The following is a 94,550-nucleotide window of genomic DNA, read 5'->3' on the forward strand; positions in this document are numbered from 1 at the left end:
GCTTCAGCAGCAACAGGCGCTTGTTCAACCACTTCTTCAGTTGCTTCAGCAGCAACAGGCGCTTGTTCAACCACTTCTTCAGTTGCTTCAGCAGCAACAGGCGCTTGTTCAACCACTTCTTCAGTAGGTTCAGCAGCAACTGGTGCTTGTTCAACCACTTCTTCAGTAGGTTCTGCAGCAACTGGCGCTTGTTCAACCACTTCTTCAGTTGCTTCAGCAGCAACAGGCGCTTGTTCAACCACTTCTGGAGTAGGTTCTGCAGCAACGGCAGGTTTTTCTTCAACTACTTCTGCAGCTTGCTTATTTTGCTTGGCTTTTAACTCAGCTTCATATTCAGCAGCGGCTTGATCTGCAACTGGAATAAATGCTGGTGGTTGTGTACCTTGCGTTGGCGTAGCTTCTTCACCCTCAGGGCGACGACGGCGTTGCCCAGCAGCACGTAAATGACGTGGAGAACGGCGTGAACGCGTACGCGTTTGGCCTTGCTCTTCATCAGTCGATGTTACTGTCTCTTGCTCGTTTGGTGCCGTCTGTTCAGCTTTTTGCTCAGGCGCTTCAACAGCCGTTGTTTCAACAGCAGTAGCCTCAACCGGTGCTTTAACTTCTTCAGTTTGAGTTACAACTGGCTTAGCCGGCTTGTCATCAACAACAGGCGTAGCTTGTTGCTCTGCGTCATTGTTGGTTGTAGCCGGTTGTGCATTTTCATCTTGCAGGCGAACTTTTTTACGTAAGTTACGGCGCTGACGACGAACCTTAGGTTTTTGCTCCGTTGCTTCAACAACGACATCTTGGCTTGGTGCAACGTCTTTTACGTCAGCTTTTGCTTCGGTTTTTTCTGCTACTACTTTGCTGTCATCGTTACGGTTATCGTTACGCTTACGTGAGTTAGGATTGCGACGACGTTTGTTACGGTTATCGTTTCTTTCCTGTTGCTCGTTGTTTTGCGTGTTTCCAACTGCTGGCGTTTCTTCAGCTACGCTCTCTGTACGCTCGCTTTGCGGTTTAGTGCGTGAATTATTGTTACGACGACGTTGGTTATTACGACGACGTGTATCACCGTCATTGTTACGACGTGGATTATTACGAGATTCACTCGCTGTTTTTTGCTGCTGTTGCTCTTTACTTTCTGTTTGCTCAGCAGGCGTTGCAAATAAAGCCTTAAACCAATTGCTGATAGTAGTAAATAAACTTACCTGCGGCTGGGCTGCAACACTTTGTGGTGCCGCTGCTGGGGCTGCTTGAGCCTGAGCTTGTGGAGCTGGTGTTGATGGCATAACTACGCCTTTTAACACCGGCTCTTCACGTACCGCGACCGTTGGTGTTTTTGATGTTTCATACACTTCTTGTTCAGGTAATGTGATTTGCTCGTAGCTTGCTGCTTCAATTGTTTCATCTTTACGCAAACGCATTACTTCATAATGTGGTGTATCCATATGTTGATTTGGAATGATCACCACATCACAGTTGTGACGTTTTTCGATGCGATGCACGCTACGGCGTTGCTCATTTAACAGATATGAGGCAACCGCTACAGGTACTTGGGCATTAACTTGTGAGGTATTGTCTTTAATCGCTTCTTCTTCGATTAAACGCAGGATTGACAATGCAATCGACTCGTTTGAACGAATAGTACCTTGACCACTACAACGTGGGCATGGGCCTTGGCTCGCTTCACCTAATGAAGGGCGTAGGCGCTGACGCGACATTTCAAGTAAGCCAAAACGCGAAATTTTACCAATTTGTACACGGGCACGATCTGGACGAACAGCATCTTTTAAGCGATTTTCTACTTCACGTTGATGGCGCGGTGGTGTCATATCAATGAAGTCGATAACGATTAAGCCACCTAAGTCGCGTAAACGTAATTGGCGAGCAATTTCGTCTGCAGCTTCTAAGTTGGTATTAAGCGCAGTTTCTTCGATATCGCCGCCTTTAGTGGCTTTAGATGAGTTGATATCGATAGAAGTAAGTGCTTCAGTTGGGTCAATAACAATTGAACCACCAGAAGGTAAGCGTACTTCACGTTGAAACGCAGACTCAATTTGGCTTTCGATTTGATAATGAGTAAAAAGAGGCACTTCACCTTGATAAAGTTTTACACGGCTCATGAAGTCAGGGCGAAAACGCTCAATGTGCGCTTTAGCTTCTTCAAATACACGGGCTTTATCAATTAGGATCTCACCTATGTCACGGCGTAAATAATCGCGAATCGCACGGAAAATCACGTTGCTTTCTTGATGAATTAAGAACGGTGCTTTACCGCCATCAGAGGCTTGCTGAATCGCATCCCAATGAACAAGCAGCGCTTTTAAATCGTAGTTTAGTTCTTCAAACGATTTACCAACACCGGCAGTACGCACGATTAAACCCATGCCTTTAGGCAGTTCTAAACGACTTAAAGCTTCTTTAAGTTCAGTGCGTTCATCACCTTCGATGCGACGAGAAATACCGCCAGCACGAGGATTATTAGGCATTAAGACTAAGTAGCTACCTGCAACACTAATAAAAGTGGTGAGGGCTGCGCCTTTTTGGCCGCGTTCTTCTTTGTCTACTTGGACAATAACTTCTTGACCTTCTTTGATCACGTCACGAATATTCGGACGACCATGGAAAGTATAACCTTGTGGGAAGTAAGTACGGGCTATTTCTTTTAAAGGAAGGAATCCGTGACGATCAGCGCCGTAATCAACAAAGGCGGCTTCTAATGACGGTTCTATACGAGTGATTTTGCCTTTATAAATATTGGCTTTTTTTTGTTCGTGACCCGGGCTTTCGATATCTAAATCATACAGGCGCTGGCCATCAACCAGTGCTACGCGCATTTCTTCTTGCTGCGTCGCATTGATTAGCATACGTTTCATATTGTTACTCTACTGTGTTATGTCTCTGACATGACGAAACTTTTCGCCTGTTCAGTTGCTCCCATCGCTTCTTTTTGTACAATCTCACGACTGGGTCTGTGGGGGAGCTTGGTACTGTATCCGTACTCTAAGTATCTTTATGGTGCTGGCTGACAATAACGTGTTGTCACGTTATTAAATTCTATTATGGTGCCAAAACTATCGGCTGTTTTTTTACAGTGACGTATTCGAGTTCTGTCCAGAGTCGACCATTAATTAAATTAACTTGTACGGTTACAACACATCTGCTGAACGGCGTATTGTACGCCGTCACGATCAGACAAATTATCTGTTCAAATTGCTTTTTTCATCAACATTAAATAACACTTCATGCTCAAACTTAACTGGCGATATATTACACGCATCGGAGTTAATTGAAGGCACGTGTAAACTGGGTATGTATAAAAGCTTTGGAAAACTTATCTCGGATCTGTATGATCAATTACCCAGAATGTGCATCACGAATGTTTTAATGTGTTAAAAAGCACCGTTGTTATTTGCAAATATATATTTGCGACGGTGATTATCCCATTATTATAACTGTGTTAGCAACTAAAATTATTTTACTTAAATCAGTGATTAGGCAATGTCAGAAAAAACCGGCTTACAAGTATCTTTCGTCACGATTACCGAAGACCATTTAGGTCAACGGATTGATAACTTTCTTATTACTCATTTAAAAGGGGTGCCTAAAAGCGCTGTGTATCGAATTCTTCGCAAAGGGGAAGTGCGGGTTAATAAAAAACGCATCAAACCTGTGTATAAATTACAACTCGATGACATCGTTCGTATTCCACCAATACAAATAGCTGAACGTGAAGAGTTTGTGCCTAAAAACCTTGATGTAGTAACCAAACTTGAAGAGGCTATTTTATTTGAAGATAAATACCTTATCGTCATTAACAAACCATCAGGCATGGCTGTGCATGGCGGCAGTGGGCTCAGTTATGGTTTAATTGAAGCATTGCGCGTATTGCGCCCAGATGAGCGCAGTTTAGAGCTTGTACATCGTTTAGACCGTGATACATCAGGCTGTTTGTTAATCTCGAAACGTCGTTCAGTGTTGACCAGCTTGCATGAACAGTTACGTGAAAAAACCATGGAAAAGAATTACTGGGCATTGGTTGATGGGCAATGGGATTCTAAAACTAAAAATGTCACCGAAGGGCTGCGTAAAAACACCCTACAATCAGGTGAACGAGTAGTACGTGTGGATAACGTTGAAGGTAAACCTTCACATACTCGTTTTAAAGTACTGGAGCGCTTTGCTGAATGTTCGTTAGTGCAGGCATCACCAGTAACAGGTCGTACTCACCAAATTCGTGTGCATACACAATGTAAAGGTCATGCAATTGCTTGTGATGATAAGTATGGCAACCAAGCATTTGATGCGGCGATGCGTAAAGTGGGATTAGGGCGATTATTTTTACATGCGCACGATTTGAGTTTTTATCATCCAAAAAATGAAACTACTATGCGAGTAGAAGCGCCGCTTGATAAAGCGCTGGCTAATTGTATTAAAACGTTACGTGCCGCAAAACCGTGAAACCCTATAAATTAGTTATATTTGATTGGGATGGCACGGTGATGGATTCAGTGGCTAAAATAGTTAACTGCATGCATCAATCTGCGAGAGTCTGTGGTGTAGTTTGCCCCAGTGACGAGGCGGTTAAAAATATCATTGGTTTATCACTTGAGCAGGCCGTGACGGTGTTATTTCCTCAGCAGAGCCATTTACACGCTGATTTAATCGCCGGTTATAAGCATCAGTATAAACATCTTGATAACACGCCTACACCCTTATTTGCTGATGTAGAACAGACTTTAGCGGCATTAAAAAACCGTGGCGTATTATTAGCTGTTGCTACCGGCAAAAGCCGAGTCGGCCTTGAACGCTTGCTGGATGAAACACAGTTACGGGATTACTTTGTAGCGACCCGCACCAGTGATGATGCATTGTCAAAACCAGCTCCTGATATGTTGTTGCAACTGCTCGATGAACTCAATATTAGCCATGATGATGCGCTGATGATTGGCGACACCAAAATAGATATGGCGATGGCAAAAGCGGCCAATATTGACCGTTTAGGTGTAACTATGGGGGTGCATAACGCCCAGCAGCTAAACGAGTTTACACCGATTGCGACAGTTGATTCGTATCAGCAACTAGCTGCGCGTTTAGTTTAAGTCGTAGTGAATAAATAGTTAGTCTTGATTACTTAACACATCCAGATCAAACTCAGTCAATAATTGGCTGAGTTTGATAAGTGGTAAACCAATCAAGCTATTAGGGTCATCACCGCTAAGCTTTTCAAATAAACAAATACCTAAGCCTTCGCTTTTAAAGCTGCCTGCACAATTGTAGGGTTGCTCTGCGTCGCAGTAAGCAGATATTTGTGCTTGTGTCAGTGTTCTAAATGTAACATTAAAGGGTTCAACTAGGGTTTTTGTTTTATTGCTTTGAATATCATAAACACATAAGCCCGTTAGAAATGTGACTGTATTACCGCTAAATAAACTCAGTTGTTTAATGGCATTTTCTTTGTTGTGTGGTTTACCTAAGATTTGTTGCTCAAATACGGCAACTTGATCAGAGCCAATTACTAAGCCTTGTTTAAAAAGGGCAGTGGCTGCGCGTGCTTTGAGTTCACTTAAGCGTTTTACAAGTTCAACAGGGGCTTCATTGGGTAGTGCTGATTCGTCAATATCAGGTGAAAAACTGTCGAACGGCAGATTAAACTTTTGCAATAAAGACTGACGAAAGGGTGAACTTGAGGCTAAAATAAGCGGGTGCTGCATGGATTGTTTTCCTAATGAAAATTAGATTGAGTTAGGATAAATCAGATCCGTTGGCAAAACAAAGAAATGAATCGCGAAAAACCAGCTAAAATTGGTTTTTTACTTTGACTAACCAAGTAACTATCTATATGATGCAGCCCCTATGCAAAAGGTGAAAATTCCCATCACTCTTCATCCAGGCAAGGCAGCGCAACACCGTTTAAAGTATGACGGCATTGTACCGCTTGAAAAACTTACCCGTTTACGGGAAGTTGTGCAGGAAGAAGTAGGTGAAATAGCGGTAAAAATTCATTGCAAAAACGATGATCAAGGTTTCGCTGTGATTAGAGGCAATTTGTCCACACATGTTACTGTCACTTGTCAACGTTGTAATGGTGATTTAGGGTTGGATTTGGTTCAAGACTTTGTTTATTCACCAGTCGGTGAGGATACAGAGTTAGAGATTTTTCCAGAAGACTACGATGAAGTAGCGCTTGATGAAAATGGTGAAGTTAACGTTTTTGATTTAATCGAAGACGAACTAATTTTAGCCGTGCCATTAGTTGCTACCCACAACGAAGCTTCATGCAGTTATTCAGCAAAGCCTGCCAGCTTTGGTGTTTTAAAAGCGGAAGATGATAAACCAAATCCATTTGATATTTTGAAACAACTTAAGAAAGATTCTTAGGAGAAGACTATGGCTGTACAAAAAAGCAAAAAGTCTCGTGCAAGACGCGGCATGCGCCGTTCACACGATGCGATCAGTGGTCCAACTTTAACTGTAGACCAAACATCTGGTGAGACTCATCGTCGTCACCATGTGACTGCAGATGGTTACTACAAAGGCGTTCAAGTAATTTCTAAATAAGAGATTGCTTTTATGCTGACCAATCTAACAATTGCGTTAGATATGATGGGGGGCGATTATGGCCCCCGTTCATCTATCCCCGCAGCCGTTAACGCGGTAAATGCAAATGCCAATCTAAGATTGATCTTATGTGGCAACGAACAAGTAATATCTAAAGAACTTGAGTCTCTCGATTCTCTATCTCATCCTCGTTTAATAATTCGTCATTGTAGTCAAGTAGTCACCAATAGCTGTGAACCGTCTTCTGCTGTGCGATCTAAAAAAGATTCCTCAATGCGCGTTGCCCTTGATTTAGTTAAATCAGGTGAGGCACAAGCGTGCGTTAGTGCCGGAAATACCGGTGCATTATTATTTATGGCTCACTATGTGCTGAAAATGTTGCCAGGCGTAAAACGTCCTGCATTGATCTCGGCTGTGCCAACTGAGCGAAAAAATCCGGTTTACTTACTTGATTTAGGTGCGAACGTGCATTGTGATGCACAAACCTTATATCAATTTGGCATTATGGGTTCGGTTGTCGCAGGGCAAGCACTGGGCTGTGATAGTCCAAAAGTGAGTTTATTAAATATTGGCTCCGAAGACATTAAGGGCCATGAAGATATCAAACAAGCTGCACAACTGATGCAACAATGTAGCTACCTTAATTATACTGGTTACAGCGAAGGTAGTGATATTTTTACTGGTAAATCAGATGTGATCGTCTGTGAAGGTTTTGTGGGCAATGTGGCTTTGAAAACCTGTGAAGGGATTGCCAAGCTGATTATGTTTAAGCTTACCAAAGCACTGCAAAAGCACTTTTTCTATAAATGTTTAGCATTTATGTTACAGCCAGTAATAAAAAAACTCTATAAACGGGTGAACCCCGACCAGTATAACGGCGCTTCTCTGGTAGGATTGCGCGGTATTGTCGTAAAAAGCCATGGAAATGCCTCAGCTAAAGCATTTCATGCTGCTATCGACGAAGCTGCTAGAGAGGTGGAACGTCAACTTCCTGAAAAAATTGCAGCTATCTTCGAGCAAACACATTCAACTAAAAAAGTCGCAACTGACGATTAATTACTATGTCAGGTGTGTACTTAAACATTTATTTATTTGTTTAATTAAAAGAGCAAAGTATGGCACAAAAAATTGCACTTGTTTTTCCGGGTCAAGGCTCACAATCTGTGGGTATGTTAAGTGAACTATTAGAGCAATCTGATATTGTTAAAGCGACGTTTGCGCAAGCATCAGCGGCACTTGGTTATGATTTGGCTGCATTAGTACTTAATGGTCCAGAACAAGAATTAAATCAAACCCATCGTACGCAACCGGCATTATTAACAGCATCAGTGGCAATTTACCGCCAATGGCTTGCTGCAAATCCAGATGCAGACGTAACGATGGCAGGTCACAGTTTAGGTGAATACTCAGCGCTGGTATGTGCTGATGTGTTGAGCTTAGGCGAAGCTGTAAAATTGGTTGAAAACCGTGGTTTATATATGCAAGAAGCTGTGCCAGCAGGCGTGGGTTCAATGGCTGCGATCATTGGTTTAGGTGATGACGAAATTAAAGCCGCGTGCTTGGCATCAGCACAAGGTGAAGTGGTTGCACCAGTAAACTATAACTCACCGGGTCAAGTTGTGATTGCAGGTCATAAAGCCGCAGTAGACAGAGCATCAGAAGCGTGTAAAGAAGCTGGTGCAAAACGTGCGTTGCCTTTATCGGTAAGCGTACCTTCACATTGTGAACTAATGAAACCAGCGGCAGAAAAATTAGCAAAAGATTTAGCTGCTTTAACATTTAATACACCTAAGTGTGATGTAATTAATAATGTTGATGTAACAGCTGCAAGTTCAGCGGACGCTATTAAAGATGCATTAGTGCGTCAACTATACAGTCCAGTACGATGGACAGAAACAGTACAAGCATTGGTAGCGCAGGGCATTACCCAAAGCTACGAGTTTGGCCCTGGGAAGGTGTTAACGGGTCTTGCTAAACGCATTGATAAAGCAATGGTATGTGGTTCGGTGAATAGCCAAACTGCCATTGACGAAGCAAAATAAGAGTAGGAAAAAATGGCAAATTTATTTTCGTTAGAGGGCAAAGTTGTCCTAATTACAGGCGCTAGTCGCGGTATTGGTAAAGCAATCGCCACTACATTGGTAGCACAAGGTGCTAAAGTTGCCGGTACTGCAACCAGCGAGTCTGGTGCTGCAAATATCAGCGAATACTTAGGCGAGAATGGTAAAGGTTATGCGTTAAACGTAACTGATCCTGCATCGATCGAGGCAACACTTGCTGCGATAAAAGCAGATTTAGGCGATATCGACGTATTAGTAAATAATGCTGGTATTACCCGCGATAACTTACTTATGCGTATGAAAGATGCAGAGTGGGACGATATCATTGATACTAACTTGAGCTCAGTTTTTCGTTTATCTAAAGCAGTGTTACGCCCGATGATGAAAAAGAAAAACGGTCGAATTATCAATATAGGTTCAGTTGTTGGTACAATGGGTAATGCAGGGCAAGCTAACTACGCAGCAGCTAAAGCGGGTGTAATTGGTTTTTCTAAGTCGTTAGCGCGTGAAGTTGCTTCTCGTGGTATTACAGTCAACGTAGTTGCTCCTGGTTTTATTCAAACAGATATGACCGACAGCTTAACTGACGAGCAAAAAGCAGCTACGCTTGCTAATGTTCCTGCTGGGCGTTTAGGCCAACCGGATGAAATTGCCGCCGCAGTATGTTACTTAGCATCTGATGCAGCAGCGTATGTTTCAGGCGAAACTTTGCACGTAAATGGTGCGATGTACATGGTGTAAGGAACTTTGTTCCTATTTTGTTTTGAGGCGGCTTGTCGAAAAATGTTGAATTTTTTGTTAACTTGCTTTAAACATACTTGAATTCGTGCTGAAAATAAGCGATAAAAGACACAAATAACCGTCAAGAGGTTTGACCAGATAAAAAATTATCAGCAAATCCTTGAATCACAGAATTATGCGCCGTAAACTACGCCGCAATCTGAAAATAACGCATTGGCGTTTTTAATAAAGGAAAGAAGAATGAGCGACATCCAAGAACGCGTAAAGAAAATCATCATTGAGCAACTAGGTGTTAAAGAAGAAGAAGTAAAGCATGAAGCTTCTTTCGTTGATGACTTAGGCGCAGATTCACTTGATACTGTTGAATTAGTAATGGCTCTTGAAGAAGAGTTCGATACTGAGATCCCAGATGAAGAAGCTGAAAAGATCACTACAGTACAAGCTGCAATCGATTACGTAACGGCTCACGCTGAGTAATCAATCGCATATTAAGGGCAGCGTTCGCTGCCCTTAATCTATCTATACCCTGTATTTCCACGCATTTGGGTATTAATACCCACCAGAAAAATAATAATTCCCTTATTGGAGGCAAACCGTGGCTAAACGTCGAGTCGTCGTAACTGGCTTAGGAATGTTGACGCCGCTAGGTAATGATGTTGAATCAACCTGGCAAGGCTTGTTAAATGGCAAAAGTGGTATCCAAACTATCACTCATTTTGATACATCTAGTTTTGGCACCAAGTTCGCTGGTTTGCTGAATGATTTTGATGCGTCAGCCTATATGCCGGCAAAAGATGCTAAAAAAATGGATTTGTTCATCCAGTATGGCATTGCAGCAGGTGTACAAGCACTACAAGATTCTGGCCTTGAGATCACAGAGCAAAACGCAGCCCGCGTTGGTGTTGCTGTGGGTTCGGGCATTGGTGGTTTAACACTTATTGAAGAAAACCACATAAAGTTATTAAACAGTGGCCCACGTAAGCTTTCTCCTTTTTACGTGCCGTCGACCATTATCAATATGATCTCTGGTCATTTATCGATTATGCACGGTCTACGTGGTCCAAATATCTCTATCGTGACAGCCTGTACAACAGGTTTACACAACATTGGTCACGCTGCGCGCATGATTGCTTATGGCGATGCTGATGCGATGGTTGCCGGTGGTGCAGAGAAAGCCTCAACGCCAATTGGTATGGGTGGTTTTAACGCTGCACGTGCGTTATCAACCCGAAACGACGATCCGCAAGCTGCATCACGTCCATGGGACAAAGACCGTGATGGCTTTGTACTTGCTGATGGTGCAGGTGTTATCGTACTTGAAGAATACGAGCATGCGAAAGCCCGAGGTGCAAAAATCTACTCTGAGTTGGTTGGTTTTGGTATGAGCGGCGACGCTTATCACATGACGTCGCCACCGGAAGATGGTGCCGGTGCAGCCTTGGCAATGGAAAATGCTTTAAACGATGCGCAAATCAATGCAGATCAAGTGGGTTATATTAATGCTCACGGTACATCGACTAACGCTGGCGATAAAGCAGAAACCTCTGCGGTTAAGTCAATTTTTGGTAATGCTGCCAAAGATGTGATGGTGAGTTCATCAAAATCTATGATGGGTCATTTACTCGGTGCAGCAGGCTCTGTTGAATCAATTATCACTATTTTGTCGTTACAAGATCAAAAAGTAACACCAACAATTAATCTTGATAACCCTGATGAAGGCTGTGATCTGGACTACGTTCCACACACGGCTCGTGATGCGAAACTTGATTACGCATTATGTAACTCATTTGGTTTTGGTGGTACTAATGGCTCGTTGGTATTTAAAAAGGTATAATCTTTTTTAACAACGAGACAAAATAAGAGCCCAGTTGTTACTGGGCTTTTTTATATGCAAAATATGCCTAAACAAAAAACTCACATAGCGCAAACAATAAAATTAGTCACGCCACAGCAAGGCGTTAGCATAAGTAGCAATGATCGCGGCTTTAATTATGGCGATGGCTTTTTTACAACTGCAAAAATAGTTGATGCTCAAGTAGAGCATTGGCCACTTCACAGGGCACGATTAGTTGAATGCGCGCAGCGACTTAGTTTTGGTGAGCTGGATTTATCGGCACTGCAGCAAGCAATCGCTGAGTATATTAAGACGGTTTCGCTGGGCGTGTTAAAAATAGTGGTTACACGTGGTGAAGGAGGGCGTGGTTATGGCCTTCCTGAACAAAGCAATTTATTGATTGTACTGTCGCTATTACCGTTTCCTTCACACTACGCTCAATTAGCACAACAAGGTATTAAACTCGCTATTAGCCCTGTGCAACTTGCATCGCAACCATTGCTTGCTGGTTTGAAAACGTTAAATCGTTTAGAGCAAGTAATGATCAAACGCGCCATGCAAGGGCAAGATTGTGATGATGTACTGGTGTGTGATTATCACAATAATGTGATTGAAACCTCTGCGGCAAATATTTTTGCTATTAAAAATGGTCGAGTTTTTAGTCCAAGTTTGCAAAACTGTGGCATTCAAGGGGTTTATCTGCAATCACTGTGTGATAAGTTAACCATTGAATTTACTGATATTAAGCTAGAACAATTGCTGCAAATGGAGGCAGTATTTAGTTGTAATAGCTTAATGGGAATTGTGCCTGTTACAGCGATTGATGGTATGCAATTTGAGTTAGCAAATAGTTTAGTATTATTGCATGGTTTATTTACCAAGGAGTCTGCGTGTTAAGAGTGATTATATCGATTGTGTTGCTAGCATTATTGGTAACTGGAGTTGGTTATCAACAGTTGCAAGCTACTATTAACAGTAGTTTAAAAGCGCCAGCGAATACGTTGTTTGAAGTTAAAAAAGGCACGGGGTTTAATCAACTCTGCCAACAGTGGCAAGCAAAAAAATGGTTAGATGGGTGCTTACGTTATCAGATACTCGCGAAACTCGATCCGACACTGACGGATTTAAAAGCTGGTTTATATCAACTTAATAACGCCACGGTGCTTGATAACATTCGGCAAATCAATCAAGGTAAACAAGTAAGCTTTAGTTTTACAATTATTGAAGGTCAGTCACTTCGTGACGTGTTAGCGGCAATAAGTAAAGCCCAGTACCTTCGTCAAGATTTAAGTCTTGGTGAGTTATCTCAGCAAATAGTCGGCTCTGATCAGCATTTAGAAGGGTGGTTATTTCCTGATACCTATTATTATCATGCTAATGATACGACAAGCTCAGTGCTCAAACGAGCGCATAAAATAATGCAAAATGTACTTGATGAGGCTTGGCAAAACAGGGCTGCTGATTTACCGTTTAAAACGGCCTACGAAGCATTGATTATGGCCTCAATTATTGAAAAAGAAACAGGCCTTGCCAGCGAACGGCCATTAATAGCCTCTGTATTTACTAATCGACTAAATACAAAAATGCGCTTGCAAACTGATCCAACCGTGATTTATGGCATTGGTGCTGACTTTGATGGTGATATAAAACGTAAAGATTTAACTAATCATACTCCGTATAATACATATAAAATTAATGGCTTACCGCCTACGCCGATTGCTATGCCGTCAAAAGCGGCAATACTTGCAGCAGTCAATCCACCTGAGTCTGAGTACCTTTATTTTGTTGCCAAAGGCGATGGTAGCCATCAATTTTCTAAAACCTTAAAAGAACATAACAAAGCAGTACAAGATTACTTACGTTATCAAAAACAGTTAAGCAAATCAGAGTAAAAAATATAAAACGAGAAAGCCGATTAATGCTTTTTCAAACTAAAAAGAGAGATCATGACAGCAGCAAAATTTATTGTGATTGAAGGCTTAGAAGGGGCCGGTAAATCGACAGCTATAGCAATTTGCCAACAGTTTTTAGAGCAGCACAAAGTGGATTTTATTAATGTACGCGAGCCCGGCGGCACACCCATCGCTGAAGCACTGCGCACTATTGTAAAAGATAACCATGTCGAACAGATTGCCAGCGAAACAGAATTACTGCTGATGTATGCAGCCCGTTCGCAACTGCTACATAATGTTATTCGTCCAGCACTTGCTAAAGGACAATGGGTATTAGGCGATCGTCACGATCTATCATCGCAGGCTTACCAAGGCGGCGGACGTGAAATTGCCGCTACTACGTTAGATTCTCTCGCCAATATTGTATTAAAAGGTTTAAAACCAGATCTGACCATTTATTTGGACATTGAACCTGCGGTGGGCCTTGCCCGTGCGAAAGGACGCGGTGAACTGGATCGTATAGAACAACAAGCATTGAGTTTTTTTGAACGTACCCGCGCACGCTATTTAGAACTCGCAAATAGTGATGACACTATTAAAACAGTTAATGCAGGTCAAAGTATGCAATTAGTACATCAAGATATTATTACCGTGCTTGAACAATTTATGAAAAGTAACAATTAACATGATTTATCCTTGGCTTAGCAATGTTGAGCAGCAATTAGCAGCCAGTTTTAATGCTGGGCGTTTTCACCATGGACAATTATTTAATGGTCAACAAGGTGTTGGTAAGCGCGCCTTAGTGGAGCAGCTGGCTAATGCATTATTGTGCTTGTCTGCAACTAACTTAGTCCCTTGTGGGCATTGTAAGAGCTGCCATTTAAATCAAGCGGTTACTCATCCTGACAAATATGTAGCGCAAGCTGATGGACAAAGCATTGGTGTGGATGATATTCGCAGTGTCAGCGATTTCATGCATCAATCAGCGGCGCAAAATGCCAATAAAGTGGTGGTGATCAATGATTGCCATAAAATGACCACAGCGGCGGCCAATGCCTTACTTAAAACGTTAGAAGAGCCCAGCCCACAGCGATTTTTGTTACTAACAACGAGTGCGACAACGCAATTACCGGCCACTATTTTAAGTCGCTGCGCGCTTACACAAGTAAAAGTGAATGACGCCAATGTTGCTATGAATTGGATTTCCCAACTGCACGTTCCTGCATATCCATGGTTAAAAATGTTTACCCAGCAGCCATTATTGATTGCCCGTTGGCAACAAGATGAGCAGCTGGAGGTCATCGATGAATTGTATAAGTTTGCAACTGAGCTAAAACAAGGCCATAATTTCAGTGCGTTAGTTGATATTATCAGTAAAGATACAGAGCGTGTTCGCATCTTTTGTTTATTTTTAAGCGAACAATTAAAACAACAACTCATTGCTGGAATGGATTTTGATTCATATCAGAGTGCGCAAAATGCATTGGCCGAATTTGTGCAAAACAGTACACAGATATTAGGATTGAACTTGCCGTTGGCAGTGTCTCGTTTAGCGTATCGTTTACGTAAAAGCTATAAGTAGGATTATTGTGCAAGAATTATTAGTCGATTTAGATGATCTAGATGAATTATACCGCTGCTATATGCCGTATTTAAAAAATGGTGGACTATTTGTGCGCACTAATATGCGTTATGAGATGGGTCATTCATTGGCATTAAAAGTGACATTACCGGATGCGCTTGAAGATGATGTAATAACCGGAAAAGTTACATGGATCACGCCACAAGGCGCGCAAAGTTCTAATCCACCGGGCATTGGTATTAGTTTTATCGATGATAAAACTAACCTAAATGTGAAGATCGAAAAACTACTAGGGACTATGTTAAACTCTGGTAATCCAACTTATACCATGTAGTAAGCAGTAACATGATTGTAGATTCTCATTGCCATTTAGACCGACTCGATTTTGATAAACTCGATTTAAACTTAGACCAAGTACTTGATAGTGCACGGGCTAAACAAGTTGAACACTTTTTATGTGTGAGTGTCACACTTGATCAATTCCCTAGTATGCTAGAAAAAATTCAAGGCTATAGTGATGTCTCTGCCTCGTGTGGTGTTCACCCGCTTGATCAAAAAGACGCACTTGATAAACAACGCTTAATTGATTTAGCAAGCCACGATAAAGTAGTAGCAATTGGCGAAACAGGGCTTGATTACTATTATTCGAAAGACACCCATGCCGTGCAACAAGCAAGTTTTGTGGGTCATATTGAAGTGGCGAACGAGTTACAAAAACCACTTATAATTCATACTCGCGATGCGCGCGACGACACCATAAACTTAATGCGTGAACATAACGCACAAAAGTGTGGTGGTGTATTGCATTGCTTTACTGAAGATTGGGATATGGCTAAAAAAGCCATCGACTTAGGCTTTTATATTTCTATCTCTGGCATTGTGACCTTTAAAAATGCCGTAGAGCTTAAAGATGTTGTTAAACAAATCCCTCTTGATAGATTATTAATCGAAACAGACTCGCCTTATCTAGCGCCAGTACCGTATCGTGGGAAAACTAATCAGCCCGCTTATGTGCAAGATGTTGCTTATTACATTGCTGATTTAAAAGGTATTAGCTACAAAGAGCTTGCCAACGCGACTACGGAAAACTTCTACTCATTGTTCAACTTAGTGAACAAAGGTTAATTAGCATATGAGCACAGCATCACTTCCTCTATTAATAATGGGGCCGATGGTGCGCCGAGCTGATGCTGCAGAGGTTTGCATACAGTTTGCAACGTCTGTAGCATCACAATTTAGTATTGAATTTGATGATATAGACGTTTTTAGTGAGCAACAGAGCATTGCTTTAGGTACTCATCTTTACTTGCACTTTGTGATCGTAAAACCGATTGCCGCAACATTGCCTGTTAATCAGCTGATCAGCTACCGCCTATTAAACAGCAACTCAGACGTTGATTTAAGTGATTTTTGTTATCAAGGAAAAGCCACCCCTGAATTTGTGATCCCGCAAAAACTTGAGCAGATTTTACATGGCTCATGCCGTAATCCACATCATCCTGCAAAAGATAGCTTAGTGGCTGCGAATGATTTTCAACAGCAAAATCGCAGTGTAAATAAAACCGGGGCGGATGTTTTACTGCTCTCTGGTGATCAAGTGTATGCCGATGATGTTGCTGGTGCGATGTTATTAGCAATTGAACGACTGATCAGCGTATTAGGAATATACCAAGAGCAACCACTGGCAATTGATTTACCTGCACAGTTAAGTGAACAACTGTATCAGCGCCACTTATATTTACCGACGGTCCCTTGGCAAAAACGCAATAAAATAGGGGTTGGCTATTGGCTAAAAAAAGATGAGCCACATTTTTCAAGCTTAAAAGCTGCAAATCACTTGATCTTTTTTGAAGAGTTTATAGCCCTTTATTTACTCAATTTTAGCCCGTTACTGTGGGATTTAATTGACTTTGATAGTATTAGCTATCAAGCAAGCACACCCAAATGCCAGCAAGTTTTTGATAATGAAAAAGCAGCTTTAACGGATTTTAAAAATGGCTTAGTACACGTTCAGGTGCTACTAGCAAATATTTCAACGTTAATGATGTTTGACGATCATGATGTTACCGATGATTGGAACTTGACGGCTGGTTGGGAGCAGGTTATTTACCAACATCCAGTTAGTCGCCGTATTGTTAATAATGGCTTGATCAGTTATTGGCTGATGCAAGGCTTTGGCAATGATGCAGGTCATAAAACAGCCGCTTTACTTGATGCGTTTAAGACGAGTTTTTCTGAGCAAAAACAATGGCAATTTAAAGCGTTTGATAAAACCATTCTCGAGTTTAATCATTGGCATTATGAGCTGAATACTGTGCCTAAAGTGGTCGTGCTGGATACCCGCACTCATCGTTGGCGTAATGAGCAAAACTTTAATGAGCCCTCTGGTCTACTTGATTGGGAGCGTCTCACTGAGCTCGAAGACAGTTTAGTGACTCATGAACAAGTGATCATTGTCTCACCCGCACCGGTGTTTGGCGTTAAATCAATTGAAGCTATTCAGTCATTGTTTAATATTTGCGGACAGCCATTATTAGTTGATGTTGAAAACTGGATGGCCCACGAAGGCTCAGCTAAAAAGTTACTGGATACCTTTCGCCGTGACGATACCCCTAAAGAAACGCTTATTTTATCGGGTGATGTACATTACTCATTCTGTTTTTCCGTACAGAAACGCTTTGGTAAGCACCCCAATAGAATTTGGCAACTTACTGCCAGTGGTATTAAAAATGAGTTTCCGCGTAAATTAATTAACGTGCTGGATAAGTTAGACTCGATTTTATACGCGCCGAAAAGCCCGTTAAACTTTTTTACAAAGCGTTGGCAGATGGAAGTCGATAAACATCAAACCATCGGGGAGGGGCAAAAATACTTGGTGAGTGATTCAGCTATTAGTTTGATTGAATTACAACAAGGAAAGCTGGCGCGTTATCAGTTACTCCATCCCGATAATCGCACCACAGAGTTTGATTTAAGCAATGATTAATTTAATGGTTTGCGCTGTTGTCTTACATAGTCGCTCACGTTACTTACTGTATCTAACCAATAACCGTTAGCAGGATCTTTCAGATAAACAAGCAATTGCTCTAGTACTTTTGCGTCAGTGGTATATTGATCTCCGTTACCAATTTCATGGCCCGCTAAAATCAACCAAGCATTATTTTCCCGTAATTGATCCAGCATAGTAATGATTTCATCAAAACTCATTCCGTCGATCCTAAGTCCTGTTAGCTGTGCAAAATCAGTAAAATTAGGATTATTAGCTGACTCATCTAACCAAGTTCGGCCGCTGTCAAAATGTTTAGCGATTAAAGGCACGTAGCTCTTAGTATCAATGCCCCGGCCAACAAATGTATTGCCGCACGGATAAGCAAAGGCGCGAGGGGTCACTCCTAAATGATCTTTTAGGTATTGCTGCGCTGATAAAATATCATTTTCAAGCCACTTGAGTGTAATGTGTTCAAGTGATAAGTCTTGTGCTCTTAACCATTCAAAATTCCCTGTACATACGTGGCTGCTAGTATGATTTGCAATTTCATGGCCCGATTTTACCGCGTCTTGCCACTGAGTTAGGCGCTGCTTGACGTTAAAAGGGGAAACATAAAAAGTTGCTTTGACTTGGTACCTGTTCAAAATCGCAGCGCCAACATCGACTTGGCTGTGACGGGCATCATCAAACGTGATACTCACAGCATTTTGCGCTTTATGCGGGTAATTAAAACCAAGGTATTTTTGCGACTCAGGATTGGCAATAACAGAGAATGACAGTACTGAAATAGTCATGATCAATGAAGATATTTTTAACATGGTAGTCCTTACACTTTCTTAGTCTATATATAGAAACAAGTTATGTGTAATAAAGCAATGATTACCTAAGTGACTGAATAAATTTAAAGATAATAGCTTATTTATAGACAAAAAAACGCCCAGAACGAATCCGCATTGTTCTGGGCTTAGGGGATGGCTCTAATGAGCCTGCGCTAACTTTAAAAACACCTTCTAAGTTCATTAAGGGAGAAGTAGAAAGTAATATTAAGTGTAGTTAACATATGTAAAAAACCCCAATAAATGATGATTTTTTATACTGCTTATAAAACAACTGTTTGTCTTAAAACGAAGCGCAAAGCTTAAATTTTATACATTGATTGTTGCCAACTTATCCACACCTTATTATTATCACCAGCTGATCAGTTGAGTGTTTTGTACTAAATCTCGAGGTAAGGAGTTTTTAATTTTATTTTTTTGCCATTTTCCAAGCCCTATCGGACAGCCACAAAGGGTTAAAACCACTTCGCCAAGTGCGTTGCTAGGTTCGCTTAAACGAATATCTTTACCTTGAAAGTAGTCATTGGCCTGCTCGTTACTTAGCGCAATTACATTAGCCTTACATTGGCCACCAAATACGGTGGCAAATTCGTGGTTAAGACGCACCCCATTTTTGTGGATCATGCCCAGGTGGATACCAAGTCGCGCGTATTTTATTTTGTTTTCAATGGCGGCAAACTGCTCAGGGAATAGCCACAGTTCTTTATCGCGCTGCATTAGTGAGCCGCTGAGTGATGTCAGGTCAAATTGTTTTTTTAGCTCAGTGTAAAATGCTTGGCTGGATTTTTTGTCAAACGGCTGAAAAGGGAATGCACCTTTTTTTACTTTTTGATTTGGATTATCGCAGCTAGCAAGCTTTTTAAACTTAGCAATAAAAAAGCCTTCGCTGTCGAATGTTTGCGGCCAGACATGCAAATAGCCTTCGCTGGTTGTGGCTCGCTCTGCACCTGCAAACAAATGATCTAATGGTTGTATTTCAAGATGTTCTGTAAACTCAGTGAGAAGATATTCGCACACTTGCTGATTTTCGAGCGGGGTTAAAGTACAGGTTGAATAGACTAATGTACCGCCTGGTTTTAATGCATAGAAAGCGCTTTTTATTAAGTTTTTTTGCACTTTGGCAATATCAATGTTTGACTCAATCGACCAATTCTTTAAGGCATCAGCATCTTTTCGAACCGTACCTTCGCCAGAGCATGGGGCATCGAGTAAAATACTGTCAAAGCATTCATACATATAATCGCCAAAAATAGCCCCATCAAAATGCGACAATGCACAATTGCCAACTCCCATACGCTTTAATGTTGCGCTGAGTACTTTTAAACGAGATGACGACAATTCATTGGCAACCAATACCCCGTGATTATTCATTAATGCTGCTAATTGTGAAGTTTTAGAGCCAGGAGCGGATGCCATGTCGAGCACATGAGTTGCATCAGTTAATGCGTCTTTGAGTGCTATTGGTGGCAGCATCGAACTGGCTTCTTGTACATACATAGCGCCACTTAAATGTAGATCCGTGTTACCCAGTGCCAGAGCTTGCTCTTCATGTTCACTGCGCTCTAACCAAAAACCTTCGCTACACCATGGGATTGGGCTTAATGTCCAGCCTCTATCAAGGGCATACTGCTGAAAATCCTCAACCGACATTTTAAGCGTATTGACACGTACAGATTTACGAAGCGGTCTGCGACAGGCATTGAGAAAGTCATCCAATGTTAGGTGTGCAGGTAAATAGGTCTTTACGTCATCTATAAAATGCTGGGGAATATAGGTATTGGCGTCCAAGGTCGTGCTCACAGAGAATTTTAAAGTTGTATTCTAGCATTATTAGTGGCTCAGAGCAGTGCCTTAAATAATCTTTTAAAGTATGCAAACCTGTCGACACTTGGTGCATAAATGTGTGTTTTAAGTGTTTTTAAACATTATTTATTATACTTATGTCGACAATAGCCGTTTTAAAACGCAGTTTTTACTGATTTAGGGTTGACACATTTACAGCTAAAGACCATAGTGTATCCGTAAATTGTCGACAATCTTGGAAAGGTGAATAATGACGCAAGATGCTTTTAGTGAAACACCTATTACTACCGCCTCAGATCAGGTATTTGTGGATATGCGTCGAGAAATTGTCGAAGGCAGTATTGTTCAAGGTAGCAAGATATCCGAGCCAGAACTGGCAAAGCGTTATGGTGTAAGCCGTGCAACGCTTCGTGAAGCGCTTAACCGCCTTGAAAGTTGTTATTTAGTTGAGCGTAAAGCGAATGTGGGTTGTCGTGTTGTGGCACTTACAGCTGAACGTTTAATAGAAGTATATCAAGTTCGCAGTGCGCTTGAAGGTTTAGCGTGTCGTTTAGCTGCCGACAATATGGCACCCGATGAAGTACAAAGTTTAAAGCAATTACTTAATCAGCATCTGAAAACACAACGTGTAAAAGAGGGTGAATCTTACTATCAAGAAGCCGGCGATCTGGATTTTCATTATCGCATTATTAAAGGCAGTAAAAACGACCACCTTATTCACTTATTGAGTAACGGACTTTATCAGTTAATTCGTATGTATCGTGTGCAAATGGGTATGGTTGGGCCTCGCGTATCAAAAGCGTTTGATGAGCACTTAGCCATTATTAATGCGATTGAAAACCATGATGGAGAATTAGCTGAGTTATTGATGAAGCGCCATATCAGTGCATCGCAAGCCAATATACAAACGAAGTTTAATTTACATGCCGCGCAAAATGAGCGCGCGGAGCAGTAAAAACGTCATATTAAACCATTAAAAAATATAAGTTGTCATAAAGCAACCCCGTTCAAAGTTAGGAGAATGTAATGTCAGCAGGATTAAAATTTAAACAGGCGATTGCCAATAATCATCCATTACAAGTCGTCGGCACAATCAACGCTTACACGGCGATGATGGCTGAAAAAATGGGTCATCAAGCAATTTACCTTTCAGGTGCAGGTGTCGCGAATGCTTCATTTGGTATGCCTGATTTGGGGATGACCAGTCTTGATAATGTTTTGGAAGATATTCGCCGTATCACAGGTGCCAGCGATTTACCATTACTTGTTGATGCCGATACTGGTTGGGGTGGAGCATTTAATATTGCTCGGACAGTCAAAGAGATGACCAAAGCCGGCGCGGCGGGGTTTCATATTGAAGATCAAGTAGCGCAAAAGCGGTGCGGCCATCGCCCGAACAAAGAAATTGTCTCGCAAAGCGAGATGGTTGACCGTATTAAAGCGGCTGTTGATGCTAAAACTGACAGTGACTTTTACATTATGGCGCGTACTGATGCGTTTCAAAAAGAAGGCTTAAATGCCGCGATTGAACGTGCAGCAGCCTGTGTTGAAGCTGGTGCCGATGCTATTTTTGCAGAAGCCGTACACGATCTTGCCGACTATCAAGCCTTTACCAAAGCGATTAATGTGCCTATTTTGGCCAACATTACTGAGTTTGGCCAAACGCCAATTTATACTAAAGAGCAACTAAGTGATGTAGGCGTAGAAATGGTGCTTTACCCACTCAGCGCGTTCAGAGCAATGAATAAAGCGGCACTTAACGTCTATTCAGCAATTTTAAATGAAGGGTCTCAACAGAGCCAAATTGAAAATATGCAAACACGTGCTGAGCTTTATGACTTTTTAGATTATCACTCGTATGAAAATACACTCGATAACCTTTTTTCAGCAAAATCTGATAAATAATAATAAATTCAACAGGAGACACATCATGGTAGATAAAGCATTAGGCGGCGCAGGACTTCGCGGACAAGTAGCAGGCCAAACAGCACTTTGTACAGTAGGGCAAACCGGTTCAGGCTTAACGTATTGTGGTTACGACATTGCAGAGCTTGCTGAAAAAGCGCAGTTTGAAGAAGTATCTTTCCTGCTTTCGCGCGGTGAATTACCGACCTCTGCAGAGCTTAGCGAATACAAAGCTAAACTAAAAAGTTTACGTGGTTTACCACCGGCACTGAAAACTGTACTTGAAAACATTCCAAAAGACGCGCACCCAATGGATGTTATGCGTACAGGTTGCTCTATGCTAGGTAACCTTGAAATGGAGCATGATTTTAGTCAGGCTAATGATGCCATTGACCGTATGGTTGCGGTATTCCCAAGCATTATTTGTTACTGGTATCGTTTTACTCACGACGGTGTGCGTATTGAAACACAAACTGATGATGACTCAGTTGGCGCGCATTTTTTAACGCTACTACATGATAAAGCGCCATCAGAGTTATTTGCTCAAGTGATGAATGTATCACTGATTTTATATGAAGAGCATGAATTTAATGCCTCAACCTTTACTGGTCGCGTTTGTGCATCGACATTATCTGACATTCACTCTTGTGTAACAGGTGCCATTGGTACGTTACGTGGCCCATTACATGGCGGCGCGAATGAAGCGGCAATGGATATGATTGAAGGCTTTAAAGATGCAGACCATGCAGAGCAAGAAATCATGGGCATGCTGGAGCGTAAAGATAAAATTATGGGCTTTGGTCACGCAATCTATCGCGAATCAGATCCACGTAATGTGATCATTAAAAAGTGGTCTGAAAAACTCGCTGCAGAGCTAGGTGACGAGGTACTTTATCCAGTATCAGTGCGCTGCGAAGAAATTATGTGGCGTGAGAAGAAGTTATTTTGTAACGCAGACTTTTTCCATGCATCGGCGTATCACTTTATGGGCATTCCAACTAAGTTATTCACCCCTATTTTTGTTATGAGCCGTGTAACAGGCTGGACCGCACACGTAAAAGAGCAACGCGCTAATAACCGTATTATTCGCCCAAGTGCAGATTACACTGGGCCAGAAGCGCGTAGTTATACGCCAATCGAATCACGTTAAGACTATTAAAGGTGGGCGAAAATACGCTCACCTTTTATTTTTTTGCACATTGCCACTAGCGCATAGTTTTTAAGGCCTCTTTTTTCATACATCCCTTAAACACGCTATACGTGTGCGACCACCGTCACCAAATTAGCGAGTCTTGTAATGACTATCATAAACAATACTAAATACAGAAAACCCTTACCTAACTCTAATGTCGATTATTTTGACACCCAAGCAGCAATTGATGAAATTAAGGCTGGTGCGTACGCAGCCTTACCCTATACATCACGTGTTTTAGCAGAGAATTTAGTACGCCGCTGCGAGCCGCAAATGCTAACCGCAGCTCTGTCGCAGCTTATCGAACGCAAACAAGATTCAGATTTCCCTTGGTATCCCGCGCGCGTAGTCTGTCACGATATTTTGGGACAAACAGCACTGGTTGATTTAGCTGGCTTGCGTGATGCCATTGCGGCCAAAGGCGGCGATCCAGCTAAAGTTAACCCAGTAGTACCAACACAGTTGATTGTTGATCACTCATTAGCCGTTGAATACGCTGGGTTTGATCCTGATGCTTTTGAAAAAAACCGCGCTATTGAAGATAGACGTAACGATGACCGTTTCCACTTTATTAATTGGACCAAAACTGCGTTTAAAAATATTGATGTGATCCCACCGGGTAACGGCATTATGCATCAAATCAACCTTGAGAAAATGTCGCCGGTGATCCAAAGCCGCGATGGGATTGCTTTTCCTGATACCTTAGTCGGTACTGATAGCCACACACCGCATGTTGATGCGTTAGGTGTCATTGCAGTAGGTGTTGGCGGCCTTGAAGCCGAAAGCGTGATGCTTGGCCGCGCCTCTTATATGCGTTTGCCTGATATAATTGGTGTTGAACTCAGTGGCAAACGTCAACCGGGTATTACAGCAACGGATATCGTGCTTGCGATCACTGAGTTTTTACGTGGCCAGCGTGTCGTATCAAGCTATTTAGAGTTTTATGGTGAAGGCGCAGATGCATTGACATTAGGCGATCGCGCTACTATCTCAAATATGACACCAGAATTTGGTGCCACCGCAGCGATGTTTTATATCGACCAGATGACCATTGATTACTTACGCCTAACAGGACGTGAAGAAGAGCAAATTGCCTTAGTTGAAAATTACGCAAAAACTACCGGTCTGTGGAGCGACAGCCTAAAAACAGCGCAGTACGATCGGGTATTAAAATTTGATCTATCAAGCGTTGGCCGCAATATTGCTGGACCGTCAAATCCGCATCGCCGTGTTTCAACCAGTGATTTGGCAGTGCAGGGGATCTCTGGGGTTGTTGAAAATGAAGATGGTTTAATGCCGGACGGTGCCTGTATTATTGCTGCTATCACTAGTTGTACGAATACCAGTAATCCACGTAACGTCATTGCAGCTGGTCTTATTGCGCGTAATGCAAATGCGAAGGGCTTAACTCGCAAGCCATGGGTTAAAACCTCATTAGCACCGGGTTCAAAAACAGTGCAATCGTATCTTGAAGATGCCAAATTACTGTCAGAATTAGAGCAACTTGGTTTTGGTATTGTTGGCTTTGCGTGCACTACCTGCAACGGTATGAGTGGCGCGCTTGATCCCGTTATTCAACAAGAAGTGATTGATCGCGACCTATACGCCACGGCAGTGCTCTCTGGTAATCGTAATTTTGATGGCCGTATTCACCCATACGCTAAGCAAGCATTTTTAGCGTCTCCGCCATTAGTAGTTGCCTATGCCATTGCAGGAACTATTCGTTTTGATATTGAAAAAGACGTACTCGGACAAGACCTGCAGGGCAATGACGTAACCTTAAAAGATATTTGGCCATCAGATGAAGAGATTGATGCAGTGATTAAACAAAGCGTAAAACCTGAGCAGTATAAGAAGGTTTACGAGCCGATGTTTAATTTAACCGTTGATTACGGTGAAGATAACGACCCACTTTACGATTGGCGCCCACAAAGTACTTATATTCGCCGCCCGCCATATTGGGAAGGCGCACTCGCTGGTGAGCGTACCATGAAAGGTATGCGCGCATTAGCGGTACTTGGCGATAACATCACAACTGATCATTTATCACCGTCAAATGCAATTATGGCCAGTAGTGCAGCAGGTGAGTACTTAACGCATATGGGTGTGCCAGAAGAAGACTTTAACTCGTATGCAACGCACCGCGGCGACCATTTAACTGCACAACGTGCAACCTTTGCTAATCCTAAATTACTTAATGAAATGGTGATTGAAAATGGCGAAGTGAAACAAGGCTCATATGCCCGTATTGAGCCTGAGGGCACAGTTACTCGGATGTGGGAAGCAATCGAAACCTATATGCAGCGCAAACAACCATTAATTATTGTTGCAGGAGCTGACTATGGCCAAGGTTCTTCTCGTGATTGGGCAGCCAAAGGCGTGCGTTTAGCAGGCGTTGAAGTTATTGCTGCAGAAGGTTTTGAGCGTATACACCGTACTAACTTAATTGGTATGGGGGTATTACCGCTGGAATTTAAAGCGGGCACCACCCGTAAAACGCTTAAGCTAGATGGTAGTGAAAGTTACGATGTAACTGGTGAATTAACACCAGGTGCGAGCGTTAATTTAACGATTACCCGCACTGATGGTGAAGTATTAAATGTGCCAACAAAGTGCCGTATTGATACTCAAGAAGAACTATCCATTTATGCTGCAGGTGGCGTATTACAACGCTTTGCTCAAGACTTTTTAGAAGCCACGCAAAGTGTATAAGGAAAACAGCTATGACATTTAAACCACAAATTAAAGTACCTGCCACCTACATGCGCGGTGGCACTAGTAAAGGGGTATTCTTTAATCTCAGCGATTTACCAGAGGCTGCACAAGTGGCAGGTTCTGTGCGAGATAATTTATTGCTGCGAGTGATTGGTAGCCCAGATCCATATGGCAAACAAACCGATGGTATGGGGGGGGCTACTTCTAGTACCAGTAAAACCGTTATTTTAAGTAAAAGTGAGCAAGCTGATCACGATGTTGATTACTTATTTGGCCAAGTTGCTATTGATAAAGCGTTTGTTGATTGGAGCGGAAACTGCGGCAATTTAACTTCTGCAGTTGGCGCATTTGCAATTAGTAATGGTCTTGTTGATGCTAGCCGTATTCCAGAAAACGGTGTGGCTATAGTGCGAGTTTGGCAAGCTAATATTAAAAAAAGCATTTTAGTGCATGTGCCAATGACCAACGGTGAAGTACAAGAAACGGGTGACTTTGAACTCGACGGGGTGACATTTCCCGCCGCTGAGGTGAAATTAGAGTTCATTGAGCCAGCGGATGGCGATGGAGCGCTATTTCCAACAGGCAATGTGGTCGATGAACTAGCAGTCCCTGAGTTTGGTGTACTTAGAGCCACTATGATCAACGCGGGTATCCCTACTATTTTTGTTAATGCAGCAGATATCGGCTATACCGGCACTGAACTTCAAGATGATATAAATAATGACGAACAAGCATTAGCTAAGCTTGAGTCTATTAGAGCGCATGGGGCAGTTAAAATGGGCTTGATCGCTCATATTAGTGAGGCGGCAGCGCGTCAACATACACCAAAAGTGGCATTTATTAATAAACCAATGACATACCTAGCTTCAAGCGGTAAAGAAATTCACAGTGATAATATCAACCTACTGGTACGTGCCATGTCGATGGGGAAACTTCATCATGCCATGATGGGTACTGCCGCTGTTGCAATCGGCACCGCAGCTGCGATAGCAGGATCGCTCGTTAATCTTGCAGCTGGTGGCGGTCAGTTGAGCGAAGTTAATTTTGGCCATCCGTCAGGTACATTAACTGTAGGCGCGCAAGCGATACTTCAAAACGGTAAGTGGCAGGTTACCAAGGCCAGTATGAGTCGCAGTGCTCGTGTGCTAATGGAAGGCGTTGTCCGAGTACCTGAGGCGAATTAATTAATGTAATAAAACGAAAAGTGACTGCTAAGTTACTTTTCCTCTCTTATTTATGTGAATGAATGTAAATGGATTTGCGTGATTTTACATCTTTAGGTTAACATTTCATCTCTTATCTGTTCCCCAATCAATTAAAAAACAAATGAAAAATAATTAAAGACTTGTTTTTAAATGTTTTTATTTTTTATTTTCTTACTGGATATATAAATTCTTTGAGCCTGTCAGTTGATTATTTACAGGTGTAATTAAAATTACATTTTTCCATAAATTGTCATATATTGGTGGTAAGTTGATAACATGTAATAACAAAGTAGCTTATTGCGTTAACTTGATACGGTTTGATACATAATTTTAACTTAAATGACTGTTGATATTAATATAGGCTACGATTTCAGTAATGCTATTTGCTAACAAGCACTCAAGGAGATTTTCATGGCGAAAAGAATAATTAAATTTACCCCAATTGCAGCCTCGGTTGCATTGACTCTCGGCCTAACTGGTTGTGGTTCAGATAATGATAATAACTATAACAAGCCTGACCCAGTTACAGTATATAAAGGCGAAGTCAGCACTAATTTTAATACCCAAGTATCTGGGAAAGCGGTAAAAGGTTCGTTAAAAAATGCTGTAGTGACAGTCTCTACAGTCGATGACTCGGGTGAACCTGTTCCCGTTGCGTATCGTTTAGAGGCTGCGTCTGATGCAAGCTATACTGCAGAATCGACGACTTCTCAAGCTGATGCTGATGCCAAAGCACAGGCAATGGTTGCGGCAGCTAATCCAACTGAGACAATGACATCAATCACGGGTGCCTATAATATTTACCTTGAAGACGGCTTTACGGGAGCACTTTATATTACGGTGAGTACGTCGAAAGAAGATGATGACAGTATGGTTAAATGTGATTCATTTACTGGTTGTGGCAGCTATGATGAAGCCCCAGCAGCATCTGAAGACGCTGGGATGATAAATAATGGTGATACTGCGATTGATTTTGGCGAATGGTACAAAGACGATCTTGAACTACAGGTTGTTAAGTTTATTAAAGCGCCAGTAGCGCCTGCAAGTGCTCGTGGTATTAATTTTGCGGAAGGTGATGGGAGTGGTGCACAGCAGTACTTTGCTAATGTGACTCTTTATACAAGTATTGCAGCAAAAATATTGTTAGATGGCGCTAAAGATGGTTCAACAGTCTCCGATGAAGCAGTTGCAGCGGCAAGTTTAAAAACATTAATTCAAATATTAGGCCCTGATACCGCAATTAAAGCAGCTTCTTTACTTGGTGATATTTCTCTTGGTGGTGCGGTTGACTTCAGTGATATTGGCGAAGGTGATTCACTGGATGCAGGTACTTTGGCATTAGTTCAAACTGCCGTTTCATTGCAGTCTGTTGCTGGGGCGGGTGCCAATGGCTCATTAAAAGACCTGATTGCAAGTTTGTCTGCCGCGGTTAAAGAAGGCAAAGTAAGCAACAGTGACAATGAAATTGTCCAAAAGATTGCAGCTGAACTACAAAAAGCCGTTGAGAATACTAGCCTTATTTTTGCCGCAGTAGTAACAGGTGAAGGCATTGATGAAGCATTTACTAAAGTTGCTGAAAACTTAGGTATTACCGATCCTGATGAGATTGCAAAACTCAAAGATAAAGCCACTAAAGCTGTTGAAGATGTGCAAGCAAAAGCAAAAGAAAAAGGCTTAGATAAAGATTTAAATGAAACCGCAAAAGAAGTAAAAAAAGCATTAGAGAAGATTGGCTGTGAAGATAACTGTGATGCTGGTGATGACTTTGTAGCTAAAGTAGCTGCAGAATTAGAATCACAAATAACAACTATCACTAGCGCATTAGCAACTGCTACAACTTCCGTTTCTAAGGGCGTGACTGAACTCAATACAGTTAAAGAATTGGGGGATGCAGGTTTAGATACAACGGATAAAGTACTCGCTTATAGTTCAGCAGTATTCACTTTATCGGGTAATAAAGTAGCGTATAGCCAATTGCAAGTAGAGCTTTCTGCTGCGCTTAATTCAGCCACTTCAATTGCCAGCACTGCCGCAGGTTTAGGGGATGAATATCAGCAACTAACAGATAAATCAGATGTGTTAGTCAATGCCATAACAGCACAACTTTCTGCCGTTGTTACGTTAATTAAAGGTATTGCAGAAGAAGAAGCACGTTCTAATGAGGCTGTAGCAGCATTTGAATTAGCACTAGATGTTGCCAAAAATAATGCTAGTGTTGCCAATGCCTCACTAGGTTCAGCTGATTCAGCTGCAATGGTTGCTCAAGCCGATTTATCGACGGCTATGATGGCTGTTGATGCAGCAATGCTTGATACAAAAGAAAATGCTGTAGCTGCTCTTGCATCGGCACAATCTGCAATTATCCAGGCTATGGCTCTTAGTACTAAAGCAAATGAACTTGCCAGTGCTGCTGACCAAGCTGAAACTGCTGCTGCATCGTTAGCGGCGATTGCTTCCGAAGAAATTGATAAAACAATGGCCGCTGAATTATCAGCAGCTGCAAAATTAAGTACTGCGTTTGCAACTGAACTTGCAGATAAAGCCGCTACTGCTCTTACAACAGCTACAACTCTTGAAACAAATGCTAAATCCACAATTGCTAAGTTTGAGCTGTTAGTTAAGGTAAAAGCAGGAACAGAACAAGCGCGTAGTGCTACGCTTATAACTAAAACTGGTGGCCAAGCTTTATTTGATATTTCAGAAGTAATCTACGACGTATTGACTGAAGCATGGGATTATGGCGATGAAGGAGTTGATGTGGTTTCAACTCGCTATCCAGCTTGGACTTACAGTTTTGATAAAGATGATTTAGAGCTGGATCTTATGAATACAGTAACAGGCGAAAAGGTTACTGTGAATGGCTCCATCAACAACAAAGCACTTATTTTTGCTTTTGGTGGTATGATAAAAAGCGAAGATGGTGCGGTTATTAAAATCGAAACACTAGCTAACATGAGTGATGCTTTAGAAGATTGTGTTGATGCTTACTATGGCGTAATCTCAACAGAGCAATCTGACTCATGTTTAGCAATTGACTTTGAGGAAGAAGTTAACTCAGATACGGCTATTGATGGAACTGTATTGGCTGTAAATGGTTGGAGCAGAGTCGAAATAATTGATGGTGATTCTGGTTTTGTGGGTACACTTTCATTAGCAGGAACCGACTCTTCTAGTATAGCTGCAATTACGGCTTCAGGATTAACTTCAGGCCTTAACTTTACCGCAACTATTTCTATTGATGGTAACTATCAAGAAGACCTTTACGGATTAGAAATTCAATTACATAATGGGTTTGGTTACGAGTTGTTCATTGGCGCTCGAGATGGTGAAGATTTCTCTGGGTCTGTTAATGCTAATTTCAATAATATGATTACGGAATTCGGACAGGTTACAGAAATAACAAATGGTATATCTGTTAAATATTATGATGGCGAAGTCATCGATTACACAGATATTACTTTCTTAGATTCGTCTAAGTAAAAGTAACTTTAAGAGGGAGAGTACTCTCCCTCTTAGCTAAAATAATAACAAGTGAAATAAGTATGAAAAAAAAAATTCTCACGTTAGGATTTTCCGCTTTTTTAATTACCCCTATTAGTTACGCTGCAGAGCAGTTTCAAGTCTTTACCACATTCGATTCAGAAGTGTACACAGAGACCCAACCAGTTAAAGCATTTATAGATGATTTTGATGCTCCATTAACATCCGGTGATAGCGCCTTTACTTATAATGTTTTTGAGTTTGGTGTTGGCTATGGAAATTTTAAAGTCGGTTATCAAAGCCGCTTTGATTATGTTTTAAGCTTTGATGCGGATACCGCGCGTTATTTGCATACTGAAAAAAATGACCTGCCTTTTGAAGATAGAAATTATGTTTATTACCTAGACGGTAAGCAATCAACCACCAATGGGTTGTTTGTTTCATATGATTTCAAATTTTTAGACTCTGACGCATTAACAATAACGCCTAAATTAACGGTTTTTGCTAGTACGCATTTTCAAGATCTGAAAGTCGAAGGCACAGTTTATAGTGATGAGATCCAAGGCGCATTAACGGTCGACTCTTATTTTTCGAAAGATATTTTATTTAAGCGATTTACTCCAGATGAGAACCCATCCGGCTTAGGGTACAGCGTTGATTTAGCCGTTAATTGGAAAATAAACCATGATTTAAGCGTTGGGCTACTTGCACAAGACTTACTGTATGAAACTGAGTATGAAAAAAGCGGTTTTGCAAATGGTTATACAACAGAGGTCCCGTTTACTGAAAACGATGATGGGGATATTGTCACTGAGCCAACAGTACGCTTAGCAACGTCTGAGTATGACAACGAAGTCACGCATAAATTTGATATGCCGGTGCGTATCAAAGTTTATGCAGATTATCGCATTAACGATTTGTTTTCTACTGAGCTGATGGTTAAACAATTTGATCAAGATACGTTTTCTCAATTAAAAGCACGCATGCACTTTTGGGATCATTGGGCAGTAATTGGTGGTTATGAAATAAAAAGTGAAGCATTTTTGCTTGGTATCGAGAACGATTATTTTGGTTTCAATATACAGACTGATAATCTCGATATTGATAAAGCGTATTATGCCAATGTAAATTGGTACCTGAAGTTAGCGTTTTAAGGACTTGTGATGTTTAAAAAACTTATATCAGTTAGTTTACTTATGTCATTAGTTGGTTGTGGTGGCTCATCAGATAATGGCACAGCAGATACTTTACCGGCCATGCTGGAAACGTCTTCTACGGTAAGCTTTTATATTGCTCCTTGGCAATCCACTGCGGGTACATTAACGATCATCAATGATAACACGGGCTCTATAAAAAATATTGACGTTGCAGATATTAACGATGTTACTTTATCAGCCACAACTTTAAATTTTCATCATGTTGAATTTACCTCAAATGCAACGACGTTAACATGTCCAAGTTTTGCAGGTTGTGGTCGCACAGTCCGAAATAATCCGAATGATGGGAATGCCAATCGTCGTATTGATTATCAAGAAGTGATGGATATGACATTAAGTTACCGTGCTGATTTTTTTGCAGCTCCGGGCGAAAATAAGGTCTATTTATCACCGATCAGCTCAGTGATTAGCGACAATAACTTAGACATAAGCATAACCACGCAGAGCTTGAGTGCGACACCTTTTTATCACCTTACTCACAGCCAACTAAATGACAACCTTGAAGCTGAGGTGCTTACTAATGCACTGACTTTTGGTGTGATCTTAAAAAGAGCTGCGGATATCGAGGCGAGCTTAAATACAGCCAATAATACGGTGGTAGAACAACAGGCCCAGTTAGCAAGTTTGCCACTTTATCGTACTTTTGCAGATCGCTATGTGTCAGAGAATTTACTTAATGAAGATGGTAATCAATTATTACAATCCGTCGTTGGAGAGGTCAAACAGCAGCTCGTTATGATTGGGAGTGCTAGCAATATTTCGCCACAAGAACGAGATGAAGAGCAATTACACTCTCGTGAGTTACTCGAAGATGTGCGTAATATAATAGGTGTGGCACGCTTACAAGAGCAAACGTACAGTGATGAGCTCAAACAAAAGCTGACTGAATTTGAAACAATATTAGGCGAAGACTCGCAACAAGCTATTATCGTTTTAGGGAATGTGCTTTATGACGTGCTCTATAATTTTTCGCCATTAAATAATACCGACGCAGGTGTTTATAATTTACAGGGACTGACAATAAACTACCAACAATCCCCTTATTCTTGGGCTATTAGTGGCCAGTATGATGATCATGACGTACAACTAGATTTGAATATTCCACAATGGCAAGTAAGTGGACTGTTGGGTAATAAAGTCTCCGGTATTATGAGTGCTAAAGTGATAGGCCAAGATACTCAACTAAACGCCGATGTGAGTGATTTAGTGCTGTCGTTTGATGGTACTGACGATCCATTTTCAAATGATCAAAGTGAAACAACCGGGCAGCTGAATATAGAGACAACGGTATCATTAGAAAACGCCAATAGCGGTGTGTTAACAGGTGACATAAAGCTAAACGCCGATCGCTTCGTTACTCCTTTTGAAGAGCTTGTGACAGTGGTATCTGGTTTTGACTTTAAAGGTCAGCTTGTTAGTGAAAATCAAACGACACAGTTTAACTTACAAGCAATCGAAGCAACGCCATTTATAAATGAAGCTACACAGAATCTTGCATTTGCTGTGCAATTGATAACGCCATTAAATGGCGCACCGGATTTTCAGTTTGCTTATGTTGGTCGTTTGAATCGTTTAGCTGATATTACCAATGCAGAGATTGCCTTACGGCTAAAGAATAGAGCACTTGAAATTAACTTACGTACAGTAGGCAATAATATTAATGCTGTGATCCACGGTGCTCAAGGTCGCTGGTTAGATGTTAAGCAAAAAGGTCGCAACTACAGTGGTGGATTATATTTTGGCGATACACAAATCGCAGATGTAACAGCGGTAAGAGGGGTGCCTGGTATATTATTTCCTGATGGGACATTTGAGTCGTTGTTTTAGTAGTATAAAGGCGCTTATTTGCTAATATTTAAGCGCTTTACTATTATCGGCTACACTGTTGCTTATTTTTTTCGATATAGGCTAAAAGTGTTCTTTGCTCTTTCATTTTACTTATCTCGTTATTGAGATCGGCTAAAATTTCCTGCCACTGTGGATTTGCTTTACTTACCATGTAATACAATGGTTTGTAAGCGAGAGCAGGGGATAATGGAACCAGAGCGTTTTTCATTTGTTGCTTTTCTTTTGCTGAAGCGACAGATTTTTCAATACTGGCAATTAACACATCATAATCGGCTACAATCAGGTTGACTCTCAGGCTCATTAGTAAATGAATTAGCTGATACTCATTATTGGCAATAATGGTATTAATTTTTTTTGAATCAATCAGCTCATCGAGTTCAGGGGTGTTTTTATATGATCGGACCACACCAATAATTTGATCTTTTATTGACTCTAAACTGCCGTTATAGTTTGAGTTATTACCTCTGAGTGCGATCAGTGACAAATTACCACCAGGAACTGCTGAGGATAAAGCCAGTAAATCATTGCGTGTTTTACTCGGCCTATTATCTGACATAATGGCATCATCAATAAAATACTCGGGAAATAAAATATCCGCTTTTCCTAACTCGGCTGCTCTAACCGCTCTCGCCCATGGAAAAAATTCAATATGCACACCATAGCCTTTTTGCAGCAACAGTTTAACGGTTAATTGAAACAGCCAGCCATTGTTGCACAATGATTCATCGATATAAGGAGCCCAATTTAACGTGACTAGTTTTAAAAGCCTTTTGCCACCAATGTTATAGGCATAACCATATTCATATCGTACTGCTGGCGCAATGATTGTTTGCTTACCCACTTGGTAACTAACAGGGGTCATAGTTGCCTGTGTGAACCCGCAAAATAACAATAAAAAGACTAAGTACTTTTTCATTTATTTGATAAGTTTTCGTAATTATTACTAAAGCTTAGTCGCATATATGCATTTAACAACTTAAAAAGACGATAACTAAAATGCATTGGCAATGTTTATCGTTGCAGCCGTTTGAAAAGGAACGGGTAAATGATGGCATGTTTTTTATGTGTTTTTATTGGCAAGGTAAGGAGTAACAGCAGCTATCAGCGCCTACACAAAAGTTACTTGGCTTGCTTAAAAATACGTTAGATGCAAGAATAAAGACGATAATTTATTCATTCTACATAAGGAACAATGTTTTGCGTTTAACGCCGCCCTAAGTTATTCCTCCTCTAAATCACCGCTGCGTGATACCTATATACCAAACATTGGTAGGCATTTATGTGCCGTTTTAATAAATAAAAAAACATTAATGAAAATGCGGTTGTCATCGTTTAGTAAAGCATTGTCGGTGTTTTATTGACTGCTGTATGCGCGTTAATGTTAACTACATGACAAGGTTTTTTATGTTAGAAAAAATAAAACGAGATTGGCTTTTTAACATCCGAGGGGACTTATTAGCAGGTACTGTGGTGGCGCTTGCGCTAATACCAGAAGCGATTGCTTTTTCTATTATAGCGGGCGTGGATCCTAAAGTCGGTTTGTATGCTTCATTTTGTATTGCCGTGGTTATTTCGATAGTGGGTGGACGACCAGGGATGATTTCTGCCGCTACTGGCGCTATGGCTTTACTGATGGTTACCTTAGTTAAAGAGCATGGTTTAGAATACCTTTTGGCAGCGACATTACTCACCGGTGTGATACAAATTATTGCAGGCTATTTAAAACTGGGGAGTTTAATGCGCTTTGTGTCTCGCTCCGTGGTTACAGGCTTTGTAAATGCGTTGTCAATTCTTATCTTTATGGCACAGCTGCCGGAGCTGACGAATGTAACATGGCATGTCTATGCGATGACGGCTGCGGGTCTTGGGATCATTTATTTATTCCCTTACTTACCGGTGATAGGCAGAACAATTCCATCACCACTAGTGTGTATCGTGGTTTTAACTTTGGTTGCAATGTTGGTAGGACTTGAGATTCGAACTGTTGGCGATATGGGCCAGTTACCAGATACCTTACCAATATTTTTATGGCCTGATGTGCCTTTTAACCTCGACACACTGCTAATAATTCTTCCTTATTCATTTGGCCTTGCTGTCGTTGGTTTATTGGAGTCGATGATGACAGCGACAATTGTTGACGACTTAACCGATACCGCTAGTGATAAAAATCGTGAATGTAAAGGTCAAGGGATCGCGAACATAGGTTCAGGTTTAATGGGAGGAATGGCCGGCTGTGCGATGATTGGCCAGTCGATCATTAATGTAAAATCAGGGGGCCGTGGCCGCTTATCAAGTTTTACCGCGGGTACTTTTCTGCTACTTATGGTGGTGTTTTTAGATGAATGGCTAAAGCAAATCCCAATGGCGGCATTGGTTGCCGTGATGATAATGGTGTCGATAGGCACCTTTTCTTGGAGTTCACTGCGAGATTTAAAGAAAAACCCATTATCAAGTAACATCGTAATGGTTGCCACGGTCGTTGTTGTTGTCGCAACGCATAACTTGGCCATGGGAGTATTGGTCGGTGTGCTATTGGCGACACTATTCTTCGCCAATAAAATTGGTCGTTTTATGGTTGTAAAGCCAGCGCAATCATCTGCTAATGAACGAGTATATCAGGTTGTTGGACAGGTGTTTTTTGCATCCTCAGAGCAGTTTCTTGAGTCGTTTGACTTTAAAGAGGTCGTTGCTAAAGTAGTGATTGACTTAACCCATTCGCATTTTTGGGATATTACGGCAGTGTCGTCGCTTGATAAAGTTGTGATTAAATTTAGACGCGAAGGTGCAGAGGTCGAGATTATTGGTATGAGCGACGCGACAGCAACGATTGTTGACAAATTTGGCGTTCACAATGACCCTGAAGAAGTTGAAAAACTCATGGCAGGCCATTAAGGAGAACACAATGAATAAAATTATTACTTGTATAGATGGCTCAGTTTACACAGATGATGTGTGTAAGGCGGGGATTTGGGCGGCCAAGAAACTTAATAAATCGATGCTATTTTTGCATGCCATAGAAAAACAAAACGCTGCTGTGATTGACGACTTAAGTGGCATAATTGGTTTTGGTGCAACTACATCATTATTATCAGAGATGGCGACACTGGATGAGCAACGCAGTAAATTAGCATTGCAAATAGGCAAAGAAATGTTAGATCACGCGAGTGTATTTGCTAGCCAACAAGGGTGTAAGTCAATTGAAAGTAAGCAGCGCCATAGCGGTATTGTTGAGGCAATTTGCGACCTTGAAGATGCAGCGCGACTGATTGTTATTGGCCGAAGCGGTAAAACTCACGAACAGAATTTTAAAGCTATTGGGTCGCATATTGAGCAGGTTATTCGCCATGTTCATACACCTATTTTAATTGCCAATCGTCACTTTAGTGAGCCGAACAACTTTATGCTTGCTTATGATGGACGAGAAACAGCAGATAAAATGGTTAAACAGATTATTGCTGGTGGCTTGTTGCATCATTTAACGTGTCATTTAGTGACTGTAGAAAATGGCAAACATGATTTGTTGGAAAAATTTAAACGCACCGAAGCGTTGCTTATTGAAAGTGGTTTTGAAGTCAAATCAAGTATTTTAGAAGGTAATATTTTTAGTTCTTTAATGGCATATAAAGCTAAAAATGAAATAGAAATGCTGGTGATGGGGGCCTTTTCGCATTCAAAAATAGCACATGCTTTTTTGGGCAGTAATACCCTAAAAATGATAGAAAACACCCAACTGCCGCTGGTGATTTTGCGTTAATTTTAGGTGCGTCAAAACGCAGTTTAATTATGCTTACACTGCGGTTTGGCTTTACTGATTAAACGATTGCTTTGTCCCAATATGGCGGCGTACCATAGTATCCGTTAATAAAATCAATAAAACACCTGATTTTATGTGGTAGTAATTTTCGGTGGGCATAAACAACATATAAACCAACAGATCCCGTTGCAAATTGAGGTAAAACTTCGATCAACTTGCCACTATTAATGGCTTCACTGGCGATAAATGTAGGCTGTAATGCGATCCCTGCACCGGCGATAGCACAATCAACTAATACATCCCCATTATTACTTTGAAACTCGCTACTACGTTGCGTATTTTTTACCCGTAACCACTGATATATTTCGTCTTTAGTATCCATTTCTGTGTAGCTATAATGCAAGTATCGGTGGTTTTTTAGATCTTCAGGTTTTTCAGGAGTACCATGTTTTTCAAGGTAGTCAGGTGAGGCACATAAAATTAATCTAATGGGCGCGACCTGCTTGGCAATCAAAGACGAACTTTTGAGTCGACCAATACGCAGTGCTACATCATAACCTTCATCAACAATGTCAACTTTGCGGTCGTTCAGTTGCAAATCAACATTAACAAAAGGGTAATGTGATTGGAACTCAGTCACTAATTTACCCATGTGTTTTAACGCGAACGACACCGGAGCACTTATTCTCAGAGTTCCGGTTGGGTGCTGCTGTAAGCCCCCTAATTGTGAATCCATTTCATCAATGCTTAACAATATCTGTTGCGCATGCTGAAAATAATGAGTGCCAGCTTCTGTGAGGCTCACTTTACGGGTAGTGCGATTAAGTAACCGTACAGCAAGGCGTTCTTCTAGTTTAGAAACGTACTTACTAACCAATTGTGGTGAAAGTTGTAAGGTTGTTGCTGCATTGCTAAAACCACCTTCGATCACCACAGATACAAAGGCCCGCATTGCATCAATTCTATCCATAATTTTTCTCATATTTAAATTTATTAACAACATTTTGTTGTTAATCATTCTTTATTTGTCATCTTACTCCGCCATGACATTGATAGTAAAGTGTACTTATCCCAACAGGGTCTAATTAAAACGTAAATAAATACTTTGCTAAAGAGGAACAAATAATGAAACTAATAAACACGATACTAAAATCAGATGCAGGACTTGCCGCTTTAATACTTCGCGCGCCAATTGGTTTGATTTTAGCTGCACATGGATCACAAAAATTGTTTGCTTGGTTTGGTGGTTATGGTCTGGAAGGAACAGGTCAATGGATGGCGAGTATCGGTATTACTCCAGGTTATTTAATGGCATTACTCGCAGGCAGTGCTGAATTTTTTGGCGGTTTAGCATTATTACTTGGGTTATTGACGCGTCCTGCTGCACTTATTTCAGCATTTACCATGCTAGTGGCTATTTTTTCAGTACATATAGACAATGGCTTGTTTATGGCAAATAACGGCTACGAATATGCACTGACACTGTTTGTAGTACTGATTGCGCTAACATTACAAGGTGGTGGTCGTTTTAGTATTGATAACTTTATAGCGAATAAATTAACGTCTAGGCAGTTACAGTCCAAGCATGTTTAATCACTATTATGAAATGACGTGGATTACGGATAAATCCGCGTCTTAGCTTTGCGTTAGTTTAACTATCAAGGTTTACTTGCTCATGTTAAGTGAGCTTGTTTGGAGTAACTATGAATAATGTAGACATTGCATTTATCTCTCATGGTGGCGGCCCAATGCCACTGTTAAATGAACCAAACCATACACAATTGGTTGCTTATTTAAAATCACTTGCAAGCACGCTAAAAAAACCAAGTGCCATTTTATTAATTAGCGCTCATTGGGAAGAGTCAGTAGCGACTATTACTGCCAATGCAGCACCGGGGATGATTTACGATTATTATGGTTTTCCGCCAGCTGCCTATCAAGTGCAATACCCAAGTCAGGGAGAGCCCAAGTTAGCTGAAAAAGTACAACAAGTGTTACAACATGCTGGTATTGAAGCGAAGTTAGATCATCATCGCGGTTACGATCATGGTTTGTATGTGCCTTTAACATTAATGTACCCAGCAGCCGATATACCCGCGATTCAACTATCACTAGTGAATAACTTAGATGCTGCACAGCACTTAGCAATCGGTAAAGCGTTGCAATCTTTGGATTATGAAAACTTATTAGTTATTGGCTCTGGTTTTTCGTTTCATAACATGCAGGCATTTTTCGCGCAGGATAATCAGCAGAGCCAAATCAATAACCACGAATTTGAACAGTGGCTACGATCGACCTTAAGTGATAACACCTTGCCTGAACCAAAGCGTAATTTAATGATGAAAAACTGGCATAAAGCGCCTCATGCACGTTATTGTCATCCGCGAGAAGAGCATCTATTACCACTGCATGTATGCTATGGCTTAGCTGGCAGAGCAAGTGATGAATATGAAAATGTTACTATTTTCAATAAGCAATCAAGCGCATTTGTATGGCGAAGGAAAGAGCAGGGTATTTAATATTTGAATCATTGATCTTCTGTGTAGAGTCAAATCGTGGCGGGCATTTTTTAATTTATTTATTCAGAATTGATACGACTGAGTGGATTCGAACCACAGACCTGTGGACCGGGTGATCAAGAGTAGGTAGTGCGCTAATCAACTGAGCTAAGGTTTACGAATTGAGGATTTTAGTGATTAAGATTGGTACGACTGAGTGGATTCGAACCAGCGACCTGTGGACCGGGTGATTAAGAGTAGGTAGTGCTTTTTCTTGATATAATTTCTATTTATGAATTGGTACGACTGAGTGGATTCGAACCACCGACCCCTACCATGTCAAGGTAGTGCTCTAACCAACTGAGCTACAGTCGTACAATATATTTGAATGGGACTTTTACTTAAATTTGGTACGACCGAGTGGATTCGAACTACTGGCCTCAGGACCGGGTGATCAAGAGTGGGTAGTGCTTTTTCTTACAATAGTACTTTTATTTAAAATTTACTTAAATTTGGTACGACCGAGTGGATTCGAACCACCGACCCCTACCATGTCAAGGTAGTGCTCTAACCAACTGAGCTACGGTCGTATCATAAATTTAAGTTGTGCTAATTGCTTAACAACGGTCGCTAATATATAGCGTGCGCTGAAGTGAATCAAGCGAGAAACGCTTTTTTTAGTTCGTTTGCCGTTTTTTTATTCATATTGGGCTGATTTCACACGTTTTATAAAATTTTTGCCACCAAATAACGTGTGTTTTGGTGGATTCTTTAAATGCTGTGAGTATATTACTTGGCTGTGCTGGGCTTAGTAATGCCGTTAGTTGCGGTTGTATTGGGCTGGAGTCTTGCCATAATGCTTGATACAACGGCATTAGGCGCTCTAAAGCACCTGATAGTTGAGCCTGATAGGGTTGTAACTGCTGCAAGTAATACTTCTTGAATACGTTGCTGAGGATCTGTGCTTGGCGTTTATTTTTTAGCGGGTTGCATAGTGTGCTTAGCTCAATATTCGCTAAAAAATTACTAGTACTATTATTTAGCTGTGTTTGTTGGCGTACTGCGCTTATTAAAGCTTGATTGAAGTTAAACTGGCGCAATTGCGCCAGTAGCGGATAGAGCGCTTTAGAGTCTATTTGTGCATATTGCTGCTGTATTATTTGCTGTTTTAAATTCACTAGGCTTTGCAGCGCAAGTTCGGTTTCTACAAGGCCGGCTAAGTTTGTATCAAGTGTATAGCCGGTTAGCTGCCATGTGCGTTTTAGTTCTGGGTCTTTATAAAGTAGCTGCTTGAACTGATCTAATAACTGTTGTTTTTTATTATGTAATTCGTTACTTATGGCTTGATAACTTTTTGAATCAGGTTCTAGACTATCTAAGCACTGTGGTGCAAATTGAATAAATTGAATCTGGTATATTAACTGGCTAGCAGGAGAGGCGAGTTTTCCTAGTTGACTATTATGTTCAGCAATAAGGGTATTGAGTTTACAGTGTGAAAGTTGTGCCAGTTGCAATATGCTCAACTGTTGTGCATTTGTTGGTTTATTGTTGCTAACAGCTGATAGCGCAACATTGGTAAGTTTTGCTGTATCAGGAGTTGGCTTGTCTAACGCATTCGCGAGCCGCTGCTGATATTCTAAATACACATCAGCGGGTTTATCTGTGCATGCACAAAGTAGCAGTAAACAGCAAAGTAAACTACAAAGGTAACCAAACCGTGACGTTTGGTTACCTTGTTGGTGCGATTTTTTAAGCGCTTTTAAGTGGTTCATGTTTGAATCTATTCGCGACAGTGAGCATTAATAACACTGCGGCTACACTTAAGCCGACGATGATACCTACCCAAAAACCATGCGGGCCCATTGCTGGCACTATTAAATCGGTGCGTGCTAAAACAAAACCCAGTGAAAAACCAATCAACCAGTAAGATATAAAGGTTATATACGAAATCGGTGCTGTGTGTTTTAAACCCCTTAATATACCGTTGGCAGCTACTTGTAAGGAATCAGGTAGTTGATAAATACACGCTAGAATCATGATTGACGTTGCTAAGGCAATAACACGTGCATCATCTGTATAAAGTTGACTGATCACGTCACGGCCAAAGAAGGTTATGGCAGCAAGTATAACGGCAATGATCATGGCTAGAATATAGCTTGTTGAAATAGCCTTTTTAAGCTGCTCAAAATGATGTTGGCCGTATAAATTGCCAATCCGAATACTGATCGCAATAGATAAACTCAGCGGCATCATAAACAGCAAGGTTGTGACACTTGCAGCAATCTGATGGCCGGCTACCGCAACCGCACCTAAGTGCGCAATGAATAAAGGAATACAGGCAAATAAAGTGACTTCAAAAAATGTAGCAAGTGAGATTGGTATGCCCACCTTAGTAATTGCCCACATGGTTGGTAATTGCGGTGCTTGAAAGTTTGCTAATAATGTTTTGGCATCTACTTTTTTACTTAACTGGCAATAAATAACTTGTGCGATGGCCATGGCAGTAAATACCAATGCAGTGGCAATCCCACAGCCTGCACCACCGAGTGCGGGCATACCAAACATACCGTGAATAAACACATAGTTGGCTGGGATATTGATGGCTAAACCAATTAAGCTGATATAAAAAGCCGGCTTTGTCATCCCCATGCCTTCGGTAATATTACGATAAACACTGAACACTAAAAATCCAATAATGCCCCATTTTACAAAATGAATATAGTCATAGGCCATATTGGCGATAGCAGGGCTGGTATCGAGTTTGAGAATAATAATATCGGCAAAATAGGCAATAGATAAACCGATAACACTCAATACACCAGCTAGGTACAAGCCTTGTTGAAAGTAATGGCTGATGCCGGTTTTATCGTTAGCGCCGGAAAATTGCGCAATTATGCCAGTCAGGGCTAATAATATGCCTTGCAGAGCCAACATGGCGGGGTTCCATACGCCGGTTGCAATTGACAATGCTGCTAAATCGGTAGGACTCACTTGTCCTGCCATGATGGTGTCGACCACCGACATTAAAACTAAGGTTACTTGTGCTAAAAAAACGGGGATTGCCAGAGAAACTAACCGTTTGGCTTCCCAACTACAAAAAGTCATATCACTTACTACGTAAACTGAAGAGGCAGATAGTGTAATCGATAAAGCACAGAATCAAAAATTATAGCGATGAGTCAATGTTATTGGTTACAGTAATAATAACGTGGATCGGGTAAACTAAAGCGTGAAATAATATGAACAGTATCTACTTTAGGTAATAAAAGGTGAATTGATTTATGTTTACAGGAATTGTGCAAACACAAGCGACGGTGATTTCCACTAACCAGCAGCAAGGTGTGATGCGTTTAGTGCTCGCTGTAGCAAAGCAATATGTTACAAAACTTGAGTTAGGTGCCAGCGTTGCCATTAATGGTTGCTGTTTAACGGTTGTTAAAGTAGAAAATATCTCTGATCAACCGCTTGCTCAGGTTCACTATGATGTAATTGACGAAACATTACAGTTAACTAACTTAGGAAAGCTTATTGCTGGCAGTACCGTTAACTATGAGCGCTCTATGACTTTTGGTACTGAGTTAGGTGGGCATATTGTATCTGGTCACATTCACTGCACCGCCCAGATTGAAAATATTATTCATACACAAGATAATTGTAAAATACAGTTGTGCTTACCAAGTAAATGGCAAAAGTATTTGATGTATAAAGGTTTTGTATCAGTCAATGGCGCTAGTCTCACGGTCGGTGAAACCGATGAGCAGGGCTTTTGGCTGCATTTGATCCCAGAGACATTAGCTATTACCAATATTGGTAAGGCTGTAATTGGTGATGCGCTAAATATCGAAGTTGATCAACAAACTTATACCATCATCAATACGGTCGAAAACTACTTACGGCAGCAGGCTTCGTAGTCAAATATAAATGCTAGGCTAAAATATTTGTTCGTCATCGCTGTCTATATGTAACTCTACCTTGCTGTTAGCATAGTCAATATGCATATTAAAATGGATAGGGTTACAGCATGCTGCGCAATCTTCGAAGTAATCTTGATCGCCATCACTAGCATCAAGGGTAATATGAATATGATGGCCACAATGTGGGCAGCAGATCCGTTGTGAGAGTTGGTTTTTCATAAATGATTCAACCTTACAAAGCAGAGCAATAAAAGGTAATTATTTATCGCTGCTGATAAATGGTTATGCACCCCACAATTGAACGCTAGCGCCTGTCATTACTGGGGTTGTTCAACATTAAGCGATACCTAAATATAGTCTGCTTTATTCATTTATGACATCTATTTGACAATAAAAACGACCTTATTTCAGTAGTAGTTCTATTTTTTGTTTAGCTTCAGTAAGATAGTGGCCGGCAAAGATATTTGCATGATTTAAAATAGGGTAAAGCTGGTAAATTAACTTACGTTGCTCATAGCCCTGTGTTAGTGGGTAATGCTTGTTATAGGCGATGTAAAAAGCGTCAGGTAAAGGAGCAAACAGCTCGCTCATGGCAATATCAACTTCCCGATCACCATAATAGCAGCTCGGATCAAATACACTCGGTACTGATTGAATAAATCCCATGTTGCCACGCCAAAAATCGCCATGCAATAATGATGGCTTTACGGTATGACTATGCAGCATATCTTTTATCAGGGCGACAAAGTAATCTTTGTCAACGAGATCAATGCCTTTTTCATGCAGTAATTGGAGCTGCCAGCCAATGCGCTCTTCGGCAAAAAATATATTCCATTTTTTATGCCAGCGATTGGGCTGAGTTGTTGGGCCAATAAAATTATCCTGATCAAAACCAAACATGGCTTGGCGATGTTTCAGATGCAGGCTTGCAAGGTGGCTACCCATAATATGCCAGTTGGTATGAGGTTGTTGGTCAAGTTCAAGCCATTCTAAAACGATAAATGAAAACTCAATATTAGCACCTGTAGTGATACAATCTGGCACCATAAATAAGCTCTCTTTAGTGAGCAGTTGTAAATTGTGGGCTTCGTTTTCAAATCGCTCTAAGTCACTACGATGAGCTACTTTAACAAAATACTGGTGTATACCATCACTGAGTTGAAATAATTTATCGCTATTAGGGCTTTGCAGTTGGCGTTTTATAGTGTGTTTAAAGTCAAAATGCATAGCTTGGCTGATCTGTTCGTTAACCGTATTCCACATAGCATTGTTCACCTTTTATACAGATAGTTAAACTATGGCAAAAAGTAGTTAAATAAACAAACTCTTGAGAGTAAAATTAATATTTTGTAAGCGCGCGCTTAGCTTTATGCAACAACCAAGTGGAGAGAATGATGAATAAAAGCCTTATTACCAATGTAATTGCCGGGATTTTAGTGGTGGCGGGTTTTCTATTTGACCAAGCAATTGTACTGTCAATCGGCTTATTTGCACTCTCAGGCGCAGTGACTAATTTACTCGCAGTGCATATGTTATTTGAAAAAGTACCTTTGTTATATGGGTCGGGCTTGATCCAGCTGAAGTTTGCGGGGTTTAAAGTGGCGATTAAAAATCTTATTTTAACCGAGTTCTTTTCAGAGCAAAAAATATCTCAATTGTTAGGCAACAAAAATATCAATGTCGATCTACAGCCAGTGATCAATGAAGTCGATTTAAATCCAGCTTTTGATAGCTTACTTGACGTTATTGAGCACTCCCAATTTGGTAGCATGTTAGCGATGTTTGGTGGTAGTGCCGCGGTTGAGCCAATGCGCGAAGCATTTATTGACAAAATGCGTGGATCATTACTTAATATGAGCGAAACCGATGAGTTTAAAAGTTTGGTGAATGAAAAATTAACGCAATCAGGGCTCGCAAGTGATTCGTTGTTTAACACGGTTTCTGGCTTAGTTGATGAGCGTTTAGACGAGCTGACACCAAAAATGGTCAAAGATATTATACAAACCATGATCCGTGAGCATTTAGGCTGGTTAGTTGTATGGGGCGGGGTATTCGGTGGTTTGTTTGGCCTGATTGCTGCAATCATATAAATTAATTTTAAGCAGGCCAACGACTCGCCTGCTTAAATTTGATATTGCTTAGCCATACTACTTAGAACCGGCAACAATCATAATTGTTTGTTGATCTAGTTTTGCTAAATCTTGAATTGAGGTACCCGTTGTCGTTTCAAGGTTTAGATACTTTGCCGTTTTATTAAAACCGTAAGTTCCCGCAAATTTTGCGATACTCAAGTTGTTACAACGTAGTTTATTGGTTACGGTTGTTTTGCTAATACGTAAGTCTCTCATTGTTGCATAAAGTTGCAAACGTTTATTGGAGCTCACAGCCATACAAACTTGAGTGCCAGGGCTATTATCAGCTGCAACAAATTGTGCTGCTTCAGTATTGGTCGTAGTAAGTGCTGCTGAGCTTAAAAGTAACGTTGTACAAAGTGCAGTTGTTAAAGTATTCATCATCAGTCTCCAGTGGTTTGGTATGTCTACTTGTTGACGAGTTAAATATTAGCTTTATTTTTAAATAAAGCTGTAAATGAAAATCGACAAGATGTAACACCGTGTGTGGATGTGTTTTATAACAGCTAACCATCTGATAATAAATGATTTGATGTATGTATTTTGACATATTTCAAACAAATTATTTTTCAATCTGCTTTCATAGGTTTTACATGCTATTTACTTTAGAGTCATTGCACTTTGTTGTGCAGCATTACTGACATATTTTTCAACCCTGTTATGATCGTCTTGATTATCAAATACCTGTCTATTAGGAGACTCTGTGAGTAAAACATTGGCGAGTTATTATCAGCAAGCATACGCCTGTGAACAGCATAATTTTAACCGTTGCTTTTATTGTGGCTGTGAAGCGACTGAGCGCGATCATTGCCCGCCATTGCATATGCTACAAAGCATTATTGATTTAGGTGAAGAAGCTGAGTTTATTAGTATTCCAGCGTGCTATGAATGCTATGCAATATTGCATAACGAGCGCTTAATGACGATTGATGAACGCTTTACTAAGTTAAAAAACAAACTCGGTGCCAAATATGCTAAACCACTGCGGGTTTATAATATGTGGCATGAGAATGAACTTAGCGATATGAGTGATGAGTTTGCACATAGCATTAAAGCGGGTATGGCGTTAGGAAAAGAAACCGCAGAGCGCTTGGCGTTTAGTGGTTTTAGTTATGCAACCGAAGAAGCCAAGGTCACAGTGCGAGAAAAAACGGCTGAGTTTGATGTCGAAGGCGCCATTTTTACTGATTTTAAAGAAGCTTTAAATTATTGTATTAGCGAATTAAAAGTACAAAAAAGTGATTTTTATAAAATTTTAGTAGAAGACTACCAAGGTGATTTTAATAAAGCCTTGAGTCAGTATCGTCATCGTCACGATAAAGTGACTGCCGCTAAAGATGGCGATTGCCTAATTAAGGATTTTTCAAAATTGCATAAACAAAATTCAGACTTCGTAACTCGAACTGTTAAGCACTTTATTAGTAAAGATCCAAGTTTGACAACAGAAGCTGCACTTGAGCAACTGTATAACAATTATATTAAGAAATAACATTCATCTTATATAAATGCAGCTCTAGCTGATTTTTTAGCTTTATGTTGTGTGTTTATATAAAGTAACAAAAAAACAACAACAGAGACTAATATGATGCAAAAATTTGCTCCTTCATTGTTGGTTGTTGCACTTGGTGTGGCGATTGCCGGCTGCCAAGACAACGGCCCACAAGACGACAAAGTAACAATCAATAAAAATCCATATCCAAGTACCTATAAGGTACTTAAATCAACCACGACGCTTATCACCAATGCAACAGTACTAACAGGTACAGGTGAGCGTTTAGAAGAAGCCGATGTATTACTTGTTGACGGAAAAGTGCAACAAGTCGGTAAAGATCTAACTGCACAAGCTGATTTGACTATTGATGCACAAGGTAAATGGGTTACACCTGGGCTTATTGATGTACATTCACATTTAGGAGCATACCCAAGCCCTTCTGTTGAATCTCATCAGGACGGCAATGAAATGACCAGCCCAAATACTGCCGAAGTGTGGGTTGAGCATTCAATTTGGCCGCAAGACCCTGGCTTTAACCGCGCGCGTGAAGGCGGTATTACCGCATTACAAATTTTACCCGGCTCAGCTAATTTATTTGGTGGTCGTGGGGTTACTTTAAAAAATGTTCCATCGCACACGATGCAGGGTATGAAGTTCCCTGACGCACCGTATGGTTTAAAAATGGCCTGTGGTGAAAACCCTAAGCGTGTTTACGGGCGTAAAGGAGTATTACCATCAACACGAATGGGTAATATGGCCGGTTATCGTGAGGCTTGGATAGGCGCCGCTGAATATAAACGCGCGTGGGATAAATACGATGCTGATTATGCAGCAGGTAAAAATCCAGAGGTGCCGCATCGTGATATTAAATACGATACATTGCGTGGTGTATTAGAAGGCGAAGTTAGGATCCACAATCATTGTTACAAAGCAGAAGAAATGGCAATGATGATTGACCTTTCAAAAGAGTTTGGTTATCACGTGGGTACTTTCCATCACGGTATTGAAGCATACAAAATTGCTGATTTACTTGCAGATAACGGCTCATGTGCTGCGCTTTGGCCTGATTGGTGGGGCTTTAAAATGGAAGCTTACGACATGGTACAAGAGAACGTAGCGATTGTTGATGCGGTTAAAAATTCTTGTGCTGTTGTTCATTCAGACTCTGACACCACTATCCAGCGCTTGAATCAAGAAGCCGGTAAAGTAATGTACCGCGCTAACGATAATGGGTTTAATATTTCAGAACAGCACGCAATTAAATGGATCACTTCGAATGCTGCAAAATCGCTAGGTATAGCTGATAAAACCGGTTCACTCGAAGCTGGCAAACAGGCTGATGTGGTAATTTGGAATCAAAGTCCGTTTAGTGTTTATGCTAAAGCTGAGCAAGTATTTGTTGATGGTGCGAAAGTGTATGATCGCTACGATGATACATTCCAAGCACAAAGCGATTTTATGTTAGGTCAAAAATAAGGAGTAACTAGGATGACAAAATTAACACATTCATTTTCACTCTCGCTAGTTGCTGCTGGTTTGTTAGCAAGTACTGCGGTGAACGCCCAATCAGTCGCGATCATCAACGCCACTGTTCATACCTCAACTGAGCAAGGTATTTTACAAGGCGCTAGCATCATCATGGATGAAGGCAAAATTATTGCTATTAATCCTGCAACAGTCGAAGCTGATACGATTATTGATGCCAAAGGGCAAATTGTTACAGCTGGCTTTATTGGCAGCATGAATCAGTTAGGTCTAGTTGAAGTGGGCGCTGTTGCTGGCTCTCGCGATGCTGGCGATGATAAAGCGGGGATCGATTTTGATCCAAGCCTAGCATTTAATGCTCACTCAAGCTTGATCCCGTATGCACGTAAAGGTGGCATCACCCGTGATGTGATCACCCCTCATGGCGGAGAAAGTATTTTTGCAGGCCTTGCCAGCGTAGTTGATTTAAGCGGTGAGTTTGACAGTGTTAAGCAAACGCAAGTCGCGCTGGTAGTTAATTTAGGTGAGAAAAGCAAAGGCTCGCGCGCAATGTCGCTGAAAAACGTGATTGATAAGTTAGCAGCACATCAACAAAAAGCCAGCAAAAAAGATAAAAAAGACGATGCTGTACCAAGCACTGAAGATAAAGTGCTCGATAAAGTATTAGCGGGTGAAATGCCACTATTAGTAACGGCTTCTCGCGCCGCAGATATTATTGAGCTAATCAAAGTAAAACAACAGTTTTCACTTAATTTAGTGATTGCAGGCGCACAAGATGCCGTGGTTGTAAAAGAGCAATTAGCGCAAGCAAATGTTCCAGTCATTGTAAGTTCTATGGAGAGCTTGCCAGGCAGTTTTGATTCGCTACATGCGAGTTTAGATAATGCAGGCAAACTCGAAAAAGCAGGCGTAAAGGTGTTGTTGTCGATCGCAGGCGATGCCAGTCACAATGTTTATCAATTGCGTTTTGACGCGGGTAATGCGGTTTCTTATGGCATGACACAAGCGGGTGCATTAAAAGCGATAACAGCGAATATTGCTGATGTATTTGGAATTAATGCCGGTAGTGTGGCGGTAGGTAAAGCTGCTGACTTAGTGATGTGGAACGATGACCCATTTGATTTTACTAGTCACGTAACTAAAATGTTTATTAACGGCGAAGAAGTTTCAACTGAAGCACGCCAAGATAAACTCCGTAAGCGTTATACTACTGACTCAGATATGCCTCGCGCATATACTAAGTAACTACGTTCAGCTTAGTAACTTGAACAATTTAAAGGCTGCATTTGCGGCCTTTTTGCTTTTTGTATCAGTGAAAAATAAAACATTATTTAAAAACCACAAAAAAGGCGCTCACTTTAACAGTGAGCGCCTTTTAAATTTAAATCGATACTTATACTAGTTTAGCTAATATATCGTTAAATGTTGTGCTAGGGCGCATTGCTTTAAATGCTGCATCATCATTTGGTTGGAAATAACCACCGATGTTTACAGCTGGGCCTTGTGCATCGTTAAGTTCGTTAACGATTTGTTCTTTGTTGGTTTCTAAATCACTGGCGATTTGTGTGAACTGTGCTTTAAGTTCACTGTCATCGTTTTGCTTGGCAAGCTCTTGCGCCCAGAATAAAGATAGGAAGAAGTGAGAACCACGGTTATCAATTTCTTTCACTTTACGAGACGGTGATTTGTTTTCAGCAAGGAAAGTACCTGTTGCTTTATCAAGGGTATCAGCTAGCACTTGTGCTTTGTTGTTACCAGTATTGACAGCTAGGTGCTCAAGTGATGCCGCAAGTGCTAAAAACTCACCTAACGAATCCCAACGTAAGTGGTTTTCTTTTTCGAATTGTTGAACGTGCTTCGGTGCTGAACCACCCGCGCCAGTTTCAAATAAACCGCCGCCATTCATAAGTGGTACGATTGAAAGCATTTTTGCACTCGTACCAAGCTCAAGAATTGGGAATAAATCAGTTAGGTAATCACGTAATACGTTACCTGTTACTGAAATAGTATCTAGGCCATCTTTAATGCGTGCAAGAGAGAATAAGGTTGCTTCAAGTGGTGCAAGTATTTGAATATCAAGGCCAGATGTATCGTGGTCTGGCAAGTATGCGTTAACTTTTTTGATTAACTGTGCATCGTGTGCACGGTTTTCGTCAAGCCAGAAAATAGCAGGGTTACCGGTAGCGCGTGCACGGTTTACAGCTAATTTTACCCAATCTTGAATTGGTGCATCTTTAACTTGGCACATGCGCCATACATCGCCTTGCTCAACAGTGTGTTGTAGCAATACGTTGTCAGCACTATCAACAACACGGATCACACCATTTGCTGGTGCTTCAAATGTTTTGTCGTGTGAACCATATTCTTCAGCTTTTTGTGCCATTAGGCCAACGTTAGGAACGCTACCCATAGTGGTTGGATCAAATGCACCGTGTTCTTTACAGAAATCAATTGTTGCTTGATAAACACCAGAGTAACAACGATCAGGAATGACAAAGCTAGTATCTTGTAATTTACCTTCACTGTTCCACATTTGACCGCTTGAACGAATTGCAGCAGGCATAGACGCATCGATAATCACATCACTTGGTACGTGTAAGTTAGTGATACCACGATCAGAATCAACCATCGCAATTGCAGGGCGTGTAGCGTATACAGCGTCAATATCAGCTTCGATTTCAGCGCGTTTAGCATCGTCTAATGTTTGGATTTTAGCGTAAACATCACCAAGACCATTATTAACATCAACACCTAGCTCAGCAAATAAAGCGCCGTGCTTAGCAAAAACGTCTTTATAGAATACTTTTACCGCATGACCAAAGATGATTGGATCAGATACTTTCATCATGGTTGCTTTCATATGTAATGAAAACAGAATGCCTTTTTCTTTTGCAGCATCGATTTCAGCCGCTAAGAAAGCTTGTAGTTTCGTAATACTGATTGAAGATGCGTCAATCACTTCACCAGCAAGTAATGGCGTGCTTGCTTTAAGAACAGATACGTCGCCATTTTCAGCAACGTGCTCAATACGTACATCAGTAGCAGTATCGAGTGTTACTGATTGCTCAGAGCCAAAGAAATCGCCTTCGCTCATGCTCGCAACATTTGAAGCAGAATCTTTGCTCCATGCACCCATTGAATGTGGGTTGTTACGTGCATATTCTTTTACAGAGCCAGGAGCACGACGATCAGAGTTACCTTCACGTAATACTGGGTTTACAGCACTACCTTTGATTTTGTCGTACGTTGCTTGAATTGCTTTTTCTTCATCTGTTTTAGGTTCAGCAGGGTAGTCTGGCAGTGCGTAACCTTTTGCTTGTAATTCTTTGATAACAGCACGTAATTGTGGAACTGATGCACTGATATTTGGTAATTTAATGATGTTTGCTTCAGGTTTTTTAGCCAGCTCGCCTAATTCAGCAAGCGCATCACCAATACGTTGTTCTTCAGTTAAATACTCAGAAAAGTTAGCAATAACACGACCCGCTAAAGAGATGTCACGTGTTTCAACTTCAACGCCTGCGGCATTAGTGTATGCTTGGATGATCGGCAGCAAAGAGTATGTTGCTAGTGCCGGAGCTTCGTCTGTTTTAGTGTAGATAATTTTTGATGTCATCATCATTCCTAGATAGTAGGCGTAAGAGCCATATTCAACAATGCAAAGAAATATCATCGCCATCATGCGTGCACGACGTGACAATGATCAGTCAGTTAGGTGTTAATACTGTTGATTAAATAATCACACCTGACGAACTGTATTTAATTTTATGTTATTTATAAACTAAGTAAATTAGCCATTAGCCTAATTATTAGTGTTTAAAGGGCCTTTTGAGGCTGCTTTTAAGCACCTAAGAGTGTAACAAGCTTGGCAACAAAGGGCTAATAACAAATATATACCCAAACCATCTCAAGATGCGAGTTTCAGTTGGAATTAAAAGCGATTTAGGCAAGGCATTGATTGCAAATAATAGTGGTTCTATTGTTAAAATCAATAACGCAGTATAAATCGCTTTTAAACCAACCCGTTGGGCGTTTCACAGGCACTTACTCTCATCGTTGTTACTTCTTAAAAGGGACTGCCATTGTTGCAAAGTAACGCCTTGATATTAAGCCCCTGTGAAACGCTGGATTCTGCATCTTGAGGTGGTTTGGGTATAACATGGGGGTATTAAAAAAGAATTTCAAGAGGAAGGACAGTTTTTGTTCATTCTGTACGTTTAATTTCTAATAGATTAAAAATGCCAGCTTTGAATCTGAATGTACAATTTAGTTGGGATTAAATAAATTTAGAGGAATTAAGCGAGGATCTTTACAGGTCGCTCGCTTTAGTCGAACGTCTAAACAACTACACTAACTCTTCGTTAGGCGCTATATTAGTCGCATGCATGCCTTTAGGGCCTTGCTGCAATTCGAATGTTACATCTTGACCAGCTTTAAGTGTTTTATAACCGTCCATTACAATCGTTGAGTAATGGGCGAATATATCATTCTCGCAGCCGTCTTCTACGATGAAACCAAAACCTTTGGCATTATTGAACCATTTGACTTTACCACAAGCCATACTTCTACATCCTTCTATAAGTTGACTAATTTAGTTATTCTAAACCGTATAGTTTGATAGACTGACTAAGGTTTAATCAATCTACAATTGACTGTAGTTTATTTCGCCGATCAGTCAAGTGTTTTAAACTATTTTTTTAACATTTAATTTATTTTTTATTCAAGTTTGCTTGAGTTCCAAAGACAAGACTATATTTAATTATGAGTGGCATGAAAGATTCAGGTGTTTTAGATACGGTTCGCGATAGTGAGAAGCAAAAACTGCAACCACCGCGAAAATACAAAGTCATTTTAAATAATGATGATTACACGCCAATGGACTTTGTGATAGAAGTACTAACGACGTTTTTTAATATGGATAGCGATAGAGCAACAGATGTGATGCTGCAAGTTCATCAAAATGGTCGCGCAATTTGCGGTGTTTATACCGCAGATGTAGCGTATACCAAAGTTGAACAAGTAAACCGTTATGCACGAGATAACGAGCATCCACTGCTATGTAGTTGTGAGCAGGAATAATACCAAGGTAGGGTGATCAAAATACCCATCACAACGGTATAAAAATATTATCTCAGTAAGGGGTTGCTAATGCTAAACAAAGATTTAGAACTAACTTTAAACGCGGCGTTTCGCGAAGCGCGTACACGTCGCCATGAATTTATGACTGTAGAGCACCTATTACTTGCCCTACTTGATAATCCATCGGCTGGAGAAGCGCTACACGCCTGCGGGATTGATATGGCAGCATTAAAAGCTGAGCTATCAGAGTTTATTAATGAGACCACTCCAGTCATTCCTGATTTAGAAGAAGAACGTGAAACTCAACCAACACTTGGTTTTCAGCGGGTATTGCAACGCGCAGTATTTCATGTGCAATCATCGGGTAAAAACGAAGTAACAGGCGTCAATGTGCTGGTTGCCATTTTTTCAGAACAAGAAAGCCAAGCGGTTTACTTGCTGAAAAAAGCTGATATTTCGCGACTAGATATTGTGAACTTTATATCTCATGGTATCTCTAAAGCAGACGATGACATGGGCGGTGAAGATGCTGATGACATCCATGAAGAAGTACAAGCCGTTCAAGGCGAAGAGCCAAGTAAATTAGAAAACTTCACGTCTAATTTGAATGTACTCGCCCGTGAAGGGAATATCGACCCATTGGTGGGCCGTGATAGTGAAGTAGAACGCACGGTGCAAGTACTGTGTCGTCGTAAAAAGAATAATCCGTTATTAGTTGGCGAAGCTGGGGTAGGTAAAACCGCTATTGCTGAAGGTCTAGCGTATCGCATAGTGCATGAACAAGTACCCGAAGTGATTGCCGATGCTGTGGTGTACTCGTTAGATATGGGGGCATTACTTGCAGGTACTAAATACCGAGGTGATTTTGAAAAGCGCTTTAAAGCATTACTAAAAGAGCTTCAGGCGAAACCAGGCGCTATTTTGTTTATTGATGAGATCCATACCATAATTGGTGCCGGCGCAGCCTCTGGTGGCGTTATGGACGCATCTAACCTGCTTAAACCACTGCTTTCGAGCGGTAAGTTACGTTGTATGGGCTCAACTACCTATAACGAGTATAAAAATATCTTTGAAAAAGACCGTGCGTTAGTGCGCCGTTTTCAGAAAATTGATGTACTTGAACCAAGTGTCGCTGATACCACTAAAATACTTAATGGTTTAAAAGAACGTTACGAAGAGCATCATGGCATTCGCTATACGCAAAAAGCGTTAAAAGCGGCGGCAGAGCTCAGTGCTAAGTACATTAATGAGCGTCACTTACCTGATAAAGCCATTGATGTTATTGATGAAGCGGGTGCTAGCCAACGATTACAACCGATCTCTAAACGTAAAAAAACCATTGGTGTGACAGATATCGAATTGATCGTGGCAAAAATGGCGCGTATTCCGCAGCAAAGTGTGTCATCAAGCGATAAAGAGACTCTTAAAAATCTTGATCGTAACTTGAAGATGTTGGTATTTGGCCAAGATCAATCAATCGATGCACTAACCTCGGCCATTCGCTTATCACGTTCAGGCTTATCAAATGAAGATAAACCAGTCGGTTCGTTTTTGTTTGCAGGACCAACGGGTGTAGGTAAAACGGAGGTAACTAAACAGCTTGCAAAATGTATGGGTGTTGAGTTTATCCGTTTTGATATGTCTGAGTATGTTGAGCGCCACGCGGTAAGCCGTTTAATTGGTGCGCCTCCAGGCTACGTTGGTTTTGAACAAGGTGGTTTGTTAACTGAGGCTGTGATTAAAAATCCACATTCGGTTGTATTACTGGATGAGATTGAGAAAGCTCACTCAGATATTTACAATATCTTACTGCAAGTGATGGATCATGGCACGCTGACCGATAATAACGGCCGTAAAGCTGACTTTAGAAACGTTGTGGTGGTGATGACTACTAATGCGGGCGTACAAGAAACAGTACGTAAATCAATAGGCTTTACTGATCAAGATCATTCTCATGATGCGATGAGCGAAATCAATAAAGTATTTTCGCCAGAATTTAGAAACCGCCTAGATAACATCATTTGGTTTAACCACCTTGATCGTGATGTAACTTTACTGGTTGTTGATAAATTTATTGTTGAGTTACAAGCGCAGCTGGATAAAAAGTCAGTTAATCTTGAGCTTACTAATAAAGCGCGGGAATGGTTGGCAGATAAAGGCTACGATAAAGCTATGGGCGCACGTCCAATGGGCCGCGTGATCCAAGAGCAATTGAAAAAGCCGCTGGCAAACGAGATCTTATTTGGGCAACTTATCGACGGTGGCACAGTGAAAGTGTCTATCAAAGATAAAAAATTGCGTTTTGATTATGAAACGAATTTAACACCTGCATAATTGCAGCGTTAAATAGAAAACAAAAAGCCCAGCAATTGCTGGGCTTTTTGTTTATTAAATGTAATTGTTAGTTTAGCTATCAATTACATTTAATAAACGCTTCAAGCTAATGTAGAAAGTAACTAAGTTACTCAGACAACTTAGCTAAAAACTTGATATTTCGTTAACGCACTAACTTAGCGAGCACGGAATACGATGCGACCTTTTGATAAATCGTATGGGGTCATTTCTACGGTAACTTTATCGCCGGTTAAAATGCGGATATAGTTTTTACGCATTTTACCTGAAATGTGAGCCACAACTACGTGACCATTTTCAAGCTCAACTCGGAACATTGTATTTGGTAAAGTATCAAGGACCGTCCCTTGCATTTCGATTACGTCTTCTTTCGCCATGTTTAGCGTAACACCTCTTTAATAGTTAAACGATGCAGATTCTGCCGAAAATACACCAATAAGTAAAGCCGCAGTAGGCATTTTTGTAAATTAAATAGCCAGCCACTGGTCTGCAACCCTATTTTGGGCAGGTAAAAATTGGGTTTTGTAACGCATTTTTGCACATTCATCAATTTGATAACCTAAATAGACAAATTCTTTATCGTATTGTTTGGCGAATTTGAGCTGCTCTAAAATCATAATTGTGCCCACACTGAAGTGCTCATAATCAGGATCAAAAAAAGTGTAAATAGCAGAAACAGCGTTGTGCATACAATCAGTTACCGCCACTGCAACCAGTTTCTCTTGGTCCCATAATTCAATAAAAGTAATTGGTAACCAGTGACAAAATATAAAGCTGTTAAACTGACTTTGTTCTGGTGGGTACATAGAACCGTCTTGGTGACGCTCGGTAATGTATTTACTGTATAACGGAAAGTATTCAGGGCGTTGTTGGTCTGAGTATTTCACGCAAAAGGCATTTTTTGCTTTATTAAGTTTACGTTTTTGTGATTTTGTCGGTAAAAATGCCTTAGCTAATACACGCACAGACTTACATGCGCTGCAAACAGGGCAGTGTGGTCGGTAAATTTGGTCACCACTACGGCGAAAACCGAGGGCCAGTAATTGCTCAAATTTGCCCGGGGTATAACAACTTGGATCCAAAATGACTAATAATTGCTCTTGGCGATCGGCTAGGTAGCTACAATCAAATTGTTGGCTTAAACCTAAACGAGCAGGTAAGTGTTCAGTCATAAATAGCGATAAGCTCCTGAGGTTGCCACATTGTTGTTGGAATAATAAACTCTTCTGCTTGTTTTAGTTTAGTTAAAAATTCTGAGCGCGGTAGCACTTTTTCACCTAAAGTGACTAAATAAGGATTCTCAAGCTGACAGTCAATAAAATGCGCATGGTGACGTTTCAACCAATTGACCAATGCCCACATGGCTAATTTTGAACAATTAGCTTGATGATGGAACATTGATTCGCCGCAAAATACGCCATGCTGCATAATACCGTACAAGCCACCAACAAGTTTGTCGTCTGACCAGATTTCTAAACTATGCGCTAAGCCTGCTTTATGTGCATCTTTATAAGCGTTGAGCATTTTTTTTGTGATCCAGGTGCCATCTGTTTCTAAGCGTTGTTGGCGACAGGCTTCAATCACCTGAGTAAATTCGGTATTAATAGTCACTTTAACCGGATTTTTTTTCAGATGCTTGCGTAAGCTTCGGCTAATATGAAATTCATTGAGTTCAATGATGCCGCGCATACTTGGCGACCACCACATAATTGGCTCGTATTCACTAAACCATGGAAAAATACCGTAGCGATAGGCATTTTTTAATCGCGTTACAGATAAGCATCCACCAATGGCAAGTAAACCATCTGGATCATCTAATGCATGGGTGGGATCAGGAAAAGCAAAGTGGCTTTTAGCGAGTTGATAAAGTTGTTTAGTCATAACACCGATTGAATAACTGAATGATCAAGATAAAGTGTAACCTGTTGCTTTAAATTCACAAACCACAAATTATTGTGTTATCCATCCCCTCGTACAGCGCTTACTTATGATAGGCAAATTGTAGGCATAAAAAAAGCGCGTTAAAAAACGCGCTTAATTGAACCATTAACTAATCGAATTAGCTAACCACTTTTACGGGTACTGCTTGACCTGCGTTGAACTTAGTTGTCATCGCTTCTTCAACAGGTACAAACGATGTAAGGTCAATACCTTCAACTGCAGACTTATACTCTTCGATAGTCGGGAAACGACCAAGAACAGAAGAAAGTACTACAACTGGCGTTGAACCCAGTAGTGACTCACCTTTTTTCTCAGATGTATCAGCTACTACACGGCCTTGGAACAGACGTGTTGACGTTGCGATAACAGTGTCACCAGGTTCAGCTTTTTCTTGGTTACCCATACATAGGTTACAACCAGGGCGTTCTAGGTATAAGATATTTTCATACTTAGTACGTGCAGCCGTTTTTGGTTTTGCATCGTCAAATTCAAACCCTGCGTATTTAGCAAGGATATCCCAATCGCCTTCCGCTTTAAGCTCATCAACAATGTTATATGTTGGTGGCGCAACGACCAATGGCGCTTTGAATGAGATAGAACCGTTTTTCTTCTCAAGGTTACGTAGCATGTGAGCAATAATTTTCATATCGCCTTTGTGCACCATACACGAACCAACAAAAGCTAAATCAACAGGTTTGTCGTTGTAAAAAGAAACAGGGCGGATCACATCGTGAGTATAACGCTTAGAAACATCATCGTTATTTACATCTGGATCGGCAATCATTGGCTCAACGATTTGGTCTAAATCAACCACAACTTCTGCGTGGTATTTAGCATTATCGTCTGGAGAAAGTGCTGGCTCTTCACCAGATTGAATACCTGCAATACGCTTATCAGCTAAGTCGATTAGACCTTGTAGCGTTTGCGCCTCGTTATCCATCCCTTTGTTGATCATGATTTGGATACGTGACTTAGCAAGTTCAATTGACTTAATTAACGTTTCATCATTTGAAATACAGATTGATGCTTTCGCTTTCATCTCTGCAGTCCAGTCAGTGAAGGTAAACGCTTGGTCAGCCATAAGAGTACCAATATGCACTTCAATGATGCGACCTTGGAACACGTTTTCGCCACCAAATTGCTTAAGCATTTGCGCTTGCGTTGCATGTACAACGTCGCGGAAATCCATGTGCTTAGCCATTTTGCCTTTAAACGTCACTTTAACTGAATCAGGAATTGGCATCGCTGATTCACCCGTTGCAAGTGCAACAGCAACCGTACCCGAGTCGGCACCAAAGGCAACACCTTTAGACATACGTGTATGCGAGTCACCACCGATGATGATTGCGCGGTCATCAATAGTAATGTCGTTCAATACTTTGTGAATAACGTCAGTCATTGCATGATAAACGCCTTTCGGGTCACGTGCAGTGATCAAACCAAACTTATTCATGAACGCCATTAGTTTAGGAATGTTTGCTTGCGCTTTGCTATCCCATACAGATGCAGTGTGACAACCAGACTGATATGCACCATCAACAAGAGGTGAAATCGTAGAAGCAGCCATGGCTTCTAATTCTTGTGCTGTCATTGGGCCGGTTGTATCTTGCGAACCAACGATGTTCACTTTAACGCGAACATTTGAGCCTGCATGAAGTGGTGTATCAGATAGTACACCTACTGCATTACGGTTAAAGATTTTTTCAACCGCTGTTAAGCCTTGGCCTTCATGTGAAATTTCTTTTGAAGGTGCATACACAAGTGGAGTTTCAATGCCGAGTGTTTCAGCAGCAAACGTTTGTAGTTTTTTACCGAATACAACAGCGTAAGAACCACCGGCTCTCATGAATTCAACTTTTTGCGGTGTGAATGCTGACGAAATATCAACAAGTTCTTTATCACCGTTATAAAGCTTTTTCTCTTTAGTATTAATTGTTAACACAGTACCGGTAGCAACAGAGTACGCTTCTTCAAGCACTGCATCACCATTGTCATCAGTCACTGTATTGCCGTTTGCGTCTACTTTTTTAACCCAGTTTTTAAGGTCAAGACCAATACCGCCAGTTACATCAACGGTTGTTAAGAAGATTGGCGCAATACCATTAGTACCTGCAACAACAGGGGCAATGTTGATGAAAGGAACGTATGGGCTTGCTTGTTTACCCGCCCAAAGTGCTACGTTATTCACACCAGACATACGAGATGAACCAACGCCCATCGTGCCTTTTTCAGCAATAAGCATTACTTTAGCGTTAGGGTGTTTCTTTTGAAGTGCAACAATTTCTTGCTGTGCTTCTTCAGTGATCATGCATTTACCGTGTAATTCACGGTCAGCACGTGAATGTGCTTGGTTACCTGGAGATAGTAAATCAGTTGAGATGTCGCCTTCACCGGCAATATAGGTTACTACATCGATTTTTTCTTCGATGTCAGGTAATTTTGTGAAGAATTCAGCTTGTGCGAAACTCTCTAGTAACTCTTTAGCAATAGCATTGCCTGCTTCGTATGCCGCTTTTATGCGAGCCATATCTGCATCGTATAAGAATACTTGAGTCTTAAGTACTTCAGCCGCTTGTGCTGCGATTGTTGCGTCATCAGCAAATACTAAATCAATTAGCATTTCAATTGACGGGCCGCCTTTCATGTGTGAAAGCAGTTCAAATGCGAATTCTGGAGTGATCTCTGCAACTTGCTCTTCACCCAAAATAATTTCTTTTAGAAACTGTGCTTTAACGCCCGCAGCACTGGTTGTTCCTGGTAATGTATTAAAGATAAAGAAATGCAGTGAATCTTTACGGTGCTCGTTATTAGTATCTTTAATTTGATTAATGATTTCTGATACTAGTTCAGCGCTATCGATTGGTTGTGGGTTTAATCCAAGCTCCGTTTTACGGGTTTGGATTTCTTCCATATATTTTGTATACAAACTCATAGAAAACTCTCGGTATTTTACTTGATATGAAGTTAAGCATTTTAACTGATTTTACAGTCTCTAGTAATGCCTAAATGAATAAAGCTTTTCTGCCTAACTATAATTATAGCTAGTTTTACTTACTATACTTTGACGATATTCATTGCTCGAACTTAGATCCTATCGCACCTAAGCCATTAATTGTATAAATATGATTGATTCCGAGTATAAGTGTGGTGAATGTTGATGCGACTGCAATGAGTACTTTTCGGTGTTGGATGAGCCTTTATAATTTTGGGCCACAAAAAAAGGGCTGAAAATTCAGCCCTTACTATATGTTGTGTAAACTTATAGGTTATCTAAGAAACGCTCAGCATCAAGTGCTGCCATACAGCCAGTACCAGCAGAAGTGATTGCTTGACGGTAGATATGATCAGACACATCACCTGCAGCAAAAACACCTGGTACACTTGTTTGTGTTGCATTGCCGTTTAGGCCTGACTCAACCACTAAGTAGCCGTCTTTCATTTCAAGTTGGCCAACAAACATATCAGTATTTGGTTTATGACCAATTGCAATAAATACGCCCGCTAAATCAATTTCTTCAGTGGCTTCTGAGTTTGCATCCTTGATACGAACACCGGTAACACCCATTTGGTCGCCCAGTACTTCATCAAGCGTACGGTTATAATGCATGACTACGTTACCGTTTGCTGCTTTTTCAGCGAGGCGATCGGCTAAGATTTTTTCACTGCGAAAGCTATCACGACGGTGAATTACATGTACTTCATCAGCAATGTTCGATAAATAAAGCGCTTCTTCAACCGCAGTATTACCACCACCAACAACCGCAACTTTTTGACCTTTATAGAAAAAACCATCACAGGTTGCACAGGCAGACACACCACGGCCTTGGAAGTTAGTTTCAGACTCTAGGCCCAAGTACTTAGCAGATGCACCCGTTGCAATGATCAGCGCATCACACGTGTAAGTACCTTGGTCGCCAGTTAGCGTGAAAGGGCGCTTAGATACATCAACAGTGTGTATGTGATCAAAGACAATTTCAGTTTCAAAACGCTCGGCATGCTCTTTCATACGATCCATTAATGCTGGACCTGTTAAACCGTGAGCATCGCCCGGCCAGTTTTCAACTTCAGTCGTTGTTGTAAGTTGACCGCCTTGTTGCATACCGGTGATCAATACCGGGTTTAAATTTGCGCGTGCTGCGTAAACTGCTGCAGTGTAACCCGCAGGTCCAGATCCTAAAATTAGCAACTTACAATGTTTTACTTCACTCATGTTTTTATATCCTAAACGTTTAATAGCGTATTAATGCGCTCGATTTTAAGAGAAACAAGAGGGAAGTAAATAAAAGCGGCGATTATTTTTTTTTCTAAATCACAAAGCTGTCAAATATTGTGTACTAGAATCATGATAAGTGTACGATTTGTATGATATCTGAGCTATTAATTCAGTATTAACTCAGCATGCGACGTTAATTCATGACCAAGCTGTGTTTTTTTGATATGTTTTAACTAATTTTGATTTGTGACCCTGATTAAGGGTGACCTAAGTGAATAGGCAATTATGTTATTTTGGCAGGAAAAACCCGCGTACGGGTTGACTTCAAAAGACGTTAACGTCTTAACCAATGCACAAGAATATCGCACGCATTTACTAGCACTGATTGCGCAGGCAAAAACACGTATTTATATTACGACACTTTATCTGCAAGATGATGAAGCAGGGCGTGAAGTGTTAGCAGCGTTACATCAGGCTTCATTAGCAAACCCCGCATTAGATGTAAAAGTGTTGGTTGACTTTCATCGTGCCCAACGCGGTTTAATTGGTGCGGCAAAGTCAGATGGTAACGCCAGTTTATATTGTGAATATCAAGAAAAATATCAATCAAATGTACAAATTTTTGGCGTACCAGTAAAAGCAAAAGAACTTTTTGGGGTGCTGCATTTAAAAGGTTTTGTAATTGATGATACGCTGCTTTACAGCGGTGCGAGTTTAAATAATGTGTATTTGCAGTATCAAGAGCGCTACCGGTTAGATCGCTATTTTTTAGTCGAGCAGGCCTCACTATGTGATTCTGTGATTGACTTTATTGAACATGAATTGTTGAGTTCTGAAGCCGTTCCACGCATTGATGTGCGGCCTTTAACAAAGTTTAATGATATTAAAATCGCACAAAAACAATTGATGCGTTCATTAAAGCAAGCTAACTACGCTCACAGTGTGGAGCAAAATGAGCAAGCACTTGGCGTGCGACTATTTTTAGGACTGGGACGACGTAATAACGAGCTTAATCGTGTGATCAAATCCTTATTTGATGCCACCGAGCAAGAGTTAGTGCTGTATACCCCATACTTTAATTTTCCTGCACCGTTAATGCGTTCCTTGCGCCGCTTACTAAAACAGGGCAAGCAAGTAACAATCGTAGTAGGCGATAAAACGGCGAATGATTTTTACCTGCCACCAAGTGAACCATTTAGTAAAATAGGGGCTTTGCCATACTTGTATGAAACGATTTTGCATAAATTTTTAAAATCGCAAAAGCGCCATATTATTAACGGTAATTTAAATGTGTATTTGTGGCAGCATGAAAGTAACTCATTTCATTTGAAAGGTATTTGTGCTGATCGTAAATATCATTTATTGAGTGGCCATAATTTAAATCCTCGTGCCTGGGGATTAGATATCGAAAATGGCATTTTATTAGAAGATCCTGAGCAAAGTCTCATGCCAGCAATCGACAATGAAAGAGCCGAGATATTACAACACTGTCGTCGTTTAAACGGTGCCGAAGATTTAGAAACCATGGACGATTACCCGCCAGCGGTTAAAAAATTGCTGGGGCAAGCTAAGCGTGTCAAAGTTGATTTTATTATTAAGCGTTTTATTTAACGCAAAGTTAGAGACTAAAATGTAAGTACTATAAAAGCAGCGTTTACGCTGCTTTTTGTTGATTTAGCCTCGGAGCTGTTGCCCAACTCCGCTACAATATTTTTGCAAAACTGATGATGGTTATTTTAATATTCAAAGGAACTAACAATGCTTATTAAATCCGCCGAGCAAAAAGATTACGCCTCTTTAATTGAGATCTGGGAAGCTTGCGTTTCTCATACCCATGACTTTTTAACCCAACAACACATAGATGAACTGAAACCATTGATTTTGGCACATTATTTTGATGCTGTTAGTCTTTTTTGTTGTAAAGACAACAGTGGAAAAATAATTGGGTTTATTGGCGTTGCTGGCGGCAATATTGAAATGCTGTTTGTTGAGCCGACTTTCTTTGCGAAGGGGGTTGGCACGTTATTAATTAATTACGCGATTGATAATTTAGCGGCAACTCATGTTGATGTTAACGAGCAAAACCCTAAAGCCCATGGTTTTTATTTAAGTAGAGGGTTTGAGCAAATAGGGCGCTCTGAATTAGATGGTCAAGGAAAGCCGTTTCCGCTGCTACATATGCGTTTAGCAAAAGTAGTTGAGGCTGACTAAATGGAACTGGTGATTTCAGATTCAATAACTTTAAAGCCATTAGATATTAGTCACGCAGTTGAACTTTACCAAGTTATCGCCGATAGTCGGGAAAATCTGAGTCAATTTTTACCTTGGGTGGATGACGTAATAGATGTTAATTCAACTAAACGTTATATATATGAACGACTACACAGCGGTAAAGCCGGTTCTCAGTGGTTTGCGGTATATATAGAGGATCGCTTAAGCGGTGTATTTGGTATTAAACACATTGATCCTGACAGTAAAGGTGCTGAATGCGGTTATTGGTTAGCTGATTTTGCACGCGGGCAAAGAGCCATGAATCAAGTGCTTACTAAAATAGTGCCTTATATAAAAAATAATAGTCATGCAAAAGTGATTGAGTTTTGTTGTTTAGAGGAAAACTTAGCGAGTATAAAGGTTGTGCAACGCGCGGGCGCACAATTTAAATATTATCAAAAAGAGACATCAATCTTCCTTGCTAATCAGCAACAGCAGCGTTTGGGTGTTTATGAAATAAAGCTAACGTGATCTGTGTTCATGGTAAGTAAAAAAAGCGCAATACAATTAATATCGCGCTTTATTATTATCGCTAACTCGCTAACTCGCTAACTCGCTAAAACGTCCACTCAACATGAAATTGCGGTACCGACTCAGTGGTATCGGTCCCTAGCTTATTGTGCCAATATTGCCACTCAAGGCCAAGTAGTAAGGTGTTTTCTTTCATGCTGATGGCATTACCCAAGTCCCAAGTAATAATAGGCTGCGCTAAGATCCACGCCTTAACATCTTCACCAAATTCATTTTCGCGCTCAGCAATATATTCAACATGGCCAGTTATATTAAATTTTTGTGAACCAATCGAAAACGGGTAACCCCATGCAACATCTAGCATCCAGCTGTTAGTTTCAATAGGCGCGCCACCACGCGCAACACCCTCGTTATCATCTATATAGGCCGTAACTAGGGTTGATAAAAAACTAAATCCTTTCGCTTGCCAATTTACTTTAACACCGGGTAAATACTTCAATACCTTAGCATCACCTGCGGCGTTAAAGCCCGCTGTTAATCCAACGTCAGCAATAGCGCCAAACGAAAAGTCATTACCGGTTATTTTAGAAAGGCTAAAAGTTGAATACCATTCGCCATAAAAGTCACGGTCTTGATAGCCATCATCAACATTATCATTAATGTAATCTATGAAGAAAAAGTTATCACCATAGTCATAGCCAGAGGCGTGTTGCAGTGAAGCGATTGATGTACCTGCTTCTTGTTCAGTAAATGGGTTTTTAAAATCGCCGTAGTTTAAATGTAGTTGCGTTGTGCTCCAATTTGCAGCAAAGCTAGATGTACTAACTGCACAAAGGGCGAATAAAGATAATGTTGATTTTATATTCATAACTATATGTTTAATGGGGAGTAAAGTGCAAAGTATAGCAGATACGCCCAAACGTGAGCGCATCTGCTTAAGTATTTATGCCTTATTTCGGCGTAGGCAAATTACAGCTATAGCAGTAAATGCCAATATAAAGCAGTAGTAAGATGAGGTTGATACTTGCCACGGGCTAATTTTAAATGTTGCGCCAAGTAGTAACGCTTGTGCACCATAAGGGAGAGATCCTTGCGTAACACAGGCGAAAATATCCAGTAAGCTTGCTGAACGCTTAGCGCTGATCTCACCATCATCGGCAAGTTTTTTGGCGATAGGACCGGCAACAATAATCGACACGGTATTATTCGCTATACATACGTTGCTGGTCATAACTAACGCGGCAATACCAAGTTGATCTGCCACTTTTCGGTGCCATTTTGCAATGACTTTAGTAATGGCTTGAATCTTTTGCGCGATATAGTCAAGGCCACCGTTAATACGAATAAACTCTGATAAGCCACCAATAAACATCGACAGCAAGAATATTTCTTGCATATCAGTAAAGCCCTTATAAATGTCTTTTACAAAGCTGGCTCCTTCATAACTGCCAGTAAAGCCCATCAGTGCCGCAAATATAATACCGCTGAACAGCACCACAAATACATTAAAGCCCATCACCGCTAGTACTAAAATAAATGCATAAGGTAGTACTAATAGAATATCGTAATCTTTAGTTTCTACTGCTTGAGCCGCAGGAGTTAAAAAGAATAATAAACCAATAGTGAGGATAGCTGCTGGCAATGCGATTTTTAAATTCTCACGGAATTTATCTTTCATCTCACAGCCTTGGGTACGCGTTGCAGCAATGGTGGTATCAGAAATAATTGATAAGTTATCGCCAAACATCGCACCTGACACAATCGTACCGGCCATTAATGCTGGATCAATACCGGTTTTAATAGAGACCGCATACGCAATCGGGCCAATCGCCCCGATAGTGCCCATTGAAGTACCCATGGCCGTAGATACTACCGCTGCAATTAAAAATAAGCCCGGTAAAAGTAATGCCGGTGGAATAAGTGATAAACCGGCGTTAACAACCGCATCCACGCCGCCTGTTGCACCTGCGACGGCAGAAAATGCCCCAGCAAGTAAATAAATTAAGCACATGGTAATGATGTTGTTGTGACCGGCACCTTTTATAAAGGTTTCTACACTGTGGTTAATGGTGTTTTTATTTAACATAAACGCCAGCATAATCGCCGGTAAAATAGCAACAGGGGCAGGGAGCTGATAAAAAGCGTAATCGACCCCTTGTGATTGCAGGTATAAACCCGCACCTAAAAATAAGGCCACAAAGGTTAATAGGGGGAGCAAAGATAGTTTTGCTGTTGTTTTATTAAATGATGGCTGCATCATATTCCTCGTTAGATAACTTCTTGCACAACTAACACAGCCAAAACATCCCTCTTTTAGCTGAATTTAGTTGTCATACCTACCACAATGATAAGTACCTCAACAGCGCCCGCAAGCCAAAGACCAAATCGGCGCAAAGAAAGAAGTTTAAATGTATAGATGGCTAAAGTCTATGGGTATCTGTTATTATTATTTTTTAAAAGGCTTACCTGACTATTACACGAGTTTTAGATAAAATCTAGCCAACTCAAAAAATGCATAGGTTATTAATATGAATCGAATAGGCGTATTTGGCGCAAACGGAAGAATGGGCTTGGCATTAATTGAAGCCGCTCACAAAAATAATCATACCGAGCTTAGTGCAGCCTATGTACGCAGCAGTTCTCCCTTATTAAATATTGCCGTTAATCAATTAAATAGCGCAGCACCTGCGACAATTAATTTTAGTGATGAACGCAACGTTGACAATACCGACGTACTGATTGATTTTACGCTCCCAGCGGGTATGCGTGAGCATTTAAAAACAGCCGTTGCACAAAATATCCCGATGGTGATTGGCACCACCGGTTTAAATGACGGCGATATGCTGGCGTTACAAACGGCTGCCAAGCAAATTCCAATTGTGTTTGCGCGAAATTACAGCGTAGGCGTAAATTTACTGTTGAATTTAGTGCAAACCGCCGCCACTAAATTCGGTGATGATTTAGATATCGAAATTTTTGAAGCGCATCATCGCCATAAAATCGATGCGCCATCAGGCACTGCACTTGCCATTGGTGAAGCAATTGCCGATGCAAAAGGGTGGGTGCATGATGAGGTTGCGGTATTTGATCGCAGCCGAGTAGAAACAGAGAAATCGCAAAATGAAATTGGTTATTCGGTGCTCCGAGGCGGAGATATAGTTGGTGAACATACCGCATATTTCGCAACTTCTGGCGAAAGGCTTGAATTAACTCATAAAGCAAGTTCTCGAATGACCTTTGCATTAGGCGCAGTAAGAGCTGCGGGCTGGTTGAAAAATAAGCCTGCAGGACTTTATGATATGCAAGATGTCCTCGACTTGAAGTAGTTTAGTTACTTTTTTGGGTGTTTGGTGGCTTTTTTGGCTTATAGGGCTTATTTTTACTGATTATTGAAATAGGGTTAGACCTAAAAGGCAAATTACTATAAAATAGCGCTAATTTGCCAAAAATTCATAATTGCGTGTTTCCAATCGCTATAAACGGGTAGTAAAGCAAATGACTTTACTCCCGTTTTTTACTGTTAGGAGGTTAACTTGACTAAATCCGCTCTGTTAGTTCTAGAAGACGGCACAGTGTTTCGCGGTACTGCAATCGGCGCTGACGGCATGTCTGTCGGTGAAGTAGTATTCAATACATCAATGACTGGTTATCAGGAAATTCTGACTGACCCTTCATACGCGGAACAAATCGTAACTTTGACGTACCCACACATAGGTAATACGGGTACTAACAGCGAAGACGAAGAAGCGAGTCACATTTGGGCTAAAGGCCTAGTGATCCGTGATTTGCCACTGCTAGCAAGTAATTTCCGTAACGAGCAATCGTTAGATGATTACTTAAAAGAACGTAATATCTTAGGTATTGCAGACATCGACACCCGTAAGCTTACCCGTATTTTGCGCGATAAAGGCGCTCAAAACGGTTGTATTATTGCAGGTGACGAATTAGATGAAAACCAAGCGCTCGCAGCTGCGCAAGCCTTCCCAGGCTTAAAAGGTATGGATTTAGCGAAAGTAGTATCAACCAAGGAAAATTTCGAGTGGCGTGAATCAAGCTGGACATTAGGCGCAGGGTTCAAAACTCTAAACGCAGCCGATGAAAAGTTTCACGTTGTTGCTTATGATTTCGGTGTGAAGCGTAATATTCTCCGTATGCTTGTAGACCGTGGTTGTAAATTAACCGTTGTACCTGCACAAACCTCGGCAGCTGACGTGTTAGCACTTAACCCAGATGGTATCTTCTTATCGAATGGCCCGGGCGATCCTGAACCGTGTACTTACGCCATTGAAGCAATTAAAGCCTTTTTAGAAACTGAAATTCCTATTTTTGGTATCTGTTTAGGTCACCAATTGTTAGCCCTTGCCTCGGGTGCAAAAACAGTGAAAATGAAGTTTGGTCATCACGGTGGTAACCACCCAGTGAAAGATTTAGACCGTAACGTAGTAATGATCACTGCGCAAAACCATGGTTTTGCTGCCGATGAAACAACGTTACCAGATAACCTTCGTGCTACGCATAAATCGTTATTTGACGGAACGTTGCAAGGTATTCACCGCACCGACAAACCTGCTTTTAGCTTCCAAGGTCACCCTGAAGCAAGCCCAGGTCCACACGATGCAGCCCCATTATTTGACCACTTCATCGATTTGATGCAAGCGCGTAACAACTAATTAAACCGGAGTAACAATGCCAAAACGTACCGACATAAAAAGCATTCTTATCCTAGGCGCAGGCCCGATTGTAATCGGCCAAGCCTGTGAATTTGACTACTCTGGTGCTCAAGCGTGTAAAGCACTTAGAGAAGAAGGCTATCGAGTTATTTTAGTTAACTCAAACCCTGCAACAATTATGACCGATCCTGATATGGCTGATGCGACCTACATCGAGCCAATTCATTGGGAAGTGGTAGAAAAAATCATTGAAAAAGAAAAGCCAGATGCAGTGCTACCTACAATGGGTGGTCAAACCGCATTGAACTGTGCGCTAGAACTAGACAAGCACGGTGTATTGGCAAAGCATGGTGTTGAGCTAATTGGCGCAACAGCTGATGCAATCGATAAAGCAGAAAACCGCGAACGTTTCGATATCGCAATGAGAAATATCGGTTTAGAATGCCCGCGTGCTGAAATTGCGCATTCAATGGATGAAGCAAAAGACATCATCAAACGCATTGGTTTACCGTGTATTATTCGACCTTCTTTCACTATGGGCGGCACCGGCGGCGGTGTGGCGTATAACTTAGAAGAGTTTGAAGAAATTTGTGAACGCGGTTTAGACCTTTCTCCAACCAGCGAGCTATTGATTGATGAATCATTGATCGGTTGGAAAGAGTACGAAATGGAAGTTGTGCGTGACAAAAACGACAACTGCATTATCGTTTGTGCAATTGAAAACTTTGACCCAATGGGTGTTCATACTGGCGATTCAATCACCGTTGCTCCTGCGCAAACATTAACTGACAAAGAATACCAATTAATGCGTAATGCCTCTATGGCAGTACTGCGTGAAATTGGTGTTGAAACAGGTGGCTCAAACGTACAGTTTGGTGTTAATCCAGATGACGGCCGTATGGTTATTATCGAGATGAACCCACGTGTATCACGTTCATCAGCACTTGCTTCAAAAGCAACCGGTTTCCCGATTGCTAAAATCGCGGCTAAGCTAGCGGTAGGCTACACACTTGATGAGCTACAAAATGACATCACCGGTGGTAAAACACCTGCGTCGTTCGAGCCATCAATTGACTATGTAGTCACAAAAATTCCTCGCTTTAACTTTGAAAAATTTGCTGGTGCAAACGACCGTTTAACCACGCAAATGAAATCTGTAGGCGAAGTAATGGCGATTGGTCGTAACCAACAAGAGTCGTTACAAAAAGCATTACGTGGTCTGGAAGTTGGCGCAACGGGTTTCAACCCAATCGTGGCACTTGACGATCCGAAAGCGAAAGAGAAAATCATCCGTGAATTACGTGAGCCAGGCGCTGAGCGTATTTGGTATATTGCTGATGCAATGCGTCACGGCATGAGCGTTGAAGAAGTGTTTCAGTTAACCAAAGTTGACCGTTGGTACTTAGTACAGATTGAAGATATCTTAAAAGACGAAGCTAAAATTGCCGAAGTGGGCATGGCTGGCTTAAGCGCTGATTTCCTTCGTAAGTTAAAACGTAAAGGTTTTGCTGATCCTCGTATCGCTGAAATTGCCGGTGTGTCTGAAGCTGAAATTCGTAAAAAGCGTCATTTATTAAACATCGTGCCAGTATACAAGCGCGTTGATACGTGCGCTGCAGAATTTAGCTCTGATACTGCATACATGTACTCAACGTACGATGAAGAGTGTGAAGCTAACCCATCTGATCGTGATAAAATCATGGTTATTGGTGGCGGTCCTAACCGTATCGGTCAAGGTATTGAATTTGATTACTGTTGTGTTCACGCAGCCCTTGCACTACGTGAAGACGGTTACGAAACTATCATGGTTAACTGTAACCCTGAAACGGTTTCTACCGACTACGATACGTCAGACCGTTTATACTTTGAACCAATTACCCTTGAAGACGTACTTGAAATCGTACGTGTAGAAAAGCCTGTTGGTGTAATCGTGCAATACGGTGGTCAAACACCACTTAAACTTGCCCGTGAACTTGAAGCTAACGGCGTGCCAGTAATTGGTACTTCACCAGATGCGATTGACCGTGCAGAAGACCGTGAGCGTTTCCAACAACTTGTTGAGCGTTTAAACCTGCTTCAGCCGGAAAATGCTACTGTTACTTCAACTGAAGAAGCGATTTTAAAATCAGCTGAAATTGGTTTCCCACTGGTTGTACGTCCTTCGTATGTACTAGGTGGTCGCGCAATGGAAATCGTGTATGACGAGCAAGACTTACGTCGTTACATGACCGAAGCCGTATCTGCATCAAATGAAGCACCAGTACTACTTGACCGTTTCTTAGATAACGCGATTGAAGTTGACGTTGACGCAATTTGCGACGGCGAGCAAGTGATCATCGGCGGCATCATGGAACACATTGAACAAGCGGGTGTTCACTCAGGTGACTCAGCCTGTTCATTACCAGCCCATTCGTTATCACAAGAAGTGCAAGACGTAATGCGCAAGCAAGTAACTGACATGGCACTGGAGCTTGGCGTGGTTGGTTTGATGAATACACAGTTTGCTGTTAAAGATGGCAAAGTGTACTTAATCGAAGTAAACCCACGTGCAGCGCGTACGGTACCGTTCGTATCAAAAGCGACCGGTGTGGCACTTGCAAAAGTAGCGGCACGTTGTATGGCGGGTCAATCTTTAGCAAGCCAAGGCATTACTAAAGAAGTGATACCACCTTACTACAGCGTAAAAGAAGTGGTATTGCCATTTGCTAAGTTCCAAGGTGTGGATCCTATCCGTGGCCCTGAAATGCGCTCTACTGGTGAAGTAATGGGTGTCGGTGATACATTCGCCGAAGCCTTTGCAAAAGCACAATTAGGTGCAAGCAACACTTTACCACGCGGTGGCCGCGCGTTACTATCTGTGCGTAATAGCGATAAGCCACGTATTGTTGAACTAGCTAAAACCATGACAGACCTAGGTTTTGAACTAGATGCAACAGGTGGCACAGCCGCTGCACTTGAAGATGCTGGTATTGCAGTACGTCGTGTAAACAAAGTATTTGAAGGTCGCCCGCACATTCTTGATAGAATCAAAAATGGCGAGTATAGCTATATCGTTAATACTACCGAAGGTCGCCAAGCGATCGAAGATTCGAAGGTGTTACGTCGTGGTGCATTGCAACACAAAACTAACTATACAACGACCTTGAATGCGGCATTTGCTAACTGTACTGCTAACCAAGCAGACGACCGCAGCAAAGTGACGTCAGTTCAAGAACTACACCTGCGATTGAACTAAGGAAATGTGCCAAGGCCGTTTATCGGCCTTGGGATTAAGTGAGAAAAGTATGCAAACAATTCCGATGACAGTTCGTGGCGCAGATTTAATGCGCAAAGAACTTAACGAATTAAAAACAGTTACCCGTCCAAAAATTGTATCTGATATTGCAGTTGCACGTGAACATGGTGACTTAAAAGAAAACGCTGAATATCACGCAGCGCGTGAGCAACAGGGTTTTTGCGAAGGCCGTATTCAAGAAATTGAAGCTAAGCTTTCAAATGTACAAATCATTGATGTGACTAAACTACCAAATACGGGTAAAGTTATTTTTGGTACCACAGTAACAATCGTTAATGTTGAGACTGATGCTGAAGTTAAATACCAAATTGTTGGTGATGATGAAGCAAGTATTAAAGATAACCGTATTTCGGTTAATTCACCGATTGCCCGTGGTTTAATTGGTAAACAAGCAGATGATGCTGTGATCATTAAAACCCCGAAAGGCGACGTGGAATACGAAATCATTGAGGTTGAGTACATTTAATTACTTTACTCATTTTCACGTTTTTAAAAACCGATGCTTGCATCGGTTTTTTTATGCCATAAACAATCTCGACATTTCTTAATAAATTGGGTACGTTAAGCTAACGTATTGATAATTTGCAGATGTTGATGACAGCAATTACTTTTCCTGACGCATTAAAAAACGGCGATAAAATTGCCATTTGCGCATTTTCATCCGGTGTTGAGAGTATCTTTCACCCACGCCTGGAACGCGTACTTTCTGGCTTAACACGCCGCGGCTACCTAGTAGTCGAGGGTAAATGCTTAAGACAACAAAGTAGCCCAGCAAAACAACGCGCTGATGAGCTAATGGCGTTCTTACTAGATGACAGCATTGCCGCAATTATGCCGCCGTGGGGTGGTGAGCTTGCCATGGAAGTACTTCAGTATATTGATTTTAATGCGGTTAAGTCTGCCAAGCCAAAGTGGTTAGTAGGTTTTTCAGATGTGAGCACGTTTGCCTGTATGCTTACAGTGCGATGTGGTTGGGTAACACTTCATGCTGCAAATCTAATGCAATTACATCCTAACGAGAAAGACAATTACTGCTTGCAAGTTTTTGATGTTCTGGCGCTTGAGAAAAATGGCTATTTCGAACAGGTGCCTGCCAAGTATTATCAGACTAAAGTGATTGATTACGCAAAAGAGCCAGATGCATTATTTGATTATACTCAGCCGAGTCAATGGCGCTGCCTAAACTATCAAGACTCAAGGCAAGTAGAGCTGACGGGGCGGTTATTTGGTGGCTGTTTAGACTCACTTAACGTGTTACTGGCTTCTCCATATCTTGATCTGCATAACTTTAAGCAAACATATGCGCCAGAAGGTTTACTACTTTATTTAGAAAATGCAGAGCTTTCACCTACAGCAGTGGCTCGTACTTTAATGGCGTTGCGGTTAAATGGTGTGTTTGCTGATATTAACGGTATTATTCTGGGGCGTAGTGCTTTGCTTAGCTCTCCAGAGCAAACTATTGATTATTACCAAGCCCTTGAGCTTGCGTTAGGTAATTGTTTATTCCCAGTTATCATCGACGCTGATATCGGACATGTTGCACCCAATTTATGTTTAGTGAATGGTGCGTTTTGCAGTTTTAAAGCCACTATAGATAAAGGCTTAGTCTTCAATGCGAGCCTAGTGACCACTTTGAAATAGAACTTCGTACCTAATTGGTGATAAAGATGCATATTAAGGCAATGGCGTTAATATGCATTTTTCGCGATACGTAATTATTTTGAATCAGATAACCTTTCGACTAATTCAACACGTCGATTCAGCTCTCGACCTAATTCGTTTTTGTTAGTGGCTGCGGGAGCATAGGGGCCAACACCTTGAGGTATTAACCTTGTTTTAGCGATACCATAGTCAGCAATTAAAGCTTTAACGACCGCATCAGCCCGACGTTTAGAAAGGTCTAAATTATATTCTGCAGAGCCTTTATCATCTGTGTGACCAACCACATACAAACTCAATGCCTTATTTTTTTCTAAAACTTGCGCAATGACATCCAATGATTGTTTAGATTCAGGCTTTATGACCGCTTTATCGTAGTCAAATAACACCCCATAGATTGAGGCTTTACCTTTTTGCTTAAGTTGCTCTAACACTTTATCGCTATTTGTCTCTATTAACCCAGTTAATAATGGCTCGCTCCGCATCACTACAAGCTGAATACGAGAATCGCCTTCATAGTTACCGATGAAAAAAGCTACATAGGTAGTTTGGCCCTCAACAGTACTTTTCATAACTTGGTATCGAGGTTGGCGCCAGTAATTATAAGCTTGTTTTACAGCGAGCTTATCACCTAACTTTTGTAAATCCTCACGGATTAATCTATCTCTGGTGTTACCACTGCATGTATCTTTTTGACAAGAGAATACCGTTTCAAACCCTGCTTTTACTAAAGCACTTAGATAATTATGATAAATTTTTAGCGTTGACACCCTGTTTACGACATAAGTAATTTGGGTTAAGTCTCCGGTAACGTCTAGCATTGGGAGTGTCTTTGTTTTTGTATCAACAATACCAACAGGAATGCTGAATTCTTCATAATCAACCTGTTTGTAATCTTCAATATAACTACTAGGGTAGCGACTTATTAATGGATGATCTGCTGAGCCCCCTTTATCTTTACGCGGTGCCTTGGTTATCTGTTTACTATTGTGTTTGGTAAATGCGTCAAAATTGGCAGTGACAAGTCCTGATTCAATGTCTTTTATATCCACTGTGGTTAATAATACTCGCGTCGTATTTTTATACTGACCAACAAATAACGAAATAGCAGCATCGAGGGACTCATCCCCTTTTGTGGCGAAAATATAGTGAGGTTGTTGGAATTGATTACTAGGGTTAAAGTAGCTAGACTTTTCAGCTAATAATTTTCTTTGTTCACGTTTATCTCCTGAATAACAATCACTTAAAGAACATGTATAAACCACTTTAAAACCAGCATCACTTAACGCACTTTCATAATTTTTTGTTACCTTTAACGAAGCAACATTTTTTATCGTATAAGCGTAATGGCCTGTATCACCAATGAATTTTTTATACTCAAATTGTTGAGACTTTTCAGCTGTAGCAACAAACTTTGTAACAAGGCGAGTTTCTTCACCCGCTAAAATAACGGAGTTCTCCAGCTTGGCACTTGGATAGGGGGAAAGCAAAAGCTCTGCGTGTAGGTTAAATACACATATTAGGGGGGCGATACAAAATATAAGTACCTTGGTTATTTTGTTATTCATTGAAATTCCTTTTATTAATGAAGGTAAACATTGTATTTAAAAAATAAGTTGGCCTAATTAAACTTTATAAAAAAGAATAAATCGCAATTTTTTAACGCTTACAAATTTTGCTGGCGTTGATAGTAACTTTACAGGCTTGAGTGTCAGTTGATTGCCAATGCTGGATATCGGATGCCGCAGTACAGCCAGCATCTTCAATAAGTAAAATGTCATCCTCACACAGAAATAAAACGGCATTTTTATCTTGAATGAAAACTTTTAACTGATAGCCCTTAAAAGTGGTGAGTTTGTTTTTATTGCTGTTGATAGCAGTCATTAGTAATGCTTGCGGATCAGTATAGGTTTTGGTGCTGAACTTTAATGTGCCATCAACCGCGGCTGAAATATCTTTTAGTTGTGATGCAAGATCAGCCATCTTTTCTGGATCATGTGCATTAGCTAGGCTAGAGCAGCCCACAGATAAAACAATTACTAAGATTAGAGTTAAGTATTTCATTTTAAATATTCCACGCGGTTAAGTTGCCATTTTCGTCTTTACCGTTGTCTAAATTCCAATTACAAATTTGCCAGCACTCTCCATCATTAAAAATAGCATTAGCAATAATCGATATAAAATACTGTATATTTTCAACCGCTAAATTAAAAATGTCGTCGTAGTGCATTGGGCCATTTGGAGTATTAAGCTGCTCAATGTAAGTGTAATCAATCTCATCTTGGCGAGGGTAGAGTAGCCCATTGTTTGCCGCAACATGCCTTGCCCATGGGAAGAGTCGATATCCTTCTTCAGCATGATCAACAACCAGTTGAAAGCCTGAATGCCACGCATCAAAGTCAGGAGCTGCTGATTGTGTGTAATCTGGGTGGATATGCGATAAAACATGGTGCCACAGTTGTTTAATATCTTCATCAAGGCAGTTATTTTGGCTGCTACATGAGCCGATATTAAGCCGAAAGCGATCAGCAAGGCCAATTTCACCCAAGTTTAACCTTGGCCAAATGTAAGCGTCTTGATTCATTTCACAAGTGCGGTGGTCAGTTTGGTTTTGCTCATACGGGCCCACTTTAAGCTCGACCACCGGATGAATGGTGATATCAGCTGCAACATGCGACATATAACCACACAGCCAAGCAAAGCATTTCTCTTGCGCTGATCCCTCTAGATTTTTGCAATACTTTACTGCTTCTTTAATTACATCACCGGTATTGTGATAATGCATTAAATCAGCCCATTTATTTTGCTCTGAATTACCCACAGCTAAATAAGGGTAGTCAGGCGATACACAGCCTAACTCAAGGTATTTTTGATTTTGACTTAAGATCAGCTTTGTTTTGGTAGGAATATTCATTCCAATCAGGGCGTTATTCTCAGTAGCTAAGTTAGCCGCAGTAATGTGTGCAAAGGCACCTGGCATCAGTAAATCCTTCTACTTAGTAGTTTTGTTAATATATTTGCAATTGATCCAAGTTGCAATGGTTAAGTAATTAGTCAAATAGGCTTATTAGTTAGCTTTAAAATGGACTGCGTAATTTTAGTTATCAATAAACGTAACTTGAGCTTAAATCCATCGAGCTCACAGGCTACTGCCAAGCTCTAAAATGGCTATCTATTTTAGTAGGAGTTTAGTTGCCAAGAAGCGGAGACAAAACTAGCTGAGTTGGGCATAACTCAAGCATATCTTTTAGAGGAATCGGCTTATGGTGAGTGTTGACTCGTTTATTCACAGGGTAAAGGAGTTTATGATGGAGCTAAAAAAGACAGTGAGCGGGTCAGCGGCACGAGCTAAGCGTGCCGCATCAGTTGTTACTCAACGATAAATGTAATACGTTTATGACTCGAATAAGGAGCTATATCATCTTTTGCATAAACAAGCACTTGATAGTTACCTGAGGAAACTAAAGGCAATATTGCTGTATCACTTGTTTCGTTACCAATAGATGCAGCCCTGCCATTTGGCAATAATACGAGCCATGTGTAGGTAATGGGATCTGTTTCTTTGTCATAGGCGTGTGCTTTGAGTGTTAAATTACTGCCTTTGATTTTATTCCCGAACATCTCAACATCGATAATGGTCGGCGCGGAGTTATCGGGATCTTCTACTTTGATTGCGACAAACCTGTTCGTGGTGTTTTCTCCGTCAGAGGCGGCGACTTGTAAAATGTAAAAGCCAGCAACATCAAAACGAACTCTAGCGCGGCTACCTGTTTCAGCAATAATATCTGCTTGGCTATTCGCTGGCCTATTTAGCCACTTCCAGCTCAACTCTACTTGCGCGCCCTCAGGATCTTGTACTTCAGCGTAGAATAATTGCTCTGATAGGGTAAAGGTATTAAGCAATGGGCTTGGCAAGACGTTAAGTGCTGGTGGTGCATTTTGGTCGGAACTAAATGAAATTGCTATTTTACCAGCATCGCTCTGTTTCTCTGAGACCGTTATCGTTTTTACGACTGATTCCGTACGGTCACTATTTCTATCTTTGAGTGTAAAACGAACCTTGTATTCACCGGCAACATCTGGAATAAAGAAGGAGAGATACGACATAGTATAGGCTAATGTTACCTTGCTGGTAGCAGGAACACTGTCGAAGCTAAACATAGGAGTCGCAAAATTGTATTGCATGCTGTCTTTTGCATCAAGGTTAATAAACTCGTTCACTTCAGCGGTTTCAGGTGCGTCAAATGATGCTATGAGCTCTGGTCTATCATCATATACTTCTATCTGTTTAGTTACCGTTTCTGAATAGGCTTTACCATCATGTACCGTTAAGCTGATCGTGAATATGCCATAGTCTCTTCCTTCAAAACTAGCACTTTGTCCTTCAGGGTTGGTGAGAAAGAAGTCTAATGCATTGTTAGCACTGGTAACTTGCCACTTATAATAAATATTATCGCCATCAGCATCTGAGCTATTTTTTCCACTTAGTGTTACTTGCTTATTTTTACCCGCTTTTTCCTCAAAAGGAGTAATAACAGCTGTTGGGGCATGATTTTTTGGCTCAATCGGTTTATCTGAAATGCTCACTGACGCTGTAGCAATAGACTCTGTTGAACCTGACTTAATGATTAGCTGAATTTGATATGTACCAGCTATATCGGCAACAAACTCGCTCATTAGGCTGCTATTATTTGCTATTTTTGCAGAGCTATTATCAGGCTTTTCAATAATTGACCAATCCACGCTTGAAATGGCAGGAACAATGCTACTTGTTCCTACTAATCTGACCGTTGAACCGGTGTATACCGATTGGATCGGATTGATTTTAGCAGTAATGGCACCTGAGCCGGTTGAACTATCGGTAGATGTATCGCTATCGCTATCACTGAGATTATTATTTTCTACTTGTGGCTTAGTTGAACTACCTGAACCGCCGCACGCGGTTAGTGTTACCCCAAGAAATAAAGCCAATAATATTAATTTTTTATTCATTTTAATGTCCCTATACTTTATCCTGGCAAACAAAATACATGCTTTAGAATATTTAATCTAGTTAAAATTTGTTCAGCACAAAGGTCAGCTTGTGCAAATATAGAAGTTAAGTTAAAAGCCCTCAGTAAAAAGTTAAAACTGCAATTGTGCAGTCATTTTCGTGCGCGCAATTTAGGTTTAAGCGGATTAATAACTTATTAAATAGAAAAAATGAAAGTAACCTTGTAGTAAAAGATTAACTCTTAATCTAAAAAGTAAGTGTGGTGGAACAGCATTGTTTGTTCAATTAGAGTGGCTGTCTAGTTTTATAATTTCGCATTCAAGATATATAGGCTTTGCGAAAGCACCTATAGAAAATAAAAGTGTTTTAATAACAATATATTAAAGAGGTATTTTAACTTCTTTGAATAGAATTTTGATATGGCTTTTCGGGCAGTATAGAGCACATATAATATATTTAATTCTCGATAATTACAGCTGTGCCCGAAGCAACGATAAATAACATACCTGATTTACCACCGCCTGATATCTCACTGTAGTCTAGATCAATACCTATTACGGCATTAGCACCAACAGAGATAGCCTCTTTCCTGAGTTCAGTTAGTGCTGTTTGACGGGCATCTCTAAGCGTGTTTTGTATGCTGTTACTGCGACCTCCAAAAGTATCACTAAAACTTGCAAAAATATCTTTAAAAATGTTCATGCCATAAGCGCATTCGGCAGTAATAACATCAATACGTTTTGTAATATTTAAGTTTAGAGCTGTTTCGGTTGTCAGTAGTACGTCTTTTGCTTCAACTTTGTTTAGTTTACTTGCAATAGCGTGTTCTATTTTCTGTTTATCATAGTCTTGTTTGGCTTTACTGCCATTAACACCATATTTTCTGGTTAGGTGGATATCTTTAGCTTTCTCTATTGTGTTAGCTACAGACTCAGAAATTTGTGTTAAGTATTTACCATAATAGAGCACATCGTAATGGTTTTGGTTTTGCTGGGTTCTGATTCCCGCTAATCCAAATTCTTTGTTCATGAATTTAAGGTAAGGCAAAGATATTTCTATTTCATTGCTGTTTAGGTCAGCTAGGTTTGTATCGTCGAAGCCTTCTATGAAAGCATCGCATTCTTTCACACCATGATTTTTATAAATACCAGATTGACTGTAGAGCGTTGTTAAGTTGCATAAAAATTGGCCTTTATACCAAATGGCTGCAATAGCATTATGCCCGTCTTTCTTTAATGCGTATGCTAAGTCTGATGTATTATATGTGTTACCAGTTATATTATTTATTAGCTCTTTATCTTTTAAGCTCCAGTCAGGCTTAGTATTTGATGGTGTTGATTTATCACTTTTAGAAAAAACATATCTCTCCTTAGAAACTTTAATAGTAAAAAGTAGCTTGATTGTAGAATTGAACTTCAAGCATATGTTGATAGCTATACAAACATGCTTTAACTCTGCCAACCAAACATTAGCATATAAAAGGGTATAATATGACTTAATAAAGGGGAGTTATGCAAAATTCACATCGAATAGAAAACGATAAACTAATTTTTAAAGCGCTGGTGGAATTGCTCAATCAATCTAGCCGATACAAAAATCCTAGTTGTTATGCTTTAGTAAATCACCTTAATAATAAAGGTATTAAGACAAGCTGGGGGAACAATTGGACTCGGAAAAGCTTATTTAGGTATCTACAAAGAAACGGCTTTCTGGTGTGTGGGGCTTACGCAATAGCTTAGATCAATACACGAAACTAGCTAAGTTTATTTAGGGTATTTTCAGACATCGTAAAACGGGAGTTTCGTAACCAGTACGCACGAACAGCTAAATGAAGTAAGCTTTATTTCCCAGCTATAAAATGAGTAGAGTGGCTACAGATTGGCTACACGAAAGGCTTTTAAAGAAAACAACTTATATATAAATGAGGTTAAGTTGTTGAATTAAATGGTCGGTATGGAGAGATTCGAACTCTCGACCCCTGCCACCCCATGACAGTGCGCTACCAAGCTGCGCTACATACCGACGTTGCAAGCAATAGTACGTATATTTTTTCAAAAATCAATAAGCTTTTGTTTGTTTGAACATTTATTGCACGTACTGAGTGAAATAAATCATTTTATGAGGATGTTTAGTTATTTATCCAGTCATTGATCGATTTATACATCACATCTCGTAGTATAGGTTGAGCAGTTTTGTTAGGGTGTATGTTGTCGTTTTGCATCAGGCTATTATCAGCAGCGACATTCAAGATAAAAAATGGCATTAAATGGCTGTTTGTGGCACCGGCAATCTCAGCAAAGCTAGCGGTAAATAATCCGGTATAACGTGGCCCATAGTTAGGCGGGATGTGTATTACCATAATCGCTACTTTGGCATCAGCTTGTTTGCTTTTGCTCACTAAACTGGCTAGGTTTTCTTTTAGGCGTTTAATTGGAAAGCCACGCAGGCCGTCGTTACCACCAAGCTCTATAAGTACATGGCTCGGTTGAAACTCATTAAGCAGGGCGTCTAAACGACGCAGTGCGCCACCGGTGGTTTCGCCACTGATACTGGCATTGATAAGTTGGATCGGCGCTTGCTCGTTGTCGTACTTATCTTGTAACAGTTTAACCCAGCCTTGCTCTTGTTTTAAGCCGTAGGCGGCGCTTAAACTATCACCTAAAATTAAAATTGTGTTGTCAGCTGCCGCACTAAGTGGTTTGATTACTAATAGTAAAACGAAAATAAAACGTAGGATTGAATACATCATATGTCAGCGCTATCTCAATTAAATATCATTCAGGTTAAAGGTCTTTCTAAAACGGTTAATACCCTTGAAGGGGATTTGCCCATCCTCAGTGACATCACCTTTAATGTCAAGTCTGGAGACTCAGTTGCTGTAGTTGGTACCTCAGGTTCAGGTAAATCAACTTTATTAAGTTTGCTCGCAGGGCTTGACCAATCGACTCAGGGATCAATTTATTTAGATGGTGAGCCGCTGCATGAACTTGATGAAGAAGCGCGTGCGGCATTAAGAGCTGCAAAAGTCGGTTTTGTATTTCAATCATTTATGTTGGTACAGAGTTTAACAGCACTTGAGAATGTGATGTTACCGGCAGAGCTTGCTGGTGAAAAAAATGCCAAGCAACAAGCACTCGATCTTCTGGAAAAAGTAGGTTTAAGTCATCGTATTGAGCATTATCCGTCGCAATTGTCTGGTGGTGAGCAGCAGCGTGTAGCGATTGCTCGCGCATTTATTGGCACACCAAAGATTTTATTCGCCGATGAGCCATCAGCAAATCTTGATAGCAAAAATGGTAAGTTAATTGAGTCACTGTTATTCGAGCTTAATCAGCTTCATGGCACGACGTTGATTTTAGTCACACATGATGAGGCGTTAGCAGCAAAGTGTCAGCATGTGTTACAAATTGAAGCGGGTCAATTAGTTAAAAATACCAATGAGGCTGTGGCGAATGTGGGTTAAATTAGCATTAAAATTATTTAGCCGTGAATTTCGCCGTGGTGAACTCACGGTGATTTGTGCGGCCATAGCGTTGGCGGTATTGACGGTTTTAACGCTTTCTATGGTGACTGATCGCATAGGGCAAAGCATAGCGCAAAAAAGCAGTGCCTTTATTGCCGCTGATCGCGTGCTGGCAAGCAACCATGAATTACCGGGTGAATATTTAACAACAGCAAGCGAATACAACTTACAAACCGCACAACTCACTTACTTTGATACTATGTTGTTTGCTAATGACGAAATGCAATTAAGCTCAGTAAAGGTGGTGTCGGAGCATTATCCACTTAAGGGCGAACTAAAAGTTAAAAGCAGTTTAACCGGAGAGGTTGAAGTGGCCACGCAAGGGCCAACTGTTGGTAATGTGTGGTTTAGTGAATCGGTATTTTATGCACTAAATGTAAAAGTAGGTGATACGGTTGAGCTAGGCGCTGCGCAATTTAATATTGAAAAAGTATTGGTGGAAGAGCCAGATGCGCCATTTAATATTTTTTCAAGTAGTCGTCGTGTGTTGTTAAATAACCAAGATGTAGACAAAACTGAAGTGATCCAGCCGGGCAGCCGTGTTTTTTACCGCCAGTTGTATGCAGGGGATGAGAGTAACCTTACTGACTTTTATAGCTGGCTAAAACCACAAATGAAAGAAAACCAGCAATGGTATGGTGTTAAAGACAGACAGTCGCCGATTGCAAATAGCTTAAACCGCGCTGAAAGCTTTTTATTATTAGCGGGGTTATTGGGCATTATTTTAGCGGCGGTGGCGATTGCCGTGTCTGCAAAGCGTTATTGCGAACGCCAATATGACCCAGTTGCGATGATGAAAACCTTAGGTGGTAGCCGATCGACAATTCGCAAAATTTACTTACTGCATTTATCACTGGTGTGTGCTTTGTCGGTCATACTTGGCTTAGCCATTGGCTATGGTTTACAAGAGATAGCCACTAGTTATTTAGCTAAATCAATGAACAATACTCTTCCTGCAGCGGGTATAAAACCGTGGTTTGTGGCGATTAGTACTGGCGTTATCTGTGCCGTGATGTTTTCAATCAAGCCGTTATTAGATTTATTTGATATTCCACCGCTTAGGGTATTACGCCGTAACTTAGGCGATAAGCTACTAGTAAGTAAAGTGCATTTAGCGATGTCGGGCTTAACAGTCTTTTTATTAATGTGGTTGTTTAGTAATAACCTTAAAATTACCGCTATTTTGTTTGTCTCTACTTTAATTTTGATTGCAATACTGTTTGTATTATCTCGGTTAATTTTTGGCAGCGGACGTAAACTAGGATTGCGCCCGGGGAATAGTTGGTCATTAGCGATTGCTTCGTTGCAAAAACGTGCCAATGCTAATGCGGTACAGTTGATCAGTTTTTCGTTGGCAATAAAGCTATTGTTATTTTTAGTGGTGCTGAAAAACGATATGATCGCAGATTGGCAATCGCAACTTCCAAGCGACGCGCCGAATGCTTTTTTAGTAAATATAACCGAAACTGAATTGCCAGACGTAACAAGCTTTTTAGAGCAAAAAAATATTCAAGTATCTGAGTTCTATCCGACTATTCGTGGTCGCGTAAACGCTGTTAATGGTGAATTAGTTGCTCGCGAAGTCTCATTGCAAGACAACGAGAAGAAAGACGAAGAAGCACGCGCAGGTATTGGCCGTGAACTAAATCTTACATGGTTAGAGCAAGTCCCTGTGCAAAATGAGATCATAGACGGGCAGTGGTTTGCCGACAATGCCACCGCTGAAGCATCGATCGAAGAATCTATGCTAGAGCGTTTAGATGTGAAACTGGGTGATACGCTAACATTTTTGATTGGCGCCCAGTCATTTGATGCCAAAATCACCAGTGTTCGTAAAGTTAATTGGGCTACTTTAAAGCCTAATTTCTTTATTATATTAAGTCCTGATGTACTGGGTGATTTTCCTGCGACGTATATTTCATCGGTGCGTATCGAAGCCGATCAAAAACGCGACTTTAGTGAGCTACTACGTGCCTACCCGACAATCAACGCCATCGACGTTGACAGCTTTGTCAAACAAATACGTTCTACTATTTCGCAAGTATCGCTGGCAATTGGATTTGTACTGGCGATAGTGGTGATGTGTGGTGGCTTAGTTTTAATTTCGCAAGTGCAAGCAAGCCTTGGTGAACGGATGCAGGAAATTGTCATATTGCGTACCTTAGGCGCCAAAGGGCGGCTAATAAAAAATGCCACTTTATATGAGTTTTTATTGCTGGGCAGCGCTGCTGGTTTTGTCGCTGCGTTGGTCAGTGATGTGGCTTTATTAATAGTGCAACGTGAGATGTTTGACTTAGCAGGTAAGCTGCACCCGCATATTTGGCTTATTGGACCATTAGTGGGTGGTGTGTTTGTGGCATCACTAGGCTACTTTATGATAGCTAGAACCATGCGTAAAAATACCCAAGGGTTACTACGCTCTTTAGCCTAAAAGGTTAGCAATTAAACAAGCCCGTTTTTACGGGCTTTTTTATGCCAATAATGCACTGGTAATTTATACAGTGCTCTGGCATTATTAGCGTACTTAACTATTTACACTGATTGGGCAAGTATTGGCTATTATTTTAGGGATTGATCCTGGCTCACGATTAACCGGTTATGGGGTGATTGCCCATCAAGGTGCTAAATTTACTTATTTAGGCAGCGGTTGTATAAAACTGGCCGATCACGAGTTTCCTATTCGATTAAAAATGATTTATCAAGGGATCAGTCAACTAATCGAACAATTCTCTCCCGATCATTTTGCCATTGAAAAAGTATTTATGGCGCATAATCCTGATTCAGCTCTTAAATTAGGCCAAGCCAGAGGGGCTGCAATTGTTGGTGCGGCAATGGCTGAGTTACCGGTGTTTGAATACTCGGCGCGGCAAATTAAACAAGCGGTGGTAGGGCACGGTGGTGCCGATAAATCGCAAGTGCAGCATATGGTTAAAAATATTTTAAAATTGCCAGGCACACCGCAAGCGGATGCAGCCGATGCATTAGCCATTGCGATATGCCATGCTCATTCCGATCAAAATTTAATAAAACTAGCGGGCAGTGCCAGTAAAACCGTTAGAGGACGATTAAGGAAATAACATGATAGGTCGCTTAAATGGCATCTTAGTAGAAAAACAACCGCCAGAAATTTTGCTTGAAGTAAGCGGTGTTGGTTACGAAGTTAACATGCCGATGACGTGTTTTTATGATTTACCAAACATTGGCGAAAATGCCATTGTGTATACTCATTTTGTAGTAAGAGAAGACGCCCAGTTATTATTTGGCTTTAATAATAAAATTGAGCGAGCATTATTTAGAGAGCTATTAAAAGCCAATGGCGTTGGGCCAAAGCTCGGACTAGCAATACTTTCAGGGATGTCGGCTAAGCAATTTGTTAGCTGTGTGAATAACGAAGATGCCACCAGTTTAGTGAAACTGCCAGGTGTAGGTAAAAAAACCGCAGAGCGCCTGGTACTTGAAATGAAAGACCGATTAAAAGATTGGGGTAATGACTTATTCACGCCATTTAGTGATAATGCAGTTATAGAGCCCGCATCTGACGCACTTATTGCTAATAATGCGGCAGATGATGCAATCTCTGCGTTAGTGTCATTAGGTTATAAATTGGCGCAAGCACAAAAAACAGTAAAATCAGTGGCCAAGCCTGGTATGTCTACAGAGGTTCTGATCAAAGAATCTCTAAAATCAATGTTGTGAGTAAACCATGATTGAAGCGGATCGTTTAATAGATGCGACTGAACAAAGTAATGAAGATGTAGTCGATCGCGCGATTAGACCAAAACTATTAGCCGATTATACTGGTCAGCCCCATGTTAAACAGCAAATGGAAATATTTATAGAAGCTGCACGTAGTCGGGGTGAAGCGCTTGATCATTTATTAATATTTGGTCCGCCGGGTTTGGGTAAAACCACACTAGCAAACATTGTTGCCAATGAGCTGAATGTCAGTATTAAAACAACCTCGGGTCCAGTGCTTGAAAAAGCCGGTGATTTAGCCGCACTACTGACCAATTTAGAAGAAGGCGATGTACTTTTTATTGATGAAATACATAGGCTAAGCCCGCAAGTTGAAGAAATACTCTATCCTGCAATGGAAGATTATCAACTCGATTTAATGATTGGTGAAGGGCCCGCAGCTCGTTCCATTAAGCTCGATTTACCCGCTTTTACCTTAATTGGTGCTACCACTCGCGCAGGCTCGTTAACCTCACCACTTAGAGACCGTTTTGGTATTGTGCAGCGTTTAGAGTTTTATTCGGTGGCAGATTTATCGACTATAGTGGGGCGCTCTGCTCATTATTTAAATTTAGCCATGTGTGATGAAGGCGCCATTGAAATTGCTAAACGCTCTCGTGGTACGCCACGTATCGCCAATCGATTATTACGCCGGGTACGAGATTACACGCAAGTTAAATCAGACGGTACTGTAAATGCCGAAGTGGCAGAGCTGGCACTTAATATGATTGATGTCGATAAAAGCGGCTTTGATTATATGGACCGTAAATATTTACTCGCGATCATTGAAAAGTTTATGGGGGGGCCGGTAGGGTTAGACAACTTAGCCGCCGCCATCGGTGAAGAAAAAGAAACCATTGAAGATGTGATCGAGCCTTACCTCATCCAGCAAGGATTTATCCAACGTACGCCAAGAGGGCGTATTGTGTCTGATAACGCCTATCATCACTTTGGCTTATTACCCAAACAAGAATAAAGTACATTTATTGTAGCTGTATGCGTGCGTATGGCTGCAAACCCACCTCATACATCTTCTATACTGTTCTTTTAGCCACTATTCAAATGTCTATTTTGCTGTGTTTAAGTTAATCGCGTGATTAGCATATTACTTAAAGTTTAGATTATTTAGTTATTTGGGCTAATGCAATTCACATACTGTTAAGTTTGTAAACGATATTGTATGCGCCATAGCGAGGTAGTGCTGTGCGTGATTTGCAGGCAAAAAAAAGCCCGCATAAAATGCGGGCAAACAACAAGTTGAAGGAAGTAATCTAAGTAACACTGCTTAAATTCATCAAGTTTTATCAAGAAGACTTTAAGCGTAGCAATACGAAAAATCAGAATCATATTGCAAAGAACTGGGCTGAATGAAGTATTCATTGCTGCGCTAGCTCGGTATGGGAGAATAATACGCAATAGTTGGTTTTTGTTCAAACTAGAAAAATTTAATTTTCAGATAAAAAAAACTAATAGCAAGATTTTTATGAGCGCTTTATTTTTGTTCATAAAATTCACGGTCGTATATTAATCTATTGAATTTGTGATGTTTTATTTGTTTGAATGATTTTTTTATAGATTAGTTAAACTGTTGCAATGACTATGCTTATAGTCAATTATGCTTGTTTATTCATTAAGAGTGAATAAAGAGGGTGTTTTACACAGTTTTTGTTTATAAATAAGCACCCCAGCATGTATTTACCTCGGCAGTACAATCTTAAATTGTTGCGTCAAGATTGCCGAACAAGGCTATAAAACTGGAGTCAGCCTGCTCTTCAACGTTTTTTGTTGCTAATTCACAGCAATAGCGTTGTCAGTACTGAGCTGAATAGATACACTAGTTGCAACTTTTGGCCATTTTTTCGGTCATATACCTAGCGTATAATGAAATGTTATTTATACAAGAAATCTTATTAGGAGTTTAATGTGGGTTCAGGGCTTAATTTTTTAGATTTAATTCTAGAAGCAAGTTTTCTTGTGCAATTAGTTATGCTGGCATTATTAGCTATGTCAGTGATGTCATGGGCAATTATTTTTCAGCGTAAAAAAGCAATTTCGGATGCATTATCCAATACTAAGCGATTTGAGCAAAAATTTTGGTCAGGCATTGATTTAAGTAAACTCTACAATGAGATCTCATCGCGTAGCGGTAGCTCAACTGGTGTTGAAGCATTATTTATAGCAGGCTTTAAAGAGTTTGCTCGCCATAAGAAAAACTCTTTTCAAAGTGCTAGCATTGTAATGGAAGGGACGCATCGTTCAATGCGAGTTGCGTTATCTCGCGAAATCGAAAAATTAGAATCAAGTTTATCGTTTTTAGCAACAGTGGGGTCTATCAGTCCTTACATTGGTTTGTTTGGTACTGTATGGGGCATTATGAATGCTTTTATCGCGTTAGGCGAAGTTAAGCAAGCAACCTTACAAATGGTTGCCCCAGGTATAGCTGAAGCGCTTATTGCAACAGCTATGGGTTTATTCGCTGCTATTCCAGCGGTTATTGCATACAACCGTTTTGCTAATAGAGTTGAAAAGCTAGAATCTAACTACATTAACTTTATGGAAGAGTTTGCAAATATTTTACACCGTCAAGCAGCTACCCAAATAGAGGCAAAAGCGAATGTATCAGCGTAAGAAGCGTCGTCCTGTTGCAGAGATAAACGTAGTTCCTTACATTGATGTAATGCTGGTGCTACTGATTATTTTTATGGCCACTGCGCCTTTGATCACTCATGGCGTTAAAGTTGATTTGCCAAAAATGGAAGAATCAGATTTAGTTGATACTAAAGATACGCCCCCGATCATTGCTTCAATTGATGCACAAGGTAAGTACTATGTCAGTATCGGTACAGATCCAGAAGAACCGATGGAAGCATTAGATGTTGCCGCTGTTATCAAGTTGCAACTGATGAAAAACCCAGAAACCCCAGTGATGATCAAAGGCTCAGGTAAAGTATCGTATCAAGAAGTATTATTATTGATGGATTTCTTAAAAAATGCCGGTGTACCTTCAGTTGGATTAATGACTGAATCGTTTGAAGGGAATAAAAGCTAATATGGGTCCTTCAGTATTAAAATCAGTGTTATTGCACCTCGCTATAGTTGGCGTTTTGATTGGAACCGCGAGTTTTCATACTTCACCGCCTACAGTAATGGAAGTTACCTTGAACAAGGCTATGCCTGATGCCGAAAATGCTGTTTCAGCGGTGACTGTTGACCAGAAAATGGTTGAACAAAAAATTGCTGAGTTGAAACGCAAAGAAGATGATAAAAAACGTGCTGAAGATAAACGCATTCGTGATTTAGAGCGTCGAGCATCTGATGCACGTAAACAGCGTGAATCTGAAGACCGCCGGATCAAAAAGCTAGAGCAAGAGCGTCGCGCGAAAGAGAAAGAAACCGCACAAGCCCAAGCTCAAGCTAAAAAAGCGCGTGAAATAGAGCAAAAAGAACGTGAAAAAGCGCAGCAGGCTGAAAAGCAAAAAGAACAAGCTGAACTTGCTGCTAAAGCTGCTGCTGAAAAACGTAAACAAGAAGAAGAGGCTTTAAAGAAAGCTGAAGACGACCGTAAACGCGAAGAGTTAGCCGCTAAAAAACGTGCAGAAGCTGCTGAAGAGGCACGTCAAAAAGCGTTACAAGAGCAAATGCTGCAAGAGCAACTGGCTACAGAGCAAGCTGCACGTAATAAAATACGTCAGCAACAGGTAGGCACTGAGGTTGATAAATATAAAGCATTAATTATGGCGCGTATTCAGCAAAATTTATTAATTGATGAAAAGATGAAAAATCAACAATGCCGTGTGAATATTCGCTTAGGTTTTAATGGTCTGGTCACACAAGTTACATCTTTAGGTGGTGATAAGTTAGTATGTGAAGCGGCGCTTAGAGCTGTTCGTATGGCTGATACACTGCCAGTTTCTAAAGATAAAGATGTGTTTGAGCAATTAAAAAATATTAACTTAACAATTAAGCCACAATTTTAAAGGAATGGTATGTTCAACAAGTTGAAAACAGTTTGTTTAATTTTCGTTTTAGGCTTTACCAGTGTTGCAAATGCGGCACTTGAAATAGTCATAACCGAAGGCATTGATGGCGCGCGGCCTATTGCGATCGTGCCATTTAAGTATAAAGGTGTGGGGCCAATTCCACAAAAGCTCAGTGATGTGATTGCTGCGGATTTAATGCGTAGCGGTAAATTTAAACCCATTGACGTTAATGCCATGCCACAGTTACCTAGTAAAGACGCAGACGTAGACTATGGCGCTTGGGTAAATAAAGGTGTTGAAGCGATTTTAGTTGGTGAAGTCGAACAACAAACTGATGGCCGTTACTTAGTACGCTATGAGCTTATTGATGTTATCCGAGGCCAAATCACTGGCGGTGAAACGCAAATGATGAGTAACGGAAAACTCATTAAAAACCAAGATCATATTCAAGAAGCACGCGAAAGTGTGATCAGTGATACCGGTTTTAGACGTTATGCACACCGCATCAGTGATGTTATTTATGAAAAACTCACCGGTGAGCGCGGCGCATTTTTAACTAAAATTGCTTATGTGATTGTACGTGATGATGAACCAAAGCCTTACCAGTTAGTAGTTGCAGATTATGATGGTTTCAATGAGCAGGTTTTATTACGCTCGCAAGAGCCGCTTATGTCACCAGCATGGTCACCAGATGGCACTAAACTAGCGTATGTAACCTTTGAAAATCGTCAAAGCCAAATTTATATCCAAGATTTATACACTGGTAAGCGTGAACTCATAACAAGTCACCAAGGTATTAATGGTGCGCCACAATTCTCACCCGATGGTAAAAAACTACTATTGGTGCTATCAAAAGACAGAAACGGCGCTACAGAAGTGTATATGCTAGACTTAGCAACGCGTAAAGAAACCCGATTGACTAACCACCGTAGTATAGATACTGAACCGTCTTGGCATCCGAATGGTCAAGATATAGTGTTTACTTCTGAAAGGGGTGGTAATGCTCAGATTTATAAGTTAAATTTACAAACAGGTAGGTCACAACGAATGACCTTTGATGGTGATATGAATCTAGCTGGTTCTATTACCCCTGACGGCAAAGAATTAGTGATGGTTAACCGTACCAACGGGCAGTACCATCTTGCTAAGAAAGAGCTGGCTACAGGCGCATTTCAAGTGTTAACACGAACGCGCCTAGATGAGTCACCGAGCGTAGCACCAAATGGTTCGATGATCATCTATAGCACGCTACATAATAATAAGCAGGTACTAGCGCTAGTATCAATGGACGGTCGCTTTAAAGCACGGTTACCTGTGCTAAATGGACAAGTAAAGGCACCCGCGTGGTCGCCTTATTTACAGTAATTTTTGCTGGTTTACTCAATATAGGAATCTACTCAATGCAACTTAATAAAATACTTAAAGGCCTGCTAATTGCTGTGCCAGTTATGACACTAGCAGCTTGTAGCTCATCTTCGGATATCGATGAAGGTGCAGCTAATCAATCAAATCAAGCGACTGTTGAGCAAACAACTGATAATGACACTGTCGAAGTTGCGACATTAACGCCAGAGCAGCAAGCACAAGAAGAACTTCGTCAGAAGTATGACGAATTGCGTCAAGAACAAGTGATTTACTTTGGTTTTGATACTGCGACTATTCAAGGTCAGTATGGCGAATTACTTCGTGCACATGCTGAGTTTTTAGTTAAAAACCCATCTGTTAAAGTATTAATTGAAGGTCATGCTGATGAGCGTGGCACTCCTGAGTACAATATTGCACTGGGTGAGCACCGTGGCCAAGCAGTTGAAAAATACCTACAAAGTTTAGGTGTTTCTGCAAGCCAAATGTCAGTAGTGAGCTACGGTGAAGAAAAGCCGATGGTTAAATCACGTACTGAATCTGCTTTCGCTAAAAACCGCCGCGCGGTACTAGTTTACTAAATTAGAGACATTATGAAGCCGAAAATTATTTTGGCAGCCATGATATTGAGCGGGAGCACCCATGTTTGGGCTGCTCCCGCTCCTGTTTCAGAAGCTGCGAGTTCACAATCGAGTATAGAAAAACGCCTTGCTGCCCTTGAAAGTATGATGCAGTCGAGAAATTTATTACAAGTTGAGTTACAGCAACAGTTAAATAGACTGCAAGATGAAGTGAGCCAGGTTCGCGGGATCACTGAAGAGCAGACCTATAAGCTTGAAAAAGTACTGCAACGTCAACGTGAGCTGTATCAAGAAATTGAAAATCGCGTTAGCCAAGCTTACTCGCAACCTAGTGCAGAGCAACACGCAGAGCCTGTTGCATCGCAAGCTATTAGTTCTGATCTGTCTGAGAATGAGGCATACGAGCGTGCAGTGGCATTAATCATGAAGGACAAGCGCTATGATCAGGCAATTCCAGAGTTTCAAACGTTTTTAACAACGTATCCAAATTCTGTGTATGCGTCTAACGCTCATTATTGGTTAGGACAATTATTAACAATTAAAAATGATCCAGTAAAAGCATCGGAACATTTTAAAGTTGTTGTAAATGAATTTCCAAATTCAAATAAGCGTCCAGATGCCATGTTAAAGCTTGGTACTTTATTACAAGAGCAAGGTTTAGCCGAACAAGCGTCAAAAACCTTTAATGATTTACTTAACCAATACCCAAGTACAACTGCTGCAAAATTGGCCACTGATCGCCTTTCAAAAATGTAGAATCAGTTTGATTAGACTGCTTTTTGTCATAAGCGGTCTAAAATTGGTCAACTAGACATAAAAACTTAAAAAAAGAGACATTTTCTGTTGCACTCATTTTTTAAATAAGTATTATAAGCGCCCGCAGCAAACGAATGGTTCAACCACTCGAATTGCGACAAAAAGAGCGGGTCATTAGCTCAGTTGGTAGAGCAGTGGACTTTTAATCCATTGGTCGATGGTTCAAGTCCATCATGACCCACCATTCATTATTTAATAATAGAATGGTCTTTATCGGCGGATTTACGTATTAATGTTTTGTTGCATTTTGTTGCAGCAGCAGAGCGGGTCATTAGCTCAGTTGGTAGAGCAGTGGACTTTTAATCCATTGGTCGATGGTTCAAGTCCATCATGACCCACCATTCTTTATTCGTTGAATAGTAGAGTGGTTTATAATCGGCGGATCTACGCAGCGTGCTTAGGCACATCAGAGCGGGTCATTAGCTCAGTTGGTAGAGCAGTGGACTTTTAATCCATTGGTCGATGGTTCAAGTCCATCATGACCCACCA

The 94,550-nt window shown here is 40.8% G+C and carries 80 protein-coding genes and 6 tRNA genes; 57 read left to right on the forward strand and 29 right to left on the reverse strand.

The window, feature by feature from the left end:
* On the reverse strand, positions 1 to 2,861 hold a 2,861-nt coding region (gene rne, locus H5200_RS01885; RefSeq protein WP_259399159.1), incomplete at its 3' end, for a ribonuclease E.
* 625 nt (positions 2,862 to 3,486) lie between these two features.
* Here rne and rluC point away from each other — a divergent pair.
* The gene (rluC, locus tag H5200_RS01890) at positions 3,487 to 4,446 is read left to right on the forward strand and encodes a 23S rRNA pseudouridine(955/2504/2580) synthase RluC (protein ID WP_145233581.1); all 960 of its coding nucleotides are present in this window, start codon (positions 3,487 to 3,489) and stop codon (positions 4,444 to 4,446) included.
* Positions 4,443 to 5,087 (forward strand): HAD-IA family hydrolase, encoded by a 645-nt coding sequence (locus tag H5200_RS01895; RefSeq protein WP_182718733.1) that lies wholly within the window; start codon positions 4,443 to 4,445, stop codon positions 5,085 to 5,087. The genes rluC and H5200_RS01895 overlap by 4 nt, the downstream gene beginning before the upstream one ends.
* An 18-nt stretch (positions 5,088 to 5,105) precedes the next feature.
* Here H5200_RS01895 and H5200_RS01900 read toward each other — a convergent pair whose 3' ends face one another.
* Positions 5,106 to 5,699: a nucleoside triphosphate pyrophosphatase gene (locus H5200_RS01900; protein WP_145233583.1), complete on the reverse strand. Its 594-nt coding sequence runs from the start codon at positions 5,697 to 5,699 to the stop codon at positions 5,106 to 5,108.
* Between the two features lie 142 nt (positions 5,700 to 5,841).
* Between H5200_RS01900 and yceD the strand changes: the two genes are divergently transcribed.
* The 14 genes from yceD to H5200_RS01970 all read left to right on the forward strand — a co-directional run bounded on the left by yceD (position 5,842) and on the right by H5200_RS01970 (position 17,641).
* Positions 5,842 to 6,366 (forward strand): 23S rRNA accumulation protein YceD, encoded by a 525-nt coding sequence (gene yceD, locus H5200_RS01905; RefSeq protein WP_145233584.1) that lies wholly within the window; start codon positions 5,842 to 5,844, stop codon positions 6,364 to 6,366.
* 9 nt (positions 6,367 to 6,375) lie between these two features.
* The gene (gene rpmF / locus H5200_RS01910) at positions 6,376 to 6,546 is read left to right on the forward strand and encodes a 50S ribosomal protein L32 (RefSeq protein ID WP_002962381.1); all 171 of its coding nucleotides are present in this window, start codon (positions 6,376 to 6,378) and stop codon (positions 6,544 to 6,546) included.
* A 12-nt stretch (positions 6,547 to 6,558) separates the two neighbouring features.
* Positions 6,559 to 7,602, forward strand: a complete 1,044-nt coding sequence (gene plsX / locus H5200_RS01915) for a phosphate acyltransferase PlsX (RefSeq protein ID WP_145233585.1) — start codon at positions 6,559 to 6,561, stop codon at positions 7,600 to 7,602.
* 59 nt (positions 7,603 to 7,661) lie between these two features.
* A complete protein-coding gene (fabD, locus tag H5200_RS01920; RefSeq protein ID WP_145233586.1) occupies positions 7,662 to 8,588 on the forward strand; it encodes an ACP S-malonyltransferase in 927 nt (308 codons plus the stop codon).
* Positions 8,589 to 8,600: 12 nt separating this feature from the next.
* Positions 8,601 to 9,347, forward strand: a complete 747-nt coding sequence (gene fabG, locus H5200_RS01925; protein ID WP_145233587.1) for a 3-oxoacyl-ACP reductase FabG — start codon at positions 8,601 to 8,603, stop codon at positions 9,345 to 9,347.
* Positions 9,348 to 9,587: 240 nt separating this feature from the next.
* Complete coding sequence (gene acpP / locus H5200_RS01930; protein ID WP_016707440.1) at positions 9,588 to 9,824, forward strand: acyl carrier protein; 237 nt, start codon at positions 9,588 to 9,590, stop codon at positions 9,822 to 9,824.
* 118 nt (positions 9,825 to 9,942) lie between these two features.
* On the forward strand, positions 9,943 to 11,181 hold the full coding sequence (gene fabF, locus H5200_RS01935; protein WP_149982366.1) for a beta-ketoacyl-ACP synthase II: 1,239 nt from the start codon (positions 9,943 to 9,945) through the stop codon (positions 11,179 to 11,181).
* Positions 11,182 to 11,235: 54 nt separating this feature from the next.
* Positions 11,236 to 12,078: an aminodeoxychorismate lyase gene (pabC, locus tag H5200_RS01940; RefSeq protein ID WP_259398777.1), complete on the forward strand. Its 843-nt coding sequence runs from the start codon at positions 11,236 to 11,238 to the stop codon at positions 12,076 to 12,078.
* The gene (gene mltG, locus H5200_RS01945) at positions 12,072 to 13,073 is read left to right on the forward strand and encodes an endolytic transglycosylase MltG (RefSeq protein WP_182760809.1); all 1,002 of its coding nucleotides are present in this window, start codon (positions 12,072 to 12,074) and stop codon (positions 13,071 to 13,073) included. The genes pabC and mltG overlap by 7 nt, the downstream gene beginning before the upstream one ends.
* A gap of 54 nt (positions 13,074 to 13,127) precedes the next feature.
* On the forward strand, positions 13,128 to 13,757 hold the full coding sequence (gene tmk, locus H5200_RS01950; protein WP_149982364.1) for a dTMP kinase: 630 nt from the start codon (positions 13,128 to 13,130) through the stop codon (positions 13,755 to 13,757).
* Position 13,758: 1 nt separating this feature from the next.
* Positions 13,759 to 14,655, forward strand: coding sequence for a DNA polymerase III subunit (locus H5200_RS01955; protein WP_182760810.1), 897 nt, complete (start codon positions 13,759 to 13,761; stop codon positions 14,653 to 14,655).
* Positions 14,656 to 14,662: 7 nt separating this feature from the next.
* The gene (locus tag H5200_RS01960; protein WP_145233592.1) at positions 14,663 to 14,989 is read left to right on the forward strand and encodes a PilZ domain-containing protein; all 327 of its coding nucleotides are present in this window, start codon (positions 14,663 to 14,665) and stop codon (positions 14,987 to 14,989) included.
* A gap of 11 nt (positions 14,990 to 15,000) precedes the next feature.
* A complete protein-coding gene (locus H5200_RS01965) occupies positions 15,001 to 15,780 on the forward strand; it encodes a TatD family hydrolase (RefSeq protein ID WP_182739752.1) in 780 nt (259 codons plus the stop codon).
* Positions 15,781 to 15,787: 7 nt separating this feature from the next.
* On the forward strand, positions 15,788 to 17,641 hold the full coding sequence (locus tag H5200_RS01970) for a metallophosphatase (protein WP_182760811.1): 1,854 nt from the start codon (positions 15,788 to 15,790) through the stop codon (positions 17,639 to 17,641).
* Here the strand turns inward: H5200_RS01970 and H5200_RS01975 are convergent.
* On the reverse strand, positions 17,638 to 18,462 hold the full coding sequence (locus H5200_RS01975) for a polysaccharide deacetylase family protein (RefSeq protein WP_182760018.1): 825 nt from the start codon (positions 18,460 to 18,462) through the stop codon (positions 17,638 to 17,640). The two genes, H5200_RS01970 and H5200_RS01975, sit on opposite strands and share 4 nt — an antisense overlap.
* A 369-nt stretch (positions 18,463 to 18,831) precedes the next feature.
* Entirely contained in the window at positions 18,832 to 20,268 is a 1,437-nt protein-coding gene (rsmF, locus tag H5200_RS01980) for a 16S rRNA (cytosine(1407)-C(5))-methyltransferase RsmF (RefSeq protein WP_182718766.1), read from the reverse strand.
* A gap of 265 nt (positions 20,269 to 20,533) precedes the next feature.
* Here rsmF and H5200_RS01985 point away from each other — a divergent pair, with 265 nt between their 5' ends.
* The 8 genes from H5200_RS01985 (at position 20,534) to H5200_RS02020 (ending at position 33,824) form a co-directional block, all read left to right on the forward strand.
* Positions 20,534 to 21,238: a GntR family transcriptional regulator gene (locus tag H5200_RS01985; protein WP_145233596.1), complete on the forward strand. Its 705-nt coding sequence runs from the start codon at positions 20,534 to 20,536 to the stop codon at positions 21,236 to 21,238.
* A 71-nt stretch (positions 21,239 to 21,309) separates the two neighbouring features.
* Positions 21,310 to 22,188: a methylisocitrate lyase gene (prpB, locus tag H5200_RS01990; RefSeq protein WP_145233598.1), complete on the forward strand. Its 879-nt coding sequence runs from the start codon at positions 21,310 to 21,312 to the stop codon at positions 22,186 to 22,188.
* Between the two features lie 25 nt (positions 22,189 to 22,213).
* Positions 22,214 to 23,338: a 2-methylcitrate synthase gene (prpC, locus tag H5200_RS01995; protein WP_182760812.1), complete on the forward strand. Its 1,125-nt coding sequence runs from the start codon at positions 22,214 to 22,216 to the stop codon at positions 23,336 to 23,338.
* A gap of 147 nt (positions 23,339 to 23,485) precedes the next feature.
* Positions 23,486 to 26,092 carry a Fe/S-dependent 2-methylisocitrate dehydratase AcnD gene (acnD, locus tag H5200_RS02000; RefSeq protein ID WP_182760813.1) on the forward strand — a complete coding sequence of 869 codons (2,607 nt, stop codon included), beginning with the start codon at positions 23,486 to 23,488 and terminating at the stop codon, positions 26,090 to 26,092.
* Between the two features lie 11 nt (positions 26,093 to 26,103).
* Positions 26,104 to 27,279, forward strand: coding sequence for a 2-methylaconitate cis-trans isomerase PrpF (gene prpF / locus H5200_RS02005; RefSeq protein ID WP_182760814.1), 1,176 nt, complete (start codon positions 26,104 to 26,106; stop codon positions 27,277 to 27,279).
* 432 nt (positions 27,280 to 27,711) lie between these two features.
* The gene (locus H5200_RS02010; RefSeq protein WP_182760815.1) at positions 27,712 to 30,780 is read left to right on the forward strand and encodes a hypothetical protein; all 3,069 of its coding nucleotides are present in this window, start codon (positions 27,712 to 27,714) and stop codon (positions 30,778 to 30,780) included.
* 62 nt (positions 30,781 to 30,842) lie between these two features.
* Positions 30,843 to 31,934 (forward strand): hypothetical protein, encoded by a 1,092-nt coding sequence (locus tag H5200_RS02015; protein WP_182760816.1) that lies wholly within the window; start codon positions 30,843 to 30,845, stop codon positions 31,932 to 31,934.
* Between the two features lie 9 nt (positions 31,935 to 31,943).
* On the forward strand, positions 31,944 to 33,824 hold the full coding sequence (locus H5200_RS02020; RefSeq protein WP_182760817.1) for a hypothetical protein: 1,881 nt from the start codon (positions 31,944 to 31,946) through the stop codon (positions 33,822 to 33,824).
* 43 nt (positions 33,825 to 33,867) lie between these two features.
* Here the strand turns inward: H5200_RS02020 and H5200_RS02025 are convergent, their stop codons facing one another.
* The gene (locus H5200_RS02025) at positions 33,868 to 34,707 is read right to left on the reverse strand and encodes an ABC transporter substrate-binding protein (RefSeq protein ID WP_259398518.1); all 840 of its coding nucleotides are present in this window, start codon (positions 34,705 to 34,707) and stop codon (positions 33,868 to 33,870) included.
* Between the two features lie 542 nt (positions 34,708 to 35,249).
* Between H5200_RS02025 and H5200_RS02030 the strand changes: the two genes are divergently transcribed.
* Both H5200_RS02030 and H5200_RS02035 read left to right on the forward strand, forming a co-directional pair.
* The gene (locus tag H5200_RS02030; protein WP_182760818.1) at positions 35,250 to 36,737 is read left to right on the forward strand and encodes a SulP family inorganic anion transporter; all 1,488 of its coding nucleotides are present in this window, start codon (positions 35,250 to 35,252) and stop codon (positions 36,735 to 36,737) included.
* 10 nt (positions 36,738 to 36,747) lie between these two features.
* Positions 36,748 to 37,599 (forward strand): universal stress protein, encoded by an 852-nt coding sequence (locus H5200_RS02035; RefSeq protein ID WP_182760819.1) that lies wholly within the window; start codon positions 36,748 to 36,750, stop codon positions 37,597 to 37,599.
* 58 nt (positions 37,600 to 37,657) lie between these two features.
* On the opposite strand, the gene H5200_RS02040 is transcribed toward H5200_RS02035, so the two are convergent.
* Entirely contained in the window at positions 37,658 to 38,569 is a 912-nt protein-coding gene (locus H5200_RS02040; protein WP_182760820.1) for a LysR family transcriptional regulator, read from the reverse strand.
* 155 nt (positions 38,570 to 38,724) lie between these two features.
* Between H5200_RS02040 and H5200_RS02045 the strand changes: the two genes are divergently transcribed.
* Positions 38,725 to 39,192: a DoxX family protein gene (locus tag H5200_RS02045; RefSeq protein WP_145233063.1), complete on the forward strand. Its 468-nt coding sequence runs from the start codon at positions 38,725 to 38,727 to the stop codon at positions 39,190 to 39,192.
* Positions 39,193 to 39,302: 110 nt separating this feature from the next.
* Positions 39,303 to 40,118, forward strand: a complete 816-nt coding sequence (locus tag H5200_RS02050; RefSeq protein ID WP_259399160.1) for a class III extradiol ring-cleavage dioxygenase — start codon at positions 39,303 to 39,305, stop codon at positions 40,116 to 40,118.
* A gap of 277 nt (positions 40,119 to 40,395) precedes the next feature.
* On the opposite strand, the gene H5200_RS02055 is transcribed toward H5200_RS02050, so the two are convergent.
* From H5200_RS02055 to H5200_RS02070, 4 genes are all read right to left on the reverse strand, one after another.
* Positions 40,396 to 40,472, reverse strand: a tRNA-Val gene (locus H5200_RS02055).
* Between the two features lie 138 nt (positions 40,473 to 40,610).
* Positions 40,611 to 40,687: transfer RNA gene (locus H5200_RS02060), tRNA-Val, on the reverse strand.
* Positions 40,688 to 40,798: 111 nt separating this feature from the next.
* The gene (locus H5200_RS02065; protein ID WP_149982350.1) at positions 40,799 to 41,869 is read right to left on the reverse strand and encodes a DUF3080 family protein; all 1,071 of its coding nucleotides are present in this window, start codon (positions 41,867 to 41,869) and stop codon (positions 40,799 to 40,801) included.
* On the reverse strand, positions 41,847 to 43,202 hold the full coding sequence (locus H5200_RS02070) for an MATE family efflux transporter (protein ID WP_149982349.1): 1,356 nt from the start codon (positions 43,200 to 43,202) through the stop codon (positions 41,847 to 41,849). The genes H5200_RS02065 and H5200_RS02070 overlap by 23 nt, the downstream gene beginning before the upstream one ends.
* Before the next feature lie 176 nt (positions 43,203 to 43,378).
* Between H5200_RS02070 and H5200_RS02075 the strand changes: the two genes are divergently transcribed.
* Entirely contained in the window at positions 43,379 to 44,008 is a 630-nt protein-coding gene (locus H5200_RS02075) for a riboflavin synthase subunit alpha (RefSeq protein ID WP_182760821.1), read from the forward strand.
* A gap of 18 nt (positions 44,009 to 44,026) precedes the next feature.
* Here the strand turns inward: H5200_RS02075 and H5200_RS02080 are convergent, their stop codons facing one another.
* Together H5200_RS02080 and H5200_RS02085 are read right to left on the reverse strand one after the other, a co-directional pair.
* Entirely contained in the window at positions 44,027 to 44,230 is a 204-nt protein-coding gene (locus tag H5200_RS02080; protein ID WP_145233067.1) for a CPXCG motif-containing cysteine-rich protein, read from the reverse strand.
* Positions 44,231 to 44,413: 183 nt separating this feature from the next.
* Positions 44,414 to 45,274, reverse strand: coding sequence for a fructosamine kinase family protein (locus H5200_RS02085; RefSeq protein WP_182760822.1), 861 nt, complete (start codon positions 45,272 to 45,274; stop codon positions 44,414 to 44,416).
* Between the two features lie 131 nt (positions 45,275 to 45,405).
* Here H5200_RS02085 and H5200_RS02090 point away from each other — a divergent pair, with 131 nt between their 5' ends.
* Positions 45,406 to 46,101, forward strand: a complete 696-nt coding sequence (locus H5200_RS02090) for a DUF445 domain-containing protein (RefSeq protein ID WP_182760852.1) — start codon at positions 45,406 to 45,408, stop codon at positions 46,099 to 46,101.
* A 57-nt stretch (positions 46,102 to 46,158) separates the two neighbouring features.
* Here H5200_RS02090 and H5200_RS02095 read toward each other — a convergent pair whose 3' ends face one another.
* Positions 46,159 to 46,527, reverse strand: coding sequence for a DUF3718 domain-containing protein (locus tag H5200_RS02095; RefSeq protein WP_259399161.1), 369 nt, complete (start codon positions 46,525 to 46,527; stop codon positions 46,159 to 46,161).
* Positions 46,528 to 46,846: 319 nt separating this feature from the next.
* Here H5200_RS02095 and H5200_RS02100 point away from each other — a divergent pair, with 319 nt between their 5' ends.
* The 3 genes from H5200_RS02100 (at position 46,847) to H5200_RS02110 (ending at position 50,365) form a co-directional block, all read left to right on the forward strand.
* A complete protein-coding gene (locus H5200_RS02100; RefSeq protein ID WP_182760823.1) occupies positions 46,847 to 47,632 on the forward strand; it encodes a hypothetical protein in 786 nt (261 codons plus the stop codon).
* Between the two features lie 96 nt (positions 47,633 to 47,728).
* Positions 47,729 to 49,111, forward strand: coding sequence for an amidohydrolase (locus tag H5200_RS02105; RefSeq protein ID WP_182760854.1), 1,383 nt, complete (start codon positions 47,729 to 47,731; stop codon positions 49,109 to 49,111).
* Positions 49,112 to 49,123: 12 nt separating this feature from the next.
* The gene (locus tag H5200_RS02110) at positions 49,124 to 50,365 is read left to right on the forward strand and encodes an amidohydrolase family protein (RefSeq protein ID WP_182760824.1); all 1,242 of its coding nucleotides are present in this window, start codon (positions 49,124 to 49,126) and stop codon (positions 50,363 to 50,365) included.
* A 148-nt stretch (positions 50,366 to 50,513) separates the two neighbouring features.
* On the opposite strand, the gene H5200_RS02115 is transcribed toward H5200_RS02110, so the two are convergent.
* Entirely contained in the window at positions 50,514 to 52,736 is a 2,223-nt protein-coding gene (locus H5200_RS02115) for an NADP-dependent isocitrate dehydrogenase (RefSeq protein WP_145233392.1), read from the reverse strand.
* 729 nt (positions 52,737 to 53,465) lie between these two features.
* Entirely contained in the window at positions 53,466 to 53,681 is a 216-nt protein-coding gene (cspD, locus tag H5200_RS02120) for a cold shock domain-containing protein CspD (RefSeq protein WP_054204685.1), read from the reverse strand.
* Between the two features lie 209 nt (positions 53,682 to 53,890).
* On the opposite strand from cspD, the gene clpS reads away from it, so the two are divergent.
* Together clpS and clpA are read left to right on the forward strand one after the other, a co-directional pair.
* Entirely contained in the window at positions 53,891 to 54,199 is a 309-nt protein-coding gene (gene clpS / locus H5200_RS02125) for an ATP-dependent Clp protease adapter ClpS (RefSeq protein ID WP_179959204.1), read from the forward strand.
* A gap of 69 nt (positions 54,200 to 54,268) precedes the next feature.
* On the forward strand, positions 54,269 to 56,533 hold the full coding sequence (clpA, locus tag H5200_RS02130) for an ATP-dependent Clp protease ATP-binding subunit ClpA (protein WP_182760825.1): 2,265 nt from the start codon (positions 54,269 to 54,271) through the stop codon (positions 56,531 to 56,533).
* 176 nt (positions 56,534 to 56,709) lie between these two features.
* Here clpA and infA read toward each other — a convergent pair whose 3' ends face one another.
* The 5 genes from infA to trxB all read right to left on the reverse strand — a co-directional run bounded on the left by infA (position 56,710) and on the right by trxB (position 62,702).
* On the reverse strand, positions 56,710 to 56,928 hold the full coding sequence (infA, locus tag H5200_RS02135) for a translation initiation factor IF-1 (protein ID WP_002962494.1): 219 nt from the start codon (positions 56,926 to 56,928) through the stop codon (positions 56,710 to 56,712).
* 90 nt (positions 56,929 to 57,018) lie between these two features.
* Positions 57,019 to 57,723 (reverse strand): arginyltransferase, encoded by a 705-nt coding sequence (locus tag H5200_RS02140; RefSeq protein WP_182717359.1) that lies wholly within the window; start codon positions 57,721 to 57,723, stop codon positions 57,019 to 57,021.
* Positions 57,716 to 58,432, reverse strand: coding sequence for a leucyl/phenylalanyl-tRNA--protein transferase (gene aat, locus H5200_RS02145; protein ID WP_182760826.1), 717 nt, complete (start codon positions 58,430 to 58,432; stop codon positions 57,716 to 57,718). The genes H5200_RS02140 and aat overlap by 8 nt, the downstream gene beginning before the upstream one ends.
* A 178-nt stretch (positions 58,433 to 58,610) precedes the next feature.
* Positions 58,611 to 61,424 (reverse strand): bifunctional aconitate hydratase 2/2-methylisocitrate dehydratase, encoded by a 2,814-nt coding sequence (locus H5200_RS02150; RefSeq protein ID WP_182717360.1) that lies wholly within the window; start codon positions 61,422 to 61,424, stop codon positions 58,611 to 58,613.
* Between the two features lie 327 nt (positions 61,425 to 61,751).
* Complete coding sequence (trxB, locus tag H5200_RS02155) at positions 61,752 to 62,702, reverse strand: thioredoxin-disulfide reductase (RefSeq protein WP_138562378.1); 951 nt, start codon at positions 62,700 to 62,702, stop codon at positions 61,752 to 61,754.
* 288 nt (positions 62,703 to 62,990) lie between these two features.
* Between trxB and pssA the strand changes: the two genes are divergently transcribed.
* The 3 genes from pssA (at position 62,991) to H5200_RS02170 (ending at position 65,447) form a co-directional block, all read left to right on the forward strand.
* Positions 62,991 to 64,316 carry a CDP-diacylglycerol--serine O-phosphatidyltransferase gene (gene pssA, locus H5200_RS02160; protein WP_149982341.1) on the forward strand — a complete coding sequence of 442 codons (1,326 nt, stop codon included), beginning with the start codon at positions 62,991 to 62,993 and terminating at the stop codon, positions 64,314 to 64,316.
* A 147-nt stretch (positions 64,317 to 64,463) separates the two neighbouring features.
* Positions 64,464 to 64,916, forward strand: coding sequence for a GNAT family N-acetyltransferase (locus H5200_RS02165; RefSeq protein WP_182739768.1), 453 nt, complete (start codon positions 64,464 to 64,466; stop codon positions 64,914 to 64,916).
* Complete coding sequence (locus tag H5200_RS02170) at positions 64,917 to 65,447, forward strand: GNAT family N-acetyltransferase (RefSeq protein ID WP_182731288.1); 531 nt, start codon at positions 64,917 to 64,919, stop codon at positions 65,445 to 65,447.
* Between the two features lie 85 nt (positions 65,448 to 65,532).
* Here the strand turns inward: H5200_RS02170 and H5200_RS02175 are convergent, their stop codons facing one another.
* Together H5200_RS02175 and H5200_RS02180 are read right to left on the reverse strand one after the other, a co-directional pair.
* Positions 65,533 to 66,315, reverse strand: a complete 783-nt coding sequence (locus tag H5200_RS02175; RefSeq protein ID WP_182717364.1) for a nucleoside-binding protein — start codon at positions 66,313 to 66,315, stop codon at positions 65,533 to 65,535.
* Between the two features lie 75 nt (positions 66,316 to 66,390).
* On the reverse strand, positions 66,391 to 67,704 hold the full coding sequence (locus H5200_RS02180) for a Na+/H+ antiporter NhaC family protein (RefSeq protein WP_182760855.1): 1,314 nt from the start codon (positions 67,702 to 67,704) through the stop codon (positions 66,391 to 66,393).
* A 271-nt stretch (positions 67,705 to 67,975) separates the two neighbouring features.
* Between H5200_RS02180 and dapB the strand changes: the two genes are divergently transcribed.
* The 5 genes from dapB (at position 67,976) to H5200_RS02205 (ending at position 75,053) form a co-directional block, all read left to right on the forward strand.
* Positions 67,976 to 68,773: a 4-hydroxy-tetrahydrodipicolinate reductase gene (gene dapB, locus H5200_RS02185; RefSeq protein ID WP_182760827.1), complete on the forward strand. Its 798-nt coding sequence runs from the start codon at positions 67,976 to 67,978 to the stop codon at positions 68,771 to 68,773.
* A 207-nt stretch (positions 68,774 to 68,980) separates the two neighbouring features.
* Complete coding sequence (gene carA, locus H5200_RS02190) at positions 68,981 to 70,117, forward strand: glutamine-hydrolyzing carbamoyl-phosphate synthase small subunit (protein ID WP_145233083.1); 1,137 nt, start codon at positions 68,981 to 68,983, stop codon at positions 70,115 to 70,117.
* 16 nt (positions 70,118 to 70,133) lie between these two features.
* Complete coding sequence (gene carB, locus H5200_RS02195) at positions 70,134 to 73,352, forward strand: carbamoyl-phosphate synthase large subunit (RefSeq protein ID WP_149982336.1); 3,219 nt, start codon at positions 70,134 to 70,136, stop codon at positions 73,350 to 73,352.
* Between the two features lie 49 nt (positions 73,353 to 73,401).
* Positions 73,402 to 73,878, forward strand: coding sequence for a transcription elongation factor GreA (greA, locus tag H5200_RS02200; RefSeq protein ID WP_145233085.1), 477 nt, complete (start codon positions 73,402 to 73,404; stop codon positions 73,876 to 73,878).
* A gap of 128 nt (positions 73,879 to 74,006) precedes the next feature.
* Positions 74,007 to 75,053 (forward strand): S66 peptidase family protein, encoded by a 1,047-nt coding sequence (locus tag H5200_RS02205; protein WP_182760828.1) that lies wholly within the window; start codon positions 74,007 to 74,009, stop codon positions 75,051 to 75,053.
* A gap of 74 nt (positions 75,054 to 75,127) precedes the next feature.
* Here the strand turns inward: H5200_RS02205 and H5200_RS02210 are convergent, their stop codons facing one another.
* The 7 genes from H5200_RS02210 to H5200_RS02240 form a co-directional block, all read right to left on the reverse strand.
* Positions 75,128 to 76,639, reverse strand: a complete 1,512-nt coding sequence (locus H5200_RS02210) for an OmpA family protein (protein WP_182760829.1) — start codon at positions 76,637 to 76,639, stop codon at positions 75,128 to 75,130.
* A 91-nt stretch (positions 76,640 to 76,730) separates the two neighbouring features.
* Entirely contained in the window at positions 76,731 to 77,135 is a 405-nt protein-coding gene (locus H5200_RS02215; protein WP_182760830.1) for a hypothetical protein, read from the reverse strand.
* Position 77,136: 1 nt separating this feature from the next.
* The gene (locus H5200_RS02220; RefSeq protein WP_182760831.1) at positions 77,137 to 78,051 is read right to left on the reverse strand and encodes a zinc dependent phospholipase C family protein; all 915 of its coding nucleotides are present in this window, start codon (positions 78,049 to 78,051) and stop codon (positions 77,137 to 77,139) included.
* Positions 78,052 to 78,440: 389 nt separating this feature from the next.
* Positions 78,441 to 80,063, reverse strand: coding sequence for a PKD domain-containing protein (locus H5200_RS02225; protein WP_182760832.1), 1,623 nt, complete (start codon positions 80,061 to 80,063; stop codon positions 78,441 to 78,443).
* Positions 80,064 to 80,520: 457 nt separating this feature from the next.
* Positions 80,521 to 81,525, reverse strand: coding sequence for a YbjQ family protein (locus H5200_RS23840; protein ID WP_259399162.1), 1,005 nt, complete (start codon positions 81,523 to 81,525; stop codon positions 80,521 to 80,523).
* 484 nt (positions 81,526 to 82,009) lie between these two features.
* A tRNA-Pro gene (locus tag H5200_RS02235) sits at positions 82,010 to 82,086 on the reverse strand.
* 106 nt (positions 82,087 to 82,192) lie between these two features.
* Positions 82,193 to 82,813, reverse strand: a complete 621-nt coding sequence (locus H5200_RS02240; protein ID WP_182760833.1) for an arylesterase — start codon at positions 82,811 to 82,813, stop codon at positions 82,193 to 82,195.
* Here H5200_RS02240 and H5200_RS02245 point away from each other — a divergent pair, their 5' ends adjacent.
* The 14 genes from H5200_RS02245 (at position 82,814) to H5200_RS02310 (ending at position 94,550) form a co-directional block, all read left to right on the forward strand.
* A complete protein-coding gene (locus H5200_RS02245) occupies positions 82,814 to 83,527 on the forward strand; it encodes an ABC transporter ATP-binding protein (protein ID WP_145233088.1) in 714 nt (237 codons plus the stop codon).
* Entirely contained in the window at positions 83,517 to 86,018 is a 2,502-nt protein-coding gene (locus H5200_RS02250) for an ABC transporter permease (RefSeq protein WP_182760834.1), read from the forward strand. Before H5200_RS02245 ends, H5200_RS02250 begins: the two co-directional genes overlap by 11 nt.
* A gap of 121 nt (positions 86,019 to 86,139) precedes the next feature.
* Positions 86,140 to 86,664 carry a crossover junction endodeoxyribonuclease RuvC gene (gene ruvC, locus H5200_RS02255; RefSeq protein WP_145233090.1) on the forward strand — a complete coding sequence of 175 codons (525 nt, stop codon included), beginning with the start codon at positions 86,140 to 86,142 and terminating at the stop codon, positions 86,662 to 86,664.
* A gap of 1 nt (position 86,665) precedes the next feature.
* The gene (ruvA, locus tag H5200_RS02260; protein WP_145233091.1) at positions 86,666 to 87,283 is read left to right on the forward strand and encodes a Holliday junction branch migration protein RuvA; all 618 of its coding nucleotides are present in this window, start codon (positions 86,666 to 86,668) and stop codon (positions 87,281 to 87,283) included.
* A gap of 7 nt (positions 87,284 to 87,290) precedes the next feature.
* Positions 87,291 to 88,298 carry a Holliday junction branch migration DNA helicase RuvB gene (gene ruvB / locus H5200_RS02265; RefSeq protein WP_145233092.1) on the forward strand — a complete coding sequence of 336 codons (1,008 nt, stop codon included), beginning with the start codon at positions 87,291 to 87,293 and terminating at the stop codon, positions 88,296 to 88,298.
* A 947-nt stretch (positions 88,299 to 89,245) separates the two neighbouring features.
* Complete coding sequence (gene tolQ, locus H5200_RS02270) at positions 89,246 to 89,950, forward strand: protein TolQ (RefSeq protein ID WP_149982328.1); 705 nt, start codon at positions 89,246 to 89,248, stop codon at positions 89,948 to 89,950.
* Positions 89,937 to 90,371: a protein TolR gene (tolR, locus tag H5200_RS02275; protein WP_149982327.1), complete on the forward strand. Its 435-nt coding sequence runs from the start codon at positions 89,937 to 89,939 to the stop codon at positions 90,369 to 90,371. The genes tolQ and tolR overlap by 14 nt, the downstream gene beginning before the upstream one ends.
* Before the next feature lies 1 nt (position 90,372).
* Positions 90,373 to 91,299 carry a cell envelope integrity protein TolA gene (gene tolA / locus H5200_RS02280; protein WP_182760835.1) on the forward strand — a complete coding sequence of 309 codons (927 nt, stop codon included), beginning with the start codon at positions 90,373 to 90,375 and terminating at the stop codon, positions 91,297 to 91,299.
* Between the two features lie 9 nt (positions 91,300 to 91,308).
* Positions 91,309 to 92,667: a Tol-Pal system beta propeller repeat protein TolB gene (gene tolB, locus H5200_RS02285; RefSeq protein ID WP_149982325.1), complete on the forward strand. Its 1,359-nt coding sequence runs from the start codon at positions 91,309 to 91,311 to the stop codon at positions 92,665 to 92,667.
* Between the two features lie 35 nt (positions 92,668 to 92,702).
* Positions 92,703 to 93,245, forward strand: coding sequence for a peptidoglycan-associated lipoprotein Pal (gene pal / locus H5200_RS02290; protein ID WP_149982324.1), 543 nt, complete (start codon positions 92,703 to 92,705; stop codon positions 93,243 to 93,245).
* Positions 93,246 to 93,257: 12 nt separating this feature from the next.
* Positions 93,258 to 94,001, forward strand: coding sequence for a tol-pal system protein YbgF (gene ybgF / locus H5200_RS02295; RefSeq protein ID WP_149982323.1), 744 nt, complete (start codon positions 93,258 to 93,260; stop codon positions 93,999 to 94,001).
* Between the two features lie 168 nt (positions 94,002 to 94,169).
* A tRNA-Lys gene (locus tag H5200_RS02300) sits at positions 94,170 to 94,245 on the forward strand.
* 81 nt (positions 94,246 to 94,326) lie between these two features.
* A tRNA-Lys gene (locus H5200_RS02305) sits at positions 94,327 to 94,402 on the forward strand.
* 72 nt (positions 94,403 to 94,474) lie between these two features.
* Positions 94,475 to 94,550, forward strand: a tRNA-Lys gene (locus H5200_RS02310).

It is taken from the genome of Pseudoalteromonas sp. SG43-7 (assembly GCF_014164295.1).
Classification (GTDB): Bacteria; Pseudomonadota; Gammaproteobacteria; order Enterobacterales; family Alteromonadaceae; genus Pseudoalteromonas; species Pseudoalteromonas rhizosphaerae.

Bases quoted from the DNA above. Each gene is read 5' to 3' on its own strand.
- rluC (WP_145233581.1), top strand. From the start codon at position 3,487: ATGTCAGAAAAAACCGGCTTACAAGTATCTTTCGTCACGATTACCGAA.
- H5200_RS01900 (WP_145233583.1), bottom strand. From the start codon at position 5,699: ATGCAGCACCCGCTTATTTTAGCCTCAAGTTCACCCTTTCGTCAGTCT.
- yceD (WP_145233584.1), top strand. From the start codon at position 5,842: ATGCAAAAGGTGAAAATTCCCATCACTCTTCATCCAGGCAAGGCAGCG.
- rpmF (WP_002962381.1), top strand. From the start codon at position 6,376: ATGGCTGTACAAAAAAGCAAAAAGTCTCGTGCAAGACGCGGCATGCGC.
- plsX (WP_145233585.1), top strand. From the start codon at position 6,559: ATGCTGACCAATCTAACAATTGCGTTAGATATGATGGGGGGCGATTAT.
- fabD (WP_145233586.1), top strand. From the start codon at position 7,662: ATGGCACAAAAAATTGCACTTGTTTTTCCGGGTCAAGGCTCACAATCT.
- fabG (WP_145233587.1), top strand. From the start codon at position 8,601: ATGGCAAATTTATTTTCGTTAGAGGGCAAAGTTGTCCTAATTACAGGC.
- acpP (WP_016707440.1), top strand. From the start codon at position 9,588: ATGAGCGACATCCAAGAACGCGTAAAGAAAATCATCATTGAGCAACTA.
- pabC (WP_259398777.1), top strand. From the start codon at position 11,236: ATGCAAAATATGCCTAAACAAAAAACTCACATAGCGCAAACAATAAAA.
- tmk (WP_149982364.1), top strand. From the start codon at position 13,128: ATGACAGCAGCAAAATTTATTGTGATTGAAGGCTTAGAAGGGGCCGGT.
- H5200_RS01955 (WP_182760810.1), top strand. From the start codon at position 13,759: ATGATTTATCCTTGGCTTAGCAATGTTGAGCAGCAATTAGCAGCCAGT.
- H5200_RS01965 (WP_182739752.1), top strand. From the start codon at position 15,001: ATGATTGTAGATTCTCATTGCCATTTAGACCGACTCGATTTTGATAAA.
- H5200_RS01970 (WP_182760811.1), top strand. From the start codon at position 15,788: ATGAGCACAGCATCACTTCCTCTATTAATAATGGGGCCGATGGTGCGC.
- H5200_RS01975 (WP_182760018.1), bottom strand. From the start codon at position 18,462: ATGTTAAAAATATCTTCATTGATCATGACTATTTCAGTACTGTCATTC.
- H5200_RS01985 (WP_145233596.1), top strand. From the start codon at position 20,534: ATGACGCAAGATGCTTTTAGTGAAACACCTATTACTACCGCCTCAGAT.
- prpB (WP_145233598.1), top strand. From the start codon at position 21,310: ATGTCAGCAGGATTAAAATTTAAACAGGCGATTGCCAATAATCATCCA.
- prpC (WP_182760812.1), top strand. From the start codon at position 22,214: ATGGTAGATAAAGCATTAGGCGGCGCAGGACTTCGCGGACAAGTAGCA.
- acnD (WP_182760813.1), top strand. From the start codon at position 23,486: ATGACTATCATAAACAATACTAAATACAGAAAACCCTTACCTAACTCT.
- prpF (WP_182760814.1), top strand. From the start codon at position 26,104: ATGACATTTAAACCACAAATTAAAGTACCTGCCACCTACATGCGCGGT.
- H5200_RS02010 (WP_182760815.1), top strand. From the start codon at position 27,712: ATGGCGAAAAGAATAATTAAATTTACCCCAATTGCAGCCTCGGTTGCA.
- H5200_RS02015 (WP_182760816.1), top strand. From the start codon at position 30,843: ATGAAAAAAAAAATTCTCACGTTAGGATTTTCCGCTTTTTTAATTACC.
- H5200_RS02020 (WP_182760817.1), top strand. From the start codon at position 31,944: ATGTTTAAAAAACTTATATCAGTTAGTTTACTTATGTCATTAGTTGGT.
- H5200_RS02025 (WP_259398518.1), bottom strand. From the start codon at position 34,707: ATGACCCCTGTTAGTTACCAAGTGGGTAAGCAAACAATCATTGCGCCA.
- H5200_RS02030 (WP_182760818.1), top strand. From the start codon at position 35,250: ATGTTAGAAAAAATAAAACGAGATTGGCTTTTTAACATCCGAGGGGAC.
- H5200_RS02035 (WP_182760819.1), top strand. From the start codon at position 36,748: ATGAATAAAATTATTACTTGTATAGATGGCTCAGTTTACACAGATGAT.
- H5200_RS02040 (WP_182760820.1), bottom strand. From the start codon at position 38,569: ATGGATAGAATTGATGCAATGCGGGCCTTTGTATCTGTGGTGATCGAA.
- H5200_RS02045 (WP_145233063.1), top strand. From the start codon at position 38,725: ATGAAACTAATAAACACGATACTAAAATCAGATGCAGGACTTGCCGCT.
- H5200_RS02050 (WP_259399160.1), top strand. From the start codon at position 39,303: ATGAATAATGTAGACATTGCATTTATCTCTCATGGTGGCGGCCCAATG.
- H5200_RS02065 (WP_149982350.1), bottom strand. From the start codon at position 41,869: ATGAACCACTTAAAAGCGCTTAAAAAATCGCACCAACAAGGTAACCAA.
- H5200_RS02070 (WP_149982349.1), bottom strand. From the start codon at position 43,202: ATGACTTTTTGTAGTTGGGAAGCCAAACGGTTAGTTTCTCTGGCAATC.
- H5200_RS02075 (WP_182760821.1), top strand. From the start codon at position 43,379: ATGTTTACAGGAATTGTGCAAACACAAGCGACGGTGATTTCCACTAAC.
- H5200_RS02080 (WP_145233067.1), bottom strand. From the start codon at position 44,230: ATGAAAAACCAACTCTCACAACGGATCTGCTGCCCACATTGTGGCCAT.
- H5200_RS02085 (WP_182760822.1), bottom strand. From the start codon at position 45,274: ATGTGGAATACGGTTAACGAACAGATCAGCCAAGCTATGCATTTTGAC.
- H5200_RS02090 (WP_182760852.1), top strand. From the start codon at position 45,406: ATGAATAAAAGCCTTATTACCAATGTAATTGCCGGGATTTTAGTGGTG.
- H5200_RS02095 (WP_259399161.1), bottom strand. From the start codon at position 46,527: ATGATGAATACTTTAACAACTGCACTTTGTACAACGTTACTTTTAAGC.
- H5200_RS02105 (WP_182760854.1), top strand. From the start codon at position 47,729: ATGCAAAAATTTGCTCCTTCATTGTTGGTTGTTGCACTTGGTGTGGCG.
- H5200_RS02110 (WP_182760824.1), top strand. From the start codon at position 49,124: ATGACAAAATTAACACATTCATTTTCACTCTCGCTAGTTGCTGCTGGT.
- H5200_RS02115 (WP_145233392.1), bottom strand. From the start codon at position 52,736: ATGACATCAAAAATTATCTACACTAAAACAGACGAAGCTCCGGCACTA.
- cspD (WP_054204685.1), bottom strand. From the start codon at position 53,681: ATGGCTTGTGGTAAAGTCAAATGGTTCAATAATGCCAAAGGTTTTGGT.
- clpS (WP_179959204.1), top strand. From the start codon at position 53,891: ATGAAAGATTCAGGTGTTTTAGATACGGTTCGCGATAGTGAGAAGCAA.
- clpA (WP_182760825.1), top strand. From the start codon at position 54,269: ATGCTAAACAAAGATTTAGAACTAACTTTAAACGCGGCGTTTCGCGAA.
- infA (WP_002962494.1), bottom strand. From the start codon at position 56,928: ATGGCGAAAGAAGACGTAATCGAAATGCAAGGGACGGTCCTTGATACT.
- H5200_RS02140 (WP_182717359.1), bottom strand. From the start codon at position 57,723: ATGACTGAACACTTACCTGCTCGTTTAGGTTTAAGCCAACAATTTGAT.
- aat (WP_182760826.1), bottom strand. From the start codon at position 58,432: ATGACTAAACAACTTTATCAACTCGCTAAAAGCCACTTTGCTTTTCCT.
- H5200_RS02150 (WP_182717360.1), bottom strand. From the start codon at position 61,424: ATGAGTTTGTATACAAAATATATGGAAGAAATCCAAACCCGTAAAACG.
- trxB (WP_138562378.1), bottom strand. From the start codon at position 62,702: ATGAGTGAAGTAAAACATTGTAAGTTGCTAATTTTAGGATCTGGACCT.
- pssA (WP_149982341.1), top strand. From the start codon at position 62,991: ATGTTATTTTGGCAGGAAAAACCCGCGTACGGGTTGACTTCAAAAGAC.
- H5200_RS02165 (WP_182739768.1), top strand. From the start codon at position 64,464: ATGCTTATTAAATCCGCCGAGCAAAAAGATTACGCCTCTTTAATTGAG.
- H5200_RS02170 (WP_182731288.1), top strand. From the start codon at position 64,917: ATGGAACTGGTGATTTCAGATTCAATAACTTTAAAGCCATTAGATATT.
- H5200_RS02175 (WP_182717364.1), bottom strand. From the start codon at position 66,315: ATGAATATAAAATCAACATTATCTTTATTCGCCCTTTGTGCAGTTAGT.
- H5200_RS02180 (WP_182760855.1), bottom strand. From the start codon at position 67,704: ATGCAGCCATCATTTAATAAAACAACAGCAAAACTATCTTTGCTCCCC.
- dapB (WP_182760827.1), top strand. From the start codon at position 67,976: ATGAATCGAATAGGCGTATTTGGCGCAAACGGAAGAATGGGCTTGGCA.
- carB (WP_149982336.1), top strand. From the start codon at position 70,134: ATGCCAAAACGTACCGACATAAAAAGCATTCTTATCCTAGGCGCAGGC.
- greA (WP_145233085.1), top strand. From the start codon at position 73,402: ATGCAAACAATTCCGATGACAGTTCGTGGCGCAGATTTAATGCGCAAA.
- H5200_RS02205 (WP_182760828.1), top strand. From the start codon at position 74,007: ATGACAGCAATTACTTTTCCTGACGCATTAAAAAACGGCGATAAAATT.
- H5200_RS02210 (WP_182760829.1), bottom strand. From the start codon at position 76,639: ATGAATAACAAAATAACCAAGGTACTTATATTTTGTATCGCCCCCCTA.
- H5200_RS02215 (WP_182760830.1), bottom strand. From the start codon at position 77,135: ATGAAATACTTAACTCTAATCTTAGTAATTGTTTTATCTGTGGGCTGC.
- H5200_RS02220 (WP_182760831.1), bottom strand. From the start codon at position 78,051: ATGCCAGGTGCCTTTGCACACATTACTGCGGCTAACTTAGCTACTGAG.
- H5200_RS02225 (WP_182760832.1), bottom strand. From the start codon at position 80,063: ATGAATAAAAAATTAATATTATTGGCTTTATTTCTTGGGGTAACACTA.
- H5200_RS02240 (WP_182760833.1), bottom strand. From the start codon at position 82,813: ATGATGTATTCAATCCTACGTTTTATTTTCGTTTTACTATTAGTAATC.
- H5200_RS02245 (WP_145233088.1), top strand. From the start codon at position 82,814: ATGTCAGCGCTATCTCAATTAAATATCATTCAGGTTAAAGGTCTTTCT.
- H5200_RS02250 (WP_182760834.1), top strand. From the start codon at position 83,517: ATGTGGGTTAAATTAGCATTAAAATTATTTAGCCGTGAATTTCGCCGT.
- ruvA (WP_145233091.1), top strand. From the start codon at position 86,666: ATGATAGGTCGCTTAAATGGCATCTTAGTAGAAAAACAACCGCCAGAA.
- ruvB (WP_145233092.1), top strand. From the start codon at position 87,291: ATGATTGAAGCGGATCGTTTAATAGATGCGACTGAACAAAGTAATGAA.
- tolR (WP_149982327.1), top strand. From the start codon at position 89,937: ATGTATCAGCGTAAGAAGCGTCGTCCTGTTGCAGAGATAAACGTAGTT.
- tolA (WP_182760835.1), top strand. From the start codon at position 90,373: ATGGGTCCTTCAGTATTAAAATCAGTGTTATTGCACCTCGCTATAGTT.
- tolB (WP_149982325.1), top strand. From the start codon at position 91,309: ATGTTCAACAAGTTGAAAACAGTTTGTTTAATTTTCGTTTTAGGCTTT.
- pal (WP_149982324.1), top strand. From the start codon at position 92,703: ATGCAACTTAATAAAATACTTAAAGGCCTGCTAATTGCTGTGCCAGTT.
- ybgF (WP_149982323.1), top strand. From the start codon at position 93,258: ATGAAGCCGAAAATTATTTTGGCAGCCATGATATTGAGCGGGAGCACC.